The 111,604-nt window shown below is 70.8% G+C and carries 112 protein-coding genes and 1 pseudogene (1 of these 113 cut by a window edge); 33 read left to right on the top strand and 80 right to left on the bottom strand.

The annotated features are described in order from the left end of the window. Positions 1-212: 212 nt before the first annotated feature. From ACZ55A_RS13580 to ACZ55A_RS13595, 4 genes are all read left to right on the top strand, one after another. Positions 213-545, top strand: a complete 333-nt coding sequence (locus ACZ55A_RS13580) for a hypothetical protein (RefSeq protein ID WP_468838697.1) — start codon at positions 213-215, stop codon at positions 543-545. Between the two features lie 241 nt (positions 546-786). Then, entirely contained in the window at positions 787-981 is a 195-nt protein-coding gene (locus ACZ55A_RS13585; protein WP_468838700.1) for a hypothetical protein, read from the top strand. Positions 982-1,199: 218 nt separating this feature from the next. Continuing rightward, positions 1,200-2,756 carry a class I adenylate-forming enzyme family protein gene (locus tag ACZ55A_RS13590; RefSeq protein ID WP_468838702.1) on the top strand — a complete coding sequence of 519 codons (1,557 nt, stop codon included), beginning with the start codon at positions 1,200-1,202 and terminating at the stop codon, positions 2,754-2,756. A gap of 118 nt (positions 2,757-2,874) precedes the next feature. Beyond that, positions 2,875-3,465, top strand: coding sequence for a TIGR03086 family metal-binding protein (locus ACZ55A_RS13595; protein ID WP_468838705.1), 591 nt, complete (start codon positions 2,875-2,877; stop codon positions 3,463-3,465). A gap of 39 nt (positions 3,466-3,504) precedes the next feature. Here ACZ55A_RS13595 and ACZ55A_RS13600 read toward each other — a convergent pair whose 3' ends face one another. Further along, the gene (locus ACZ55A_RS13600) at positions 3,505-5,097 is read right to left on the bottom strand and encodes a FadD3 family acyl-CoA ligase (protein WP_468838708.1); all 1,593 of its coding nucleotides are present in this window, start codon (positions 5,095-5,097) and stop codon (positions 3,505-3,507) included. Between the two features lie 107 nt (positions 5,098-5,204). Here ACZ55A_RS13600 and ACZ55A_RS13605 point away from each other — a divergent pair, with 107 nt between their 5' ends. Genes ACZ55A_RS13605 through ACZ55A_RS13615 form a run of 3 tightly spaced genes read left to right on the top strand, consistent with a single transcriptional unit; the run spans position 5,205 to position 7,615 of the window. Beyond that, a complete protein-coding gene (locus ACZ55A_RS13605; RefSeq protein WP_468838710.1) occupies positions 5,205-6,356 on the top strand; it encodes a lipid-transfer protein in 1,152 nt (383 codons plus the stop codon). 45 nt (positions 6,357-6,401) lie between these two features. Further along, positions 6,402-6,857, top strand: a complete 456-nt coding sequence (locus ACZ55A_RS13610; RefSeq protein ID WP_468839145.1) for a Zn-ribbon domain-containing OB-fold protein — start codon at positions 6,402-6,404, stop codon at positions 6,855-6,857. Then, on the top strand, positions 6,854-7,615 hold the full coding sequence (locus tag ACZ55A_RS13615) for an enoyl-CoA hydratase/isomerase family protein (protein WP_468838713.1): 762 nt from the start codon (positions 6,854-6,856) through the stop codon (positions 7,613-7,615). The genes ACZ55A_RS13610 and ACZ55A_RS13615 overlap by 4 nt, the downstream gene beginning before the upstream one ends. 10 nt (positions 7,616-7,625) lie before the next feature. Here the strand turns inward: ACZ55A_RS13615 and ACZ55A_RS13620 are convergent, their stop codons facing one another. Further along, positions 7,626-8,183: a hypothetical protein gene (locus ACZ55A_RS13620; RefSeq protein ID WP_468838715.1), complete on the bottom strand. Its 558-nt coding sequence runs from the start codon at positions 8,181-8,183 to the stop codon at positions 7,626-7,628. Positions 8,184-8,380: 197 nt separating this feature from the next. Between ACZ55A_RS13620 and ACZ55A_RS13625 the strand changes: the two genes are divergently transcribed. Beyond that, the gene (locus ACZ55A_RS13625) at positions 8,381-9,442 is read left to right on the top strand and encodes a hypothetical protein (protein ID WP_468838718.1); all 1,062 of its coding nucleotides are present in this window, start codon (positions 8,381-8,383) and stop codon (positions 9,440-9,442) included. A 48-nt stretch (positions 9,443-9,490) separates the two neighbouring features. Here ACZ55A_RS13625 and afsK read toward each other — a convergent pair whose 3' ends face one another. Continuing rightward, complete coding sequence (gene afsK / locus ACZ55A_RS13630; RefSeq protein ID WP_468838721.1) at positions 9,491-12,109, bottom strand: protein serine/threonine kinase AfsK; 2,619 nt, start codon at positions 12,107-12,109, stop codon at positions 9,491-9,493. An 853-nt stretch (positions 12,110-12,962) separates the two neighbouring features. Here afsK and ACZ55A_RS13635 point away from each other — a divergent pair. Then, positions 12,963-13,610, top strand: coding sequence for a TetR family transcriptional regulator (locus tag ACZ55A_RS13635; RefSeq protein WP_468838723.1), 648 nt, complete (start codon positions 12,963-12,965; stop codon positions 13,608-13,610). A 227-nt stretch (positions 13,611-13,837) separates the two neighbouring features. Here the strand turns inward: ACZ55A_RS13635 and ACZ55A_RS13640 are convergent, their stop codons facing one another. Next, positions 13,838-14,359, bottom strand: coding sequence for a nitroreductase family deazaflavin-dependent oxidoreductase (locus ACZ55A_RS13640; RefSeq protein ID WP_468839148.1), 522 nt, complete (start codon positions 14,357-14,359; stop codon positions 13,838-13,840). Then, a complete protein-coding gene (locus tag ACZ55A_RS13645) occupies positions 14,359-15,702 on the bottom strand; it encodes an acyl-CoA dehydrogenase family protein (RefSeq protein ID WP_468838726.1) in 1,344 nt (447 codons plus the stop codon). Before ACZ55A_RS13645 ends, ACZ55A_RS13640 begins: the two co-directional genes overlap by 1 nt. A 163-nt stretch (positions 15,703-15,865) precedes the next feature. Here ACZ55A_RS13645 and ACZ55A_RS13650 point away from each other — a divergent pair, with 163 nt between their 5' ends. Further along, complete coding sequence (locus ACZ55A_RS13650; protein WP_468838728.1) at positions 15,866-17,095, top strand: thiolase C-terminal domain-containing protein; 1,230 nt, start codon at positions 15,866-15,868, stop codon at positions 17,093-17,095. 64 nt (positions 17,096-17,159) lie between these two features. Here the strand turns inward: ACZ55A_RS13650 and ACZ55A_RS13655 are convergent, their stop codons facing one another. Next, a complete protein-coding gene (locus tag ACZ55A_RS13655) occupies positions 17,160-18,335 on the bottom strand; it encodes a macrolide family glycosyltransferase (RefSeq protein ID WP_468838731.1) in 1,176 nt (391 codons plus the stop codon). A gap of 218 nt (positions 18,336-18,553) precedes the next feature. Next, entirely contained in the window at positions 18,554-19,339 is a 786-nt protein-coding gene (locus ACZ55A_RS13660) for a VOC family protein (RefSeq protein ID WP_468838734.1), read from the bottom strand. Positions 19,340-19,608: 269 nt separating this feature from the next. On the opposite strand from ACZ55A_RS13660, the gene ACZ55A_RS13665 reads away from it, so the two are divergent. Together ACZ55A_RS13665 and ACZ55A_RS13670 are read left to right on the top strand one after the other, a co-directional pair. After that, the gene (locus ACZ55A_RS13665) at positions 19,609-20,949 is read left to right on the top strand and encodes an FAD-dependent monooxygenase (RefSeq protein ID WP_468838737.1); all 1,341 of its coding nucleotides are present in this window, start codon (positions 19,609-19,611) and stop codon (positions 20,947-20,949) included. Positions 20,950-20,974: 25 nt separating this feature from the next. Continuing rightward, positions 20,975-21,706: a pyridoxine/pyridoxamine 5'-phosphate oxidase gene (locus tag ACZ55A_RS13670; protein ID WP_468838740.1), complete on the top strand. Its 732-nt coding sequence runs from the start codon at positions 20,975-20,977 to the stop codon at positions 21,704-21,706. 51 nt (positions 21,707-21,757) lie between these two features. On the opposite strand, the gene ACZ55A_RS13675 is transcribed toward ACZ55A_RS13670, so the two are convergent. Further along, entirely contained in the window at positions 21,758-22,246 is a 489-nt protein-coding gene (locus ACZ55A_RS13675) for a GNAT family N-acetyltransferase (RefSeq protein WP_468838743.1), read from the bottom strand. Between the two features lie 59 nt (positions 22,247-22,305). After that, positions 22,306-22,758: a Zn-ribbon domain-containing OB-fold protein gene (locus ACZ55A_RS13680; RefSeq protein WP_468838746.1), complete on the bottom strand. Its 453-nt coding sequence runs from the start codon at positions 22,756-22,758 to the stop codon at positions 22,306-22,308. A 384-nt stretch (positions 22,759-23,142) separates the two neighbouring features. Here ACZ55A_RS13680 and ACZ55A_RS13685 point away from each other — a divergent pair, with 384 nt between their 5' ends. The 4 genes from ACZ55A_RS13685 (at position 23,143) to ACZ55A_RS13700 (ending at position 32,213) form a co-directional block, all read left to right on the top strand. Further along, positions 23,143-27,927: a DUF6531 domain-containing protein gene (locus ACZ55A_RS13685; protein WP_468838749.1), complete on the top strand. Its 4,785-nt coding sequence runs from the start codon at positions 23,143-23,145 to the stop codon at positions 27,925-27,927. A gap of 54 nt (positions 27,928-27,981) precedes the next feature. Then, positions 27,982-28,431 (top strand): hypothetical protein, encoded by a 450-nt coding sequence (locus ACZ55A_RS13690; protein ID WP_468838752.1) that lies wholly within the window; start codon positions 27,982-27,984, stop codon positions 28,429-28,431. Between the two features lie 595 nt (positions 28,432-29,026). Next, on the top strand, positions 29,027-31,285 hold the full coding sequence (locus ACZ55A_RS13695; RefSeq protein ID WP_468838755.1) for an acetate--CoA ligase family protein: 2,259 nt from the start codon (positions 29,027-29,029) through the stop codon (positions 31,283-31,285). Between the two features lie 88 nt (positions 31,286-31,373). Continuing rightward, complete coding sequence (locus ACZ55A_RS13700; protein WP_468838757.1) at positions 31,374-32,213, top strand: enoyl-CoA hydratase/isomerase family protein; 840 nt, start codon at positions 31,374-31,376, stop codon at positions 32,211-32,213. Between the two features lie 37 nt (positions 32,214-32,250). Here the strand turns inward: ACZ55A_RS13700 and ACZ55A_RS13705 are convergent, their stop codons facing one another. Further along, a complete protein-coding gene (locus tag ACZ55A_RS13705; RefSeq protein ID WP_468838760.1) occupies positions 32,251-32,898 on the bottom strand; it encodes a hypothetical protein in 648 nt (215 codons plus the stop codon). Positions 32,899-32,906: 8 nt separating this feature from the next. Beyond that, positions 32,907-33,491 carry an RNA polymerase sigma factor gene (locus tag ACZ55A_RS13710; protein ID WP_468838763.1) on the bottom strand — a complete coding sequence of 195 codons (585 nt, stop codon included), beginning with the start codon at positions 33,489-33,491 and terminating at the stop codon, positions 32,907-32,909. A gap of 202 nt (positions 33,492-33,693) precedes the next feature. Between ACZ55A_RS13710 and ACZ55A_RS13715 the strand changes: the two genes are divergently transcribed. Further along, a complete protein-coding gene (locus ACZ55A_RS13715; protein WP_468838766.1) occupies positions 33,694-34,323 on the top strand; it encodes a flavin reductase family protein in 630 nt (209 codons plus the stop codon). Here ACZ55A_RS13715 and ACZ55A_RS13720 read toward each other — a convergent pair. The 4 genes from ACZ55A_RS13720 to ACZ55A_RS13735 all read right to left on the bottom strand — a co-directional run bounded on the left by ACZ55A_RS13720 (position 34,313) and on the right by ACZ55A_RS13735 (position 38,957). Then, entirely contained in the window at positions 34,313-35,644 is a 1,332-nt protein-coding gene (locus ACZ55A_RS13720; RefSeq protein ID WP_468838769.1) for an MFS transporter, read from the bottom strand. The two genes, ACZ55A_RS13715 and ACZ55A_RS13720, sit on opposite strands and share 11 nt — an antisense overlap. A gap of 102 nt (positions 35,645-35,746) precedes the next feature. Continuing rightward, complete coding sequence (locus ACZ55A_RS13725; protein WP_468838772.1) at positions 35,747-36,817, bottom strand: Zn-dependent alcohol dehydrogenase; 1,071 nt, start codon at positions 36,815-36,817, stop codon at positions 35,747-35,749. Continuing rightward, positions 36,814-38,013 carry an acyl-CoA dehydrogenase family protein gene (locus tag ACZ55A_RS13730; protein ID WP_468838774.1) on the bottom strand — a complete coding sequence of 400 codons (1,200 nt, stop codon included), beginning with the start codon at positions 38,011-38,013 and terminating at the stop codon, positions 36,814-36,816. The genes ACZ55A_RS13725 and ACZ55A_RS13730 overlap by 4 nt, the downstream gene beginning before the upstream one ends. Before the next feature lie 35 nt (positions 38,014-38,048). Continuing rightward, positions 38,049-38,957 (bottom strand): SDR family oxidoreductase, encoded by a 909-nt coding sequence (locus ACZ55A_RS13735; protein WP_468838776.1) that lies wholly within the window; start codon positions 38,955-38,957, stop codon positions 38,049-38,051. Between the two features lie 107 nt (positions 38,958-39,064). On the opposite strand from ACZ55A_RS13735, the gene ACZ55A_RS13740 reads away from it, so the two are divergent. Then, positions 39,065-39,991 carry a cyclase family protein gene (locus ACZ55A_RS13740; protein WP_468838779.1) on the top strand — a complete coding sequence of 309 codons (927 nt, stop codon included), beginning with the start codon at positions 39,065-39,067 and terminating at the stop codon, positions 39,989-39,991. Positions 39,992-40,284: 293 nt separating this feature from the next. On the opposite strand, the gene ACZ55A_RS13745 is transcribed toward ACZ55A_RS13740, so the two are convergent. The 3 genes from ACZ55A_RS13745 to ACZ55A_RS13755 all read right to left on the bottom strand — a co-directional run bounded on the left by ACZ55A_RS13745 (position 40,285) and on the right by ACZ55A_RS13755 (position 43,374). Continuing rightward, the gene (locus ACZ55A_RS13745) at positions 40,285-40,743 is read right to left on the bottom strand and encodes an ATP-binding protein (protein WP_468838781.1); all 459 of its coding nucleotides are present in this window, start codon (positions 40,741-40,743) and stop codon (positions 40,285-40,287) included. Positions 40,744-41,216: 473 nt separating this feature from the next. After that, positions 41,217-42,194 carry an acyl-CoA dehydrogenase family protein gene (locus ACZ55A_RS13750; RefSeq protein ID WP_468838783.1) on the bottom strand — a complete coding sequence of 326 codons (978 nt, stop codon included), beginning with the start codon at positions 42,192-42,194 and terminating at the stop codon, positions 41,217-41,219. 7 nt (positions 42,195-42,201) lie between these two features. Further along, complete coding sequence (locus ACZ55A_RS13755) at positions 42,202-43,374, bottom strand: acyl-CoA dehydrogenase family protein (protein ID WP_468838786.1); 1,173 nt, start codon at positions 43,372-43,374, stop codon at positions 42,202-42,204. Positions 43,375-43,706: 332 nt separating this feature from the next. Here ACZ55A_RS13755 and ACZ55A_RS13760 point away from each other — a divergent pair, with 332 nt between their 5' ends. Next, positions 43,707-44,894 (top strand): DNA glycosylase AlkZ-like family protein, encoded by a 1,188-nt coding sequence (locus ACZ55A_RS13760; protein WP_468838788.1) that lies wholly within the window; start codon positions 43,707-43,709, stop codon positions 44,892-44,894. A 69-nt stretch (positions 44,895-44,963) separates the two neighbouring features. Here the strand turns inward: ACZ55A_RS13760 and ACZ55A_RS13765 are convergent, their stop codons facing one another. Both ACZ55A_RS13765 and ACZ55A_RS13770 read right to left on the bottom strand, forming a co-directional pair. Then, a complete protein-coding gene (locus ACZ55A_RS13765) occupies positions 44,964-47,210 on the bottom strand; it encodes a protein kinase (protein WP_468838790.1) in 2,247 nt (748 codons plus the stop codon). A gap of 226 nt (positions 47,211-47,436) precedes the next feature. Next, positions 47,437-49,536: a serine/threonine-protein kinase gene (locus ACZ55A_RS13770; protein WP_468838792.1), complete on the bottom strand. Its 2,100-nt coding sequence runs from the start codon at positions 49,534-49,536 to the stop codon at positions 47,437-47,439. 189 nt (positions 49,537-49,725) lie between these two features. On the opposite strand from ACZ55A_RS13770, the gene ACZ55A_RS13775 reads away from it, so the two are divergent. Then, on the top strand, positions 49,726-50,901 hold the full coding sequence (locus tag ACZ55A_RS13775; RefSeq protein ID WP_468838794.1) for a serine hydrolase domain-containing protein: 1,176 nt from the start codon (positions 49,726-49,728) through the stop codon (positions 50,899-50,901). Between the two features lie 24 nt (positions 50,902-50,925). Here ACZ55A_RS13775 and ACZ55A_RS13780 read toward each other — a convergent pair whose 3' ends face one another. Beyond that, complete coding sequence (locus tag ACZ55A_RS13780) at positions 50,926-52,632, bottom strand: glycerol-3-phosphate dehydrogenase/oxidase (protein ID WP_468838796.1); 1,707 nt, start codon at positions 52,630-52,632, stop codon at positions 50,926-50,928. A 252-nt stretch (positions 52,633-52,884) separates the two neighbouring features. On the opposite strand from ACZ55A_RS13780, the gene ACZ55A_RS13785 reads away from it, so the two are divergent. Next, a complete protein-coding gene (locus ACZ55A_RS13785; protein WP_468838798.1) occupies positions 52,885-54,129 on the top strand; it encodes a nucleotide sugar dehydrogenase in 1,245 nt (414 codons plus the stop codon). A 61-nt stretch (positions 54,130-54,190) separates the two neighbouring features. Here the strand turns inward: ACZ55A_RS13785 and ACZ55A_RS13790 are convergent, their stop codons facing one another. The 4 genes from ACZ55A_RS13790 to ACZ55A_RS13805 form a co-directional block, all read right to left on the bottom strand. Next, positions 54,191-55,306, bottom strand: a complete 1,116-nt coding sequence (locus ACZ55A_RS13790; RefSeq protein ID WP_468838800.1) for a GuaB3 family IMP dehydrogenase-related protein — start codon at positions 55,304-55,306, stop codon at positions 54,191-54,193. 114 nt (positions 55,307-55,420) lie between these two features. Further along, entirely contained in the window at positions 55,421-56,923 is a 1,503-nt protein-coding gene (guaB, locus tag ACZ55A_RS13795) for an IMP dehydrogenase (RefSeq protein WP_468838802.1), read from the bottom strand. Positions 56,924-57,064: 141 nt separating this feature from the next. Continuing rightward, positions 57,065-57,640, bottom strand: a complete 576-nt coding sequence (locus tag ACZ55A_RS13800; RefSeq protein WP_040899000.1) for a sigma-70 family RNA polymerase sigma factor — start codon at positions 57,638-57,640, stop codon at positions 57,065-57,067. 279 nt (positions 57,641-57,919) lie between these two features. Next, positions 57,920-58,531, bottom strand: a complete 612-nt coding sequence (locus ACZ55A_RS13805) for a response regulator transcription factor (RefSeq protein ID WP_003948568.1) — start codon at positions 58,529-58,531, stop codon at positions 57,920-57,922. Positions 58,532-58,912: 381 nt separating this feature from the next. Between ACZ55A_RS13805 and ACZ55A_RS13810 the strand changes: the two genes are divergently transcribed. Further along, on the top strand, positions 58,913-59,245 hold the full coding sequence (locus ACZ55A_RS13810) for a WhiB family transcriptional regulator (protein WP_468838804.1): 333 nt from the start codon (positions 58,913-58,915) through the stop codon (positions 59,243-59,245). Positions 59,246-59,388: 143 nt separating this feature from the next. On the opposite strand, the gene ACZ55A_RS13815 is transcribed toward ACZ55A_RS13810, so the two are convergent. Next, complete coding sequence (locus tag ACZ55A_RS13815; RefSeq protein ID WP_468838806.1) at positions 59,389-60,315, bottom strand: LysR family transcriptional regulator; 927 nt, start codon at positions 60,313-60,315, stop codon at positions 59,389-59,391. A 167-nt stretch (positions 60,316-60,482) separates the two neighbouring features. On the opposite strand from ACZ55A_RS13815, the gene ACZ55A_RS13820 reads away from it, so the two are divergent. Beyond that, positions 60,483-61,148: an MOSC domain-containing protein gene (locus tag ACZ55A_RS13820; protein WP_468838808.1), complete on the top strand. Its 666-nt coding sequence runs from the start codon at positions 60,483-60,485 to the stop codon at positions 61,146-61,148. Positions 61,149-61,221: 73 nt separating this feature from the next. Next, on the top strand, positions 61,222-61,995 hold the full coding sequence (locus ACZ55A_RS13825; protein ID WP_468838810.1) for an SDR family NAD(P)-dependent oxidoreductase: 774 nt from the start codon (positions 61,222-61,224) through the stop codon (positions 61,993-61,995). A 127-nt stretch (positions 61,996-62,122) separates the two neighbouring features. Here ACZ55A_RS13825 and ACZ55A_RS13830 read toward each other — a convergent pair. Next, a pseudogene (locus ACZ55A_RS13830) lies at positions 62,123-64,023 on the bottom strand (DUF2264 domain-containing protein). A gap of 40 nt (positions 64,024-64,063) precedes the next feature. Between ACZ55A_RS13830 and ACZ55A_RS13835 the strand changes: the two are divergent. Together ACZ55A_RS13835 and ACZ55A_RS13840 are read left to right on the top strand one after the other, a co-directional pair. Beyond that, entirely contained in the window at positions 64,064-65,110 is a 1,047-nt protein-coding gene (locus ACZ55A_RS13835; protein ID WP_468838812.1) for a hydroxyacid dehydrogenase, read from the top strand. Between the two features lie 88 nt (positions 65,111-65,198). Next, positions 65,199-65,891, top strand: coding sequence for an ester cyclase (locus ACZ55A_RS13840; protein WP_468838814.1), 693 nt, complete (start codon positions 65,199-65,201; stop codon positions 65,889-65,891). A 121-nt stretch (positions 65,892-66,012) separates the two neighbouring features. Here the strand turns inward: ACZ55A_RS13840 and groL are convergent, their stop codons facing one another. Then, the gene (gene groL, locus ACZ55A_RS13845) at positions 66,013-67,641 is read right to left on the bottom strand and encodes a chaperonin GroEL (protein ID WP_468839151.1); all 1,629 of its coding nucleotides are present in this window, start codon (positions 67,639-67,641) and stop codon (positions 66,013-66,015) included. Between the two features lie 133 nt (positions 67,642-67,774). Further along, positions 67,775-68,083, bottom strand: coding sequence for a co-chaperone GroES (groES, locus tag ACZ55A_RS13850; RefSeq protein ID WP_384429999.1), 309 nt, complete (start codon positions 68,081-68,083; stop codon positions 67,775-67,777). 462 nt (positions 68,084-68,545) lie between these two features. Here groES and ACZ55A_RS13855 point away from each other — a divergent pair, with 462 nt between their 5' ends. Together ACZ55A_RS13855 and ACZ55A_RS13860 are read left to right on the top strand one after the other, a co-directional pair. Next, complete coding sequence (locus tag ACZ55A_RS13855; RefSeq protein ID WP_468839155.1) at positions 68,546-69,946, top strand: FtsW/RodA/SpoVE family cell cycle protein; 1,401 nt, start codon at positions 68,546-68,548, stop codon at positions 69,944-69,946. A 21-nt stretch (positions 69,947-69,967) separates the two neighbouring features. Continuing rightward, a complete protein-coding gene (locus ACZ55A_RS13860; protein ID WP_468838816.1) occupies positions 69,968-71,161 on the top strand; it encodes a THUMP-like domain-containing protein in 1,194 nt (397 codons plus the stop codon). A 7-nt stretch (positions 71,162-71,168) separates the two neighbouring features. Here ACZ55A_RS13860 and ACZ55A_RS13865 read toward each other — a convergent pair whose 3' ends face one another. The 4 genes from ACZ55A_RS13865 to tsaB all read right to left on the bottom strand — a co-directional run bounded on the left by ACZ55A_RS13865 (position 71,169) and on the right by tsaB (position 73,991). Next, positions 71,169-71,534, bottom strand: a complete 366-nt coding sequence (locus ACZ55A_RS13865; protein WP_468838818.1) for a hypothetical protein — start codon at positions 71,532-71,534, stop codon at positions 71,169-71,171. A gap of 107 nt (positions 71,535-71,641) precedes the next feature. After that, positions 71,642-72,775, bottom strand: a complete 1,134-nt coding sequence (tsaD, locus tag ACZ55A_RS13870) for a tRNA (adenosine(37)-N6)-threonylcarbamoyltransferase complex transferase subunit TsaD (protein WP_468838820.1) — start codon at positions 72,773-72,775, stop codon at positions 71,642-71,644. A gap of 5 nt (positions 72,776-72,780) precedes the next feature. Continuing rightward, positions 72,781-73,254, bottom strand: a complete 474-nt coding sequence (rimI, locus tag ACZ55A_RS13875) for a ribosomal protein S18-alanine N-acetyltransferase (RefSeq protein WP_468839157.1) — start codon at positions 73,252-73,254, stop codon at positions 72,781-72,783. A gap of 77 nt (positions 73,255-73,331) precedes the next feature. Next, a complete protein-coding gene (tsaB, locus tag ACZ55A_RS13880) occupies positions 73,332-73,991 on the bottom strand; it encodes a tRNA (adenosine(37)-N6)-threonylcarbamoyltransferase complex dimerization subunit type 1 TsaB (RefSeq protein ID WP_468838822.1) in 660 nt (219 codons plus the stop codon). Positions 73,992-74,095: 104 nt separating this feature from the next. On the opposite strand from tsaB, the gene ACZ55A_RS13885 reads away from it, so the two are divergent. After that, positions 74,096-74,665, top strand: coding sequence for a hypothetical protein (locus ACZ55A_RS13885; RefSeq protein ID WP_468838824.1), 570 nt, complete (start codon positions 74,096-74,098; stop codon positions 74,663-74,665). Between the two features lie 38 nt (positions 74,666-74,703). Here ACZ55A_RS13885 and ACZ55A_RS13890 read toward each other — a convergent pair whose 3' ends face one another. From ACZ55A_RS13890 to glmS, 8 genes are all read right to left on the bottom strand, one after another. Beyond that, positions 74,704-74,931 (bottom strand): hypothetical protein, encoded by a 228-nt coding sequence (locus tag ACZ55A_RS13890; RefSeq protein WP_468838826.1) that lies wholly within the window; start codon positions 74,929-74,931, stop codon positions 74,704-74,706. Between the two features lie 146 nt (positions 74,932-75,077). Further along, the gene (tsaE, locus tag ACZ55A_RS13895) at positions 75,078-75,614 is read right to left on the bottom strand and encodes a tRNA (adenosine(37)-N6)-threonylcarbamoyltransferase complex ATPase subunit type 1 TsaE (protein ID WP_468838828.1); all 537 of its coding nucleotides are present in this window, start codon (positions 75,612-75,614) and stop codon (positions 75,078-75,080) included. 59 nt (positions 75,615-75,673) lie between these two features. Beyond that, positions 75,674-77,032: an alpha/beta fold hydrolase gene (locus ACZ55A_RS13900; RefSeq protein WP_468838830.1), complete on the bottom strand. Its 1,359-nt coding sequence runs from the start codon at positions 77,030-77,032 to the stop codon at positions 75,674-75,676. Beyond that, complete coding sequence (gene alr, locus ACZ55A_RS13905) at positions 77,029-78,225, bottom strand: alanine racemase (protein WP_468838832.1); 1,197 nt, start codon at positions 78,223-78,225, stop codon at positions 77,029-77,031. The genes ACZ55A_RS13900 and alr overlap by 4 nt, the downstream gene beginning before the upstream one ends. Before the next feature lie 59 nt (positions 78,226-78,284). Beyond that, a complete protein-coding gene (locus tag ACZ55A_RS13910; protein WP_468838834.1) occupies positions 78,285-79,088 on the bottom strand; it encodes a L,D-transpeptidase family protein in 804 nt (267 codons plus the stop codon). A 120-nt stretch (positions 79,089-79,208) separates the two neighbouring features. Continuing rightward, entirely contained in the window at positions 79,209-80,633 is a 1,425-nt protein-coding gene (locus tag ACZ55A_RS13915; protein WP_468838836.1) for an NAD(P)H-hydrate dehydratase, read from the bottom strand. Positions 80,634-80,643: 10 nt separating this feature from the next. After that, complete coding sequence (locus ACZ55A_RS13920) at positions 80,644-81,012, bottom strand: holo-ACP synthase (protein ID WP_468838838.1); 369 nt, start codon at positions 81,010-81,012, stop codon at positions 80,644-80,646. Then, the gene (gene glmS, locus ACZ55A_RS13925; RefSeq protein WP_468838841.1) at positions 81,009-82,856 is read right to left on the bottom strand and encodes a glutamine--fructose-6-phosphate transaminase (isomerizing); all 1,848 of its coding nucleotides are present in this window, start codon (positions 82,854-82,856) and stop codon (positions 81,009-81,011) included. Before glmS ends, ACZ55A_RS13920 begins: the two co-directional genes overlap by 4 nt. 248 nt (positions 82,857-83,104) lie before the next feature. On the opposite strand from glmS, the gene ACZ55A_RS13930 reads away from it, so the two are divergent. Continuing rightward, entirely contained in the window at positions 83,105-84,037 is a 933-nt protein-coding gene (locus tag ACZ55A_RS13930; protein WP_468838844.1) for an AEC family transporter, read from the top strand. Between the two features lie 10 nt (positions 84,038-84,047). Here ACZ55A_RS13930 and ACZ55A_RS13935 read toward each other — a convergent pair whose 3' ends face one another. Together ACZ55A_RS13935 and ACZ55A_RS13940 are read right to left on the bottom strand one after the other, a co-directional pair. Further along, a complete protein-coding gene (locus ACZ55A_RS13935; protein WP_468838847.1) occupies positions 84,048-84,572 on the bottom strand; it encodes a CGNR zinc finger domain-containing protein in 525 nt (174 codons plus the stop codon). 142 nt (positions 84,573-84,714) lie between these two features. Then, positions 84,715-84,993, bottom strand: a complete 279-nt coding sequence (locus tag ACZ55A_RS13940) for a hypothetical protein (RefSeq protein ID WP_468838850.1) — start codon at positions 84,991-84,993, stop codon at positions 84,715-84,717. Positions 84,994-85,185: 192 nt separating this feature from the next. Between ACZ55A_RS13940 and coaA the strand changes: the two genes are divergently transcribed. Both coaA and ACZ55A_RS13950 read left to right on the top strand, forming a co-directional pair. Then, positions 85,186-86,175 (top strand): type I pantothenate kinase, encoded by a 990-nt coding sequence (gene coaA / locus ACZ55A_RS13945; protein ID WP_468838853.1) that lies wholly within the window; start codon positions 85,186-85,188, stop codon positions 86,173-86,175. Between the two features lie 13 nt (positions 86,176-86,188). Then, positions 86,189-87,130, top strand: coding sequence for a DUF389 domain-containing protein (locus ACZ55A_RS13950; protein ID WP_468838856.1), 942 nt, complete (start codon positions 86,189-86,191; stop codon positions 87,128-87,130). Positions 87,131-87,152: 22 nt separating this feature from the next. On the opposite strand, the gene glmM is transcribed toward ACZ55A_RS13950, so the two are convergent. The 4 genes from glmM to ACZ55A_RS13970 all read right to left on the bottom strand — a co-directional run bounded on the left by glmM (position 87,153) and on the right by ACZ55A_RS13970 (position 91,594). Further along, positions 87,153-88,511, bottom strand: a complete 1,359-nt coding sequence (glmM, locus tag ACZ55A_RS13955) for a phosphoglucosamine mutase (RefSeq protein ID WP_468838859.1) — start codon at positions 88,509-88,511, stop codon at positions 87,153-87,155. A 139-nt stretch (positions 88,512-88,650) separates the two neighbouring features. Next, the gene (rpsI, locus tag ACZ55A_RS13960) at positions 88,651-89,154 is read right to left on the bottom strand and encodes a 30S ribosomal protein S9 (RefSeq protein WP_033269690.1); all 504 of its coding nucleotides are present in this window, start codon (positions 89,152-89,154) and stop codon (positions 88,651-88,653) included. A 44-nt stretch (positions 89,155-89,198) separates the two neighbouring features. Further along, positions 89,199-89,642: a 50S ribosomal protein L13 gene (rplM, locus tag ACZ55A_RS13965; protein ID WP_042155907.1), complete on the bottom strand. Its 444-nt coding sequence runs from the start codon at positions 89,640-89,642 to the stop codon at positions 89,199-89,201. A gap of 317 nt (positions 89,643-89,959) precedes the next feature. After that, positions 89,960-91,594, bottom strand: coding sequence for an ABC-F family ATP-binding cassette domain-containing protein (locus ACZ55A_RS13970; RefSeq protein WP_468838863.1), 1,635 nt, complete (start codon positions 91,592-91,594; stop codon positions 89,960-89,962). 56 nt (positions 91,595-91,650) lie between these two features. On the opposite strand from ACZ55A_RS13970, the gene ACZ55A_RS13975 reads away from it, so the two are divergent. Further along, positions 91,651-92,514 (top strand): hypothetical protein, encoded by an 864-nt coding sequence (locus ACZ55A_RS13975; RefSeq protein WP_468838866.1) that lies wholly within the window; start codon positions 91,651-91,653, stop codon positions 92,512-92,514. A gap of 67 nt (positions 92,515-92,581) precedes the next feature. On the opposite strand, the gene truA is transcribed toward ACZ55A_RS13975, so the two are convergent. From truA to rplW, 33 genes are all read right to left on the bottom strand, one after another. Then, positions 92,582-93,445, bottom strand: coding sequence for a tRNA pseudouridine(38-40) synthase TruA (gene truA, locus ACZ55A_RS13980; RefSeq protein WP_468838869.1), 864 nt, complete (start codon positions 93,443-93,445; stop codon positions 92,582-92,584). Between the two features lie 82 nt (positions 93,446-93,527). Beyond that, the gene (gene rplQ / locus ACZ55A_RS13985) at positions 93,528-94,007 is read right to left on the bottom strand and encodes a 50S ribosomal protein L17 (protein ID WP_468838871.1); all 480 of its coding nucleotides are present in this window, start codon (positions 94,005-94,007) and stop codon (positions 93,528-93,530) included. Between the two features lie 129 nt (positions 94,008-94,136). Then, positions 94,137-95,159: a DNA-directed RNA polymerase subunit alpha gene (locus ACZ55A_RS13990; RefSeq protein WP_003956430.1), complete on the bottom strand. Its 1,023-nt coding sequence runs from the start codon at positions 95,157-95,159 to the stop codon at positions 94,137-94,139. Between the two features lie 109 nt (positions 95,160-95,268). Next, positions 95,269-95,895, bottom strand: coding sequence for a 30S ribosomal protein S4 (rpsD, locus tag ACZ55A_RS13995; RefSeq protein ID WP_468838876.1), 627 nt, complete (start codon positions 95,893-95,895; stop codon positions 95,269-95,271). A 27-nt stretch (positions 95,896-95,922) separates the two neighbouring features. Beyond that, positions 95,923-96,327 (bottom strand): 30S ribosomal protein S11, encoded by a 405-nt coding sequence (rpsK, locus tag ACZ55A_RS14000; protein ID WP_004571845.1) that lies wholly within the window; start codon positions 96,325-96,327, stop codon positions 95,923-95,925. A 64-nt stretch (positions 96,328-96,391) separates the two neighbouring features. Next, entirely contained in the window at positions 96,392-96,772 is a 381-nt protein-coding gene (rpsM, locus tag ACZ55A_RS14005) for a 30S ribosomal protein S13 (RefSeq protein ID WP_018090888.1), read from the bottom strand. Between the two features lie 197 nt (positions 96,773-96,969). Beyond that, entirely contained in the window at positions 96,970-97,083 is a 114-nt protein-coding gene (rpmJ, locus tag ACZ55A_RS14010) for a 50S ribosomal protein L36 (protein WP_003956441.1), read from the bottom strand. A gap of 60 nt (positions 97,084-97,143) precedes the next feature. After that, positions 97,144-97,365 (bottom strand): translation initiation factor IF-1, encoded by a 222-nt coding sequence (gene infA / locus ACZ55A_RS14015; protein ID WP_003956442.1) that lies wholly within the window; start codon positions 97,363-97,365, stop codon positions 97,144-97,146. 171 nt (positions 97,366-97,536) lie between these two features. Beyond that, on the bottom strand, positions 97,537-98,373 hold the full coding sequence (gene map / locus ACZ55A_RS14020; RefSeq protein ID WP_468838881.1) for a type I methionyl aminopeptidase: 837 nt from the start codon (positions 98,371-98,373) through the stop codon (positions 97,537-97,539). Positions 98,374-98,477: 104 nt separating this feature from the next. Beyond that, positions 98,478-99,131, bottom strand: coding sequence for an adenylate kinase (locus ACZ55A_RS14025; protein ID WP_468838884.1), 654 nt, complete (start codon positions 99,129-99,131; stop codon positions 98,478-98,480). Continuing rightward, complete coding sequence (gene secY, locus ACZ55A_RS14030) at positions 99,131-100,444, bottom strand: preprotein translocase subunit SecY (RefSeq protein WP_468838887.1); 1,314 nt, start codon at positions 100,442-100,444, stop codon at positions 99,131-99,133. The genes ACZ55A_RS14025 and secY overlap by 1 nt, the downstream gene beginning before the upstream one ends. Positions 100,445-100,645: 201 nt before the next feature. Then, on the bottom strand, positions 100,646-101,152 hold the full coding sequence (locus tag ACZ55A_RS14035) for a lasso peptide biosynthesis B2 protein (RefSeq protein ID WP_468838890.1): 507 nt from the start codon (positions 101,150-101,152) through the stop codon (positions 100,646-100,648). Then, positions 101,149-101,430, bottom strand: coding sequence for a PqqD family protein (locus tag ACZ55A_RS14040; RefSeq protein WP_468838893.1), 282 nt, complete (start codon positions 101,428-101,430; stop codon positions 101,149-101,151). Before ACZ55A_RS14040 ends, ACZ55A_RS14035 begins: the two co-directional genes overlap by 4 nt. A gap of 1 nt (position 101,431) precedes the next feature. Next, the gene (locus ACZ55A_RS14045; RefSeq protein WP_468838896.1) at positions 101,432-103,156 is read right to left on the bottom strand and encodes an asparagine synthase-related protein; all 1,725 of its coding nucleotides are present in this window, start codon (positions 103,154-103,156) and stop codon (positions 101,432-101,434) included. A gap of 103 nt (positions 103,157-103,259) precedes the next feature. Beyond that, entirely contained in the window at positions 103,260-103,376 is a 117-nt protein-coding gene (locus ACZ55A_RS14050) for a lasso RiPP family leader peptide-containing protein (protein ID WP_468838899.1), read from the bottom strand. Between the two features lie 356 nt (positions 103,377-103,732). Continuing rightward, positions 103,733-104,194 (bottom strand): 50S ribosomal protein L15, encoded by a 462-nt coding sequence (gene rplO / locus ACZ55A_RS14055; RefSeq protein ID WP_468838900.1) that lies wholly within the window; start codon positions 104,192-104,194, stop codon positions 103,733-103,735. 1 nt (position 104,195) lies between these two features. Then, positions 104,196-104,378 (bottom strand): 50S ribosomal protein L30, encoded by a 183-nt coding sequence (rpmD, locus tag ACZ55A_RS14060; protein WP_030062887.1) that lies wholly within the window; start codon positions 104,376-104,378, stop codon positions 104,196-104,198. Then, on the bottom strand, positions 104,378-104,980 hold the full coding sequence (rpsE, locus tag ACZ55A_RS14065) for a 30S ribosomal protein S5 (RefSeq protein WP_006604888.1): 603 nt from the start codon (positions 104,978-104,980) through the stop codon (positions 104,378-104,380). Before rpsE ends, rpmD begins: the two co-directional genes overlap by 1 nt. A 46-nt stretch (positions 104,981-105,026) precedes the next feature. Continuing rightward, complete coding sequence (gene rplR, locus ACZ55A_RS14070) at positions 105,027-105,410, bottom strand: 50S ribosomal protein L18 (RefSeq protein ID WP_468838904.1); 384 nt, start codon at positions 105,408-105,410, stop codon at positions 105,027-105,029. A gap of 3 nt (positions 105,411-105,413) precedes the next feature. Further along, positions 105,414-105,953, bottom strand: coding sequence for a 50S ribosomal protein L6 (gene rplF / locus ACZ55A_RS14075; protein WP_468838906.1), 540 nt, complete (start codon positions 105,951-105,953; stop codon positions 105,414-105,416). 22 nt (positions 105,954-105,975) lie between these two features. Further along, entirely contained in the window at positions 105,976-106,374 is a 399-nt protein-coding gene (gene rpsH, locus ACZ55A_RS14080) for a 30S ribosomal protein S8 (RefSeq protein WP_030413019.1), read from the bottom strand. Positions 106,375-106,614: 240 nt separating this feature from the next. Continuing rightward, positions 106,615-106,800, bottom strand: coding sequence for a type Z 30S ribosomal protein S14 (locus tag ACZ55A_RS14085; protein ID WP_003956452.1), 186 nt, complete (start codon positions 106,798-106,800; stop codon positions 106,615-106,617). A 5-nt stretch (positions 106,801-106,805) separates the two neighbouring features. Further along, positions 106,806-107,366, bottom strand: coding sequence for a 50S ribosomal protein L5 (gene rplE, locus ACZ55A_RS14090; RefSeq protein WP_016571061.1), 561 nt, complete (start codon positions 107,364-107,366; stop codon positions 106,806-106,808). Beyond that, the gene (gene rplX / locus ACZ55A_RS14095; protein WP_030413017.1) at positions 107,366-107,689 is read right to left on the bottom strand and encodes a 50S ribosomal protein L24; all 324 of its coding nucleotides are present in this window, start codon (positions 107,687-107,689) and stop codon (positions 107,366-107,368) included. The genes rplE and rplX overlap by 1 nt, the downstream gene beginning before the upstream one ends. A gap of 3 nt (positions 107,690-107,692) precedes the next feature. Continuing rightward, positions 107,693-108,061 carry a 50S ribosomal protein L14 gene (gene rplN / locus ACZ55A_RS14100; protein WP_003998823.1) on the bottom strand — a complete coding sequence of 123 codons (369 nt, stop codon included), beginning with the start codon at positions 108,059-108,061 and terminating at the stop codon, positions 107,693-107,695. Positions 108,062-108,165: 104 nt separating this feature from the next. Continuing rightward, positions 108,166-108,447, bottom strand: a complete 282-nt coding sequence (gene rpsQ, locus ACZ55A_RS14105) for a 30S ribosomal protein S17 (protein ID WP_006604882.1) — start codon at positions 108,445-108,447, stop codon at positions 108,166-108,168. Beyond that, positions 108,447-108,671 carry a 50S ribosomal protein L29 gene (gene rpmC / locus ACZ55A_RS14110; protein ID WP_004950453.1) on the bottom strand — a complete coding sequence of 75 codons (225 nt, stop codon included), beginning with the start codon at positions 108,669-108,671 and terminating at the stop codon, positions 108,447-108,449. Before rpmC ends, rpsQ begins: the two co-directional genes overlap by 1 nt. Beyond that, a complete protein-coding gene (rplP, locus tag ACZ55A_RS14115; protein WP_004571829.1) occupies positions 108,671-109,090 on the bottom strand; it encodes a 50S ribosomal protein L16 in 420 nt (139 codons plus the stop codon). Before rplP ends, rpmC begins: the two co-directional genes overlap by 1 nt. A 5-nt stretch (positions 109,091-109,095) precedes the next feature. Beyond that, positions 109,096-109,923 carry a 30S ribosomal protein S3 gene (gene rpsC, locus ACZ55A_RS14120; protein WP_069567069.1) on the bottom strand — a complete coding sequence of 276 codons (828 nt, stop codon included), beginning with the start codon at positions 109,921-109,923 and terminating at the stop codon, positions 109,096-109,098. Further along, positions 109,923-110,270 (bottom strand): 50S ribosomal protein L22, encoded by a 348-nt coding sequence (gene rplV, locus ACZ55A_RS14125; RefSeq protein ID WP_004571827.1) that lies wholly within the window; start codon positions 110,268-110,270, stop codon positions 109,923-109,925. Before rplV ends, rpsC begins: the two co-directional genes overlap by 1 nt. Before the next feature lie 44 nt (positions 110,271-110,314). Then, complete coding sequence (gene rpsS, locus ACZ55A_RS14130; protein ID WP_016571057.1) at positions 110,315-110,596, bottom strand: 30S ribosomal protein S19; 282 nt, start codon at positions 110,594-110,596, stop codon at positions 110,315-110,317. A gap of 12 nt (positions 110,597-110,608) precedes the next feature. Then, positions 110,609-111,445, bottom strand: coding sequence for a 50S ribosomal protein L2 (rplB, locus tag ACZ55A_RS14135; protein ID WP_030413014.1), 837 nt, complete (start codon positions 111,443-111,445; stop codon positions 110,609-110,611). Positions 111,446-111,484: 39 nt separating this feature from the next. Then, positions 111,485-111,604 carry the 3' portion of a 50S ribosomal protein L23 gene (gene rplW / locus ACZ55A_RS14140; RefSeq protein WP_042155860.1) on the bottom strand. The gene runs 204 nt beyond the window's last position, so the window shows 120 of its 324 coding nt (coding positions 205-324); its start codon lies beyond the right edge, outside the window; it ends in the stop codon at positions 111,485-111,487.

A 111,604-nucleotide genomic window follows, 5' to 3' on the forward strand; every position in this document is an offset into this window, starting at 1 on the left:
CGTCCGCTCACCGGTCAACTCCCACGTTTATCGATCGTTCATCGCCGCGGGCCACTCTTGTCGGTATCGAACCGCCGCCTCGGGGGGCAAGCGGCTCGGTGCCCAGGCCGCACAGTTATCGTGAGCGGCCGTGCTACGACCGTCCGGCGGCCCACGGGGGAGCCGCCGGGCGGCCGACCAAGCAGTAAGCGCCCACACAGGAGTTGATCCAAGTGAACGCCGACAACAAGGCCCCAGCCACGGGGGACCGGGACGTCATCCGACCCCTGGACAACCATCAGCCCATCGTCGGAGCCGGGGTCGCAGCGCAGGTGAAGGAGCCGGCGGACCGGGACATCGTCAGGCCTCTGGACAACCACCAGCCCATCATCAGGCCCCTGGACAACCACCAGCCCATCATCGGGGCCGGTGTCACGTCGCCGGTGAAGCCGGCGGGAGACCGGGACGTCGTCGGACCGATGGACAACCACCAGCCCATCGCCACACCCAAGACCGACGACAACCACCAGCCCGGCCCGGGGGACGGCACATCTCAGAAGGACTGACGCCAGTCCTGCTACAAGCCCGGGCACAGGCCCGTGGAACCAACGGGGGGACGTATTCGGGGGATCGCAGGGGCCGGTTTCGGTGGCATGGAGGGGATGCCATCGAAGCCGGTCCCTGCGGCGCTTCCTACCCGAAAAATTGGCGATATTTGCTTCTTTTTCCTGATGATCGAACATCTGCCCGTCATCGCCGCTAGCTTGTCTCGGGAACAGCAGCCCCTTTCAGCCACGAGGAGTTGGAATGACCCGCACAACAAAGAGCCTTGCCGTCACCGGTATTGCGCTGATCGCACTCGGCGCCACCGCGCTGCCCGCCGTGGCCGACAGCCACAGGCCCGCCCCGTCCGCTTCCGTAGCGGTCCGGGACCACCACACGCCGCTGATAGCGCTGGACAACCACATGCCGATGACGCCGTTGGACAACCACACTCCCTGAGCCCCGGCCCCCGGGCGCCTTTGCGTCCTTCGCGCAGCACGTCGGCAGCGAGACCAGGTACGTCCGGTACGTCCTGTGGTCCCGCTGCCGTCGCTGTTCATCGGGCAGTCGCCGGTACCTGACGTTACGTCAGATCCGCGCTACAGTCGCGCCATTCCGCCCCGGCCCGCCCGCCGGGACGGCCACGTTCCGTCCTGTTCGCGGTCAGGAGGCGCGCCATGTTCGAAGCCGCTCGTGTACAGACGCTCTGGGGACTGGTCGAGTACCGGGCGCGGGCCTCGCAAGGGGCGGTGATGTTCTTCGAGGGGGACGGGGGGAGCGTCACCTTCGACGGCGTCCGGGACGAGGCGCTGCGGGTGGCGGCGGGGTTCCGGGAGCTGGGGATCGGGGCCGGGAGCCGGGTGGCCTGGCAGTTGCCGACGCGGATCGGGACGGTGATCGCCTCGCTGGCGCTGGCCCGGCTCGGCGCCGTACAGATACCCGTCATCCCGCAGCATCGGGAGCGTGAAGTCGCCTTCATCCTGGCGGAGTCGGGCGCGGAGTACGTGCTCGTGCCGGGCGAGTGGCGGGGGTTCGACCACACCGCGATGGTGCGGAAGGTGGCCGGGGACGGGGTGCGGGTGGTGTCGGTGGCGGAGGGGCTGCCGGCCGCGGACCCGGCGGGGGTCCCTGAGGCGCCGCCCGGAGGCGGGGACACGACCTGGATCTACTACACGTCGGGGACGACCGCTTCCCCCAAGGGCGTGGAGCACACGGACGGCTCCCTCATCGCCGGCGGGACCGGGCTGGCCACCGCGCTGGGGATGTCCGCGGACGACATCGGGTCGGTCGCCTTTCCTTATGCCCATATCGCCGGCCCGGACTATCTCATCGCCATGCTGGTCAGTGGATTTCCCGCCGTCCTCCTGGACAGCTTCGAGCCGGACCGGGCGGCGGCCGTCTACCGGCGCAGGGGCGTCACCATGGCCGGTGGCAGTACCGCCTTCTACCAGGCGTTCCATGACGCGTCGCGGCGCTACCGGCGGGAGCGGCCGGGCGCCGGGCGGCTGATTCCGTCGCTGCGGCTGCTGTCCGGCGGCGGGGCCCCGCTGCCACCGGAGCTGTACACGGCGGCCGGGCGGGAGCTGGGGTGCGCGATCGTGCACGGATACGGGATGACCGAGTGCCCGATGATCGCGATGGGGACGCCGTACGACCGTGATGAGCAGCTGGCGCGGACGGTGGGGCGGCCGGTGGCGGGGGCGGAGATACGCATCGTGCGGGCGGACGGGGGCGAGGCCGCGGCCGGGCAGAGCGGTGAGGTGACGGTCAAGGGGCCGATGCTCTTCCGCCGGTACACCGACCCGGCGCTGACCGCCGGGGCGTTCGACGCCGAGGGCTGGTTCCACACCGGTGACCTGGGGTATCTGCGGCCCGACGGGCATCTGGTGCTGACCGGGCGCCTCAAGGACATCATCATCCGCAAGGGCGAGAACATCTCCGCGCAGGAGGTCGAGGAGCTGATCCGGACGCATCCGGCGGTGGCGGAGGCGGCGGTGATCGGGCTGCCGGACCGGGAGCGCGGCGAGCGGGTCTGCGCGGTGGTCACCACGGCCGATCCGGCCGCCCCGCCGCTCACGCTCGGCGCGCTGACCGCGCATCTGCGGGCGGCCGGGCTGATGACGCAGAAGCTGCCCGAGCAGCTGGAGACCGTCGAGGAGCTGCCGCGCGGGGGGCCGCTGAACAAGGTGCTGAAGGAGGCGCTGCGGGAGCGGTATGGGCCGGCGGCTCGGTAGCCGGGTGGTGCGCGGGGCGGCTGCGGTGTGGCGATGAGTTCCGGGGGCGGGCGGAGTCTTCACTGGGACGGCACGGCGGCGGCCCGGCACGCCCCGTACGACGGAAAGGACCCGGACGATGACCGAGATGATCGACTTCACGGCGCAGACCCGGCTGGTGTCGCGGCTCGCCGCGCGTACGGCCGACGACCAGCTCGATGCGCCGACCCCGTGCGAGGAGTACGCGGTACGCCACCTCCTGGGCCATCTCGTCGGGCTGAGCGCCGCCTTCCAGGACGTGGCGCGCAAGAAGCTCGGGCCGATGACCAACGCCTCGCCCGATGCGTTCCGGCCCGATGTGCAGCCCGGCTGGCGGGACGAGCTGGACCGGAACCTCGCGGGGATGGTGGAGGCCTGGCGTGACCCGCAGGCGTGGGAGGGCGAGACCGAGGCGGGCGGGATGCCGCTGCCGGGCTCCGTCGCAGGCTTGGTCGCGCTCAATGAGCTGGTGCTGCACGGCTGGGACCTGGCACGGGCCACGGGCCAGGAGTACGCGCCCGACGCGGACAGCCTCAACGTCTCGTACGCGCTGCTCAACTCGTGGGCGGAGGGCGGGGCGAGCAGCCCCCTGTTCGGCACCGTGGTCCCGGTGCCTCAGGACGCCCCGCTCCTCGACAAGGTGGTGGCGCTCGCGGGGCGCCGGCCGGACTGGACGCCCCCGGGGCCGTAGGGGCTGTCTCCCCGCTCTCCGTGGCCCCGGGCGGGCGGATCACGCGGGAGCGGGTCCCGGGGCTGTGGTCCGCAGTCGCGCCTTGAGGACCTTGCCGCCGGCGTTGCGTGGCAGGGCGGGGACGAAGGTGACCTCCCGCGGGACCTTGTAGTTGGCCATCTCGCGGCGGGACCAGGCGATCAGATCGTCGGCGGTGAGCGAGGAGCCGGCGCGCCGGACCGCATAGGCCTTGCCGACCTCGCCGAGGCGGGCGTCGGGTATACCGATGACGGCGACCTCGGCGATGTCCGGGTGGCGGCCGAGGAGTTGCTCTATCTCGGCGGGGTAGGCGTTGAAGCCGCCGACGATGAACATGTCCTTGATGCGGTCGGTGATCCGGAGGTTGCCGTCCGGGTCGAGGACGCCGACGTCGCCGGTGTGCAGCCAGCCCTCGGCGTCCACCGCCTGTGCCGTCGCCTCCGGGTCCTCGAAGTAGCCGCGCATCACATGGTGACCGCGCACCAGCACCTCACCGGGCTCGCCGGGCTCGCCCAGCACCCGCACCTCGGTGTCCGGTATGGGGCGGCCCGAGGTCGAGGCGATGGTGTCCGGGGCGTCGCCGCGGCGGCACATCGTGACCAGGCCGCCGGCCTCGGTGAGTCCGTACGCCGTCAGGACCGTCCCCACGCCCAGTTCGGTGCGCAGCCGCTCGACGAGCTGGAGCGGCACCACCGCCGCCCCGGTCACCACCAGGCGCAGGGCGCTCAAGTCGTGGGCGGCGCGGGCCGGATGGTCGAGGAGGGACTGGTGCAGGGTCGGCGGGCCCGGCAGTACCGAGATCCGTTCGGCGGTGAGGTTCGCCAGCACGGTGTCCACGCCGGACACCGGCTGCGGCACCATCACCGCGCCCCGCAGCAGGCAGGCGATCAGGCCCGCCTTGTAGCCGAACGTGTGGAAGAACGGGTTCACGATCAGATAGCGGTCGCCCTCGCGCAGCCCCGCCAGTTCGCTCCATAGGTCGTAGCAGCGCAGGGTCTGGGCGTGGGTGAGGACCGCGCCCTTGGGGCGGCCGGTCGTGCCCGAGGTGAAGATGATGTCGGACGGGTCGGTGGGCTGCACCGCGTCGGCGCGCCGGCGCACCTCGTCCGCCGTGATCCCCTCGCCGTCCGCGAGGAAGTCCTTCCAGGTCCGGTACCCCTCGAGCGCACTGTCCGACAGCACCACCACCTGCTCCAGATGCGGGAGTCCGGGCCGTGCGCGGCGCAGCGAGGCGACGTAGGAGGTGCCGAGGAAGGTACCGGTGACGAAGAGCAGCCGGGTGCGGGTGCGGCGCAGGACGTCGGCGGCCTCGGTGCCCTTGAAGCGGGTGTTGACGGGGACGAGGACGGCGCCGGCGGTGACCGCTCCGAGGGCGGAGACGATCCAGTCGAGGGTGTTGGGCGCCCATACGGCGACCCGGTCGCCGGGCTCGACGCCGGAGGCGATACAGGCGGCCGCCGCCCGCTCCACCCGCTCGCCCAGGCCGGCGTACGTAAGGCGGGTGCGGCCCTCGACGACGGCCTCGCGGGTGCCGTGGCGCCGGGCTGCCGCACGCACCAGCCGGGGGATGGTGCCGTACTCCAGGTCCGCCCGCGGGTCCTCGTCCTCGCGCATCGCAACTGCCTCCCGCCGAAGAGCCGGTGAACCACTAGCTGACTGTCCGTCAGATTAGCGGTACCCTCCTCGGCTGTCAGCACTGGTGACCGACCACGGAGGTGGCGATGGGGGCGACCCTCAAGGACGCTACGGCGATAGCCGGCATCGGACAGACCCCGTTCGCCAAACGCCTCCCGGAATCCGAGAAGACCCTGGCCTGCCGGGCGATCGTGGCGGCGCTGGACGACGCCGGGATCGCCCCCTCCGAGGTCGACGCCTTCGCCTCCTACACCATGGAGGAGACCGACGAGGTCGAGATAGCCAAGGCCATCGGCGCCGGGGACGTCACCCACTTCTCCAAGGTCGGCTACGGCGGCGGGGGTTCGTGTGCGACGGTGGCCCATCTGGCCGCCGCCGTCGCCACCGGCCAGGCGAGCGTCGGCGTCGCCTGGCGGTCCCGCAAACGCGGCTCGGGACCGCGCCCCTGGAAGAACACCCAGGTCCAGCTGCCGACCCCGGGGCAGTGGACCCGCCCGTTCGGACTGCTGCGCCCGGCCGACGAGATCGGCATGCTGGCCCGCCGCTATATGCACGAGTACGGCGCCACCCGCGACCATCTCTTCAACGTCGCACTGGCCTGCCGCAACCGCGCCAACCAGAACCCGGCCGCGATCATGTACGACCGTCCGCTGACCCGCGAGATGTACATGACCGCGCGCTGGATCAGCGAGCCGCTCTGCCTCTTCGACAACTGCCTGGAGACCGACGGCGCACTGGCCTGCGTCGTGGTCTCCGCCGCCCGCGCCCGCGACTGCCGGCACCGGCCGGTCTACGTCCACGCCGCCGCCCAGGGCCTGCCCGCCCAGCACCACGGCATGGTCAACTACTGGAACGACGACCCGCTGACCGGCCCCGCCTGGACCGCCGCCCGCCACCTGTGGAAGGGCGCCGACCTCGGACCGCAGGACGTCGACGTGGCACAGATCTATGACGCGTTCACCCCCCTGATCCCCCTCTCGCTGGAGGGCTACGGCTTCTGCGGGCGCGGCGAGGGCGCGGCCTTCACCGAGGGCGGCGCCCTGGAGACCGGCGGCCGGCTCCCCCTCAACACCGGTGGCGGCGGCCTGTCCGAGGCGTATGTGCACGGTTTCAACCTGATCACCGAGGGCGTCAAGCAGCTGCGCGGCACCAGCACCGCGCAGGTCCCGGACGCCGCCACCTGCCTGGTCACGGCGGGCGAGGGCGTCCCGACCTCGGCCCTGCTGCTGAGGAGTTGATCCGTCATGAGCGCGCATGAGTCCCTTCGTGAGTCCCTGTCCCCCATGGTGGGGGCGACCACTGACAACGACCTGCTGCCGCCCGTCCCGGACGAGGACGGCGCACCCTTCTGGGAGTACGCCGCCACCGGCGAACTGCGCGTCCAGGCCTGCGCCGACTGCGACGCGCTGCGCTTCCCGCCCCGGCCCTGCTGCCCGCACTGCCAGTCCTTCACAGCCCGCTGGCAGAAGATGAGCGGCCGCGGCCGCATCTGGTCCTACGTCGTCCCGCATCCGCCGCTGCTGCCCGCCTACGCCGCACGGCCCGGCTACAACGCCGTCGTCGTGGAGCTGGCCGAAGCCCCCCGCATCCGTCTCGTCGGCAATCTCGTCGCCGGCGCGGACGCGCCCCTCAACTCCGTCGACCCGGCCCGGCTGCGCATCGGCGCACCGGTGAAGGCCGTCTTCCACCGCCTGCCAGGGGGCGTGACCGTACCCCGCTGGGTCCTGGAGCGGCCATGACGGTCCGCACGGAGATCGAGGACGGGGTCGCGCTGGTCACCCTCGACCGGCCCGCGCGGCACAATGCGATCGACCTCGGCACCGCCGCCGAACTCGCCGCCGCCTGGCGCGCGTTCCGCTTCGACGACGCCGTGCGGGCCGCGGTGGTCACCGGAGCCGGCGGCCGGGCCTTCTGCACCGGCATCGACCGCTCGGTCGACGTCCCCCAGCCGTCCTCGCCGTACTCCGTCGACGACCCGCTGCTCTCCATCGGCCCGAAGGCCAACGACCTGTGGAAACCGGTCCTCGCCGCCGTCGACGGAATGGCCTGCGGCGGCGCCTTCTACCTCCTGGGCGAGGCCGAGTTCATTATCGCCTCCGAGAACTCCACGTTCTTCGACCCGCACACCACCTACGGGATGGTCAGCGCGTACGAGTCCATCTACATGGCGCAGCGGATGCCCCTGGGGGAGATCGCCCGGCTGTCGCTGATGGGCACCGCGGAGCGGCTGGGCGCACCCCGCGCCTACGAGATCGGACTGGTCTCCGAGCTGACCGCGCCGGGCGCCGCGGCCGAGGTCGCACTGCGCCGCGCCGCCTCGGTCGCCGCCCAGCCGACCGAGGCGGTGCAGGGCACCGTACGCGCCCTCTGGGCCGCCAAGGAGGCCGCCAGGGCGCAGGCGCTGGCGCACGCCCCGCAGCTGATCGCGCTGGGCAACCTGCCGCCCCGGCGGCAGGCGGAGCTGTTCGCGGCCCGCAAGCGCGACGGCGGCGGCTGACCCCCTGCCGCTACATCCGGGTCTTGTGCGCCCGGGTGATCTGGCAGGTGTACCAGAACTGCCCGATGGAGGACTGGTTCACGGTGTACTTGGCGGTGTAGGTCTCGGTGTCGCCCGGGCCCACGATGATCGAGCGCTCATGCAGCCCGTACGCCTTGCCGTCGGCCGGCTTGGCCTTCATCCAGTTGACGGCCATGTCGTAGGAGAAGGAGTCGGTCGTCGACGGGTTGGTGATGGAGACCGTGTACGTGAACTGGCGCAGCGAGTTGGAGAAGTCGCAGTTGCGGCCGGTGACGTCGGAGCGCCCGTCCGGGTCGTAGGTCTCCTGGGTCGGCGACGGCGAGTAGGTGGGCTCGTACGACGGGGACGGACCGTACGGGTCGTAGCCGGTCGAGCTCGATGTGGGGGTCGGGCTGAAGCTGGGCGGCACCACGACCCGGGGGCGGCTCAGGACACAGCCGCTGACCGTGGTGACGGTGGCCAGCGCCAGTCCGGCCGCTACCGCCACCCTGATACCCCTACGGGCGCCGCCGCGGCCGCCCGTGCCCGTACCTGTGCGCTGCTTCATTCGACTGCCCATCCCCCGTGGATACCTCTGCGCCCCGCCCCTGCGGTTGACGCGTGCACGGCACCCTAGCAAGAGCCGGTGACGGCGCGGACAGCCCCCGGGAGCGCATGTGGACGTACTTGTCTCGCGGGTACAAAGGGGCAGGCGTAGCGTCGTTCCCGGAGGACGAGGACCCGACCCGAAGCGAGGCGACGCCCGTGGTGCGCAACGTCATCGGGTCGCTGATCGCCCTCATCGGAGCGACGGCCGCCGTCTGGAGCCCCTTCCGTCCCTGGTACGACGGCCGTCACGGCAGCGACGTCCGGATCGAGGACCTCTTCAACGGCATCACCCCCAGCGCGGCCGCGCTCTTCGGCTCCGTTCTCCTGCCGATGGCTTTCGCCGCGCTGCTGACCCTGATCGGTGTCGCCCTGGGCTCCCGGGCGCTGATCACCGTCGCCGGTCTGGTCGTCCTCGGCTTCACCATCCTGTGGATGGTCCGCCAGGGGCAGGCCGCGAGCGAGCTGACGGCCGGCGCCCGCGGCCTGGGTGTGGGCGTCGCCAACGCCCTGGGCGGCGGTGCGTTGCTGCTGCTCGGCGCCCTGATCATGCGCGGCCGCGGCCGCCGGGCGTACGGGCCCGGATACGAGCGGGGCTACGACGACCGCCATTACGACGAGCGGCAGTACGACGACGGCCTCTACGGGCGCTACGCACACGACGAACGCTACGACGAGCGCGGGCCCTACCCGCCGGCCGCCTACCCGCCCGCCGCCTACCCGCCCGCGACGCCCGAACCCTGGGACGCGGGCCGGCCCGGAGCCGAGGAGTGGGACCCGGAACCGTACGAGCCCGGGACCGCCGGACCGCCCACGACGCGCGCCCGCAGCCCCTACGGGGAACGGCAGGACACCCCCACCGCTCCGCTGCCGGTCACTCCGCCCCCGCCACCCCCGCCGACCCAGCAGCAACAATGGCCACCACAGGCGCAACGGCAGCCGGAACAGCGGCCCACACAGCAACAACCCCCGCAGCCACAACCCCAGCCGCAGCAACAGCCCCCGGAGCCCCCGCCGACGATGACCTCCCGCCGGCAGCCGCCCACCCCGCCGGTGGAGTGGGGCAGGGAGCACCGCCAGGCGCGGCCGCCCTCGCCGCCGCAGCCCCAGTCACCACAACAGCCCCAGCAGCAACAGCCTCAGCGGCCGAAGCCGGATCAGCCCACGCAGCAGACCCCACAGCCTCCGGAGGCCCAACAGCCCCCGGAGGAACGGGAGTAGCGGCATCCGGGCCCGAGCGTTCCGTCGGCCCCGGCGCACGTACATCCCTCAGGCCCGGCGCGCCTGCCCCGTCCCCTTGGCCGCGTCCAGTGCGTACACACAGCGGTCCTTGCTGCACGCGTAGACGACCCCGCCGACCGCCACCGGCGAGCCGGTGATCTCACCGCCGGTCGCCAGCTTCCAGCGCAGCTGACCGCCCATCGCGTCGAGCGTGTAGAGGCAGTGGTCGGCCGAACCGAAGTGCACCCGGCCCTCCGCGACGACCGGGGCGCCGACGACCTCCGCGCCCGCCTGGAAGCGCCAGCGCGGGGTGCCGGTCACCGCGTCCAGGGTGTAGAGCGCCTTACCGCTGCCGAGGTGGACCGCACCGTGCGCGACCAGGACCGGTTCGGTGGACTGCCGGGCCTCGGTGGCGATCCGCCAGCGGTCCCGGCCGTCCGCCGCGTCCAGGGCGTAGACCGTGCCGAGGTAGTCCGCCAGATAGACGCCGCCACCGGTGACCGCCGGGCCCGGGGCGAAGGCCGGCGGGCCGAGGAACACCGCGGGCGCCTCGAAGTGCCAGCGGACATCGCCGCGCGCGATGTCGATCGCCAGCACGCGGGTGCCGGCCACCACATAGACCACGCCGTCCGGCGCGGGCAGCAGCCGCATCGGCACCCCGCCGCAGGCCGCCGCATCGCCGACCGGGTACGACCAGCGCTCCGCGCCCGTACGCGCCTCCAGCGCCTTCAGCCGGGCATCGGCCCAGACGAACACCGTGCCCTCGTGCACCACGGGCCCGGCCTCGGCGGTCTCGAAGTCGGTCTGGGCGCCGGCGGTCTCCCACAGCAGCTCGCCGTTGGCGGCCTCCCACGCCTGGACGCCGCCACCGCGGGTGCTGGTGACGACCGTCCCGCGGTCGACCTTGAGGGCGTAGACCCAGCCCTCGGTGTTCAGCCGCCAGCGCTCCGTACCGTCCTCGGCGTCCAGCGCGTACAGGCTCGGACCGTCCGAGGCGTGGATGCGGCCGTCCGCGACCGCCATCGCCCAGGCGACATCGCGGGTCTTGAACTTGCGCCGTCCGCTGGCCACATCGAGCGCATGCACCTCGAAGGAGGTGACGTAGAGCAGATCGTCGGCGACGACCGGGGTGCCCCAGACGTCATTCGACATCCGGAACCGCCAGGGGCGCCAGCGGCCCGGTTCGGCGGGCGGCGCCTCGGGCGGGGCGGCGGGCCGTTCTCCTGCGCCGTCGGCCGCCGGGCCCTGGTGCGGCACAGCGGCCGCGGGTGCGCCGCCGGGCGGCCGTACCCAGTTCGTCGCGGCACCGGCCTGCCCGCGCGGCTGCGGCTCCCGGGCCTCGGCGCGCGGCCCCGGCCCTATCGGGGCGGGCGAACCACCGAGGCGTACCGGACCGGCGGCGCCCTCGGCGGGCAGCGCCGCGGCCTGGGACGGCGCTACGGCGGGCGGCGCCGCGGACACCGGGGTCACCCGGGCCGTCGAGACGTCCGGGCCGAGCGCCGCGGGCTGCGGCATCGGGCCGGGGTTGGCGCCGCGCGGGTCGCCGCCGCGGTGCGCGCCGGGACCGGCGCCGAGCTGGCCGGGCCAGCCGGACTCGGCGACGGCGCCCGCGGGGGCGCTCTCCGGCCGCGGCGGCGCCGGTACGGGCTGGGGCGCGGGCATCGGGGGCGCGGCGGGCGGGGCCGGCGGCGCGGCGGGCGCCGGGCGGCCGGAGCTGCGCCCTGAGCCGGCCCGCTGGCCGTTGTCCTTGGGTACCGCGGAGCGGCCGCCCCGCCGGCTCTCGATGAGCCCCACCGCGCCGGGCGGCAGCCAGGCCGAGGCGGTTCCGCTGTCGTCGCTGCCGGAGCCGAAGAGGTGCGGTGCGAGCTGGGACTGGAGATCGGCGGGGGACGGCCGGTGGCCGGCCTCCATCTGCATACAGGACTCCATCAGCGGACGCAGCTCGTCCGGCAGCCCGGTCAGGTCGGGGCCCTCGCGCAGCAGCATGAAGACCGTCTCGACGGGGTTGGCGCCATGGAACGGCGCATGGCCGGTGGCGGCGAAGACCAGCGTCGAGCCGAGGGAGAAGACATCGCTCGCGCCCGTCACACTGCGTGAGTCCCGGGCCTGCTCGGGCGACATATAGGCGGGGGTGCCGACGGCCACGTTGGTCATCGTCAGCCGGGTGTTGGACACCCCGGAGGCGATACCGAAGTCGATCACCCGGGGGCCGTCCTCGACGACCAGCACGTTCGACGGCTTCAGGTCGCGGTGGACCAGACCCGCGCCGTGGATGGACTGCAATGCCTCGGCGATCCCGGCCGCCAGCCAGCGCACCGCCTGGGCCGGCAGCGGTCCGCACTCATTGACTATTTCCTCCAGGGAGGGCGCGGGGACGTACGCCGTCGCCAGCCACGGCACCGCGGCGCGCGGGTCGGCGTCGACCACGGCTGCGGTGTAGAAGCCGCTGACCGCGCGGGCCGCCTCGACCTCGCGTGTGAAGCGGACCCGGAACAGCTGGTCCTCGGCGAGCTCGGTGCGCACCGTCTTGATCGCCACGCGCCGGCCGGACGCCGAGCGCGCCAGATAGACCAGTCCCATGCCGCCGGCCCCGAGACGGCCGAGCACCTCGAACGGCCCGATCCGCCGGGGATCGTGCTGCGTCAGCTGCTTCAGCTGCTCCACCACTTGCCTGCCACCTCCCCGTGGGGCGTAAAAAAGAGACTCTCAATAGCCACGAACCGCCGAGAGCCACTGCCCCGTGCAGCGTCTCCCCGCCTGCGGCGAGGACTGTCGAAACGGCCGTACGCGTGCTGATTCTTCCTGGCCGAGCCGACGGTTGCGAACCCGGGGCCCGTCCGCCGTGTCATGGCATGCCCCCCGTGCCCCGCACCGGGTCCGTTACCCGACGTAACCCAACCCCGCCTGACGTGCTCCGATACGTCCGCCGACGGGTGGTTGCCGAAGGGGTTACCGGCGAGTTGCCACTCCTCGGGGGCGCAACACCGCCCGATATGCGGACACTCACCCCTGCCCTTTGACGGCCGGCCGGCCGCGCCCGCTGCCGACCCCTTCTGCCCCATGAGCCAATTCTGTATTGCCGAAAGTCACTTCGGGGCCCTCGCGCCCAGCGGGGCGCGGCATTCGGTGTCCGGGCAGGCCTCAACGGAGGCTGCCTCGGTAGCCATATGTCCAGGCTAGCGCCGGTTCGTACGGTCCGCGCGCAGAGCATTCGAACGCGGCGCCGATTCCGGTGAGCTCCGCGCGGCCGGGAATACAGGGGCGATGACCGGCCGCGGCGCCCAACTGACACCTTCCGCTGTGCATTTCGTGCACAGGCAGTGACCGATTGTCCACCGAAGTTGTCCACAGCCTGTTGATAAGACCATTCACCGGTTCGGACCAAGCCGGGCGCCGCGATCCACCGGCAACAAAAGGGCCGTCATCAGCACACCGACCGGGGTCACGCACCCTGAACTCCCCCGTCCCCATTTGCAGGCAGCCAAATCGCGCTCCGATCACCCCTCGGTAAGCTGACGGCATGACAGGACAAGTTCGAACCGTCGACGGCAGAGTTGCCGGCCGCCGCGGACAGGCGACGCGGCAAAAGCTTCTCGACTGCCTCAGTGAAATGCTCAGTTCGTCCCCCTATCGGGACGTCAAGGTCATCGATGTGGCCCGAAAAGCGGGGACTTCACCCGCTACGTTCTATCAGTACTTCCCGGACGTCGAGGGCGCGGTCCTCGAAATCGCCGAGGAGATGGCCAAAGAAGGCGCCACTCTGACCGATCTTGTCGCCGGACGCTCCTGGGTGGGCAAGTCCGGCTGGCAGGCGGCGGAGGAGCTGGTCGAAGGCTTCCTCTCCTTCTGGCGCAAGAACGACGCGATTCTGCGCGTCGTCGACCTGGGTGCGGCCGAGGGCGACAAGCGGTTCTACAAGATCCGCATGAAGATCCTCAACGCCGTCACCAACTCGCTCACGGAGTCCATCCAGGAGCTCCAGAGCAAGAACAAGGTCGACAAGGACGTGAGCGCGGCAGCCATGGCCGGCTCGATCGTCGCGATGCTGGCGGCGGTTGCCGGGCACCAGAAGGGCTTCCAGAGCTGGGGCGTCAAGCAGGCCGAGCTCAAGCCGAATCTGGCGCTGCTGGTGCACTTCGGCGTCACCGGCAAGAAGCCCACGAAATGAGGCCCATTGCCTGAGGAAACCAGCGAGTAGCCACGTAGCCGTGCCGGCACCCGAGGAAGCGGCCCAGCAACAGCCGCGCCTCCAAGTCCGGGTGTTCCCCGGCCGGTTCGCCGTCAGTCCTGTGTCCGTCCTGCCATAGATGCACACCACACGCAGCGGGTGCCCAGCCGTTCCCCCCAGGGGCACGCCGGGCACCCGCTGCGTGTGCGTGAAGCCCCGTCGAACCCCTACGGGACATCCGGGGCGCCCGCGCCGCCACTCCGGCGTGCGGGGCCCGGCCGGCGGCGCTCCAGCCGGAACAGCCGGATCTCCCGCTCCACCCGCGCCTGGTACGCCGCGTACGGCGGCCAGAACGCCAGCGCCGCCCGCCAGGCCCGGTCCCGCTCCTCGCCCGTCAGCAGCCGGGCCCGTACGGGTATGTCCCGGCCCCGCCAACTCACCTCCGCCTCCGGGTTCTTGAGCAGATTCACGGTCCATGCCGGGTGCCCCGGCCGCCCGAAGTTGCTGCCGACCAGCAGCCAGCTGCCGTCCTCCTCCGGCAGGCAGGCCAGCGGCGTACGGCGCGGCTGCCCGCTCCGCGCACCGGTCGCGGTCAGGATGACCCCGGGCAGCATCCGGGCGCTGAGCAGGACCTTTCCGCGGGTCAGCCGGTGCACCGCACGGTCCAGGGCGGGGATGACGTGTGGGGCGACCCGGGCGAAGGTGCGGGTCGCGGAGACCTTCTGGAGCAGCCGCTCACCTGGTGGCATCACGCATCGACCGCCTCTCGGGTACCGGCCGTGTCCGCGCGGCCGGGCGCGGAAGGCGGGGCGCCGTGAGCGCTGTCGGCGCCGCCCGCTCCGGCCGCGAACAGCCCCGCCTCCTCCGCGGCCCGCGCCCGCAGCCGGTGCACCGGGCCCAGCAGCAGCTCGTCGCAGGCCGCGCGCTTGAAGTACAGATGCGCCTCGTGCTCCCAGGTGAAGCCGATACCGCCGTGCAGCTGCACCGCCTCGGCCGACACCGCCCGCAGCGCCTCCAGCGCCTGGGCGAGCGCCAGCGCCCCGACCCCGGGTCCGGCCACCCCGGACGGTCCGCGTCCGGCCGACCACGCCGCGTAGTACGCCGCCGAGCGGGCCGCCTGGAGTGCCACATACAGGTCGGCGAGCCGGTGCTGGACCGCCTGGAAGGACCCGATGGGCCGGCCGAACTGCTCGCGCTGCCGGACGTAGGCGACGGTACGGGTCAGTGCCGCGTCAGCCGCCCCGACCGACTCGGCGGCCAGCGCCGCGGCCGCCACCACACCGGTCGCGGCCAGCGCCCGCGCGACCGCCGCCCCGTCACCCTCCCGTCCCCCTTCCTCTCCGCCCCCGCCCAGCAACTCGGCCGGTACGTCCCGCAGTTCGAGCCGCGCCTGCGGACGGGTCTCGTCCAGCGCGGTCTGCCGGACCCGCAGCAGACCGGACGGCGCGGGGCGGCCCTCCGGCGCCCCCGCGCCTCGCCCCTGCGCACGGACCAGGAAGAGCTGGGTGCGGCTGTGCGCAAACCCACCCGTGTGTGCGGCCACCACCAGCAGTTGCGCGGTGTGCCCGTTCAGTACCTGCCCGGCCTCCCCGTACAGCCGCCAGCCGCCCGCCCCGTCCGTCCGGGCCTGGATGCCGCCGGCCCGGCCGCCGCCCGCCCAGTCACCGTCGTTCGGGCCGGTCAGCGCGAGCGCGGTGGCCAGCCGCCCGCCCGGTACGACCAGCGTCGCGGTCAGCTCACCGGCGGCGAGGGCCGGCAGCAGCTCGGCCCGCTGCCGCTCACTGCCCAGCGCGAGGACCAGCGGGGCGGCCAGTGCGGCGGTGGCGATCAGTGGTGAGGGGAGCACGGCGCGGCCGGTCTCCTCGCAGGCCAGGGCGAGTTCGGTGGGCCCGCAGCCCACGCCTCCGTAGGTGGTGGGCAGCGCCAGGCCCGGCAGCCCCAGCCGGGCGGCGAGCTGGTGCCACAGCTGTTCGTCGTAGCCCGGAGGGGTGCGCACCGCCGCCTTGACCTCGTCCGGGCCGCAGCGTTTGTGCAGCAGTTCGCGCAGCGTCCGGCGGATTTCCTGCTGCTCCTCGGTGAACGCGGCATCCATCGGCGGGCTCCTCCCGGCCGTGCGACGACGCCCGTCCGGTCCGGACGGGCCCCCGGCATCCGATCTGACGGGGCGTCATAGTAGGGACGGCAGGCGCACTTTCCTAGGGGTGGCCTCCCCCTGGCCCTGCCCGCCCGCGGTGATCTGATGTACCGTCAGATTCATGCCTTCAGTACCTTCAGGGACGTCGAGGACACCAGGGAGGCCGGGGGGCTCACGGCCGTCCTCCGGGAAGCGCAGGGTCGCCGTGGCCGGGGTCGCGCTGTCCGACTGCGGCCGTGTCGACGAGGCCACCCCGTACGCCCTGCACGCCCAGGCGGCCCGCCGGGCGCTCGCGGACAGCGGGCTGGACCGCTCGGTGGTCGACGGCTTCGCCTCGGCCGGGCTGGGCACCCTCGCCCCCATCGAAGTCGCCGAGTACCTGGGACTGCGCCCCACCTGGGTGGACTCGACCTCGGTCGGCGGCGCCACCTGGGAGGTGATGGCCGCCCACGCCACGGAGGCGATCGCCGCCGGCCACACCGACGCCGTCCTCCTCGTCTACGGCTCCACCGCCCGCGCCGACATCAAGGCCGGACGCCGCACCGCGAACCTCTCCTTCGGCGCCCGTGGCCCCCTCCAGTTCGAGGTCCCCTACGGACACACCCTGATCGCCAAGTACGCCATGGCCGCCCGCCGCCATATGCACCAATACGGCACCACGATCGAGCAGTTGGCCCAGATAGCGGTCCAGGCGCGGGCCAATGCGGCGGCCAACCCGGACGCGATGTACCGCGAGCCGATCACCGTCGACGAGGTCCTCTCCGGCCCGATGATCGCCGACCCGTTCACCAAACTGCACTGCTGCATCCGCTCCGACGGCGGCTGCGCGGTCCTGCTGGTCGCCGAGGACCACGTCCCCGACCTCGCAGGCCCCCCGGTGTGGGTGCTCGGCACGGGTACCGCCGTCTCGCACACCACCCTGTCCGAATGGGACGACTTCACCGTCTCCCCCGCGGCGGTCTCCGGCCGCCTCGCCTTCGAGCGGGCCGGTGTCCGCCCCGAGGAGATCGATCTGGCCGAGATCTACGACGCCTTCACGTACATGACCCTGGTGACGCTGGAGGACCTGGGCTTCTGCGCCAAGGGCGAGGGCGGTGCGTTCGTCGAGAAGGGGCGGCTGCTGCGCGGTGGCGCACTGCCGGTCAACACCGACGGCGGTGGGCTGGCCGCGTGCCACCCGGGGATGCGCGGGCTGTTCCTCCTGGTCGAGGCGGTACGCCAGCTCCGCGGCGAGGCGGGCCCGGACCGCCAGGTCCGCAAACCCGGCGGCGGCCTGCCGCAGTTGGCGGTCGCCTCGGGTACGGGCGGCTGGTTCTGTTCGTCGGGGACGGTGGTCCTGGGGCGGGAGTGAAGCCGGCCGGAAGCGTGACGGGCCGGCCCGGGAACGCCCCGGGCCGGCCCGCTCCCGGTGTCAGTCAGCGCAGCCGCTCCTCGATCAGATCCGCGGCCCGGCGGACGCCGCCCTCGCCCCGGACCTCGGCCCGCAGCGCGGCCACGCGCGCGGCGACCCGCGGATCGGCGGTGAGCTCCGTCAGGGCCGTACGCAGCGCCTCCGCCGTGGCATCCGGGGTGTCGATACGGCGGGCGACGCCCAGCTCGACCAGCCGGTCGGCGTTGAGGAACTGCTCGGCGCCCTGCGGGACCGCGATCATCGGCACCCCGGCGTACAGCCCCTCGCTGCTGCCGCCCATCCCCGCATGCGTCACAAACGCGTCCGCCTGCTCCAGGATCGCCAGCTGCGGTACCCACGACCGCACGTCGATGTTCGCCGGGAGCGCGTCCCCCAGCTCCGCCGGATCGGTGTACTTGCCGATCTGGAGCACCACATGCCACCCCGGCAGATCCCCGAAGGCCGCCACGCACTGCCGGTAGAACTCCGGCTGCCGGGTGTACGCCGACCCCAGCGACACCAGCAGCACCCGCTCGGCGCCGGCCGGCCGCACCCAGCCGCCCCGCTCCGCGCGGTCGCCGAAACACGGCCCGACGAAGGTCACCGCGGCGGTATCGACCCGGTCCGCATGCGGCTGCATGGCCCGCGGAATCATCGCCAGCGCCCGGCGCGGCCGGCCGGAGAACTCGGCCACGTCCGTGGTGACCGCCCCGCACCCGGCCAGCCAGGCGGCGAACCGCGCCTGGTAGGCCTCGGCCCCCGGCAGCCCGTCGAACGCCGCACCGATCTCCTCCTGGGCGCCGTCCCAGGCCACAAAGGTCGGTGACAGCTGGACGAGGTCGCGCCCCTGCGCCTCGGCCAGCGCACGGGCGGCATAGGCGCCGATGTCGTAGAGGTAGAGGTCGGCGGGGTCGTCGTCGTACGCGGCGTGCAGCTGCGGCAGCTGGGCGATCGCGTCGTCGAGGAAGAGCGAGGCGGCCGCGACGGGGTCCTGCGGCCAGTCGTTGTCGGCGACCGGCAGGGTGGAGGTACAGCGGACGAACTCGGCGCCGGTGGGGGCGATCAGCGCGGCCGCATGGTCGGAGTTGGCGTAGGTCACGCGATGGCCGCGGGACACCAGCTCACGGATGATCTCCAGGCTGGGCAGCACATGGCTGACCATGGGCGTGCCGATCATGGCGATATGGGCGGTGCGGGGCATTCCAGAACTTCCTTCACTACAGAGCTACGGCATGAGGACACGGGAGCCCGGCGGCAGGCCGCTGGCACAGCCTGTCGTGGTCCGGGCGGTACCCGGGCGGGGCGGTTCGGGCGGCGGAGCGCCGCCCGATGCCGTGTCAGCCGTAGATCTGGTGAAGGTGCATGGGAGCGAAGGTAGTTGCGGGCAGGGCAGCCACGCGACCCAATTTCTCGGGTCCGCTACGCGGCGGCCGGGCGCCGGGTGATGACACTGAACGACGTACCGAAGGGGTCGGTGAGCGCGGCCATCCGCCCGTACGGGGTGTCCTCCGGCGGCTCGGCCGTGCCGCCGGCGCCGACGGCGCGTGCCACCACCTCGTCCGTGCCCGCGACCTCGAACACGGTCTGCCAACGGGACGCGGCAGCCGTCGGGGAGCCGAAGATGCCGCCGATCTCATGGCCGTCGGGGCGGCGCAGGAAGGTGAAGTCGAGACCGGGGAGGTCGTCGTTGGTGTCGAGGGTGAAGCTGAACGCGGCGGCGTAGAAGCGGCGGGCGGGCCCGGGGTCCGGGGAGACGAGGTCATTGCGGACCAGCGTGCCCGGCTCATTGACCAGCTCGCAGCCCGGCAACCCCCGGCCCTGCCAGAGGCTGAAGCGCGCGCCGACGGGATCCTCCACGACCGCGCTGCGCCCCAGCTCCCCGACGTCCGCCGGCGGCGCGAGCAGCGTCCCGCCGCAGTCCGCGAGCCGTTGGGCCGTGCCGTCGCAGTCGTCCGTGGCGAGGTGGACGTGCCACCAGGACTCGCCCTCGACCCTCCCGGCCCGCACCTCGGCCACGGGGCGGAGCGCCGCCACCCGTCGACCGCGCACCAGGCACAGGGTGAAGGGACCGGCGGCCGCCGACGGCTCCCGGTACTCCCAGCCGAACAGCGCCCGGTAGAACGCCTTGGCGCGGCTCAGGTCGGGAACCCCGAGTTCGACCCAAGTCGGCGTTCCGAGCGGCTGGTTGACGTCGATCTCGCTCATCGTCTGCTCCTTCGCGTGGCACTGCGATCCGGCCTGGGGCCGACGCTAACGGGGGGACAGGACCGGAGGTGTCCTGATTGGCGGGTGGTCCGCGCCGGCCCGGCGGCGCCCCGTCGAGCAAGCCCTATACAAACGTCATAGACAAGCGTTTAAGACGCTCGTATAGTCAGGACTGCCGGTCAACGCGCGCATGCGCGCACCACGACCGAGCGCCGCGACCGTGCGGCGCGGTCCGCCCAGGAACACCACGCCCCGGAAGGGAATCCGCCATGCCCGGTACCACCGCAGCCCCCCGCCCCCGCCCCACCTCCGTGCTGATCTCCGGCGCGAGCATCGCCGGCCCGGCGCTCGCCTACTGGCTGCACCGTTACGGCTTCGCGGTGACCGTCGTCGAGCGCGCCCCCGCACTGCGGACCGGCGGCTACAAGGTCGACATCCGGGGCGCGGCGATCGAGGTCACCGAGCGGATGGGGATCCTGGAGGACATCCAGCGCGCCAGTACGGACATGCAGACGGGCGCCTATGTGGACGACGACGGCAAACGGGTCGCCACGCTTCCCGCCGACATCTTCGGCGCCCGGATCGGCCGCGACGACGAGATCATGCGCGGCGAACTGGCCCGCATCCTCCACGAACGCACCCGCAGAGACGTCGAGTACCTCTTCGGCGACTCGATCACCTCGATCACGCCGGTCACGTCAGCCACGCCGGTCACGCCGGCCGCATCGGCCATGTCTGCCACATCGGCGACGGACGGCGCGGCAGCCACCGCAGGCGTCGATGTCACCTTCGAGCGGAACGCGCCCCGCCGCTTCGACCTCGTCGTCGGCGCCGACGGACTGCACTCGACCGTCCGACGGCTGGTCTTCGGCCCGGAGGAGCAGTTCGTACGGCACCTGGGGGCGTATATCTCGGCCTTCTCCATGCCGAACGAACTCGGCCTGGACCGCGAGGAGTTGTACCACGCGGTGCCCGGCAAACTGATCTGCGCCTACAGCTCGGCCGGGGACCCGTCGGCCAAGGGCCTGCTGACCTTCCGTTCACCGCGGCTGCGCTACGACCACCGCGACACCGACGCCCAACTGGCCCTGCTGGACCACGCGTTCAAGGGCGTCGGCTGGCAGACTCCGCGGCTGCTCCAGGCCGCCCGCAAGGCAGACGATCTCTACTTCGACGGGTTGCAGCTGATCGAGATGGACCGCTGGTCCCGCGGGCGCGTGGTGCTGCTCGGCGATGCCGCACACTGCGCCTCGCCGGCATCGGGGCAGGGGACGGGGATGGCACTGGTCGGCGCGTACGTCCTGGCCGGTGAGCTCGTGGCGGCCGGCGGCGCACCGGAGGCGGCCTTTGCCCGCTACGAGGAGGAGATGCGCGGCTATGTCGCCGTCAATCATGCGCTGGCGCGGAAGTTCTCCCAGGAGATGACGGCGGACTCCTGGTGGCAGATCCGTATACGGCATCTGATGATGCGGATCCTGCCGTACATGCCCTGGAAGAACTTCGTCGCGAAGAAGATCGCCGAGGATGTGCAGCGGGGCGCCAACGCGATCACGCTCAAGGACTACCCGCTGCCCACGCCGTCCGCCCGGCCCCGCGCCCACGCCGCTTGATCCGCCCCGCACGTACGCTCCTGATATGAGCGAATCCCCCGCCCACCAGGGCTCCCCGGCCGCCGGCCCCGCGCCGGACCGCTCCCCGGACCCGGACGCCGCCGGCCGCGCGTTCCATGACCTGCTGCGCGGGCTGCGAGTCTGGGACCACGAGTTGCCGCCGTTCGACCCGGCGACGGCGCCGGCCGACCCGCTGCCGCTGTTCCGGCAGTGGTTGCGGGAGGCCGCCGAGGCCGGCCAGCCGGAGCCGCACACCATGGCGCTCGCCACCGCGGACGCGGCCGGCGCCCCCTCCGTACGGACCGTGATGCTGCACGACGCCGATGAGCGCGGCTGGCACTTCGCCTCGCACCGGGGCAGCCGCAAGGGCCGCGAACTGGCCGCGCGGCCGCGGGCGGCGCTCGGTTTCTACTGGCCGGCGGTCGGCCGCCAGGTACGCATCCACGGGCCGGTGACCGAGGCGGGCCCCGAGGAGAGCGCGGCCGATCTGCACCGCCGCTCCACGGGCGCGCTGGCCGCGGCGCTGGTCGGCCGGCAGAGCGAGGCACTCGGCTCGCTCGGGGAACTGGCCCGCGCCTCGGACGCCGCCTGGGAGCGCGCCCGGCACGAACCGGAGGCACCGGTGCCCAGCTGGACGCTGTATGTACTGCGCGCCGAGGAGGTGGAGTTCTTCCAGGGGGACGAGCGGCGTCGGCACGTACGGCTCAACTACCGTTATGAGGAGGGCGGTTGGCGGCAAGAACTGCTCTGGCCATGAGCCGCGGGTCCCTGTCCTGCCCGGCCTCCGCCACCGCCACCGGTCCGTCCCTCACAGCTGCTGGTACATGATGTGCAGCCCCACGTACCCCTTGGTGGGGTGCAAGAAGCCCTCGGGGAGCGTCGTCATGATCGTGAAGCCCAGGGACTGCCAGAGGGCGACGGCGACGGTGTTGGTCTCCACGACGGCGTTGAACTGCATCGCCCGATAGCCCTCGGCGCGGGCCCAGGCCAGTACGTGTTCACCCAGGGCCCGTCCGACGCCGCGTCCGCCGTAGCGCGGATCGACCATGAAGCTGGCACTGGCGATATGTGCGGCGCCGCCCATGTGGTTGGGGTTCATCTTCGCGGTGCCCAGCACCGTGCCGGAGTCGTCGACGGCGACGACCGTACGGCCGGGCGGCGTCAGCAGCCACATCTCGCGGCCCGCCGCCTCGTCGAGGTCGCGGGGGAAGGTATAGGTCTCACCGGCCGCCACGATCTCGTGGAAGAACGGCCAGATGGCGGGCCAGTCGGCCGGGGTCGCCTCACGAATCAGCACGGCTCCAGCATGCCCCGGCCCACCTCGGCCCGCCACCGGTTAAGTCCCGGTGACCGGCCTCAGGCGGGCCGGAAGACGGGAACGGCGAACCGGTCGCCGTCCGCCCCTTCGGTGCGGAAGTCCACCACCAGCGGCATCCCGATCCGCAGCTGTTCCGCCCCGCAGCCGGTGATCCCGGTCATCATCCGGGGCCCCTCGGCCAGGTCGACCACCGCCGCGACATACGGCACCCGGTCACCGAACGGCGGCAGGTCGTTACGGTGCACGACGGACCACGTATAGAGGGTGCCGCGGCCGCCGGCCGGCTCCCAGACGACGTCCTCGCTCCAGCAGTACGGGCAGAACTCGCGCGGGTAGTGATGGGCCGCACCACACCCCGCCGCCCGGCACCGCCGCAGCAACAGCACCCCCTCGGCCGCCGCGTCCCAGTACGGCCGGGTGAAGGCATCCACCTCCGGCACGTCGAACCGCACCGCACCCGCCCCCGCACCCCGAGCGGCACCTGCTGTCATCGGCACACCCCCACCCCCTCGTCGAAGCGACCATCCCGCCCCCGTCATTGCTGACGCTCCGTCAGTTCAGCCCATGGACGGACGGGTGCGCAAGGGGGGTGGCGGGCATCCGCACAAGCCTCGCCGGGTTTCCCGTAGCTCTGACTTCCCGACTGAGCACGCAGGGGTCATCCCGCCCCGGGGATGGCCCACGCCCCGCAGCCATGTCGACCGCAGCTGGCAGGCAGCGCCCTAGCAGGAGCTTCGTCGTGGACTACAGCCGGACTCCAACTAGGCAGATCCGTCAGCAGGCCGGAAAGGCTCATAGTGCGCTTGAGGGGCCGTCTACCCACGTGAAAACATCAGGCCAGCTGACGCATTTGCTTTACGGGGGCGGGGTTTCGCGTGGGTGTTGTGCTGCCGGGCTGGGCAGACGAGCTGCTGGACCTGATCGGTGTCTCGTGGCCGAATGTGGACGAGGACGACTACCGCGAAATGGCCAACGCCATGCGGGAGTTCGCCGACGACATCGACGAGGGCGCCAATGAGGCCCACGCCGCCGTCCAGAGCCTGGTCGGCTCGGCGGGCGGCTCCCTGGCCGTCGAGGCGTTGAACACCCACTGGGGGAAGGTCAACGGCACGCATCTGAAGGGCCTGGCCGACTGCGGGCGTATGGCGGCCACCGCGATGGACGGTGTCGCATTCCTCATCGAAGGCGCCAAGATCGGGGCACTGGTACAGCTGGGCATCCTCGCCGCCGAGGTCATCGCCGCCCAGGCTGCCGCCCCCTTCACCCTCGGGCTCTCCGAAGTCGGCGCGCTGGGCGCGACGCAGGCGACACGAATGATCGTCAAGAGGCTGTTCAAGGAAGTCTGTCAGCAGGTCGCCGAACAGGTCATCAGCATCGCCCTGACGCCCGTGGAGGAAGCCCTCGGTGCGATGGTGGGCGACCTCGTCGTCCAGCTGGGCGCCAACGCGCTCGGTGTGCAGGAGGGCGTCGACCTCGGCCACGCCGCCAAGGCCGGCAAGGAGGGCTTCAACCAGGGCGTCAAGGACGCCAAGGGCGCAGCCAAATCGGCCGCCGACAACCCCATGGAACTCCTCAGCGCCGGCGGCCCCAGCGGAGGCGGGGGTGGGCTCGGCGGAGGCGGCAGCAGCTCTGGCGGCAGTGGCGGCTTCAGCTTCGACAAGGACGAGCACGACCGCGCCGTCACCAGCCTTGAGAGCGCGGGCGGTACCTTCCGCAACAAGGCAGGCGGCAAGATCGGCCGGGCCAAGAGCCACCACGGCCGCACCCGTGGCAAAGACTTCATCGCCGACGCCGCCAACACCATGCTCGACAAGGTCATCGAGGGCATCGAGGACGGCGTCAAGAAGACAGCCAAGCACCTCGACGACAACATGACCCGTGGCATCAAGCAGATGGCCAAGAACCACCACGAGAACGACAAGGGACTGGCGGCCCACTTCAAGGGCCTCGGCAAGAATGACGCGAAGGACCCCAAGGCACCGAACAACGGTGGTGGCAGCGGCCTGGGCGGCCGCTATGGCGAGCACGGGAGCGGAAAACCGAACAAGTCCGACAGACCAGCAGACCCGGAGTTGGCTCGGCGGGCGCGAGAGAACAGCGACAAGACCAAAGAGGGCGACCCCATCGACATGGCGACTGGAGAGATGCTCCAGTCACAGACGGACCTCGCACTGCCAGGTGTCCTGCCATTGGTCATCGAACGCACCCACCTCTCCAACTACCGTGACGGACGCTTCTTCGGGCCCTCTTGGACCTCAACCCTGGACGAGCGGCTGGAACGTGTCGCAGGAACTGAGGAACTGTGGTGGCATGTTTCTGACGGCTCTTCAAAGCGATACAGCCATGCTCCGGACCTTGTCGGAGAGAGGGTCTTACCGCGTGAGGGGCATCGCATCCCCCTCACTTGCGTCCAGGGCACAAGTGGCCGGGACTTGGTTATCACCGATCCTCGCACTGGCTTGACCCGGCGGTTTCTCCCCGCGGATGGAACGACGGCAGAAAACCGAGAGACCACCACCCTTTGGTGGCTGGACGCCATTGAGGACCGAAACGGCAACAGCATCTCGTTTCATCGAGACGAGGACGGGATGCCCAGTGCCGTAGTGCACAGCGGCGGCTACCACATCGTCGTTGATGCTGACCTGCACCGCGTCACGCGGATCGCCGTACGTGATGATGCAGCTGACGGCGGCGAAACCACCGTAATGGCCTACGGCTATGACGAAGTCGGGAACCTCTCCGAACTCGTCAATTCCTCCGGTGCACCGATGCGATTCGGGTACGACGGAGAACACCGCATCACCTCATGGACCGACCGGAATGATTCCACCTTCCGTTATGAATACGACACACACGGCAGAGTCGTCCGCACTGTCGGACCCGACGGTTGTCTCTCCTCCACTCTGGTCTATGACAGCGAGGGCCAACGGACTCACTACACCGACTCAACCGGCGCCACCCGGACGTTCCATCTCAACCACCTCGGTCAGGTCGTCGCGGAAACCGACCCTCTCGGAAACACCACACACACGGAATGGGATCGGTACGACGGCGTAGTGGCCCGCACTGATGCGCTGGGTCACACCACACGCTACGAACGTGATCAGTCGGGCAACATCACAGCCATTGAGCACGCAGACGGTACCCGCACTCTCATCAGCCACGATCCCCAGCTGCAGCGCCCAATCGAGACGGTGCAGCAGGACGGATCCGTCTGGCGCTTCACGTACGACTCCCGTGGCAACCTCACATCCCAACAGGCACCAGACGGCGCCACGACCAGCTTCGTGTATCACCCCACTGGTGCTCTCGCCTCCATCACCAACCCACTTGGGGACAGCACGACCGCGGAAGCCGACCCGGCCGGCCTCTTCACCGCCATCACAGATGCCCTCGGTGCTCGAAGCACTTGCGAGCGGGATGCCTTTGGGCGTCCCGTGGCGATCACTGACGCCGCGGGCGCCACGACGCACATGGCATGGACAGTGGAGGGAAGACTTTCCACTCGTACAACTCCTGACGGAGCCTCCGAGTACTGGTCCTGGGACAGCGAGGGGAATTGCCTCAACCACACCACCCCTGAAGGGCATCGGACCAGTTACACCTATGGGCACTTCGATCAGATCGCCACACGCATTGACCCGGACGGCGCTCGTTACTCCTTTGCGTACGACACGGAGCTGCGTCTGACGCAGGTCACCGCTCCTGGCGACCTGGTGTGGACGTACGCATACGATCCGGCCGGGCACCTGATAGCGGAGTCCGACTTCGACGACCGCACCATCACTTACCGTTACGACGCCGCAGGCCGCCTCACAGGCCGGACCACCCCGCTCGGGGAGTCCATCAGCTTCACGCTGGATCCCATAGGGCGTGTGGTTTCCAAGGACGCGGCCGGCACTGTCTCGCGCTTCAGTTATGACGAACTCAACAGGCTCCGCACCGCCAGGTCCGACATCTCCTCTGTCGAGGTGACCTATGACTCCTTGGGTCACCCACTGCTGGAGACAGTCGATGGACGCACCACCGAATTCCGTTACGACATCCTCGGGCGCCGTTCCTTCCGCCAGACGCCCACAGGGGCAGTCAGCACCTTCGCCTATGACGCGGCGGGGAACCGGACCGGGCTTGCCGTAGACCGCCACCTCATCACTTTCGTTCACGATCCCCGTGGCCTGGAACTCACCCGAACATTTGGCAGGCCGGACGCGCCCAACTCAGTGGCGCTCAGTTCCGCTTGGGACATGTTGGGCCGTCTAAGCCGCCAGACGCTCAACGTGCCAGGGCGTACCGTCCGAGACCGGTCGTATGCCTACCGCGCGGACGGATATCCGACTGCGATCACTGACCACGTCGCAGGAAAGTCCACGACCGTAGGGCTTGATCCCGTTGGTCGCCCCCTCTCCGTCTCGGCCGAGGACTGGCAGGAGACGTACGCGTATGACCGGCACGGCAACCAAACGGAGGCCGACTGGCCAGAAGGAGCCGCGGATCCGAACGGCCGCGGCCAACGCACCTACAACGGCACCCGGCTTCGCGGTGCAGGCCGCATCGCCTACGAATACGACGCGGCCGGACGTGTCGTCCTGCGTCGCAAGGTTCGGCTCTCCCGCAAGCCCGACGTATGGCGCTACACCTACGACGCTGAAGACCGCCTGACCTCCTGCACAACCCCGGACGGCACCGTTTGGCACTACCGCTACGACCCTCTGGGCCGGCGCATCAGCAAACACAGACTCTCCGATGACGGCGGAACCGTCGCAGAGACGACTCATTTCGTCTGGGACGGCAACCGTCTGGCCGAACAGACCAACTCCTCCACCGGTGTCACGCTGACCTGGGATCACGATGGTCACCGGCCGCTGCACCAATACGAACGCAAGCCTCTGTCCCAGGGCGAAGTTGACTCACGCTTCTTCGCCATCGTCACTGACCTCATCGGCACGCCCACTGAACTCGTCGATGAAAGCGGACAGGTCGCCTGGCATACCCGTAGCACCTTTTGGGGAACGACTGCGTGGAACACCGACGCGACCGCATACACCCCGCTTCGCTATCCCGGGCAGTACGCCGATGCCGAGACCGGGCTCCACTACAACCGCTACCGGCATTACGACCCCGAAACCGCCCGCTACACGTCCGTAGACCCCTTGGGCCTCGCCCCTGCGCCCAACCCCTGCACTTACGTGATCAACCCTCTCGTATGGGCGGACCCACTGGGCCTCTCGCCCTACGCAGGGCCGGGCGGACAGCGGCGAGCCTCCCCCGGGCACGTATACAGAGGGGGCCAATACAAGGACCTCAAGGATCCCAACAACCCTGGCAGAAATGTCCCGGGAACTGAAATAAATCACGTACCACCGGCGTCAGTTGCTCAGCACCATTTGGGGTACGGAACCGGACCGGCACTTCAAATGGACTACGAGGATCATCGCGATGTCTATTCCACGGGTCGATCGCACGCGTCACGAGCTTGGCGCGCATGGCAAGATGAACTAATTTCTGCTGGGCGAGTAGACGAAGCCGTGCAGATGGACATTGACGACATTCGAAATAGATTCGGCAATAAATACGATGGCGCGATCCGGGAAATGATTCAAGGTCTGGCGAACAACCCAGACTACCAAGCCCTCAGGGGCGTTCCGCGTCAACTATATTGAGCCCCTCAGAGTGGCCTCTGGCGATAACCGGAAGAAAGAGCAAGAGGAGGCGTCGTGATCGAGGTAGTACCCCCTGACCGTTTGGGCCCGGTAGAGGTCGGGATGAGTGTGGATGCGGCCGAATCCGCTCTGCGTGCACACGGAGCCGTACGGATCGGCGAAGCGGATGACCTGCGCCCGGGGGTCGCCTACTACGCGAGCGGGCTCAGCATCCACGCTCACACGGGCACGGGAGGGGTAATTAACGCCATCGAGGCATTCCACGCCATTCACCCGGAAGCTGTACTTTTCCGTGGAATCGACCTCTTCGACACGCCCGCCCACAAGGTCGAGGAGGCCCTGCGATCCTTCACAGAAGTCGAAATCGAAGAGCGTGGGTGCTCCCTCACGGCCCCTGGACTGCTCTTGTCCCTGTGGCGGCCATTCGTTGCTGATTCACCGGAGGAACCCGAAGGCTACTATTTCGAGTCGGCGCTAGTTGCTCATCCTGGGTATTACGACTGACGCGTTGAGCAGATTCGACGGGGTGTGTCCGTTGGCTGCACTGAGCCCTTTTCCAACTACGGCCCGGTCGCCGGAATCGAGGCGGAGGGGCTTCGCGCGCGTGGGCGGATCATGTGCGGGCGCAGTCACACCAGCCCGTCTCTGATCCATGGCCGCACAGCCATGGACCGGCCAACCGCCGTGAGCCACCCACCTCGCGGGGCGCTCCCACGTTCGCCTTCATCAGCCGACCAGTGATCGGTGACATACCAGGTGCGCCGTTGCTCGACTCCCCCGTGGCTGGGGACGGAGTGCCGTGGGGCCTACCAGTCGACGGCCTCGGCAGTGGTGTTCAGTCTTTGGGCGGCGTCCGCTCCGACTTGCCGGAGGGCAGCGACCTCGGAGGGCAGCAGCCTGCGCTGGAGCTCCCCCGGCAGGCCAAGGACCTGCCATCGAGCTTGATCCCGAATCACGGGCACGGCCCCGCGCCAAGCTTTCCCCTGCATCCCCATTCCTGACAGAGCGTCAGTTCAGTAATCTGACTATGCGTCAGGTATGCAGCTGCGCAGCGGTACAGCAGGTAATGAGAGCCGTCACACAGGAGCGGGCGTTTGCGATGCTTGGATCGACTCACGGCACCCTGACCACGCACTCCCGGCCGGCCCGCGTCGTGGCCTGTGGGGAGCAACCACCACACACCGTCCACGGCATCAGTGAACCGCAGCGCGGCAGCGGTGGCCAGGGCGCCGGCGCCGGGGTGGACCTGGACGTCAGCGGCCGGGCGCTGCACGCTCCGGTGCCCGATCTGGACCGGTTCTTCCGGCCCGGGTCGGTGGCCGTGATCGGCGCCTCGGACACCGAAGGCCGGCCCAACACCGGTATCACCCGCCAGCTGATCGCCTGGGCCGAGCGGGTCGGGGCCCGGCTGTATCCGGTCAACCCGGGGCGCGGGCAGGTTTTCGGGCTGCCCTGTCACCCCTCCGTCGCCGATCTGCCCGGGCCCGTCGATCTCGCCGTACTGCTGGTCGGTGACCCGCTGCCGGTCATCGGGCAACTCGCCGAGGCCAAGGTGAAGTTCGCGGTGGCCTTCGCCTCCGGTTTCGCCGAGACCGGGGAGCAGGGCGCCGCCGCCCAGGCCCGGCTCGCCGAGGCCGTGGCCCGCTCCGGTCTGCGGCTGCTCGGCCCGAACACCAACCTCAACGCCTTCGAGACGTTCCGCGACGACCTCGACGGCCCGGCCATCGCCCTGATCACCCAGTCAGGCCACCAGGGCCGGCCCGTCTTCACCCTCCAGGAACTGGGCATCCGGCTCTCCCACTGGGCGCCCACCGGCAACGAGGCCGACCTGGAGACCGCCGATTTCCTCTCCTACTTCGCCACCCGCCCTGAGGTCGGCGCCATCGCCGCGTATATGGAAGGGCTCAAGGACGGCCGCAGCTTTCTGCTCGCCGCCGACCGTGCGGCCCGCAACAAGGTGCCCGTCGTCGCCGTCAAGGTCGGCCGCACCGAGACCGGTGCCCGGACGGCCGCCTCGCACACCGGCAAGCTCACCGGCGCGGACGAGGTCGTCGACGCCGCGATGCGGCAGTTCGGCGTGATCCGGGTGGACGGGCTCGACGAGTTGCAGGACACCGCGGCGCTGCTGGCCCGCGCCAAACCGCCGGCCGCCGAGGGCGTCGTGGTCTATTCGATCTCCGGCGGCACCGGCGCCCACTTCGCCGATCTGGCGACCGCGGCGGGGCTGCGGCTGCCCACCCTCGACGACGCCAAGCAGGCCGAACTGCACCAGTGGATACCGGACTACCTCAACGTCGCCAACCCGGTCGACAACGGCGGGCACCCGGTCGGCGACTGGCGCGGCCGCAAGATCATCGACGCGCTCCTGGCCGACCCGTCGACCGGCGTACTGATCTGCCCGATCACCGGCCCCTTCCCGCCGATGAGCGACAAACTCGCCCAGGATCTCGTGGACGCGGCGGAGCAGACGGACAAGCTGGTGTGCGTGGTCTGGGGCTCGCCGGTCGGTACGGAGGACGCCTACCGCCGCACCCTGCTCGGCTCGTCGCGGGTGGCGACCTTCCGCACCTTCGGCAACTGCATCACCGCAGTGCGTGCCTACCTCGAACACCACCGCTTCACCACCGGCTACCGCTCCCCCTTCGACGACGCCCCGCGCGTCCCGTCCCCCTCCGCGCGCAAGGCGCAGGCCCTGATGCGCCCGGGCCAGCAGCTCAGCGAACACACGGCCAAGCAGCTGCTGCGCGCCTACGGCATCCGCGTGCCGCGCGAACAGCTGGTGACCAGCGCGGCGGCCGCCGTACGGGCGGCGAGCCTGGTCGGCTACCCCGTCGTCATGAAGGCCTCCGGCCCACAGCTGGCGCACAAGACCGAACTCGGCCTGGTCAAGGTCGGTCTGACCTCGGCCAGCCAGGTCAGGGACGCCTACCGCGAACTGACCGACATCGCCCGCTACGAAGACGTCCCGCTGGACGGCGTCCTCGTCTGCCAGAGGATCGAGCGGGGCGTCGAGATGGTCGTCGGGGTCACCCATGACGGCCTCTTCGGCCCGACCGTGACCGTCGGCCTCGGCGGGGTGCTCGTCGAGGTGCTGCGGGACGTCGCGGTGGGCGTACCGCCCTTCGGGGAGGGCCAGGCGCGCGCGATGCTCGGTGAACTGCGCGGCGGTGCCCTCCTGGACGGCGTACGGGGCGGGCCGCCCGCCGATGTCGATGCGCTCGTCGAGGTGGTGCTGCGGGTGCAGCGGATGGCCCTCGAAATGGGCGGCGAGCTGGCCGAACTGGACATCAATCCGCTGGTGGTGCTGCCGCGCGGACAGGGCGCGGTGGCCCTTGACGCGCTCGCGGTCTGCCATTGAGCGACGCCAGGACCCGGCAGCGCGCAGCGCGCGGTGCCACCACCGCCCCCGTACGCACCCCGACCGCACCCTCTGGAGCCACTTCCCCATGACGTCCTCCCCGTCCCCCGCTGCCGGGCCCGCCGACTCCGCCGGTCCCGTCGATTCATTGGTACTGCACGCCACTGACAACGGCGTCTCGTGGATCACCCTCAACCGGCCCGAGGCGCTGAACGCCCTCACCCGGGACCAGCGCGAACGCATCGTCGGCCTGCTCGCCGACGCCTCGGCGGACCCCGGTGTACGGGCCGTCGTCATCACCGCGACCGGCAAGGGCTTCTGCGCCGGCGCCGATCTGCGCGGCGCCCCGCCGGCCGGCGAACGGGTGGCCGGCGAGGTCGCCCGGATGATCCGGCACGGTGCCCAGCGGTTCATCGCGGCGGTGCAGGACTGCGAGAAGCCGGTGATCGCCGCGGTCAACGGCACCGCGGCCGGGCTCGGCGCCCATCTGGCGTTCGCCTGTGACCTGGTGCTGGCCGCCGAATCGGCCCGTTTCATCGAGGTGTTCGTCCGCCGCGGTCTGGTCCCGGACGGCGGCGGCGCCTATCTACTGCCCCGGCTGATCGGCCCGCAGCGCGCCAAGGAGCTGATGTTCTTCGGGGACGCGGTGACCGCCGCGGAGGCCGAGCGGCTGGGGCTGGTCAACCGGGTCGTTGCGGACGGCGCGTTGGCGAAGACGGCCCGGGAGTGGGCCGAGCGGCTGGCGGCCGGTCCGACCCGTGCGCTGACGCTGACGAAGCAACTGGTCAACGCCTCACTGGAGACCGACCGGGGCACGGCCTTCGCCGCCGAGGCCGCGGCCCAGGAGATCAATATGACGACGGCGGACGCACAGGAGGGGGTGGCCTCCTTCGTGGAGCGCCGCAGCCCGGTGTACCGCGGACGGTGAGGTCCGGGCCGGTGCGGAGTGCCGGCCCGTCGTGTGCCTACGTTGCCTCAGGAGGACACACCGGCACCTCACGGGTGTTGCGCGTCCGCACCCCGGGCAGCCACCCCTGCACCCCCTGCCCGCTGGTGACCAGATACCAGCGGGTGGAGGTGATGCCCGCTTCGTCGCGGACCATCCGGCCGTCGGTGACGACGCAGCGCGCGGCCAGTTCGTCGCCGTGCCAGACCCGGCCGGCCGCATTGCCGCGTGCGGCGTACGCGGTGTGCGGGTCCTTGGCCAGCCGCAGCGCGCACTCCAGGGAGCGTCCCGTACGGCAGGCCCGTTCGCTGTTGTAGACCGCGATCTTCACCGTGCGGGGCGGTCCGGCCGGCTCCAGGCTGACCGGCCCGGGGCGCACCAGCCACCACACCCCCAGCACCACCGCGGCCACCGCCGCCGCCACCACGAGGGCGACCGCGTACGGCCGCCTGCGGGGCAGTGCCACCGGGACGGGCGCCGCGGCGCCGCCGGTCTCCTTGATGCGGTCCCACAGGCCCGGCGGGGTCTCGATCTGTTCGTCGGCGAGCCGCAGCCGGGCGCGCAGCAGCGCCTCGGCATCGTCCCCGGCGCCGTCGCCCCGGCCGCCGCCGAAGTCCCGTCCGCCGCCGCCCGCACCGCCGTCGTCGTACCGTGGCCCCACACCCACCGCGCCGCTCACCTCCCGGCCTGCCCGTGCTCCGATTCAACGAGGTAGGCGCGCAGCCTGTCCAGCGCCCTGGCACGATGCCGGGCGGCGGTACCGCGGTGCACCTTCATGATCTTGGCGGCCTGGTCGATGGTGTAGCCGTCCAGGTCGACGAGGATGACGATGCCGGCCTGCCGGTGCGACAACCGCCCTAACAGGCGCACCGCTTCGAGCTCGGCCTGCCGTCGCTCCACTCCGCCGTCCCAGCCGCCGGAGGCCGCACCGGCCCCCGCCCCCGGCCCACCGCCCGCACCGGCCTCCTCCACCCCCTCCAGCCCGTCGACCAGCACCTGGCGCCGGTCCTTGCGGTAGGCGTCACGGGCCACGTTGAGGACCGCGGTGAAGGCGTAGGCGTACGGCTCCGGATGGGCGAGGAAGCGCTGTGGACGGGCGGCGAGTTTCAGATACGCCTCATGCACCACGTCCTCCGCCGACTGTCGCGAGCCCGCCAGCATCACCGCCCTTCGGTAGAGCCGGGGCAGCAGCCCACAGAAGACCTCGTCGAAGGTGGGTGACGCGGCAGACGAAGCTGATGACGGTGTCGCATCGGCCATGTACCGGAACTCTCCCCCGTGCTCGGCTACGGACGCGGCCGAGGTGGACGCTACCCGTGCGGACGACACGCAATCAGGAAACCGCTCCCGGATCTCCCCCGAATCCACTGAAGATCACGCCGGAGGTCCGGCAAACCACACATCCGGGTGGCGGCACCGCTCCGGCCTTCACAACTGACGCTGCATCAGATTCAATGCATGCATGATGGGACACGCCGGAATGGCGGCCACGGCCGTGCGGTACCTGCGCTCGGTCGGCGCGCCGACCACGTCCGCCACGCCGGCCACCGGCGCCACAGCTCTCCCACGTCCCGCACTGCGTGCCGTACGCGAGGACGAGCGCGCCCCGCTGGACGCGGGCGAATTCCGCTCCGTCCTGGGGCACTTCGCCAGCGGCGTCACCGTCATCACGGCCCCCGGGGAGCCCGGACCGGCCGGCTTCGCCTGCCAGTCCTTCGCCTCGCTCTCCCTCGACCCGCCGCTGGTGACGTTCATGGTGGCGCGTACGTCGACGACCTGGCCGCGGATCGCCCGCGCCGGGGTCTTCTGCGTCAACGTCCTCGGTGCCGGACAGGGCGAGCTGTGCCGCTCCTTCGCGGTCAGCGGCGCCGACAAGTTCGCCGGGGTCCGGTACCGGCCCGCGCCCGCGACCGGCTCACCGCGCCTCGCGGACGTCCCGGCGTGGATCGACTGCACGATCCACGCCGTGCACACAGGCGGCGACCATCTGATCGTGGTCGGCCGGGTCGACGCGCTCGGCACGGATCCGCGCGCCGCCGCCTCGGGCCCGCTCCTCTTCCACCGCGGCGCCTTCGGCCACTTCAGCCCGTGAGGCCGGGCGCCTCCCGCCGCTCGCGGATGACCAGTGCCATCAGGGCCGCGAGGGCACACAGGGCGCCCGCGGCGTACCAGACCGGGTTGTACGTACCGAAGGCGTCACGGGCGAGGCCGCCCAGGAAGGCGATCAGCGCGGCGCCCACCTGGTGGGCGGCCAGCACCCAGCCGAAGACGATCGCACCGTCCTCGCCGTAGTGCTCACGGCACAGGGCGAGGGTCGGCGGCACGGTCGCCACCCAGTCCAGGCCGTAGAAGACGATGAAGAAGACCATCGGCGGGTGGACGGTGTCGGAGAGCAGCAGCGGCAGGAACATCAGCGACAGACCGCGCAGGCCGTAGTAGACGGCGAGCTGCCGGCGGGTGTTGAAGCGGTCCGTGAACCAGCCCGAGGCGATGGTCCCGGCGATGTCGAAGACACCGATCACCGCGAGCAGCGAGGCGGCCGCCGGCATCGGCATGCCATGGTCGTGCGCCGCGGGCACAAAGTGCACTTTGACCAGGCCGTTCGTCGTGGCCCCGCAGATCGCGAAGGTGCCCGCCAGCAGCCAGAACGGGCCGGTGCCCGCCGCCGAGACCAGCGCCCGCAGCGCGCGCCGGGCCGCGCCCCGCTGCGGCGGCGGCTTGGGCACGAACTCCGTCGCCCCGTACGGCGCCAGACCCACGTCCGCCGGGTGGTCGCGCAGCAGCAGCCACACCAGGGGCACGACGGCGAGCGCGGCGAGCGAGACGGTCACCGCGGCCGGCCGCCAGTCGTGCCGGTCGACGATCCAGGAGAGGGCCGGCAGAAAGACCAGCTGGCCGGAGGCGCCGGCCGCGGTGAGGATGCCGGTGACCAGCCCGCGCCGCGCGGCGAACCAGCGGCCGGTGACCGTGGCGGCGAAGGCCAGCGCCATCGAACCGCTGCCCAGGCCGACCAGCACGCCCCACAGGAGCACGAGTTGCCAGCTCGCCGTCATGAAGACGGTCAGGCCGGCGCCGGTCGCGATCACCATCAGGGCGACCGCCACCACCCGCCGGATACCGAACCGGTCCATCAGGGCGGCGGCGAACGGCGCCGTCAGGCCGTACAGCGCGAGGTTCACCGACACCGCGAACCCGATCGTGCCCCGCGACCAGTGGAACTCGGCGTGCAGCGGATCGATGAGCAGCCCGGGGAGGGAGGCAAAGCCGGCCGCGCCGATGATCGTCAGGAAGGTGACGGCGGCGACGGACCAGGCGCGGTGCGGACGCCGACGGCGGCGGGGAGCCACCGGCGGCGGGGCGTCCGCCGCCCGCGGGTCCCTCGCACGGAGCGGCAGTTCGGGTGTCTGGGTCACCACAGCAGCTTCGGCCGTGCCCCCGGTACGGAACGAGTGGCCGGAAGGCCAGGGTTCATCAGGATCGGGCCAGGGCCGTGCGCGCGACGACGTAGCGGTCCCCTACCCGAACGTCAGCACCGCCCGCGCCACCCGCCCGTGGTGCGCATCGTCCGCCGCCTTGGCGAAGTCCTCCACCGGATAGGTCTTCGTCACCAACTCGTCGAGCAGCAGCCGCCCTTCGCGGTAGAGCCGGGCGTAGAGCGCGATGTCCCGCTGGGGCCGGGACGAGCCGTAGCGACAGCCGAGGATCGACTTGTCGAGATACATCGACGACACCAGGAAGGACGCCTCCGCGCCGGCCGGCGGCACCCCGAGCAGCACCGCCTGGCCGTGCCGGTCCAGCAGATCGACCGCCTGCCGGATCAGCCGGGTGCTACCCACGCACTCGAAGGCGTGGTCGGCGCCGGTCGGCAGGATCTCCTTCACCGCCTTGACGCTGTCGGTCACCACCGACGCGTCCACGAAGTGCGTGGCCCCGAACTGCCGCGCCACCGCCTCCTTCGCCGGATTGGCGTCCACCGCCACGATCGTCGACGCCCCCGCGATCCGTGCGCCCTGGAGCACATTGAGCCCGATGCCGCCGGCCCCGATCACCACCACCGAGTCCCCCCGGTCGACCCGCGCCCGGTTCAGCACCGCGCCCACTCCCGTCAGCACCCCGCACCCGATGAGCGCGGCCGACGTCAGCGGAATGTCCTCGGCGATCTTCACCGCCTGCACCGCCTTGACGACCGTACGCTCCGCGAACGCCGAGTTCGACGCGAAGTTGAACAGCTCGCCGCCGCCCCGCCGGAACGGCTTCCCCGGCATCCCGATCGCCTTACGGCACATCGTCGGCCGCCCCCGGTCGCACTCCGCGCACGTCCCGCAGTTGGCCAGCGTCGACAGCGCGACATGATCGCCGGGCGCCACATGCCCGACCCCGGCACCCACCGCCTCGACCACACCCGCTCCCTCGTGCCCCAGCACCACCGGCACCGGAAAGGGAATCGTCCCGTCGACCACCGACAGATCGCTGTGGCACAGCCCGGCCGCCCGGATCCCGACCAGCACCTCCCCCGGCCCCGGATCCCGTACCGCCAGATCGTCCACGACCCGGGGCTGCTCGCCGTCGAATATGACGCCTTTCATGACCGCTCCACTCTGGGCAGGCCGAGCACCCGCTCGGCGATGATGGTGCGCTGGATCTCGTCCGAGCCGCCGTAGAGGGTGTCGGCCCGGGTGAACAGGAACAGCCGTTGCAGCGCGTCCAGTTCGTACGGTTCCCGGACGGTCCAGTCGGCGGGGCCCAGCGTGGCCGTGGCGCCGCGTACCCGCATCGCCAGCTCGCCCAGCCGCTGGTGCCAGCCGCCCCACAGCAGCTTCGCCACGCTCGGCGCGCCCGCGTCCCCGGCCGCGCCCAGGGTCCGCAGCGCATTCCACCGCATGACCTGCAACTCGGCCCACTGCCTGACGAGTTGATCGCGCAGTACCGGGTCCCGGACCGTCCCGGCGCGGACCGCCGCCGCGATCACCTCACCCAGCTCCGCCGCGAAGCCGATCTGCTGGACGAGCGTCGACACGCCCCGCTCCAGCGCCAGCAGCCCCATCGCCACCCGCCAGCCGGCCCCCTCGCCGCCCACCACATGGCCGGCCCGGGCCACCGCACCGTCGAAGAACACCTCGTTGAACTCCGCCGTCCCGGACATCTGCCGGATCGGCCGCACCTCGATGCGCCCCGGCTGGTCCATCGGCACCAGCAGGAACGACAGCCCCCGGTGCCGCCGCTCGCCCGGGTCCGTCCGGGCCAGTACGAAGCACCAGTCGGCCTCCCTGGCCAGCGAGGTCCAGATCTTCTGCCCGCTGATCCGGTAGCCGGCCCCGTCCCGGACCGCCACCGTACGCAGCCCGGCCAGGTCCGACCCGGCGTCCGGCTCGCTGTAGCCCTGGCACCACAGCTCCGCACCGCGCGCGACGGCCGGCAGGAACCGCCGCCGCTGCGCCTCGTCCCCGTACGCGAGCAGCGTCGGCGCCAGCAGGTTCTCGCCGATGTGCCCGACCCGCCCCGGCGCCTTGGCCCGCGCGTACTCCTCTGCCCATACGACCTGCTGCGCAAGGCTCGCCGTCCGGTTCCCGTACGTACCGTGGCTGCGGTCCCATCCGAGTCCGATCCAGCCAGCGGCCCCGAGCTCCCGCTCCCACGCCCGGCGGACACCGGCCCCCTCGTGCTCGCTCCCCGGTCCGCCCCGCCCGGCCAACTCCGCGTACGGCCCTACGAGATGCCCGGTCAGCCAGGCGCGGGCCTCGGCCCGGAACGCCTCGTCCCCGCTCCCGAACTCAAAGTCCACGTCACCCTCCCAGGCGCAGCCGGAAACGTGGGGCGCTACCGGTTCGGCCGGGCCTTCACCGCCGCAGCCGCCGCCATCGCCTCCACCTGCGCCAGCATCGGCATCGGTTCGGTCCCCACGGAACGCGGTACCACCTCCGCCACCCGCTCCGGCGTCCACCCGCCCTCGTCGGCATACACGGAGCGGAGCTCCGAAGGCTGGGCCCACACCGCGATCTTGGGTCCGGCCACCGTGTAGACCTGTCCGGTGACCTCGCGGGCGTGCTCGCTCAGCAGGTAGACCACGAACGCCGCCACATCCTCCGGTTCGCCGATCTCCTTCAGCTCCACCGGCACATTCGCCGACATCCGGGTGCGGGCTACGGGCGCCACCGCATTGGCGGTCACCCCGTACTTGTGCAGGCCCAGCGCCGCGCTCCGTACGAGCGAGATGATCCCGCCCTTCGCGGAGGCGTAGTTGGCCTGGGAGACCGATCCCTGGTGGTTGCCGCTGGTGAAGCCGATCAGGGTGCCGGAGCCCTGCCGCCGCATGACCGCGGCCGCGGCCCGGAACACCGTGAAGGTCCCCTTGAGGTGGGTGGCGACCACGGGGTCCCACTCCTCCTCGGACATGTTGAAGAGCATCCGTTCGCGCAGGATCCCCGCCACGCAGACCACGCCGTCGAGCCGTCCGTACTGCGCCAGCGCGGTGTCCACGATCCGCAGGCCGCCGGCCATGGTGGAGACGTCGTCGGCGACCGCGGTCGCCACCCCGCCCGCCGCCTCGATCTCCTCGACCACGGAGTCGGCGACCGCGCTGCTCGGTTCACCGCCGTCGATGGCGACTCCGTAGTCGTTGACGACGACCTTCGCGCCCTGCTCGGCGCAGGCCAGCGCCACCGCACGGCCGATGCCGCGGCCGGCCCCCGTGACGGCGACCACCTTGCCGGCCAAGAAGTTCCCCATGCCGCGCCCCTTCCACGGGTTTCTGACGGACCGTTAGATTTTTGAGCAGACCCGGGACGAACACAAGACCCCGAGCCGAACCGGACACCCGCCCCGAGGAGGCCGCCATGCCCCTGCCGCAGGAGTTCCATGAGATCGCCGCACGCGTGAACAACTGGGGGCGCTGGGGCGCCGACGACGAGATCGGCACCCTCAACCTGATCACCGAGCAGGTCGTACGGGAGGCCGCCGGCTGCGTCCGGCGCGGCCACCGGGTCCCGCTCGCGCTCCCGCTCCGACAGGACGGCGTACAGACCGGGATGATCCCCGGCCGGGTCAACCCGCTGCACACCATGACCGCCGTCAATCAGGAGATCTTCGGCCCCGGTACGGTCGCGACCTCGGACGACGCGGTCACCATGGGCCTCCAGTCCGCCACCCACTGGGACGGCCTCAGCCATGTCTCGCACTCCGGGCGGCTCTACAACAACCGCCCGGCCGCCTCGGTCACCGCACACGCCGGCGCCACCGCCCTGGGCATCGAGAAGGCCACCCCGGTCGTCTCGCGCGGCGTACTGCTGGACGTGGCCCGCTCGCACGGCACCGACCGGCTGCCGGGCGGGCACGCCGTCACCCCGGAGGATCTGGACGCCGCCGAGGAGCTGGCCGGGACGACGGTCCGGGCCGGCGACATCGTCCTCGTACGGACCGGGCAGCTGCGGCACTACCTCTCCGGCGACCGGCAGGCGTACGCCTTCCCCTCCCCCGGGCTGTCGCTGCGCACCCCGGAGTGGTTCCACGCCCGCGATGTGGCGGCGGTCGCCAATGACACCCTGACCTTCGAGATCTTCCCGCCGGAGATCGAGGACCTGTGGATGCCGGTGCATGCGCTCGATCTCGTCGAGATGGGCATGATGCAGGGCCAGAACTGGAATCTGGAGGAGTTGGCGCAGGTGTGCGCGGAGGAGGGCCGCTACGCCTTCTTCCTGTCGGCGACGGCGGAGCCGTTCGTCGGCGGGTCCGGCGCCCCGGTCGCACCCGTCGCCGTCCTCTGAGGGCGGGTGGCCGGCCAGGTGGCGGTGCGCTCATGCGCGCCCCGAGCACGGCACCGCGGACCGCCACCTCACCCGGCCGCCGGCGGGCCCCGGCCAGGCCGCGATCCGCACTCGCCGAGGCCAGGACCGGGTACCTACCCGATCCCCCCACACCCTCGGCGTCCCCTCGCGGCGAATCGCTCCACCCAAGAGTGATCAACCGAGCACGGGACGTCAACACCTGGTCTGGACTAAATGCGTTGCGGCCGCACCGCAGGCGCCCGTTACATCCGAATTGTTGCGATATGGGGGTCTCAGGGGGTGAGGGAGCTCAGTCGGCCCAACTCCGTGCCGGCCGCCATCAGCAGCGGGCGGCTGCGGTCCACCTCGCACCAGATCCGCTTGCCGGCGCCCTCCGGCTGCCAGCCCCAGCGGTCCGCCAGACCGTCGACCAGCTCCAGGCCACGGCCGTTGGTGTCCTCGCCGTCGGCGTGCCGCTGGCGCGGCGGGCGGGCACTGGTGTCCACCACCTCCACGCGGACCGTCCCCACGACGGCACCGGACCCGGAGAAACACATCCGCAGCTCGGCCGACGCACCGGTGTGCACCACGGCATTGGTGACGAGCTCGGAGATCAGCAGGATCAGGGTCTCGGCCAAGGGCTCGTCGGGCCCTATACCGGACCCCACGAGCCGCGACCGGGCCCATCGCCGGGCTCGCCCCACCTCCGCGGGGTCGGGCCGTACGTCCAACTGCACCTGAAGCACCTGCACCGCTCACACCATCCGAACCGGCGGAAACATCGCCTCGCGCCTCCACGGAGTCACGGTGCGTGACCCCGGCGACGCACAGCATGGTTGACGTTCAGTCACCCCAACAAGCGCTTCGGGCATATTCCAGCGCAAGGGAGTATGCGTACTGCATACTGTGCGACGCACTTTGCGGGGAGTCGAACAAGGGGGGCTGTCGGGCTCTGGCCCAAGGCGGGCGGCGCGCAGTCCGTACCCCGGAGTCGCTTTTCGGGCGACACCGGGTTCGTTGCGCCACAGAACCACTCGCACCCGACGGAGCGTACCGGAGCGGAACGCCGACTCCCCCCTGTGACGAGTCACGCCTAGGACACAACCCGATATCGACCCTCCGTGACCACTCCTGTGTGCTGGGTCCGGCCCTTCGCGCACGGGTCGCCGGAGTCCGGCCTCACCGGTCATCCCTCACCGCCTCAACGGCCTTGGCGAGCCCGTCGTCAGTCGATCAAGCCCGCCGCCAGCAGTTCTTCCGCCTCACCCGCCGTACCCCAGGACTCGGCGCGCAACCAGGCCCGCTTGAGATGCAGATGGACATCCGCTTCCCAGGTGAAGCCCATACCGCCGTGGACCTGTAGACAGTCCCGCGCATTGCGCACGGCGGCCTCGTCGGCGAGCAGCTTGGCCCCGGTGACATCGAGGGCACCGCCCGTGACCGCCGCCGCATATACGGCACTTCTGGCGATTTCCGCACGTACGAGCATCTGCGCGCACAGATGCTGGACCGCCTGGAAGGAGCCGATGGGGGCGCCGAACTGGGTGCGCTCGCGGGCATGGCCGACCGCCATCTCGACCGTACGGGCGGCGCTGCCCAGTTGCTGGGCCGCGGTCAGCAGTGCGGCCTCACGGCGCAGGCGGGCGGCGTCGAGGCCGGCCAGCGGTGTGGTGCGGGGGAAGTCCAGGAGGCGGGCGAGGGGGGTGAGGGGGTCGATGGAGGTACAGGGGGCGCAGGCCACCTGATCCGCTGCGCTCCGGTACACACCGCCCGTGCGCCCCTGTGCGCCCCCCACTCCGGCCCCGCTCTCCGCCACCATGATCAACTCATCGCAGTCGTCCGGGTGTTCCCACAGCACCGGCTCGCGCGCCCCGTCGCACAGTCCGACGGTCCGCTCACCGGTCGCCGCCCCGGCCACCACCCCGGCCAGCAGATGGCACGCCACCAGCGGCCCCGGCAGCAGCGCCCGTCCGGCCTCCTCGAAGACCAGCACCGCCTCCGGCAGCCCGAGCCCCACCCCGCCGGCCTCCGCCGGCAGCCGCAGCGCAAAGAACCCGGCGGCGCCCAGCTCCCGCCACAGCGCACGGTCCGCCGCGGGCCCGTCGACGGCCGCCCGCAGCCGCTCCCGGCCGAACCGCCCGGCCAGCAGCTTCCGCGTGCCGTCCCGCAACGCCCGCTGGTCCTCGGTGAGTTGGAAGTCCACCGGACGCTCACCGCCCCTTCGGCAGGCCGAGGATCCGCTCGGCGACGATGTTCTGCTGGATCTGGGACGTACCGGCCGCGATGGTGTACGAGAGGGAGGACAGCCGCTCGGCGACCCACTCGTGGTCCGCGTCCAGGGCTCCGGCGCCGAGCACGTCGGCGGCCGCGTCGTACAACTCCTGACGGGCGTGCGAATAGCGCAGTTTGAAGACCGAGCCGCCGACGCCGGGGACGCCGCCGCCGTTCCCCCTGGCGCCCGGCCTCTTCCGGCCGGCGCGTACCTCCCTGGCCTCGCTCACATTCCACTGGATCAGCCGCCAGAGCGCCGCGAACTCCGCGTTCAGCCGGCCGAGTCGGCGGCGCAGCACGGCATCGTCCCAGCGCCCGTTGGCGCGGGCCGTACGGGCCAGCGCGCCGAGCACCCGGCGGCAGGCCACCACCTCGCCGACGAATGCGGTGCCGCGCTCGAAGGAGAGGGTCACCATCGTCACCCGCCAGCCGTCGTTCTCGGCGCCGACGCGGTTGGCGGCCGGCACCCGCACCTCGTCCAGGAACACCTCCGCGAACTCGGCCGGCCCGGCCAGCGTCCGCAGCGGCCGGACGGTGACACCGGGCGCGTCCATCGGCATGGCGAGCCAGGTGATGCCCCGGTGTCTGGGCGCGTCCGGGTCGGTCCGGACGAGCAGTTCGCACCAGTCGGCGACCTCAGCGTGCGAGGTCCAGATCTTGGAGCCGGTCACCACATAGTCGTCGCCGTCGCGCACCGCCCGGGTCCGCAGCGACGCCAGGTCCGAGCCCGCGTCCGGCTCGCTGAACCCCTGGCACCACACCTCGTCGGCGCGCAGGATGGGCGGCAGCCAGCGCTGCTTCTGCCATTCGGAGCCCTCCGCCGCGATGGTCGGCCCCGCATGCAGCAGCCCCACGAAGTTCGCGCCCACGTAGGGCGCCCCGGCCCGTTCGGTCTCCTCCAGGAAGATCAGCCGGATGGTCGGGGAGGCGTCCCAGTGCACCTCCGCGTACCCGGCGTCGTACAGCCGCCGCTGCCAGGCGGTGTCGTAGGCGCGCCGGGCCGGCCAGTCCAGCGGATCGGGCCGCTCGGGAAGCGTCGGCAGGACCGAGGCGAGCCACGCCCGCAGCCGTGCCCGGAAGGCCTCCTCTTCCTCCGTGTACGTGAGGTCCATCAGCGGGCCGTCGCACCGGGAGCGTCGTACGCCTCCGGCAGCCGGACCGCGAGGAGGTGCGCGGGCCCGCTCACACGGCCGTCGGCGCTGATGATGCGCGGTAGCTCCATCGGACCCCCTGTTTCCGCTCACCATCTTTCTGATGGTTCGTCAGATTCCAGGCTAGCCCCGGCCTTCTGAGCCGACAAGGGAGGGCGGGGCACCGCGCCCGGGATCGAACCTGACGGTCCATCAGGGCAAAGGGAGGGCCGGCGTCTCCCGGATGGAGGTACACCGAGAGAGGAGACCTATATAGGACAGGGCTTGTCCTGCCCACCCCGTACGGTCGCCCCATGAACCCCACCCGACCCCGTATCGACACCGCCGGGCGCCGGGCCCGCCTCGGGCGCCGGCAGCTGCTCGCGCCCGCCTACCGGGCGGCCCGTACCGAGGAGGTCGCCGACGCGCTCGTGGCGCTGCACGCCTCCGACCCGGCGACCGTCCACCTGGCAGCCTGCGCCCGGCTGGCCGCGCCGGACACCGCGGACGTCGAGCGGGCGCTCTACGACGACCACACGCTGGTCCGGATGCTGTGTATGCGCCGCACCCTCTTCGCGGTCGGTGCCGCCCTCGCACCGGTCGTCTCCACCGCGGCGGGGCAGGCGATCGCCGCCAAGGAGCGGGCGGGGATGGTGAGATGGATCACGGAGGGCGCCCCGGGGTGGGACGAGCGGCGGCTGGCCGGGGTCGAGGCGGCGACACTGGCCGCACTGGCCGCGCGCGGTACGGCGACCGCGGCCGAGCTGGCCGCCGAGGTGCCCGACCTGCGCGAGACCATCGTGGTCTCCCCCGGCAAGCCCTACGAGGCCACGGTCGCGGTCTCCAGCCGGATCCTGCGGGTGCTGGCCGCCGAGGGCCGCCTCCGGCGCGGCCGTCCGCGCGGCGGCTGGACCAGCAGCTCCTTCCGCTGGCGGCCCGGAACCCCGTTCGCCGAACTGCCCGCGCCGCCGGCCGCCGAGGCGCGCGCCGCACTCGCCCGCCGCTGGCTCGCCGCGTACGGCCCGGCAACCGTCGAGGACCTCAAGTGGTGGACGGGCTGGACGCTGACCGACACCCGGCGGGCGGTGGCCGCCACCGACGCCGTCGAGGTGACGCTCGACGGCGGCACCACCGGCCTGGCCCTGCCCGACGACCTCGAAACGGTCGCCGCGCCCGAGCCCTGGGCCGCCCTCCTCCCCGCCCTCGACCCCACCGCGATGGGCTGGAAGGCCCGCGACTGGTACCTCGACCCGGATCAGGTACCGCACCTCTTCGACCGCAGCGGCAACATCGGCCCGACCGTGTGGTGGAACGGCCGGATCATCGGCGGCTGGGCCCAGCGCCCGGACGGCGAGATCGTCTGGCGGCTGCTGACGGACGGTGGGGGTAGCGAGGCCGCCGCGGCGGTGGAGTCCGAGGCCGCCCGGCTGGCGTCCTGGGTCGGCGGGGTCCGGATCACCCCGCGCTTCCGGACGCCGCTGGAGCGGGAGTTGAGCGGGTGAGCGCTACGGGTGAGCCGGCCGGGCTGCCTCCGCTTACGCCGGCGCACAGCGAGCCGGGGGCCCGGCGGCTCACCCCGGCCGGTAGGAGCTCGTCGCCTGCTCGTAGAGCTGGTCCACCTCGCGGCGCCCGCTGTCCGGGCCGATGACCAGGACCAGGTGGTAGCGGCCGTTGTGGATCATCGCGAGGTTGCGCGCATAGACCTCGCGGCCGCTGGTGTCGCGCCAGCTGAAGGTGCCCTCCGCCATCGCCGTCCGGCCGACGTCGATCCGCCGCAGACCGGAGGCGGTGGCCCAGCCGGAGCTGCGGTACGGGGCGAGTTCGGGCTCCTTGTTCTGGAGGTACGCCATCGGGTCCGCGCCGAAGGCCGCCGTGGTGTCGCGGCCGGGCACGACCAGCAGCTCATGGTCGCCGCCGACATAGCGCACCTGGCCCTGGCCGTTCGGCCCGCGCCGCTGCCAGCCCTTGCGGACCGCGATCTGGAAGCCCTTGGGGTCGGTGCGCAGCTCGAAGCCCTCGGCGACCTGCGCGGGCGTGGTGGCCCGTGGGTCCGCGGTGCCGGGCGAACCGCCGTTCTGACGGCCGTCCTGGCTGCCGTCCCGACCGCCGGACGGGGTGGGGCTGCCGTCGGCCGTGGCCGCGTGGTCCGCGCCGCGCTTGCCGGCCTTGGAGTCCTGGCCGGCCTTCGGCATGAACGCCATCGCATAGAGGACCGCCCCGACGAGGAGCAGCATGATCGCGGTGAGCAGCAGCCGGCCGAGGTTGCGCGGGGCGCCGCGCGCCGGACGGGCCGGGCGCGCGGCGGTGTCGACGCCGACCTGCCCCAGCAACTGCTGCTCGTACGCGTCCCGGTCCGAGGTCCTGGCCCCTCCGGCCGACTGCCGCTTGGCCGGGCGGGCGGCCCGGGGCTGCCGGAGCGGCTTGGGCTGCTTCGGGGGGCGCGGCAGGCGGGCCGGGGGCGAGGGGGGTCGCCCCTGCTCCTTCGAGCTTGGGGGAGGGAAGGTCTGCTCGGCGGACGGCGTCGTACGGCCGCGGTCCGGCGTCCGCGGGGCGGGCGGTGCCAGCGCGGCGGCGGACGCCCGCGCTGCGGCCGGGACGGGCTGCGGGGCGCCGGCGCGCCGGGAGGCCCGGGGCTTCTTGTGCCGGCCCTTGTGGACGAGTTCCCCGCGGCGCCGCAGGATCGGCAGCCGCCGTGGATCGCCGCCCTGCTCCAGCGCCGGCATCGTCACCAGCCGGCGGCCCACCTCCGGCTCGGGCGCCGTACGGACCAGCGCGTCCAGCCGGTCGCGCAGCTCCGCCAAGACCGGGCGCTCGGCGGGGTCCTGACGCAGCAGGGACTCGACGACCGGTTGCAGCGCCCCGCAGCCCTCGGCGGCCGCGGGCGGCTCGGCGCGGACCAGCCGCGCCAGTTCGACGGCGCTCTCCTCGGGGAACGGCGGATGGCCCTGCACACTGCGGAACAGCAGCGCGCCGACCGCCCACAGATCGGTGGCCGGGCCGACCTGCGGCGACGGCTGCCCGTCCTCCCGCACCGGTCCGGCCTGCTCCGGCGCCCAGCGTTCGGTGACCGGGCCGACGACCGTCAGCCGCGCCTGCCGTGCCCGTTCGGCGGCGAGCGCGCTGGAGGGCCGGCCGTATGCGGTGGTGGTGCCCGAGGCGGATCCGGCCGCCGCTTCCTTGGTCAGCGGGACCGCGGCTGCGGTGGGCGGTTCGTCCCCGCACAGCGCCTCCTGGGCCGCGCCGGCCGCCAGACCGGTCAGGATGGCCCGGCCGTCGTCGCAGATCAGGACCGTACGGGCGGTGATGTTGCGGTGCAGCCGGCCCTGCGCGTGCAGCACGCGCAGCGCGGTCAGCAGATCGGCGCCGATCTCCGCGGCGCGGTGCGGGGACAGCGGCCGTTCGGCGAGCAGCGCGGACAGCGGGCGGGCGGCGAGGAGTTCGCCGATGACCCACAGGCTGCCGTCCTGCACGAAGACATCGAAGACCTGCTCCAGCCGGGGGTGGTCGGGCAACTGCGCCACGGTCGTGGCGGCCTCCAAGGCGCGCCGTACGGCGGGGTCCCGGGGGCTGCGGTCGGCCACCCCGGTGGCCCGGGCACCGCCGAGGCGGCCGGCGCCCGGGCGGGCCTCGGCGAACGCGGCCGCCTCCGCGCCCACCACCTCCGCCTCGACGACCTCCGGCAGCGGCACCTGACGGGCCAGCACCTCCTGGCCGCTGTAGGTGTCGAAGGCCCGGGTCTCGGTGACGTCGTCCTCGCCGAGGGGCCGCGCGGGCAGGCGGTAGCGCTCGGCGAGCACCCTTCCTGCGTACTCGTCCACGACGCCTCCCCGCAGCGCGCACTGTGTCTACCGTCGCGCCGGAGCCGACCCCCGGCGCCGTCGCCGTTGGTCACTTCCGGTCGTCTTCCCGCCGATTGCGGATGCGTACGGTCCTTGATGTCTCAGTTGTCTCACGATACGTGTCCGCACCGGCGGTGGGGGCCCGCTCGGCCGAACGACGCGCGTCGTCCCGGTCCGGCGCCGGGCCCCGCATCCGCTCCCCGGCTCAGTCCTGCACCGTGAAGGTCTTGAACGCGGTCGAGATCAGCTCCTGGCACGCCTTGTCCGACCAGGCGTCCGCCTTGCAGGTGATCATGATGGCGTAGCCGTGGTTGTCGTCGGCCCGGAAACCGCGGTTGAGGATCCGCACCTTCGTGCCGTTCTGCTTGCGCGTGAACGACCAGTCGGCGACGGTCGGGTAGTTCCGCCACTTCACCGACTTGATGCCGATGAGGTGGTAGTCCTCGCTGGAGTTGCGCACGCTCGGCTCCAGGCTGCGCCAGGCGGCCGCCGCGTCCGTGCCGGGCTCGGCGTTGTAGTCGACCTGGATCCGCGGGAAGCCGCCCGAGACGCTGTAGATGGCGCCGGAGTTCTGCCCCGCAGTGTCGGTCTGCTTGAAGCCCTTGGGCATCGCCATACGGAAGTGGAACCGGCCGTTGGAGAGCTCGGCGAAGCCGTCCGGCAGGTCCTTGCCGTTCTTGCCGTCCTTACCGCCCTTGGCGTCGACCGGGGTGGCGCTCGGCGTCCGCGGGCCCGGCGTGGCCGGCCCGTCCGACGTCTCGTCACCGTTCGTGCCGGCCGCGTCGGTGGACGGCTTCGCCCGTCCGGCGGACGCCGTCCGGTCGCTCTTGGCGTCCGGCTTGCCGCTGTTCCGCGTCGAGTCGTCGCCGCTCAGCGCGAGGGCGAGGATGGTGCCCAGCACGGCGAGCACGACGACCCCGGCCACGATGATCAGCGTGCGGCGCGGGACGACATCGGTCAGCGAGGCGCGCGCGGGCAACGGGCGGTCCCCGTCACCGGATCCGGAGTCCGTACGGGCCGCGGCGGCGGCAGCGGCGTTGCGCACGGCCGTCAAGGCGCCGCGCAGCCGCTCCTTGACGGCGTCGGTGTCGAGGGTGGGACGGGCGGGCGAGGGGCGGCCGGCCGGCTCACTGCCCGCGCCCGCCGCGCCGGAAGCCGCGCCCGCGGCCTTCTTCTTCGGGCGCTCCGGTGCGCTCGCCGCGGCGCCGGCCTTCGCCTTCGCCTCCCCGGCCTTGCTCCCGGTCTTCCCGTTCTTGGTCCCGCTCTTGGCGGCCTGGCTCCCGGCCGCCTCCTCCGCCACCGTGGCGGCCGCCGGCTTCGCCTTCGGCGCGCGCGTTACCCGCGGCTTCGGGGCGGACTTCGGCTTCGGCGCGGCCTTGGGTCTGGCGGTGGCCCGCTCCTTGGGCACCGTCGGCAGCACCATCGCCCGCGTCGCGTCCATCGGCGGCTCGGGCGCGGTGTTCTCCGGGGCGTGTACGACGTCCAGCAGCAGCGCCCGGGCGCCCGCGTCGTCCAGCCGGGCCTCCGGGTCCTTCACCAGCAGGCCGTAGATGACCTCTTCCAGCGCACCGGCGCTCTTCGGCGGCTCGACCGGCTCGGTCATGACCGCCGTCAGCGTGGCGATCGCCGATCCCTTGTCGTACGGCGGCACGCCCTCCACGCAGGCGTACAGCAGCCCGCCCAGCGACCACAGGTCGGCCGGCGGGCCCGGCTTCTGGCCGCGGGCGCGCTCCGGGGAGATGTAGGAGGGGGCGCCGACGAGCATGCCGGTCGAGGTCACGGACGGGTCGCCCTCGACCTGGGCGATACCGAAGTCGGTGAGCACGACCCGGCCGTCGTCGGACATCAGGACGTTGGACGGCTTCACATCGCGGTGCAGGATGCCCGCACTGTGCGCGGCACGCAGCACATCGAGCACGGCCAGGCCCACCTCGGCGGCGCGGCGCGGGGTGAGCGGGCCGTCGTCGCGGACGACCTCGGCCAGCGAGCGGCCCTCGACCAGCTCCATCACGATCCACGGCCGGTCGTCCTCGTCGACCACGTCGTAGACCGTCACCGCGCCGTTGTTCCGGATCCGGGCGATCGCCTTGGCCTCGCGCAGCGTGCGGGTGATCAGGCGGCGCTTCTCGTCCTCCTCGACCCCGCCCGGGAAGCGCAGCTCCTTGACTGCGACCGTACGGCCCAGGACCTCGTCACGTGCCCGCCAGACGGTGCCCATGCCGCCCCGGCCGAGAACATCGGCGAGCCGGTACCGGCCGGCGAGCAGCCTGCCCTCCTTGCCGTCCATCTCGACCTCGTCGCCCACTGAATCCCCTCGGCAATCCAGCCGAGTTGGCAGCTTCGACGTCCCATCGATCGTCAAACCGGCCCAACTCGGACAACCCACCCTGGCAGAGCCTTCATTCTCTCTCATCCGCGCCCGTGCGGAAGGCCCGGGTCGGTGCCGGACGACACCGCGTACCCGTCATGATGGCCCCGACGAACGGGAGTCCCGATGACGATGTGCCCGCACTGGCCGGCCGTAGTGGCCGCGCTGTCCGCGCTGGCGCTGACGGCCTGCGGCGGTCAGGGCGCCACCGCCCGCGTCCCGCCGGCGGCAGACGCCCACCGGCCACCGGCGACGACGGTGCCGGCGCTGCACCGGCTGGTCGAGGACGGCGCTCCGGGTGCGGCGTCCCTCGTCACCCGCGACGGACGGTTCGGTGCCTCGCGGTTCTCCACGGCCGGCGTCTCGGATCTGCGCAGCGGCCGCAGAATGGCCGCCGGGGACCACTTCCGGGCCGGCAGCCTGACCAAGACCCTGGTCGCCACGGTCATCCTCCAGCTCGTCGCCGAGGGGAGGCTGACCCTGCACGACACCGCGGCCGCCCACCTCCCGCCGGGTGTGCCGGCCACGGGAAGCGGCGACCGCAGCGATCTGCGCAAGGTAACGGTCCGCCAGCTGCTGGACCACACGAGCGGCTTGTACAACTACACCGACGACCCCCGGCTCTCCCGGCAGCTGTACGGCAAGGGCTTCGGCACCCACCGCTACGACAGCCACACCCCGGCCGAGCTGCTGCGGATCGCCCTCAGCCATCCGCCGACCGCCGCACCGGGCACCCGTTACCTCTACTCCAACACCAACTACCTGGTGCTCGGCCTGCTCATCGAGGCGGTCACCGGCCACCCGTACGCCACCGAGATCCACCGCCGCCTCCTCGCCCCCGCCCGGCTCGACCACACCTCCTTCCCCGGGACCGATCCGGCGCTGCCCACACCGCACGGGCGCGCGTACACCCGCATCGGCGACCGGCGGGTGGACGCCACCTCGCTGGACCCCAGCCGGGCCGGCGCGGCCGGCGAGATGGTCACCACCCTGGGCGACCTCAACCGCTTCTTCGCCGCACTGCTCGGCGGCAGGTTCCTGGCGCCGCGCCAGATGGCCGAGATACGCAGCGAGAAGCACACCGGCGGCGCCTACGGCCTCGGCCTCTACGCGACCCGCCTGCCCTGCGGTGTCACGGTCTGGGGCCACAACGGCGACATCAACGGCTCCTTCGCCCAGACCGCGGGCACCGCCGACGGCCGTCACCTCGTCAGTTACCGCGTCAACACCGACGTCCTGGCCGACCAGGCACACGGTACGGAGGTCCTGACCGCGGAGTTCTGCGCGGCCCCGCGCTCCTAGGACACCCCCCCGGCCACGTACGGCCTACAGGGGGACGATGTCCGGCGCCCCCAGCCGCGCCGCATCCGCCGTCAGATCGTCGGGCTGCCGCTGCGATTCGCGCTCCGCCTCCACCCGCTTCTGGTAGTGCGCGATCTCCTTCTCGATCTGGTCGCCGTCCCAGCCCAGCGCGGGCGCCATCAACTCGGCCACCTCGCGGGCGCTGCGGGTGCCCCGGTCGAAGGTCTCGATCGAGATCCGGGTTCGGCGCGTCAGCACGTCGTCGAGGTGCCGCGCCCCCTCGTGCGTACAGGCGTAGACCGCCTCGGCGCGCAGGTAGTCGTCGGCCGCGGTCAGCGGTTCGCCCAGTGCGGGATCGGCCACCACCAGCTCCAGCAGCTCCTCGGTCAGCGAGCCGTAGCGGTTCAACAGGTGCTCTATCCGCGCCACATGCAGCCCGGTGCGCGCCGCGATCCGGGCCCGGGCGTTCCACAGCGCCTTGTAGCCCTCGGCCCCGACGAGCGGCACATCCTCCGTCACGCACTCCGCGACCCTCTGGTCGAGCCCGTGCACCGCCTCGTCCACCGCGTCCTTGGCCATCACCCGGTACGTCGTGTACTTGCCGCCCGCGACCACGACCAGCCCCGGCACCGGATGCGCCACGGTGTGCTCACGCGACAGCTTGCTGGTGGCGTCCGACTCCCCCGCCAGCAACGGCCGCAGCCCGGCGTACACCCCCTCCACATCATCCCTGGTCAACGGGGTGGCCAGCACCGCATTCACATGCTCCAGCAGATAGTCGATGTCCGCGCTGGACGCCGCCGGATGCGCCTTGTCCAGATCCCAGCCGGTATCCGTCGTCCCGACGATCCAGTGCCGTCCCCACGGGATGACGAACAGCACGCTCTTCTCGGTCCGCAGGATCAGCCCGGTCGACGAGTGGATCCGGTCCTTGGGAACCACCAGATGAATCCCCTTCGACGCCCGCACGTGGAACTGCCCGCGCTCACCGATCAGCGCCTGGGTGTCGTCCGTCCACACACCGGTGGCATTGACGATCTGCCGCGCCCGGATCTCGTAGTCGCCACCGCCCTCGACGTCCTCCACCCGCACCCCGACGACGCGCTCCCCCTCGCGCAGAAACCCCACCACCCGGGCCCGGTTGGCGACCTGTGCGCCGTAGGCGGCGGCGGTCCGCACCAGCGTCGCCACATAGCGCGCGTCGTCCATCTGGGCGTCGTAGTACTGGAGCGCGCCGACCAGCGCGTCCTTCTTCAGGCAGGGCGCCACCCGCAGCGCCCGCCTGTGCGACAGATGCCGGTGTACGGGCAGCCCGCGGCCGTGCCCCGACGACACCGACATCCCGTCGTACAGCGCCACACCGGAGCCGGCGTACCAGCGCTCCCAGCCCTTGTGCTGCAACGGGTAGAGGAACGGAACCGGTTTGACGAGATGCGGCGCCAGCCGCTCCAGCAGCAGCCCCCGCTCCTTGAGCGCCTCCCGCACCAGCGCGAAGTCCAGCATCTCCAGATACCGCAGACCGCCGTGGATGAGCTTGCTCGACCGGCTGGACGTGCCCGATGCCCAGTCGCGCGCCTCCACCAGCCCCGTGGACAGACCGCGCGTCGCCGCGTCCAGAGCGGTCCCCGCGCCGACGACCCCGCCGCCGACCACGAGAATGTCCAGCTCCCGCTCCGCCATTCGGGCGAGCGCCTCGGCCCGCTGCGCCGGTCCCAGTATCGCTGTCTTCACCGCTGCCTCCCGCTGCCGTCGGGGCCACTGTGATCGGGGGCCCTGCCCCGTCCGTCGATTCTGACCGCGCTATGAGCCGCTATCCACCCTCCGCTCAGTACGGCAACACCCGGCCACCTTGATCCACCAATCCCTATTCTGGGCCAAATATCCGCTTAGTCTACTTATGCACCAATCGCATACGTCGTGCGTTCACGTACGGCGCCTCCCGTCATCCGCACACCCCATCCGCTCGGGAAGGACGGCCGCAGCATGCCCGCAGATCTCGCCGTCATCGGACTCGGTCACCTCGGCCTCCCCCTCGCCCAGGCCGCCACCACCGCCGGTATCGGCACCCTCGGCTACGACCCCGACCCGCACGCCGCCCTCACCGGCGCCGACGGTCCGCTGTCCGCCACCGAACTCCGCCGTCTGCTCTCGGCCGGCTTCCGCACCACCGCCGACCCCGCCGCCCTCGGCCGGGTCCGTACCGCCGTCATCTGCGCGCCCACCCCGCTCAACGAGGACCGCGCCCTCGACCTCACGGCCATCGCCGACGCCGCCCGCACCCTCGCCGCGCAGCTGCGCCCGCACACCACGGTGATCCTGGAATCCAGTGCCTACCCGGGCACCACCGAGGAATTCCTGCGCCCCCTCCTTGAGGCGGGCTCAGGCCTCACCGCCGGCCGCGACTTCCACCTCGCCTGCTCCCCCGGCCGCCACGACCCCGGCAACCGCACCCACCGCTACGCCAACACCCCCAAGGTCATCGGCGGCCTCACCCCCGCCTGCACCGAGGCGGCCGCCACCTTCTACGGCCGCCTCACCGACAAGGTCGTACGCGCCCGGGGCACCCGCGAGGCCGAGACGGCCAAACTCCTCGAAACCAACTACCGCCACATCAACATCGCCTTCATGAACGAGATGGCGGTCTTCTGCCATGACATCGGCGTCGACCTGTGGGACGTCATCCGCTGCGCCGAGACCAAGCCCTTCGGCTTCCAGGCCTTCCGCCCCGGCCCCGGCGTGGGCGGCCACGCGGCCCCCATCGACCCCAACCACCTTTCCTACAAGGGCCGTTCACCGAACCACCCGCTGCGCATGGTGGAACTCGCCCAAGAGGTCAACGGCCGTATGCCCCGCTACGTCATCCAGCGCTGCGCCACACTGCTGAACGAACACGGCAAGTCCGCCCGCGGCGCCCGCGTCCTGCTGCTCGGCGTCACCTACAAGCCGGACGTCGGCGACCAGGCGGGCTCACCGGCCTGGGAGATCGCCTCCCGCCTGAGGGAACTCGGCGCGCACGTCACGTACCACGACCCCTACGTCCCCCGCTGGACCGTCCTCGACCGCCAAGTCCCCCGCGCCGACTCCCTCTACGAGGCCGCGGCCGCCGCGGACCTCACCGTCCTCCTCCAGGCCCACCGGACCTACGACCTCCAGGGCCTGTCCGTAAAAGCCCAACTCCTCCTCGACACAAGAGGAGCCACCCCAACGGGCGCCGCCCACCGCCTGTAAGCCGGAAGCCCGGCCACACCGTGGTGTGGCCGGGCTTCCGGTCGTTTCGACGCGGGAGGAACTACCGCCGCGGCGCGACCGTGACCTCAACCCGCTGGAACTCCTTGAGCTCCGAGTACCCCGTGGTGGCCATCGCCCTGCGCAGCGCGCCGAAGAAGTTCATCGAGCCGTCCGGGATCGTGGACGGGCCGAGCAGGATCTCCTCCGTCGTGCCGACCGCACCCAGGTCCATCCGCTTGCCGCGCGGCACGTCCTCGTGGACCGCCTCCATGCCCCAGTGGTGGCCCCGGCCCGGCGCGTCCGTCGCGCGGGCCAGCGGGGAGCCCATCATCACCGCGTCGGCGCCGCAGGCGATCGCCTTGGGGAGGTCGCCGGACCAGCCCACGCCGCCGTCGGCGATGACGTGGACGTAGCGGCCGCCGGACTCGTCCATGTAGTCACGGCGGGCGGCCGCGACATCGGCGACCGCGGTCGCCATCGGGACCTGGATGCCCAGGACGTTACGGGTGGTGTGCGCGGCACCGCCGCCGAAGCCCACCAGCACACCGGCCGCGCCGGTCCGCATCAGGTGCAGCGCCGCGGTGTACGTGGCGCAGCCGCCGACGATGACCGGGACGTCCAGCTCGTAGATGAACTGCTTGAGGTTCAGCGGCTCGGCAGCGCTCGACACATGCTCCGCCGAGACCGTGGTTCCCCGGATCACGAAGATGTCGACACCCGCGTCCACCACGGCCTTGGAGAACTGCGCCGTGCGCTGCGGGGAGAGCGCGGCGGCGGTGACGACGCCCGCGTCGCGCACCTCCTTGATGCGCTGCCCGATCAGCTCTTCCTTGATCGGCGCGGCGTAGATCTCCTGGAGGCGACGGGTCGCCGTCGCCTCGTCCAGCTCCGCGATCTCGGCGAGCAGCGGCTCCGGGTCCTCGTAGCGGGTCCACAGCCCTTCCAGGTTGAGGACGCCGAGGCCACCCAGCTCACCGATGCGGATCGCGGTCTTCGGGGAGACCACCGAGTCCATGGGAGCGGCCAGGAAGGGCAGCTCGAAACGGTAGGCGTCGATCTGCCAGGCGATCGAGACCTCCTTCGGGTCGCGGGTGCGGCGACTGGGTACGACGGCGATGTCGTCGAATGCGTATGCCCGGCGGCCGCGCTTGCCGCGCCCGATCTCGATCTCAGTCACGTGTGTGGCCTTTCCCTCTACGTCTGCGTCTCCAGTATCCCCGACGCGTTGGAGCCCGCGGCCGGGGTGCGGCCGCGGGCTCCACGGTAAGGCCGTACGACGCCGGCCCCGCGGTCAGCGCCGGGAGTAGTTCGGCGCCTCGGTGACCATCTGGACGTCGTGCGGGTGGCTCTCCTTGAGGCCCGCGGCGGTGATCCGGACGAAGCGGCCCTTCTCCTTGAGCTCGGGGATGTCGGCGGAGCCGACGTAGCCCATGGAGGCGCGCAGACCGCCGACGAGCTGGTGGGCGACCGAGGCCAGCGGGCCGCGGTAGGGCACCTGGCCCTCGATGCCCTCGGGCACCAGCTTGTCCTCGGAGAGCACGTTGTCCTGGAAGTAGCGGTCCTTGGAGAACGACCGGCCCTGGCCACGGGACTGCATCGCACCCAGCGAGCCCATGCCGCGGTAGGACTTGAACTGCTTGCCGTTGATGAAGACCATCTCGCCCGGCGACTCCTCGCAGCCGGCCAGCAGCGAGCCCAGCATGACGGTGTCCGCACCGGCCGCGATGGCCTTGGCGATGTCGCCGGAGAACTGGAGCCCGCCGTCGCCGATCAGCGGCACACCGGCCGCGTGGCACGCCTGCGCCGCCTCGTAGATGGCCGTGACCTGGGGTACGCCGATGCCGGCGACCACACGGGTGGTGCAGATCGAGCCCGGACCGACGCCGACCTTCACACCGTCGGCGCCCGCGTCGATCAGCGCCTGGGCGCCGTCGCGGGTGGCGACATTGCCGCCGACGACATCGACGCTGATGTTGGACTTGATCTTGGCGATCATGTCGAGGATGCCGCGGCTGTGGCCGTGCGCGCTGTCCACGACGAGGAAGTCGGCACCGGCCTCGACCAGCGCCTGCGCCCGCTCGTAGGCCGCATCGCCGACGCCCACCGCGGCACCGACGACCAGCCGGCCCTCGGCGTCCTTGGCGGCGTTCGGGTACTTCTCGGCCTTCACGAAGTCCTTGACCGTGATCAGGCCCTTGAGCACGCCCGCGTCGTCGACCAGCGGCAGCTTCTCGATCTTGTGGCGGCGCAGCAGCTCGATCGCGTCGTCACCGGAGATGCCGACCTTGCCGGTGACCAGCGGCATCGGCGTCATGACCTCGCGGACCTGCCGGCTGCGGTCCATCTCGAAGGCCATATCGCGGTTGGTGACGATGCCCAGCAGCTTGCCCGCGGCATCGGTGACCGGCACCCCGCTGATGCGGAACTTGGCGCACAGCGCGTCGGCCTCGGCGAGATCGGCGTCCGGGCGGACCGTGATCGGGTCGGTGACCATGCCGGACTCGGAACGCTTGACCAGGTCGACCTGGTTGGCCTGGTCCTCGATGGACAGGTTGCGGTGGAGCACGCCCGCCCCGCCCTGCCGCGCCATGGCGATGGCCATCCGCGCCTCGGTGACCTTGTCCATCGCCGCGGACAGCAGCGGGATGTTGACCGTGACGTTGCGCGAGACCCGGGACGCGGTGCTGACCGCGTTCGGCAGCACCTCCGACGCACCGGGCAGCAGCAGCACGTCGTCGTACGTCAGCCCGAGCATGGCGAATTTGGCGGGCATACCGTCGACGTTGTCACTCATGACACCTTCCCCAATGCTCTTGCCTCAGCGCGGACTCCCATGCTAACGGCCTAGAGAAGTGTCCCAATCCACGAGCGATGAGGGCCTCGTCACTTGTGCGTTTCTACGGCGACATCGAGTCGTCACCGAGAGGGCCCGCGGCTACTGCTCGGCGAGCGCCCGCAGTCTGCTCAGCGCACGGTGCTGGGCGACCCGGACCGCCCCGGGCGACATCCCCAGCATCTGCCCGGTCTCCTCGGCCGTCAGCCCGACGGCGACCCGCAGCAGCACCAGCTCACGCTGATTCTCCGGAAGATTCGCCAGCAGCTTCTTGGCCCACTCGGCATCACTGCTCAGCAGCGCCCGCTCCTCGGGGCCGAGGGAGTCGTCCGGCTGCTCTGGCATCTCGTCGGACGGCACTGCCGTGCTGCCCGGATGCCGCATCGCGGCGCGCTGAAGATCGGCGACCTTGTGGCCGGCGATCGCGAAGACGAACGCCTCGAAGGGCTTGCCGGTGTCGCGGTAGCGCGGCAGCGCGCAGAGCACCGCGACACACACCTCCTGCGCCAGATCCTCGACGAAGTGCCGGGCATCGCCCGGCAGCCTCGACAGACGGGTACGGCAGTAGCGCAGGGCGAGGGGGTGCACATGGGCCAGCAGGTCATGAGTGGCCCGCTGGTCTCCCTCTACGGCGCGTGCGACGAGATCGCCGATCTCCTGCTTCCCGTCCTCACGCATCGGACCATGGTGCCTTGGTGCCGCTCGATCCGCGGCATCAGGTCCGCACTTGTGCACCGAAGCGTTATGAGCGGCAGGTGCGCCGGCTGTCATCTCCTGCGCCCTCCCCTCGTGCCCGACCGACCCGTCCCCGAGGAACTCCATACCTCCAAGGATGCGGCACCGCGCGGCGAATCGGACCGCCGTCGTACGCGGGCGGTTGCGGGGCACCATGCCACCCCGCCCGCCACAGGGCGGGCGGGGATCTTCACTCCCCCGCATCGCTGCACGTCACAACGCCTAGCGGACCAGTCCCCAGCGGAAGCCGAGCGCCACCGCATGCGCCCGGTCGGAGGCGCCGAGTTTCTTGAACAGGCGCCGTGCGTGGGTCTTGACCGTGTCCTCCGAGAGGAACAGCTCACGGCCGATCTCGGCGTTCGACCGGCCGTGGCTCATGCCCTCCAGCACCTGGATCTCGCGCGCGGTGAGCGTCGGTGCGGCGCCCATCTCGGCGGACCGCAGCCGGCGCGGGGCGAGCCGCCACGTCGGGTCGGCCAGCGCCTGGGTCACCGTCGCCCGCAGCTCGGCGCGCGAGGCGTCCTTGTGCAGATAGCCGCGGGCACCGGCGGCGACCGCGAGCGCGACACCGTCGAGGTCCTCGGCCACCGTGAGCATGATGATCCGGGCGCCGGGATCGGCGGACAGCAGTCGGCGCACGGTCTCGACCCCGCCGAGACCGGGCATCCGTACGTCCATCAAAATCAAGTCCGAACGATCGGCACCCCAGCGGCGGAGGACTTCCTCGCCGTTGGCCGCGGTCGTCACACGCTCGACGCCGGGCACGGTCGCAACCGCCCGACGGAGCGCCTCTCGGGCAAGCGGGGAGTCGTCGCAGACGAGGACGGATGTCATGACCGCCCTCCGCAGCTGATGCGCGTCACCTTGAGCCTCCAGGCTGGTACGTATCGTCACCTGTGCGATTGACGGCCGCTCGGACACCTGCCCGAGGGCTACCTCTGCCAATCGCCTCCGCACACTCAACGACGGTCACTCGAAAGAGTTACGGCTTCGATGACCGAGTTCAGCACGCTCCGTGAGGAGCCGGATACGCAGACGACTCGTCGGGCGGCCGGCATCCGCGCGTGCACCCTATGCCCTATTTGGCTCTCTTTCTTCCATTTTCGCGTGGACTGCGGCTAGATTCGCAATGAGTCATATTTACATCTACTTCGACAGTAGATGTACGGTCGTGAGCACCGAGCCCGAATCCGCATCGCTTCGAGGGGACAAGCAATGGCAGATTTCTCCCGCCTCCCGGGCCCGAACGCAGACCTCTGGGACTGGCAGCTGCTGGCCGCCTGCCGCGGCGTGGACAGCTCTCTCTTCTTCCACCCCGAGGGCGAGCGCGGAGCGGCCCGCAGCGCGCGTGAGACATCGGCGAAGGAAGTCTGCATGCGCTGCCCCGTGCGGGCCGAGTGCGCGGCGCATGCGCTGGCCGTTCGCGAGCCCTACGGGGTCTGGGGCGGACTGACCGAGGACGAACGCGAGGAGCTGATGGGCCGGGCCCGCCACCGGCTGATCCCCGCAAGCTCCATGACGGGTCACTCGGGCGCGCAGGGCGCCTGACACCCACGAGCACGCCGTCCCTGAAGAAACGTTCCTGCACAGTGAACGGCTGCCGGGAGCGGCAGTTCCGTCTGTCCGTCGGCACGTGCCGGCGGATTCCTGCACGTCGGGCGCCTGCCCGGCGCCCCTCGCCGTCCTGCCCCTCAGGGCGTGGGAGCGCCGCGGCCCGCGGCGTCCGCCAGCTGGTCGAGCGTCGCCGCGACGGCGGGGACATGGGCCAGATCCGGCAGCGTGAGGGCGACGATCTCCCGGTGCACCGCGGGCTCCATCCGTATCGCGGTGGCCCCCTTGGGGCGCACCGACTCCAGCGTCAGCTCGGGCAGCGCGGCGACCCCCAGCCCCGCCCCGACCAGACCGATCACGGCCGGATAGTCGTCCGTCGCGAAGTCGATACGCGGGGTGAAGCCCGCGCTCTCGCAGACCTCCACCAGGTGCCGGCGGCATCGCGGGCAGCCCGCGATCCACGGCTCGTCGGCCAGCTCGGCGAACCGCGCGACACCGGCCTTCGCCAGCCGGTGGCCGTCCGGCACCAGCCCGATCAGCCGGTCCGCCAGGATCGGCCGCACCACCAGGTCGTCCCACTCGGCCGCGGCCGCCGGGTCCGCACCGCGCACCTCCGGGTAACGGAAGGCCAGCGCGATCTCGCAGTCGCCGTTGCGCAGCATCTCGATCGAGCGCGGCGGCTCGGCCTCGACCAGCGAGACCCTGGTGCCGGGGTGCCGGGCGCGCATCGTCGCCAGGGCTGTCGGCACCAGCGTCGAGCTGCCCGAGGGGAACGACACCAGCCGCACCCGCCCCGCCCGCAGGCCCGCGATGGCCGCGACCTCCTCCTCGGCGGCGGTGAGGCCGGCCAGGATGCCGACGGCGTGCCGTACGAGCGCCTCGCCCGCCTGCGTCAGCCGCATCTCCCGGCCCGCGCGGACCAGCAGCGGGGTACCGGCGGAATGCTCCAGCGCCTTCATCTGCTGGCTGACGGCCGGCTGGGTGCAGCCCAGCTCGCGTGCTGCGGCGGAGAACGAGCCGGTCCTGGCGACGGCGCGCAGCACACGGAGATGACGGGCCTCGATCATGCTTCGAGCATAAGCGAGTCTTGGGGCTTTCGGGGAAAATGGGTTCGCCCCCTTTGGGTAGGGGTAGTTAGCGTGGTTCGGTGGCGTTGGTGCGCCGTGTGCGGGGCGGCAGAACCGCAGGCGGGGACGGGTCCACGGACCACGCCGATCAAGCAACGGAGCGTCGTATGAAGCTGCTGACCGTGAATCTGGGGCGGCCCGTCCCGTCCGCGCACACCGACGCCCCCGGCGGCACCGGCATCGACAAGCGGCCCGTGAACGGCCCGGTGGCGGTCAGCGCCCCCGGACCCCGGGGCACCGGCGGCAGCGGGCTGGCCGGCGACGCGGTGGTCGATCTGCGCCACCACGGCGGCGACGACAAGGCCGTGTACGCCTACGCCCGCGAGGACCTGGACGTCTGGGAGCGGGAGCTGGGCCGCGTACTGGCCAACGGCGCCTTCGGCGAGAACCTCACCACCTCGGGCATCGAGATCACCGGCGCCCGTATCGGCGAACGCTGGCGGATCGGTCCGGAGCTGCTGCTGGAGGTGAGCAGTCCGCGGATCCCCTGCCGCACGTTCCAGGGATGGCTCGGCGAGCGCGGCTGGCTGCGGCGGTTCACCCAGGCCGGGGTGCCCGGCGCCTATCTGCGGGTGATCGAGGCGGGCGAGATCCGCGCCGGGGACGCCGTGACGCGGGTGCACCGCCCGGAGCACGAGGTGACCATCGGGCTGATGTTCCGGGCGCTGACGACCCGGCGGGAGCTGCTGCCCCAGCTGCTGGACGCGGGGCGGGCGCTGCCGGAGGAGGCGCGCCGGAAGGTCATGAAGCACCTGGAGCGGACCGGGGGTTGACCGGACCGGCGTGACCCGGGCGGAGCCTGGGCCTCCGGTGCGGTCGTCATACGGGGCGGATAGCGTGCCCCGTATGACGACTGCACTGATCACGGGAGCGACGGCGGGCATCGGGGCGGCGTTCGCCCGGCGGCTCGCGAGCGACGGCCACAGCGTGGTGCTGGTGGCGCGCGACGAGAAGCGACTGCGCGAGCAGGCCACCGAGTTGCACGACCGGCACGGCATCGAGGCGGAGGTGCTGAGCGCCGATCTGTCCACCGAGGAGGGCATCGCCGCCGTCGAGGCCCGGCTCGCGGACGCCAGGCACCCGGTCGATCTGCTGGTGAACAACGCCGGCTTCGGCAACAAGGGCGAATACCTCGAAGTCCCGATGGCCGACGAGCTGACGATGCTGAAGGTGCACTGTGAGGCGGTGCTCCGGCTGACCACGGCCGCGGTGCGCGGAATGCGGGACCGGCGGCGCGGCGCGGTGGTCAATGTGGCGTCGGTGGCGGCGTTCGTACCGCGCGGCACGTACGGCGCGAGCAAGGCGTGGGTCGTGCAGTTCACCCAGGGTGCGGCGCGCGATCTGGCGGGCAGCGGGGTACGGCTGATGGCACTGTGCCCGGGGTTCGTACGGACCGAGTTCCACCAGCGGGCCGGCATGGGGACGGACAACATCCCCGGCTGGATGTGGCTGGACGCGGACAAGCTGGTGGACGCGGCGATGAAGGACCTGGTGCGCGGGAAGTCGCTGTCCATCCCCGATCCGCGGTACAAGGCGCTGATGGGTGCGGTGAAGCTGGCACCCCGGGGTGTGCTGAGCGGACTGACGTCCCGTACGGGGCGGAAGTACGGGCCGCGCTAGAGGTTGTGCTGCCCACGTGTTCGTCCGTCCCGCCGTGTGGGTTTCTCACCGTGGCGCCTGCGGCGGGCTGGGTGGTTGTCGGGTGCGGTGACGGGCCTCCGGGGTCTTGTTTGTGGACTGCTTCGCTCTACGTCCACAAACAAGACCCCGGAGGCCCGTCCCCTCCCGTGGGTGGGTGGGGTAGGGCCAGGTGGGTGGAAGTGCCGTCGTCGTGCCAGGTGACGCGGATTTCGTGGCCGGTGACGTGCGTTGTTGCCAGGGCCTGTACGGGTGCGGGCTCCGGGTCCCCCGTCAGGGAGGTCAGGGCCACGAAGAGCGTGCCCCGGGGGTCTGCCGTGGTCGCGCCTCCAGGACGGCGGTTCCGGTGCGCGGGCCGAAGGGCGTGCTCCCCGTAGGGGTTCGGCGGGGCGGCCCCTCGTAGCCGTGGACCGGATGGAGCTGGGCTGACGGGCCATCGGGGGTGGTGGCCCAGCCCGTCTGGCGTACGGGGGTGCCCGGGGCGGCGCCGGTGACCAGGTGGGCGCGGAGTTCGGCGCGGCCGTGGGCGACGGTGGCGGACAGGATCCGGACGCCGGGGAGGCCGGTGCCGTCGGCGAGGCGTGGGGTGTGGGTGGAGGAGGCCCAGTCGGGGCCGGTGGTGTGCGGGGTGGCCGGCCCGCGGGTGGTGGGGCGGCCGTCGATGAGCAGGGCGAAGTGGTTGTCGGGGAGGTCCGGGCCGGCGGGGGTGGGTGCCGTGGGGCCGGTGCGGGTGGAGTAGGCGAAGCGGGCGTAGTACGGGTCGGGGGCGGCCGAGGTGGAGTTGCTGCCGTGGTTGTGCAGGCGGACCAGGCCGTCGGATGCGGTGGACTGGAGCAGCAGGCCGGTGGGGCCGAAGTGCTTGACGGTGTCGGCGGTTTCGGCGGGGAGGGGTTCCTCGGTGGCGGTCCAGGCGGGGTGCCCGGCGGGGAGCAGGAGGCCGAGGAATCCCTTGGCCGCCCAGTAGGGGGACCCCGGGCCCGAGTAGTCCTGGAGCATCGGAGGGTACGGCCCGTACCAGCCGAGCGGCAGCAGACCGTCCTCGGTGACCGCGCCGTGGTCGAGGAAGTGGCGCAGCGCCCCGGAGGCGAGGCGGCGGGTGGCGCCGGGGGTGAGCGGGGTGTGGCCGGTGAGGGCGCCGAGCCAGGGGGCGGCGGTGGCGGCGAAGCGGTAGGTGAGCGAGCGGCCGAAGGGCAGCGGTGCGCCGTTGGCGTCGAAGAGGCGGGCGTAGTCGTCGAGTTGGGCGTGCAGCCGGTCGCCGTAGCGGGCCAGGAGGGCGGGGTCGGCGCCCAGGTGGGCGTGGAGGACCGGGTAGAGGTGCAGCGCCCAGGCGTTGTAGTGGTCGAAGGCCCGGTTGGCGCCGTCGGAGTACCAGCCGGCGCCCCCGTACCAGTCCTCGATGCGGGTCAGCGCGCGGTCGACGGCGGCCCGGGCGCGTACCGGTTCGATGCCCGCGTCGAACAGGAAGCCGCCGACGGTGAGGCCGAAGAGCCACCAGTTGTTGTCGACGGGGGACGGCCCGAGGGCGGGCAGCAGCCAGTCGGTGAGGCGCGTGCGGGTGGGCCCGTCGAGGGTGTCCCAGAGCCAGGGGCGGGTCAGCCGCAGGCCCAGGGCGAGTGAGGCGGCTTCCACGTAGGCCTGGCGGATGGTGTCGATTCGGGGCCAGGAGTCGGGGTCGGCGGTGGTCAACTCCCTTGCGGTGGTGGGCTTCCGGGTTCCCGAGGCCAGCCCTTCGGCATAGCGCGGGAGGTGGGCGTGCGGATCGTGGCCGTTGCTGCCGGCGACCCGGAGCGCGGCGAGCAGGAACGTCCGGGCGAAGCCTTCGAGGCCGTCGGAGCGGGGGCCGGAGCAGCTGGGGCGAGGGCCGGGGAGGGTGAGCAGGCCGTGCCGTGGGGAGAAGTGGGGGCGGGTGGCACACAGCAGACCGTCGGCCGTGGCCTCCCAGTGGGCGCGGGTCCAGCCGGTGCAGGGGCTGAGCCTGCGGTCCTCGGGCGGGAGGGGGAAGGAACGCACTCGGGTATCTCTTCCCCACCAACCGTCAAGGGAAGCTCATATGGCCACACCAGCCCCCACGGGAAGGCCCCCCGGAAAGCGGCCCGCCCTGCTGCTGTCGATGGGCCCCGGTATCGCCGACCGGCTCCTCGATGCCCGCCACCACACCCGCCTCGCCGCGCTGGTCCGCACCGACTCCCGCCTCGTCGCCCACGAGCTGGCCGACCCCACCCCCGCCGTCGCCGCCGCCCTCGCCGACGCCGAAGTGCTCCTCACCTGCTGGGGCGCGCCCCCGCTCACCGACCGGGTCCTGGAAGCGGCGCCCCGGCTCCGCGCCGTCGTCCACGCCGCCGGATCGGTCAAACACCACATCACCGACGCCTGTTGGGAACGCGGTATCGCCGTCACCTCGACGGCTTCCGTCAATGCGCTGCCCGTCGCCGAATACACCCTCGCCGCGATCCTCTTCGCCAACAAGCGCGTACTGCACTCCGCTCAGCGCTACCGCACCCTGCGCGCCCCGCACGACTGGCAGCAGGAGCTCGCCGGCGCCGGCAACTACCGCCGCACCGTCGGCATCATCGGCGCCTCCCGCATCGGCCGCCGGGTCATCGAACTGCTGCGGCCGTTCGATCTGCGCGTCCTGCTGTACGACCCGTACGTGGACGCCGCCGAGGCCGGCCGGCTGGGCGCGACGCCGGTCCCCCTCGGCACCCTCTGCGCCGACAGCGACATCGTCAGCGTGCACGCTCCCCAGCTGCCCGCCACCCACCACATGCTGGGCGCCCGCGAACTCGCGCTGATGCCGGACGGCGCCACCCTCATCAACACCGCCCGCGGCTCGCTCATCGACGAAACGGCCCTGCTTGCCGAGCTGGTGACCGGCCGTCTCCACGCAGTCCTGGACGTCACCGATCCCGAACTGCCGCCCCCCGACTCCCCGTTGTACGACCTCCCGAACGTCCTACTCACCCCGCATATCGCCGGCTCCCTGGGCGGCGAACTCCACCGCATGGCCGACCGGGCGCTCGACGAGGTGGCGCGGTTCGCGTCCGGCCTGCCCTTCACGGACCCGGTGCACCCGGCGGACCGGAACCGCTCGGCCTGACACCGTCAAGAGCCGCATTCCTCACTAAGATGGACGTATCGATGCATCTTGACCCCGCGCATCGCGCCCAGCCCATAAGGGAGGCGCCATGAAATTCGTACAAATAATCGACTACAAGACCGAGCGGCCCGAGGGCATGAACGCGCTCATGGACAAGTGGGTCGAACAGACCAAGGGCAAGCGGACCGCCACCCACAGCCTCATCGGCAAGGACCGGACCGACGCGTCCCACTACGTCGAGATCGTCGAATTTCCTTCGCACGAAGAGGCGGTGAAGAACTCCCAGCTGCCGGAGACCGACCGGATCTTCCGGGAGATGACCGAGCTCTGCGACGGAATGCCGTCGTTCACCGACCTCGACGTGGTCCGGGACGAACAGTTGAACACCGCAACTGCCCGCCGGTTCTTCCACGAGATCGCCGTCGGGGGCAACCTCAACGCCATCGACGAGGTGTTCGCGGCCGACTACCGGGACCACGACATCATCAAGGAGGAGGAGACCACGGTCGGGTCCGACGTCATCCGCGGCGACGTCTCCTCCTGGCGGGCCGCCTTCGAATTCACCTTCAACCTCGAAAGCCAGATCGCCGAGGGCGACGACGTTGCTACGCGCTGGACCTGGACCGGCACGCACAAGGGCGCATTCATGGGCATCCAGCCGACCGGCACGGTGTGCACCATGACCGGGGTGACGACCTTCCGGTTCCACGACGGAAAGATCCAGGAAGGCTGGTGGCACTACGACCTCATACGCCTGATGCGGCAGCTCGGCGCGCTCTGACCAGGCCATCGAGACAGCAGACGGCAAAGCGGAAGGCCCCTGTTCCCGTCGCTCACGAGCGGGAACAGGGGCCTTTCTGCCGGTTACCCGGCCGACTGCACGGCTACCCGGCGGCTATGCGTCAGTGCGCGTGGCCGTGACCGTGGCCGTGACCGGCCTCGGCCTCTTCCTCGGCCGGCTTCTCGACGACCAGGGTCTCGGTCGTGAGCAGCAGCGAGGCGATCGAGGCGGCGTTCTCCAGGGCGGAGCGGGTGACCTTGACCGGGTCGATGACGCCGGCCTTGACCAGGTCGCCGTACTCGCCGGTGGCGGCGTTGAAGCCCTGGCCCTTGTCCTGCTCGGCGACCTTGGCGGTGATCACGTAGCCCTCGAGGCCCGCGTTCTCCGCGATCCAGCGCAGCGGCTCGACGACGGCGCGGCGGACGACGGCGACACCGGTGGCCTCGTCGCCCTCCTTGCCGAGGGAGCCCTCCAGCACCTTGGCGGCGTGGACCAGCGCGGAGCCACCACCGGAGACGATGCCCTCCTCGACCGCGGCGCGGGTCGCGGAGATGGCGTCCTCCAGACGGTGCTTCTTCTCCTTGAGCTCGACCTCGGTGGCCGCACCCACACGGATGACGCAGACGCCACCGGCGAGCTTGGCGAGGCGCTCCTGGAGCTTCTCGCGGTCCCAGTCGGAGTCGGTGGTCTCGATCTCGCCCTTGATCTGGGCGACGCGACCGGCGACGTCCTCGGCCTTGCCGCCACCGTCGACGATCGTGGTGTCGTCCTTGGTGACGGTCACGCGGCGGGCGGTGCCCAGCACGTCCAGACCGGCCTGGTCGAGCTTGAGGCCGACCTCCTCGGCGATGACGGTGGCACCGGTGAGGGTGGCCATGTCGCCGAGCATCGCCTTGCGGCGGTCACCGAAGCCGGGGGCCTTGACGGCCACCGCGTTGAAGGTGCCGCGGATCTTGTTGACGACGAGGGTGGAGAGCGCCTCGCCCTCGACGTCCTCGGCGATGATCAGCAGCGGCTTGGAGCCACCCGCCTGGATGACCTTCTCCAGCAGCGGCAGCAGGTCCTGGATCGAGGCGATCTTGCCCTGGTGGATCAGGATGTACGGGTCCTCGAGGACGGCCTCCATACGCTCCTGGTCGGTGACCATGTACGGCGAGAGGTAGCCCTTGTCGAAGGCCATGCCCTCGGTGAAGTCCAGCTCCAGACCGAAGGTGTTGGACTCCTCGACGGTGATCACACCGTCCTTGCCGACCTTGTCCATGGCCTCGGCGATCAGCTCACCGACCTGCTTGTCCTGCGCGGACAGGCCGGCCACGGCGGCGATGTCGGCCTTGTCGTCGATCGGACGGGCGACCGCGAGGAGCTCATCGGAGACGGCCTTGACCGCGGCGTCGATGCCCTTCTTCAGGGCGGCCGGGGAAGCACCCGCGGCGACGTTGCGCAGGCCCTCGCGGACCAGCGCCTGGGCCAGCACGGTGGCGGTGGTGGTGCCGTCACCCGCGATGTCGTTGGTCTTGGTCGCCACCTCCTTGACGAGCTGGGCGCCCAGGTTCTCGTACGGGTCGTCGACCTCGACCTCACGGGCGATGGTGACACCGTCGTTGGTGATGGTGGGGGCGCCGAACTTCTTGTCGATGACGACGTTGCGGCCCTTGGGGCCGATCGTCACCTTGACCGTGTCGGCAAGCTTGTTGACGCCGCGCTCAAGGGCGCGACGGGCGTCCTCGTCGAACTTCAGGATCTTCGCCATGGGTTGCTTCAAGTCCTCTCATTGCGATCCTCGGCACGCAGTGGGGACCGCTGTCTCAAACGGAACTGCGCCCCTGCCCCGGGTTGTTTAGACGCGGGAACCAGGGGCGCAGATCACGGCAATTCCGGGTGAATTACTTCTCGACGATCGCGAGCACGTCGCGAGCCGAGAGAACGAGGTACTCCTCGTTGTTGTACTTCACCTCGGTGCCGCCGTACTTGCTGTAGAGAACGACGTCGCCGACGGTGACGTCGAGCTCGACGCGCTTGCCGTCCTCGATGCGGCCCGGGCCCACGGCCAGGACGACGCCCTCCTGGGGCTTCTCCTTGGCGGTGTCCGGAATGACCAGGCCCGAGGCCGTGGTCTGCTCGGCGTCGAGCGGCTGGACCACAATGCGGTCCTCAAGCGGCTTGATGGCAACCTTGGAGCTGGCGGTCGTCACGATCCGACCTCCCCCTTCGGAGATCTCACGGGGTTAACTGTCTGAGGTGGCGACCAGGTGGATCCGTCGTCGCGGGTGCCGGACCTGCCCGTCGCTGTGTCTGGCACTCCCCGGTGGAGAGTGCCAACGCTGAGACTATGACGCGGTTAGCACTCGGTCAAGCGGAGTGCCAGCGCGCCGGTGCCCGTTCTGCGACGCCGGTTGACGGACCGCGGCAACCGCCCGGCCGTCAGGGCGTGTTCCCTGCCAAATCGGACACACCTTCCGGTTTTCTCGCAACCAGGCCACCAGCTGCCTCGTCTACCTCCCCGACTGCCCGGTCCGTGAACCGCACCCGGGCATGTCTTATGGATCAGCCCGGATCGCCCGCGGCCTTGACCATCGATGGCGGAGGAACCCGTGCGTGGACTGACCAGCGCTCTCCGGAAGGCCCGGGAGCGGGAGAGCGACGTCGAACGCACCATGACGTTCGCCGCGCTCGCCCAGGCTCCGGACCGCCGCCGGACCGAGGCCTGGCTGCTCGCGCTCGTCGTCCTGATCGCGGTCTTCGGGTACGCCTACACCGGTCTGTCGATGACCGCCCGGCTGCCCGGCGGGCTGGCCGGCTTCGCGGTGAGCATGCTCTTCGTGGCGCTGGTGCCGCATCTGGTCCTGCGCCGCTTCGCGCCGCGCGCCGATCCCCTGATCCTGCCGCTGGCGACGCTGCTGACCGGGGTCGGTCTGGTGCTGCTGCACCGGCTGGACCTCACCTACGCCCAGGACCCCCGGCTGAAGATCGCCGAGGCGGCGAGCGGCCAGCTGGTGTGGACGGTCATCGGGGTGGCGGTCTGCATCGTCATCCTGCTGGTGCTGCGCGATCACCGCATCCTTCAGCGCTACATCTATCTGACGATGGTGGTCGCGCTGGTGCTGCTGATGGCGCCGGCGTTCTTCGGCGCGGACATGTACGGCGCCAAGCGCTGGATTCTGCTCGGGCCGCTGTCGCTCCAGCCCGGCGAGTTCGTGAAGATCATGATCTCGGTGTTCTTCGCGGGCTATCTGACCGTCAACCGTGATGCGCTGGCGCTGGCCGGACGCCGGGTGATGGGCATCCAGCTGCCCCCGGGCCGGCAGCTGGGGCCGATCTTCACGATCTGGGCGATCAGCCTGCTGGTGCTGATCTTCGAGCGGGACCTGGGCACCTCGCTGATCTTCTTCGGCGTCTTCGTGATCATGCTCTACATGGCCACCGACCGCACCAGCTGGGTGATCTGCGGTCTGCTGATGGCCACCGTCGGCGCGGCCGTCGTCGGCTCCCTCGAACCGCATGTCCACGGCCGGGTCACCGCCTGGCTGGACCCGATGCGGGCCTTCACCGCGGAGGGCCGGGCGGAGCACATGTCCGACCAGCTCGGCCAGGCGCTGTTCAGCTTCGCCAGCGGCGGCGTCGGCGGCAGCGGCCTGGGCCAGGGCCACCCCGAACTGATCGGCTTCGCCGGCAACAGCGACTTCATCCTCACCACCGTCGGCGAGGAGCTGGGCCTGGCCGGGGTGATGGCCGTACTGATGCTGTACGTGCTGCTGGCGCAGCGCGGACTACGGGTGGGACTGAGCGCCCGCGACCCGTTCGGCAAGCTGCTCGCGGTCGGGCTCGCCGGGGCGCTGCTGCTCCAGGTCTTCGTCGTCGCCGGCGGGGTCACCGGCCTGATCCCGCTGACCGGCAAGGCGCTGCCCTTCCTGGCCAAGGGCGGCTCGTCACTCGTCGCCAACTGGGTGATGGTGGCGCTGCTGCTGCGGATCAGCGACCATGCGCAGCGCCGCCGGGAGCCGGAGGGCGCGGGCGGCAGCCGCCCCCGCCGCCGGCGCGGCCGCCGGGCGTCGTAGCGGCCCCCGCGCTGGCCCACAATGGTGCAGGTGACCGACCTCGACACCTTCTCCGCGCTGCTCGCCCCCGAGGGGCAGGCACTGCTGGCCGCACTGCGTGATTACGACCCCGCGGACGAGCTCGCGACCGCCACCCGGCTGCGCCGCGACCACCCCGCGCCGCTGGTCTCCGCCGCCCTCGGCCAGGCCCGGCTGCGGCAGCGCGCGGCCGCGAAGTTCGGGGCGGACGCCCAGCGGATGTACTTCACGCCGCACGGCGTCGAGCAGTCCACCCGCACCACGGTCGCCGCCCACCGCGCCGCCCGGCTCGCCGCGCTGGGCGTCGGTACGCTGGCCGACCTGTGCTGCGGCATCGGCGGGGACGCGCTGGCGCTGGCACGGGCCGGGATCCGGGTACTGGCCGTCGACCGCGACCCGCTGGCCTGCGCGGCGGCGCGGGCGAACGCCGAGGCGCTGGGTCTGGACGGGCTGATCGAGGTGCGCTGCACGGACGTCACGGAGGTCGACACCGCCGGGTATGACGCGGTGTTCGTCGATCCGGCGCGGCGGAGCAAAGTGCGGGGCGGGAGGATCTTCGACCCGGAGGCGTACTCGCCGCCGCTGTCCTGGGCCGTCGAGGCGGCCCGTACGGCCCCGTTCGCGGCGCTGAAGATCGCGCCGGGGGTGCCGCACGAGGCGCTGCCCGAGGACGCCGAGACGGAGTGGATCTCCGACGGGGGCGAGGTCAAGGAGGCGGTGCTGTGGTTCGGCACCCGGCCGGGCGCCCGCCGCGCCACGCTCCTGCCGGCCGGTGACTCACTGCTCGGCGCCGGCCTGCCGGACCCCGAGCCCGGCCCCGTGGGCAGCTATCTGTACGAGCCGGACGGGGCCGTGATCCGCGCCCACCTCGTCGCGGAGGCCGCCGCCGGTCTCGACGCCCGTCTCATCGACCCGACCATCGCCTACCTCACCTCCGATGCGCTGCGCCCGACGCCGTACGCCACCGCCTACGAGATCACCGATGTCCTGCCGTTCAACGTCAAGAAGCTCAGGGCGCTGCTGCGCGAGCGCGAGGTCGGCATCGCGGTGATCAAGAAGCGGGGCTCCGCGGTCGAGCCGGAGGAGCTGCGCAAGAAGCTGAAGCTGGGCGGCGGCCGCAACTCGGTGACGGTCTTCCTCACCCGGGTCGCGGGCGCGCCGACGATGCTGCTGGGGCACCCGGCGGACGCCTGCTGACGGGTGCTCAGGCCAGGTCGGTGAGGTCCTCGGCGTAGATCTGCGAGAGCGGCTGCGGGCCGATGTACTGCTGGCAGGTGCACTGGCCGGCTTCGTACTGGACCGGCTTGTGGTCGGCGTCCCAGGCGACCGCGAACTCCACCAGCTCATGACACTTGCCCTTTTTGTCATGCTTGGCGAGGTGGTGGGTGCAGCCACACACCGGCTCCGGCGGCTTCTGGGCGGCCTCCAGCGCCTGCCGCTCCAGCCGGGCGGACTCCAGGCGCTCCATCTTGCGCTCATGGCGGGTGCGCAGGGCCGTACGGGCGGTGTCGGCGACCTTCGCGAATCCGCCCGCCATGAAGAAGATGAAGACCCACCAGAACCAGTCCACAGCCTGCCGCCTCCCCACGCGCGCCCCCGGTGCCGCTCCAGGGTAAGACCTCTGGGCGGCCGCCGGGCCGGAGGGAGGTGCGGTTGTCACCGATCCTCAGAAGCTGCTCACTGGTAGAGGTTCTGCTTGCTCATCTCGTGGACGTGATCATGGCCGTGGTCGTGACCGTGACCGTGGTGATCGGGGTCCTGCGCGGGCACATGCGGTTCGGTGACCGGCAGCGAGGAGTCCGCGGAGAGGTCCCAGGCGGAGGCCGCGCGACCGCGCGCCACCATCTCCGCGCCCAGGGCCGCCACCATCGCCCCGTTGTCGGTGCACAGCTTGGGCCGCGGCACCCGCAGGGTGATACCGGCGTCCTCGCAGCGGCGCTCGGCCATCGCCCGCAGCCGGGAGTTGGCCGCGACCCCACCGCCGATCATCAGATGCTCGACCCCGTTGTCCTTGCAGGCCCGTACGGCCTTACGGGTCAGCACATCCACCACGGCCTCCTGGAAGGACGCCGAGACATCCGCCACCGGGACCTCCTCGCCGGCCGCCCGCTTGGCCTCGATCCAGCGGGCCACCGCCGTCTTCAGACCGGAGAAGGAGAAGTCGTAGACCGGGTCGCGGGGGCCGGTGAGCCCGCGCGGGAAGCGGATCGCGTCGGGGTTGCCCTCGCGGGCGTAGCGGTCGATGACCGGGCCGCCCGGGAAGCCGAGGTGCAGCACCCGCGCGATCTTGTCGAAGGCCTCGCCGGCCGCGTCGTCGATCGTCGAGCCCAGCGGGCGGACGTCGGCGGTGATGTCGGGCGCCAGCAGCAGGGAGGAGTGACCGCCGGAGACCAGCAGGGCCATCGTCGGCTCGGGCAGCGGGCCGTGCTCCAGCTGGTCGACGCAGATGTGCGAGGCGAGGTGGTTGACGCCGTAGAGCGGCTTGCCGAGGGCGTAGGCGTACGCCTTGGCGGCCGAGACGCCGACCAGCAGCGCACCGGCCAGGCCGGGCCCCGCGGTGACCGCGATGCCGTCCAGATCGCTCGCCGCGACCCCGGCCTCCTTCAGCGCCCGCTGGATGGTGGGCACCATCGCCTCCAGGTGGGCCCGGGAGGCCACCTCCGGCACCACACCGCCGAAGCGGGCGTGCTCGTCGACGCTGGAGGCGACCGCGTCGGCGAGCAGGGTGTGGCCGCGGACGATGCCGACACCGGTCTCGTCGCAGGAGGTCTCGATGCCGAGGACGAGCGGTCCGCCGCGTGAGTCAGCCATGATTCTCAAGTTCCTTGTACGGAGGGTGCTTCGGAGGAGGTCTGGGTGGTGCGGCGCATCACGAGGGCGTCGTGGTTGCCGGGCTGGTAGTAGCCGCGGCGGAAGCCGATCGGCTCGAAGCCGAAGCGCTCGTAGAGGCGCTGGGCGCGGAGGTTGTCGACGCGGACCTCCAGCAGCACCTCGTGGCACTCGAAGTCCGTTGCGGCGCCGAGGAGTTCGGTCAGCAGCCGGGCGCCGAGGCCGGTGCCCCACTGGTCCCGGGCGGTGGCGATGGTCTGCACATCGCCGGTGCCGTCGACGGCGGCCAGCCCGGCGTATCCCACGATCCGGCCCTCCAGTTCGGCGACGAGGTAGCGGCGGGTGGCGAACGGGCCGCGGGCGTGCGCCAGCTCCGACCAGAACATGCCGGCCGACCAGGCGTCCTCGGGGAAGAGTTCGCGCTCCAGCTCCAGCACCGGCGCTATGTCCCACCAGCGCATCTCGCGCAGCGCCACATCAAAGCTGCCGTCGCGCAGCGGCGCCGTTGAGGGGCGGTGGTCGGGCGACGGGCGGGCAGTCACTTGGGGGTGACCACCTTGTAGTTGGCGGGCACCTGGGCGTCCGGGCGGCGCAGGTACAGCGGCCGCGGCGGCGGCAGTTCCTCGCCCGCGGCCAGCTTCGCGACGGCCAGCTCGGCGAGCGCGGCGGCGGACTGGTGCTCGGGCCCCTCGCGCCGTACGCCGGTGAAGACGCTGTCGTAGAGCAGCGCGCCGGCACCCACGGCCGGGACGCCGGCGACCTGGTCGGCGATATCGGCGGGGCGGTCGACGGCCGGCTCGGTCAGGCGGGTACGGGCATCCGCGTAGCGCGCCCAGTAGACCTCCTTGCGGCGGGCGTCGGTGGCCACGACGAAGGGCTCGGTCAGCCCGGAGGCGTGGGCGAGGCCGTCCAGCGTGCACAGGCCGTGGACGGGGACGCCGAGGGCCGCGCCGAACGTGGCGGCGGTCACCAGGCCGACCCGCAGACCGGTGTACGGCCCCGGGCCCACCCCGACCACGATCTCGCTGACCTCGTCGAGTTTCCGGCCTGCCTCACCCAGCACCCGGTCGACGGCGGGCAGCAGCAGCTCGCCGTGCCGGCGCGCGTCCACCTGACGGGACTCGGCGAGGACGGCCGTTCCGTCGTGGAGAGCGACCGTGACGGCGGGGGTGGCGGTGTCAAGAGCTAGCAGCAGCACGTCCTCAAGCCTACGGCGCGGCCGGTGGTGCCCCGTCCCCTGCTACCGTCGCCCCGGAGCAGGGAAGCCGGGGAAGCCGGGGTAGAGGGAAAGGTGGCACAGCGGTGCCCGCTAAGAGCAGCACGATCGTCACCGCGCTGACCGCGGCCGCCCTCATCGGGGTCGGGGTGCTCGGCTACCAGGCCGCGGCGTCCGCCCCGGACACCCTCACCCAGGCCCGGAGTGACGGCCACCACAGCGCCGCCAAGGGCCACCGGGAGCAGCCGGGCAAGAAGGCGAAGCCGCCCGCCCCGGTCGCGGTTCCGGCCGGCTCCGGCGCCGGCCGGCGGGTGGTCTACTCGCTCGGCGCCAAGCGGGTCTGGCTGGTCGACGCGAAGGACAAGGCGCTGCGGACGTTCACGGTCGCGCCGAGCACGGTGAGCCCGCCGCCGGGAACGTACGCGGTCGGCTCGCGCTCGGTGAGCGTGACGGGCTCGGACGGCATCGCGATCGAGCATGTGGTGCGGTTCGCCAGCGTCCAGGCCGTCACGGTCGGCTTCAGTGCGGCGGTCGACGGCTCGCGGCCCGATACGGGCCCGTCGAAGAAGACCGGCGGGATCCGTGAGTCGCGGGCCGACGGCAAGGCGATGTGGGACTTCGCCCTGCACGGCACCAAGGTCGTCGTGGTCTCCTGACCGGACCGCGGCCCGGTCGCATTTTTCGCCCCTACGGGCTACGCCGCGTCGCGGCCGCCGGTGGACGGGGCGGTGCCCCCGGTCCCTGTCTCCGGCTCGTCACCCTGCCCGGCCGGCCTGCCCTTACGGGTCTCCTCATCGGCGTCGGGGGGTGTGGAGACGGCGCTGGCCGCGGCGCAGGCGGCGAGCAGTTCGGTCATCGTCGGCGGCGTCTCGCGCGCATCGTGGTGGGCCGGCATGGACGCCTCCCGGGGCTCCTGGGGCAAGCGACAGAAGCTAGGCTCGCTACTTAGGCTGACCTAACTGGGGTCTCCACCCATGTCACCACGCCCGGCACCAGCTGCGCAACATCTTACCGACGGCTTGTCGGAAACTACCGGACGCCCGGCGTCCGGGGGCTGGCCCGCTCCGGTCAGCAGAGCTCCAGCTCCGGCAGCCCGGCGTCCGCCCAGCGCGCACCGAAGCCGGTGACCGTCACCTCGCGCACGTCGACCACGTCCTCCTCGGGATGCCCGAGCACGCCGCCCGGCGCGTCGGCCCCTACCGCCCGGCCGATCACCACATGCAGCCGGTCCTCGGACAGCTCCTCGACCTTGCCCTCGCCCCACTCCACGACCACGACCGACTCCGGCAGCGAGACATCGAGGTCCAGGTCCTCCATCTCGTCCAGCCCGCCGCCGAGCCGGTAGGCGTCGACATGGACCAGCGGGGGGCCGCCGGCCAGCGAGGGGTGCACCCGGGCGATGACGAAGGTGGGCGAGGTGACCGCCCCGCGTACGCCCAGGCCCTCGCCCAGCCCGCGGGTCAGTGTGGTCTTGCCCGCGCCCAGCTCACCGGTGAGCAGAACCAGGTCGCCGGGGCGCAGCAGCGGGGCCAGCCTGCGGCCCAACTCCTGCATCTGCTCGGGTGACTTGACGGTGACATGCGCAATGGCGCCGGTGGTGCTCATGCCGCAAATGTACCGGCTGGCCGCCCCGCCGGGCTCCTGACCGGCAGGGCGCCCACGGCTCAGGCCCGCGCGTGACGGGAGCCGCGGGCGGCCGTCGCGCCGGCGCGCTCCACCAGCGACACCAGATGCTCGTTGACCAGCTCGGGCCGCTCCAGCATCACCAGGTGCCCGGCGCCCGGGACGCACACCAGCTCCGCGTCCGGCAGCACCTCGGCGATGGTCCGGCTGTGGTCGGCGGGGGTGATCAGATCGTTCTCCCCGGCGAGCACCAGTGCGGGCACCGCGTCGTACGCCACCAGCGCCTCTGTCTTGTCGTGCACCGCGAACGCCGGGAAGAACTCGGCGACCACATCGATCGGGGTCCCCTCGATCAGCCGCTCGCCGAACCGGGCGATGGCCGGGTCCACCTCCTCCGGCGTGCCGAACGAGTAGCGCTTGACCAGTCCGGCGAACAGATCGGCGGTGGCCTGCCGGCCCCGCTCGACCAGCTCGCGCTGCCAGCCGAGCGCCTTGAGCACGCCCGGGGCGAGCCGGTGGAAGGCCTTCATGCCCATCGACGGCAGCCCGTAGGTGACCTCGCTGAGCCGGCCCGCCGAGGTGCCGATCAGGGCCACCCCGACCACCCGCTCCGCGACGTACTCGGGGAACTGGTCGGCCAGCGCCATCACGGTCATCCCGCCCATGGAGTGCCCGACCAGCACGATCGGCCCCTCGGGCACCGCGGCGTCCAGCACCGCCTTCAGATCGCGGCCCAGCAGGTCGATGGTGACCTCTTCCGTGCCGTCGATCTGGCCGTGGCCGCGCGACGAGCGGCCGTGGCTGCGCTGGTCCCAGTGCACGGTGCGCACCGTGCCGCGCAGCGCGGCCCGCTGGAAGTGCCAGGAGTCCTGGTTGAGGCAGTAGCCATGGCTGAAGACGACCGTGGGGGCCGCCGAACGCCGCCCCAGCGCCGCCGTGAGCCGCTTGCGCAGGCCGCTGTGGGCCTCCTGCGCGGCGCGGGCCGGCTTGCCGCGGGCGGGCTTTGCGGACCGGTCGGGCGCGCCGTTCCTGCCGTGCTTGCCGTCCTTGCCGTTCTTGGCCGCCTGGCCGCCCGTCTCCGGGCCGCCCACCTCGTCGACCTCGTAGTACAGCTCGGTGCCGTCCTCGGCGATCGCCGCGCCCGGTGTGCCACGCAGCGTGCCGTACGGTCCTGCCGCGTCCAGTGCGAGCCGGGCCCGGCGGCGCATCCCGCGGCCGACCGTCATCCGCTCTATCGCCACACCGGCCGCGGCACCCGCCGCGACCACGCCGATCGCGGCGCCGGCGATGCCCGCGTGCCGGCCCGCCTTGGCCCAGTTGGTGGCGACCTCGGTCGCTGCCTCCGCGGCCTCCGCGGCCGCCTCGACCGCCTGCACGGCGGCTTCCTTGCCTTCGGTCATGCGGTGCCCCCCGTGAGCGCGGTCTCTCCGTCGGCTGCTGTGGCTCCGTTCCGTGTGTCGCTGTCCACATAGACGCGCGGCACCCGGGTTCCGATCCGTGTGACGATTTCATAGCCGATGGTTCCGGCCGCCCGGGCCCAGTCCTCCGCGGTCGGCTCGCCGCGGTCCCCGGGCCCGAAGAGCACCGCCACATCGCCCGGTTCGGCGTGATCGCCGCCCAGGTCGACGACGAACTGGTCCATCGCGATCCGCCCGGCGGCTCTCCGCCACGCACCGGCGACCAGCACGGGGCCGCTGCCGGAGGCGTGCCGCGGGATGCCGTCGGCGTAGCCCAGCGGGACCAGCGCGAGGGTGGACTCGCCGGACGTGGTGTACAGGTGCCCGTACGACACACCATGGCCTGCCGGGACGCGTTTGACCGAGGCGAGCGAGGCCTCCAGGGTCATCGCGGGCCGCAGCCCGAAGTCTTGGGAGGTGCCGACCTCGGGGCTGGGCGAGATGCCGTAGATGCCGATGCCGGTCCGGACCAGGTCGTAGTGGGACTCGGGGAGGGTGAGCGTCGCCGGGGTGTTGGCGAGGTGTCGCACCTCGGGGCGCAGCCCGGCCACCTCGGCGGTCTTCAGCGCCTCCTCGAAGGCGGTGAGCTGGGCGGCGATCGACGGGTGGCCCGGCTCGTCGGCGCAGGCGAAGTGCGACCAGACGCCGGTGACGGTCAGCGCGCCCTCGGCCTCGGCGGCGCGGGCCGCGGCGGTCAGCTCCGCCCAGTCGGCGGGCTGGCAGCCGTTGCGGCCCAGTCCGGTGTCGATCTTGAGCTGGACGCGGGCGGTCCGGCCGCAGGCGCGGGCCGCCGCGGTCACCTCGTCGAGCGCCCACATCCCGCTCACGGCGACGTCGATGTCCTGCTCGATCGCCTTCCGCCAGGGCCCGCCCGGCGTCCACAGCCAGCACAGCAGCCGCCCGGTGTCACCGGCCGCGCGCACGGCGAAGGCCTCCTCGGGCAGCGCGGTGCCCAGCCAGCCCGCACCGGCCGCACGGGCGGCGCGGCCGCAGGGCACCGCACCGTGTCCGTAGCCGTCGGACTTGACCACGGCCATCAGCTCTGCCCGGGGTGCGCGCTCCCGCAGGGCGCGGACGTTCGACCGCACGGCGGCGAGGTCGATGGCGGCACGGGCGCGCTTCGCTGTCTCGTTCATCCCCCTCAGTGTTGCAGGCGCTGCCGCGGCGCCCCGAGGGACCGGCGGGGAAACCGCCCTCACCCGACGGGTTTCCGCCCCCAGACGTACACCACATCCTGCTTCTTCAGCAGATCCCATAGTTTGCGGGCATCCGACCATGTCAGGTTGATACAGCCGTGCGAGCCGGAGCCCGAGTAGATGTCGTCGTAGACGCCGTGCAGCGCCTCCCCGCGGTCGAAGAACTGTGCGAACGGCATCGGCGTGTGGTACAGGTTCGAGACGTGGCTCCGGCGCCGCAGATAGATCCGGTACGTCCCCGTACGGGTCTCCATCGTCGGCTGGCCGGAGCGGATCGCGACCGGCTCGAAGAGCACCCGCCCGTTCTGCTGCACCCACAGCAGCTGCCGGTTCAGATCCGCGCAGACGGTCCGCTCGACACGGTCCGGGCAGCTTCCGGCCCGGTTGGGGTCCTTCCTCGCCCGCATCAGCCGCACCACGGCACCGGTCACCGGGCCCGCGAAGCCGGTCGCCGGTGCGATGCGGTGGGCCCGCTGGAAGCGCCGGATCGCCCGGCAGTCCCCCGCGCTCTGCCGCCCGTCCACCTCCCGCCCCAGATAGCTCTCGGCCTGCCGCTGGAAGGGTCCGGTGGCGCTGCTGCAACGTGCCGCCCGCGCTCCGCGCCCCGCCTCGGACCGCGGTACGTACTCGATGTGCAGCTGCCGCCCCCGGGGACGGCGGGGCACCGGCCCCTGGGAGCTGCGTCCGGGAACCAGGTCGGAGACCGCGTACGCGGCGGGAGCCGACACCACGGCCGCTGCGGGCGGACCGGCAAGGGGGAACAGCGAGGCGCAGACCAGCAGCGCCACAAAGGTGCGTTTCATGCCCTCACGCATGCCGTGACCGGGGCGCCGCACCGCCCGCCCGGGACGAGGTTCGCCCTGGTGCCCGCGGCATTCCCCCGCGGGGCGTAACGCCTCCGCCGGCTCCCCGCACGGCAGCTGTCAGTCCGTCACATCCCGCCAGGCCCCGTCCAGATGCGCGGCGACCTCCGAGGCGAGGATCGGCGCACCGCCCGGCCCGGCGGCCCGGCGCGCCGCGAGGCCGTGCAGATACGCGCCGACCGAACCGGCGTCGCGCGCCGTCAGGCCGGCGGCGAGCAGCGACCCGGTCAGCCCGGACAGCACATCACCGCTTCCGGCCGTCGCCAGCCAGTTCGTTCCCGTGGGGTTCACCCGGACCGGCCCGTCCGCCTCCGCGACCAGTGTCGTCGAGCCCTTGAGCAGCACCGTGGCGGCGTAGCGGCGCGCCAGCTCCCGTACGGATGCCAGCCGTGCCGCCTCGACCTCGTCGCGGCCGCGGCCGAGCAGCGCCGCCGCCTCCCCGGCGTGCGGGGTGAGCAGCGTCGCGGCGGTCCGCTCGTGGACCCGTTGCGGCGTCAGGAAGCGCAGCCCGTCGGCGTCCACCAGGACCGGCACGTCCGACGCCAGGACGTCGTCCAGCGCATCGGACTCCTCGCCGAGGCCGGGGCCGATCACCCACGCCTGCACCCGGCCCGCCCTGTGCGGCGGTCCGGCGTGCACCAGCGTCTCCGGGAAGCGCGCCAGCACCGCCTCCGCGGCAGGACCGACGTACCGCACCGCCCCCGCACCGCCCCGCAGCGCACCGGCCACCGCCAGCACCGCGGCCCCCGGATAGCGCGCCGACCCGGCGACCACACCGACCACGCCCCGGCGGTACTTGTCGCTCTCGGCCACCGGCCGCGGCAGCAGCTCCGCGACGTCCGCATGCTGCAACGCCTCGAACTCGGCGTCCCCGGGCAGCGAGAGCCCGATGTCCACCAGCCGCAGCGCACCGGCCCGCTCCCGCGCCGGATCGATCAGCAGCCCCGGCTTGTACGCACCGAACGTCACCGTCGCATCGGCCCATACGGCGTCCCCGGCCACCTCGCCGCTGTCCGCATCCACCCCGCTGGGCAGGTCGACCGCCACCACCGGCGCCGACTCCCGTGCCGCCCGGGCGAGTCCGGCGGCGTCGGGACGCAGCCCGCCGCGCCCGCCGATCCCCACGATGCCGTCCACGACCAGATCACACCGGGCGATGTCCCGCAGCGGATCGCCCGAGACCCGTCCGCCGGCCGCCCGCAGCGCGGCGAGCCCGCCCTGGTGCGCCCGTTCGGGCGAGAGCAGCACCGCGACCACCCCGGCGCCCCGCCGCGCCAGCCGGGCGCCGGCATACAGCGCGTCCCCGCCGTTGTCCCCGCTGCCCACCAACAGCACCACCCGGCTGCCGTACACCCGCCCCAGCAACTCCCCGCAGGCGACGGCCAGTCCGGCCGCCGCCCGATGCATCAGGGCTCCTTCGGGCAGCCGGGCCATCAGCTCACGCTCGGCGGCCCGCACGGTCTGAACGCTGTAGGCAGTCCTCATACCGCCAGTCTCACCCCTCGGCGATCACCACGGCGGAAGCGACCCCGGCGTCATGGCTCAGCGAGACGTGCCACGACCGCACACCCAGCGCGGCCGCGCGCGCCTCCACCGTGCCCCGTACCCGCAGCCGCGGGCGCCCGCTGTCCTCGACGTACACCTCGGCATCCGTCCAGTGCAGCCCGGCCGGCGCCCCGAGCGCCTTGGCCACCGCCTCCTTGGCGGCGAACCGCGCGGCCAGGGAGGCGATACCGCGCCGCTCACCGCTCGGCAGCGTCAGCTCCGTGGGGATGAACAACCGGTGCGCCAGCTCCGGCGTACGGTCCAGCGCGGCGCCGAAGCGGTCGATCTCGGCGACGTCGATCCCGACCCCGATGATCACTCCACCGTCACCGACTTGGCGAGGTTGCGCGGCTGGTCGACCTCGTTGCCGCGGGCGGTGGCCAGTTCGCAGGCGAAGACCTGCAACGGGACGGTGGAGACCAGCGGCTGGAGCAGCACCGGCGTACGCGGGATCCGTACGAGGTGGTCGGCGTACGGCACCACCGCCTCGTCCCCCTCCTCCGCGATCACAATGGTCCGCGCCCCCCGCGCCCGGATCTCCTGGATGTTCGACACGATCTTGTCGTGCAGCACGGACCGCCCGCGCGGCGACGGCACCACGACGACGACCGGCAGATCGTCCTCGATCAGCGCGATCGGGCCGTGCTTGAGCTCACCGGCCGCGAACCCCTCGGCGTGCATGTACGCGAGCTCCTTGAGCTTCAACGCGCCCTCCAGCGCCACCGGGTAGCCCACGTGCCGGCCGAGGAACAGCACGGTGTTCTTGTCGGCGAGGCCGCGCGCCAGCTCCCGCACCGGCTCCATCGTCGCGAGCACCTGCTCGACCTGCGTCCCGATCGCCGCCAGCTCCCGCACCACGGCCCGGATCTCGTCGCCCCACTTCGTGCCCCGTACCTGCGCGAGGTAGAGCGCCACCAGATAGCAGGCCACCAGCTGCGTCAGAAACGCCTTCGTGGACGCCACCGCGACCTCGGGCCCGGCGTGCGTGTAGAGCACCGCATCCGACTCCCGCGGGATCGTCGACCCGTTCGTATTGCAGATGGCCAGCACCTTCGAGCCCTGCTCACGCGCATGCCGCAACGCCATCAGCGTGTCCATCGTCTCGCCGGACTGACTGATCGCGATCACCAGCGTCCGCCGGTCCAGGATCGGGTCCCGGTAGCGGAATTCACTCGCCAGCTCCGTCTCACACGGGATCCGCGTCCAGTGCTCGATCGCGTACTTGGCGATCATGCCCGCGTGGTACGCCGTCCCGCACGCCACGATGACGACCTTGTCGACCTCGCGCAGCACCTCCGGCGGGATCCGCACCTCGTCCAGGGAGAGCACCCCCGACGCGTCGATCCGCCCCAACAGCGTGTCCGCGACGGCCTTCGGCTGCTCCGCGATCTCCTTCAGCATGAAGTAGTCGTAACCGCCCTTCTCGGCGGCCGACGCGTCCCAGTCGACGTGGTACTCCCGTACCTCCGCCGGCGCCCCGTCGAAGTCGGTGACCGTCACCCCGTCCCGGCGCAGCTCGACGACCTGGTCCTGCCCCAGCTCGACGGCTTCCCTCGTATGCGCGATGAACGCCGCCACATCCGACGCGAGGAAGGCCTCACCGTCCCCCACGCCCACCACCAACGGCGAGTTCCGCCGCGCCCCGACCACCACGTCCGGCTCGTCCGCATGCACCGCGACCAGCGTGAACGCACCCTCCAGCCGCCGGCACACCTGCCGCATCGCCTCGGCCAGCTCACCGCACGACGAGTAGGCCTCGGCGAGCAGGTGCGCGACCACCTCGGTGTCCGTCTCGGACATCAACTGGTGCCCGCGGTCGGTGAGTTCGGCGCGCAACCCGGCGAAGTTCTCGATGATGCCGTTGTGCACGACCGAGACCCGCCCCGCGTTGTCCAGATGCGGATGGGCGTTCTCGTCGGTCGGCCCGCCGTGGGTGGCCCACCGGGTGTGCCCGATCCCGGTCGACCCGGACGGCAGCGGACGGTCCGCCAGCTCCTTCTCCAGGTTGGCGAGTTTCCCGGCCTTCTTGGCCGCCGCCAGCCCACCATCGGCCAGTACGGCCACCCCCGCCGAGTCATACCCCCGGTACTCCAACCGCTTCAGCCCGGCCAGCACGACGTCAAGGGCGCTCTGCCCACCCACATATCCCACGATTCCGCACATGGAGGCAGCCTACGCCGCGGGCCTTCGCAGGGTCCGCGGCGTACCGCGCGTACTGCGGATCAGCCGCCGAAGCGGCCTTCCTTCAGCACATGTCGGGAGTCCGGCCTGCTGAGTCCCTGCACGGTAATCCTGTAATGGTTGTCATGCCTCGCGGTATTACATCAGCCTGTCGGCATGCACTCTTCGACACCCAGTGCCCAAGGCACTGACTCTTCCCACCCCCACCAGCGAGACAGATCGGCCACCGGTTGCGGGATCCCGGCGTGATCGCACTGACCGTCAAGGCGCTGATTCCGGTCATCCTGCTGATTGCGCTGGGCTACGTGCTCAAGCGATTGATGATCACGTCCGAGGGTTTCTGGTCCGAAGCCGAGCGCCTCAGCTATCACGTGCTGCTGCCGGCTCTGTTCCTGCACAGCCTGGCGACGGCCGACACCGGCGATCTGCCGGTACCGGCTCTGGCAGGCACTCTGGTCGCGTCCACGGTGGCAGTCGCCGTGCTGGTCATCGCCTTCAGGCCCATGATGCGACTGAAGGACGACGGCTTTACCTCGGTCTTCCAGGGCAGCGTCAGGTTCAACAACTACATCGGCGTGACGATCGCCGCGGGCCTGTACGGCACCCAGGGCGTCGCCACCGCCGCGGTCTGCAATGCGGCGATCGTGCCCACGGTCAATGTCTTGTGCGTGCTGGTCTTCGCGCGGTTCGGGAGCGCACGCCTGCGCCTTACGAGCATCGTCAAACAGCTCGTGACCAACCCGCTCATCCTCGCCTGCGCCGGAGGCATCCTCCTTCAGGCACTCGATCTGCGCCCGCCGCCGGGCATCGAGCCGGCGCTCCAGTCACTCGGAGCCGCCTCGATGCCGATGGGGCTGCTGTGCATCGGCGCCGCGCTGCGTTTCGGTGCGGCACGGTCGTGGGCGGCACCGATCCTCACGTCATCGTCCGTCAAGTTCGCCCTCATGCCTGCCGCGACCTTCCTGGCGGCTCAGATGGTCGGCCTGGGCTCCCAGGCGCTGATCATCGCCGTGCTCTTCCAGGCTCTGCCCACGGCATCGTCCTCGTACATCATGGCGAGGCAACTCGGCGGCGACGCACCGCTGATGGCCGGGATAACCGCGACACAGACACTTCTGGGCATCGCCGCCGTCCCGCTCGTCCTGGCACTGGTCTCGGCATAGCGGCGGCAACCTAGCGCCGCTTCATGCGGTGGCGGCGGACCGCATCGGTGTTGGCACAGCGCGCGCAGCAGTAGGCGCGGCGACCGCTGCGGCTGGTGTCGACGAAGGCGGTCCGGCAGGAGTCCAGCGCGCAGACGCCCAGCCGTTCCCCCACGGCCTCCATGGTGAAGATGGCCAGAGCTCCCGCGGTCACGGCTTTCACACGGCTTTGGACATCCTTGCCGTCCGGTGCGAAGTGCAGATGCGGCCGCAAGTCGTCGTGCGTGGTCAGGTACACGCTGCCGGCGCCGTCGGCGAGCAGAGCGTTGATCATCTCGCACCGTTCGTCCTGCGAGGCAGCCTCGAAAACGAGCCGCAACCGCCGCGACCACGCCCTGATCTCCTCACCGGCCGGGCCAGTAACACGCGAACGCCGGATCGCATGCTCCTGCAGTGCCCGTTCCAGTGCCCCGGACTCCCAGGAACCACTCGACTCGAGATTCACCAGCGACACGGCCAGGTGGACCCCGACCATGTTGTCATGCTCAAACTTCACTCAACCATTGCAGCACATGCCGGTCAGCCGGGCGGTGCTTCGTCGCAGCCTCCTCGCGGATCGACTGCTCAGCGATCGCCCGGGCCGGTCACACCCCTGACTGATCCGACACCGAGTTGAGGGTGTCGGCCGCCTCGCGCCCTCAATACCCCCGAGCTATCCGATGGTGCGCCTCGCGCACCGTCTCCAGGAACTCCTCGTCGGCCTCGGTGTCCGTGCCGGGGCCGCCGGGCGGCTCGTAGCGTTCCAGGAAGTCGGCGAGGTCCTCGCCCAGATCCTCGTCCGGCAGCTCCTCGGCCAGTTCGGCGTAGACCCGCGCGGCAAAACCCTCCGACGCGGTGCACACCCCCTGGCCCTCGGCCGCGCTCATCTGCCTCCCCCGGGTCCGCAGTCGCAGCAGACCGGCCTTGCGCGCTCGCACACCCACCCCCTGTCTTGTCCGCGGCCCCCCGCGGGGGCCTCCCCGCCGCCGACGGTACCGGGCAAACCCCCTCGGGTACAGACACGCAGGTGGTGAAGCACCCAAGCCCGCCTCGACGGACATAGGCCCGCATCGACGCCCCGACGGACACCCCGAGATGAACGGCGTATTGCAGCTGCGCACAATGGGCGCGTGCCCTCGACGACCGATCCGCAGCAGCGACGCCGCGCCGACAGCTCGCCGTACGTCGATCTGACGCGCGCGCAATGGAGCGCCCTCAGGGAGAAGACCCCCCTGCCCCTGACGGCCGAAGAGGTCGAACGGCTGCGCGGACTGGGCGACGTCATCGACCTCGACGAGGTACGCGACGTCTACCTCCCGCTCTCCCGGCTCCTCAATCTCTACGTCGGCGCGACCAGCAATCTGCGCGGCGCCCTGAACACCTTCCTGGGCGACGCGGGGGGCGGCCAGGGCTCCCAGCCCGGTACCCCGTTCGTCATAGGGGTGGCGGGCAGCGTCGCGGTCGGGAAGTCCACCACCGCCCGGCTGCTCCAGGCGCTGCTGGCCCGCTGGCCCGAGCACCCCCGTGTCGAGCTGGTCACCACCGACGGGTTCCTGTTCCCCAATGCGGAGTTGCACCGGCGGGGGCTGATGTCCCGCAAGGGCTTCCCCGAGTCGTACGACCGCCGGGCGCTGACCCGCTTCGTCGCCGATGTGAAGGCGGGCAGGGCGGAGGTCACCGCCCCCGTCTACTCCCACCTGATCTACGACATCGTGCCCGGCGAACGGCTCACCGTGCACCGCCCCGACATCCTCATCGTCGAGGGGCTCAACGTCCTCCAGCCCGCACTGCCCGGCAAGGACGGCCGCACCCGCCTCGGTCTCGCCGACTTCTTCGACTTCTCCGTCTACGTCGACGCCCGCACCGAGGACATCGAGCAGTGGTACCTCGGCCGCTTCCGGAAACTGCGCGAGACCGCCTTCCAGAACCCGTTCTCGTACTTCCGCAAGTACACCCAGGTGTCGGAGGAGGAGGCGCTGGACTACGCGCGGATGATGTGGCGGACCATCAACAAGCCCAATCTCCAGCAGAACGTGGCCCCCACGCGCGGCCGCGCCAACCTGGTGCTCCGCAAGGGCCCGGACCACAAGGTGCAGCGGCTGTCGCTGCGGAAGCTCTGAGAGGGACGTACGCATGCTGCATCTGCGCCTGATGGTGCCCGCCGACCGTACGGACGACGTGGTCAGGCTGCTGGAGTCGACCGTCGGAACGACCCATCTCGCGGTGCTGGCCGGAGCCGCCAGGGATCCGCAGGGCGATGTCGTGCTGTGCGACGTGGCCAGGGAGGCCGGGGACGGGCTGCTGGCCAAGCTGCGGGCGATGGACCTGGACAAGACCGGTTCGATCGCGATCGAGCACATCGATCTGTCGCTGTCGCTGCGCGCGGAGCGGGCGGAGGAGGAGGCCCCCGGCGAGGGCGTCGACGCCGTGCTGTGGGAGTCGCTGACCGACGCCACGCACGAGGAGTCGACGCTCTCCGTCACCTACCTGGCGTTCCTGACGCTCGCCACGATGATCGCGGCCTGCGGTGTGGTCCTCGACAACGCGATCCTGATCGTCGGCGCGATGGCCGTGGGGCCGGAGTTCGGTCCGCTGGCCGGCTTCTGCACCGCACTGGTCCAGCGCGCACCGCGGCTGGCCTGGCGCTCTCTGACGGCGCTGCTCGTCGGGTTCGCGGTGGCGATGGCGGTGACCGTCGGCTTCAGTCTGTTCATGGATGCGGTGGGGCTGTTCCACATCGAGGCGTTGGACGCCAAGCGGCCGAACACCAACTTCATCTACCGGCCCGACTGGTTCTCGTTCGTCGTCGCGGTGCTCGCCGGCATCGCCGGGGTGCTCTCGCTGACCTCGGCCAAATCGGGCGCCCTGGTCGGCGTGGCCATCTCCGTGACCACCGTCCCGGCCGCCGCCAACGCCGCGGTCGCCCTCGGCTACGGGGAGTACGGCCAGGCCTGGCACTCCATGGAGCAGCTGCTGCTGAACCTGGCGGGCATCGTCATCGCCGGCACGCTGACCCTGGCCACCCAGAAGGCCCTCTGGGCCCGGCACGACACGGGCCCGGCACCCCGCAGTTAGCGGAGAGCCGGGCCCCGTAGCACTACCCCAGCGCGGACTTCACCGCATCGGCCAGGCGCTCCGCCACCGACCGGGCCTGCTCGATGTCCGCGGCCTCCACCATGACGCGGACCAGCGGCTCCGTACCGGACGGGCGCAGCAGCACCCGGCCTGTGGCGCCCAGGTCCCGCTCCGCCTCGGCGACCGCCGCGGTCAGCTCGGGCGAGGTGGCGACCCGCGACCTGTCGACGTCGGGGACGTTGATGAGGATCTGCGGCAGCCGCTCCATGACGCCCACCAGCTCGCCGAGCGAACGGCCCGTGGCGGCGACCCGGGCCGCCAGCATCAGACCGGTCAGCGTGCCGTCGCCGGTGGTGGCGTGGTCGAGCACGATGACGTGCCCGGACTGCTCGCCGCCCAGCGCGAAGCCGTGCGCCTTCATCTCCTCCAGGACGTACCGGTCGCCGACCGCGGTCTGTACGAGGTCGATGCCCTCGCGCTCCATGGCCAGCTTGAAGCCCAGGTTGGACATGACGGTGGCCACGACGGTGTTCTTGCGCAGCGCCCCCGCCTCGCGCATGCCCAGCGCGAGCACGGCCAGGATCTGGTCACCGTCGACCTCGTTGCCGGCGCCGTCCACGGCCAGGCAGCGGTCCGCGTCGCCGTCGTGGGCGACACCCAGGTCAGCGCCGTGCTCGACGACCGCAGCGCGCAGCTGCGCGAGGTGGGTGGAGCCGCAGCCGTCGTTGATGTTCAGGCCGTCGGGGTCGGTGCCGATGGTGATGACCTCGGCGCCGGCCCGGGCGAACGCCTCGGGCGAGACCCGCGCCGCCGCGCCGTGCGCACCGTCGATGACGATCTTCAGCCCGTCGAGCCGGTTGGGCAGTACGCCGACCAGATGCGCGACGTAGTTGTCGAAGCCCTCGTCGTAGACGGTGACCCGGCCCACGCCGGCACCGGTCGGCCGCTCCCACGGCTCACCGGAGCTGTGCGCGCGGTAGGTCTTCTCGATCCGGTCCTCCAGCTCGTCGGCGAGCTTGTGGCCGCCACGGGCGAAGAACTTGATGCCGTTGTCGGGCATCGGGTTGTGGCTGGCGGAGAGCATCACGCCGAGGTCCGCCCCCAGCGCCCCGGTCAGATACGCGACCGCCGGGGTCGGCAGGACGCCCACCCGCAGGACATCCACACCGGCACTGGCCAGCCCGGCGACGACCGCTGCCTCCAGGAACTCCCCGGACGCGCGTGGATCGCGTCCGACCACCGCCACCGGGCGGTGCCCTTCGAAGGTGCCCGCTTCGGCCAGTACGTGTGCCGCCGCGACCGACAGACCGAGCGCCAGCTCTGCCGTCAGGTCCGCATTGGCGACGCCACGCACACCGTCCGTGCCGAAGAGTCGTCCCACTGGTGTCCTCCGAGTTGTCGAGCTTGGACCAGAGCGTTGAATCCAGGTATACGCCCCTGGTCCCGGATAGCCGAACGCCCCGGCAGCACGGAGGTGCCACCGGGGCGTACGCCGAGAGCTGCATGGTGCAGCGCGCGGATTAGCGCTTGCTGTACTGCGGCGCCTTACGGGCCTTCTTCAGACCGGCCTTCTTGCGCTCGACCGCACGGTCGTCACGCTTGAGGAACCCGGCCTTCTTCAGCGCGGGGCGGTTGTTGTCCACGTCCGCCTCGTTCAGCGCACGGGCCACGCCCAGGCGCAGCGCACCGGCCTGGCCGGAGATGCCGCCGCCGGAGATGCGGGCGATGACGTCGTAGCGGTTGTCGAGCTCGAGCACCTTGAAGGGCTCGTTGACTTCCTGCTGGTGCACCTTGTTGGGGAAGTAGCCCTCAAGGGTGCGGCCGTTGATCTTCCACTGGCCGGTGCCCGGGACGATCCGGACGCGGGCGATGGCGTTCTTGCGGCGGCCCAGGCCGGCGGCCGGCTGCGGGTCACCGAAGCGGGAAGCGAGGGACTCGGAGGTGTACTCCGACTCCACGACCTCGGTCTCGGTGGTGTACTCCTCGACCTCGTCCAGCGGGGTCTCGGGGGTGGTCTCAGCCACGATGCTCCTCAGATTCTCTCTGTCGTCTTAGGGGGTGGCCGGACTTACTGCGCGACCTGGGTGATCTCGAACGGGACCGGCTGCTGCGCAGCGTGCGGGTGCTCGGCGCCCGCGTAGACCTTCAGCTTCGAGAGCATCTGACGGCCGAGGGTGTTCTTGGGGAGCATGCCCTTGATGGCCTTCTCGACGGCCTTCTCGGGGTTCTTGTCGAGCAGCTCGTCGTAGCGGACCGAGCGCAGACCACCCGGGAAACCGGAGTGGCGGTAGGCCATCTTCTGGGTCCGCTTGTTGCCGGACAGGTGCACCTTGTCGGCGTTGACGATGATGACGAAGTCACCCATGTCAACGTGCGGCGCGTAGACCGGCTTGTGCTTACCCCGCAGGAGGGACGCGGCCTGGCTGGCCAGACGGCCCAGGACAACGTCCTGCGCGTCAATGATGTGCCACTGGCGCTGGACATCGCCGGGCTTGGGGCTGAACGTACGCACGTCTTAGCCTTCGCTTCTTCAGTGAATGGGTCCTGTACTGGTCACCACGGCTGATCACACAGCAGGGCGGCACTACGGGTGACGCAACCCGATCGTCCGCCGCTGGTCATCGGCCCGGTGGCCGGCGTAAGGGCCCCTCACGTGAGATAGAGCAAGCCAATACGCATAACGAACTGGCAGAATACCGGGCCTTGCCCAGCCGGGTCAAAACGCACCCGGACAAGCGTCCGGTCGCGACCCGCCGTATGCTCCGCGGTCCCCTCCATTGTCACCACCCGCGGGCCGGGAGTCACCTCCCCACCGCCCCGTCGCCCCGCCTACCGCTCCCGGGCGACCCGCCGCTCGTCCCAGACCGGCCCGGGCGACTCACGCACCACCCCGTCCGCACCGAACACCAGGAAGCGGTCGAAGGACCGGGCGAACCACCGGTCGTGCGTCACCGCCACCACCGTCCCCTCATACGCCTCCAGCCCCTCCTGCAACGCCTCCGCCGACTCCAGGTCCAGGTTGTCGGTCGGCTCGTCCAGCAGCAGCGCCGTGGTGCCCGCCAGCTCCAGCAGCAGGATCTGGAAACGGGCCTGCTGACCGCCCGAGAGCCGGTCGAAGCGCTGCTCGGCCTGCTTCTCCAGCTCGTAGCGGCGCAGCGCGGACATCGCCTGCCCCTTGTCCCTGGCGTGCTCGGTCCACAGGATGTCGAGCAGGGTGCGGCCCATCAGCTCGGGGTGGGCATGGGTCTGCGCGAAGTGGCCGGGCACCACGCGGGCGCCCAGCTTCCAGCTGCCCGTGTGGGCCACCGGATTCTCGGTGTCCCCGGCCAGCAGCCGCAGGAAGTGCGATTTGCCGGAGCCGTTGGAGCCGAGGACCGCGACCCGCTCGCCGTAGAAGATCTCCAGGGAGAACGGCTTCATCAGACCGGTCAGCTCCAGGTTTTCGCAGGTCACCGCCCGTACGCCGGTACGCCCGCCGCGCAGCCGCATGGTGATCTCCTGCTCGCGCGGCGGCTCGGGCGGCGGCCCGGCCTCCTCGAACTTCCGCAGCCTGGTCTGCGCCGCCGCATAGCGCGAGGCCATCTCATGGCTGACCGAGGCCGCCTGCCGCAGCGAGACCACCAGCTTCTTGAGCTGGGCATGCTTCTCGTCCCAGCGCCGGCGCAGCTCCTCGAAGCGGGCGAAGCGCTCCTTGCGCGCCTGGTGGTAGGTGTCGAAGCCGCCGCCGTGCACCCAGACGTCGGAGCCCGCAGGACCCGGCTCGACACTGACGATCTTCTCCGCGGCCCGGGCCAGCAGCTCCCGGTCGTGCGAGACGAACAGCACCGTCTTACGGGTGGCCCGCAGCTGCTCCTCCAGCCAGCGCTTCCCCGGCACGTCCAGATAGTTGTCCGGCTCGTCCAGCAGCAGCACCTCGTCGGTGCCCCTCAGCAGCGACTCCAGCACCAGCCGCTTCTGCTCCCCGCCGCTGAGCGTGCGCACCTGCCGCCACTGGGCCTTCTCGTACGGCATCCCCAGCGCCGCCGTCGTGCACATGTCCCAGACCGTCTCGGCCTCGTAGCCCCGCGCCTCGGCCCAGTCGCTGAGCGCCTGCGCATACGCCATCTGCGCGGCCTCGTCGTCGTCCTCGGCCGTCATCAGGGCCAGCTCGGCGGCGTCCACCGCGGCCGCCGCCTCCCGGATCCGCGGCCGGTCGACCGAGACCAGCAGGTCACGGACCGTACGGTCGTCCCGTACGGAGCCCACGAACTGCGGCATCACGCCCAGCCCGCCGCTGACCGTCACCGCCCCGCCGTGCGGCTGGAGCTCCCCGGCGATCAGCCGCAGCAGCGTCGTCTTGCCCGCGCCGTTGGCCCCCACCAGCGCGACCGAGGTCCCCTCCCCCACCCGGAAGGACACGTCCCCCAGCAGGACCCTCCCGTCCGGGAGGTAGTACTCCAGATGCCCCGCTTCGAGATGTCCCATGGGCGGGATTGTGACCGGCCGCCGGGCGTTCCACCAACCTGATTAAGATGCGCGCCATGAGCTTTGGGCAAGGCGGGCCCTTCGACGGCCCCGGGGGATCATCGTCCACTCCGGACTGGGACGCACTCGCCGAGGAGAGCGAGGCGCAGTCCCGCCGCAAACGCTGGATGTGGATCGGCGGCGGCGTGCTGGCGACCCTCGCGGTGGCCGGCATCGTCGCCGCCGCGGTGATGGCCGGTGGCGGCTCCCCCAGCGGCAACCCCACGGCCGCGGCCAGCTCGTCCGGCCAGGCCGCCCCGCCGGACGCCAAGCCGTCCTTCCCCGACGTGTCGGTGCCGCCCCCGCCCAACCCGCAGGACTACATCTCCGACCCCAAGAAGGACACCGCGCCGCTCACCCCCGCCACCCTCTTCCCGCAGAAGAGCATGATCGTCGGCGAGCACAGCTACCCGCGCACCAACACCGCCGCCACCAAGGACTGCACCGCGGGGGCACAGGGCGCACTGGTCTCCTCGCTCTCCCACAACGGGTGCAAGCAGCTGCTGCGCGCCACGTACTCCAAGGGCGGCGTCGCGGTCACCATCGGCGTCGCGGTGTTCAACTCGCCCGCCCAGGCCACCAAGGTCATGAACGAGGCGAAGACCAACCTGATGCCGCTGCCCGGCGGCGGGGTCCCCTCGGACTTCTGCCAGGGCCACAAGTGCCGGATGGCCACCAACGCCACCGGCCGCTACGCCTACTTCACCATCGCCGGCTACCTCAACGGCAAGGACGTCGTCCTGTCCGAGACCAAGGCCCGGCAGATCGCCCGTGACGGCGGCGCCTACGCCTTCAGCCAGATCACCCAGCGCGGCAAGGACCAGGCCGCGAAGGCCGCCGAGAAGCAGCTGGCGGAGGCCCGGAAGAAGGCCGGCCAGTAGTCCTGACGCCTCCGGTGGCGCCGCCCTCCGACGGCGCCACCACCGGCCCTCCCGGTCCGCACCCGGCTCAGCAGCAGCCGGCCCCGGAGGCCGGACCCAGCGTCCGCTTGTTGCGCGCCTCCTTGTTGCGCGCCGCCAGCAGTTCGTCGGCCGGGTAGCCGACCTCCTCCAGCGTCAGCCCGTGCGGCCGTACGACATGCACCGCGGAGTCCCGTACACCGGCCGCCAGCACCTTGCCCGGCCAGTCCGGCGGCCGGTGCCCGTCGCCGACGAACAGCAGCGCGCCGATCAGCGAACGCACCATGTTGTGGCAGAAGGCGTCGGCCCGCACGGTCGCCGTGATGATCCCGTCCGCGCCCCGTTCGAGGCTCAGCTCCTGGAGCGTACGGATGGTCGTGGCGCCCTCCCGCTTCTTGCAGTACGCCGCGAAGTCGTGCTCCCCGAGCAGCGGGCCGGCCGCCTCGTTCATGGCGTCCACGTCGAGCGGCCAGTCGTGCCACAGCACATGGCTGCGCAGCAGCGGGTCGACGCCGCCCGGGTTGTCGGTGACCCGGTACGCATAGCGCCGCCAGACGGCGGAGAAACGGGCGTTGAAGCCGCTGGGCGCCTCCCTGACGGCCCACACCCGTACGTCCTTGGGCATGCGCCCGGCGAGCCGCTTGAGCAGCTTCCCGCTCTGCTCGGCCCAGATCTCCCGGGGCAGGTCCACATGCGCCACCTGCCCCCTCGCATGCACCCCCGCGTCCGTCCGCCCGGCCACGGTCAGCTCGTAGGTCTCCCGCGAGCGGGTGACCGTACGCAGCGCGTCCTCGATCTCCCCCTGCACCGTCCGCTGCCCGCCGGCCTGCTTGGCCCAGCCCGAAAATTCCTTGCCGTCATAGGAAAGGTCCAGCCGCACCCGGACGTAGCCGGGCTCCACCTCGTCACTCACGCCCTCAATCCTCTCAGGCCCCCGGCAACGCGAAGCGGGCCCGCCCCCGAAGGGACGGACCCGCTCACAGCCAGGCAACGCCTCAGGCGTCCTTGCTCTCCTCGGCCGGGGCCTCGGTGGACTCGGCCGCGGCAGCAGCCTCGGCGTCCTTGGCGGCACGCTTGGTGGCCGCCTCGGCCTCACCGGTGGCCTGCTGGGCCACGGTCAGCGCCTCGACCAGCTCGATGACGGCCATGGGCGCGTTGTCGCCACGGCGGTTACCGACCTTGGTGATACGGGTGTAGCCACCCGGGCGGTTCTCGAAGCGCGGGGCGATCTCCGTGAAGAGCGTGTGGACGACGCTCTTGTCCGAGATCAGCTGCATGACCTGACGGCGGTTGTGAAGGTCGCCCTTCTTCGCCTTGGTCACCAGACGCTCCGCGTACGGACGCAGACGACGGGCCTTGGCCTCGGTCGTGGTGATGCGACCGTGCTCGAAGAGAGCGGTGGCCAGGTTGCGCAGCATCAGACGCTCGTGCGCGGCGCTGCCGCCCAGACGGGCACCCTTGGCGGGCTTCGGCATGGTGTTTCTCCTTCTTTGCTGCACCGGCCGTATCAGGTACCGGTGTCAGTTCCCACGAGGCGGCCGCCCCGCGGAAGATTTCACACGGCTGGGGTCCGGGGCGACGCCCCGGACCCCAGCCGGTCAGACTCAGTACTGCTCGGTCTCCACGAACCCGGCGTCCGCGTCGTCGTCCGCGCCGAAGGCGTCGGCGGCGGCGGTCGGGTCGAATCCGGGCGGGCTGTCCTTGAGCGCCAGGCCCATGCCGGCCAGCTTCGCCTTGACCTCGTCGATCGACTTCGCACCGAAGTTGCGGATGTCGAGCAGGTCGGCCTCGGAGCGCGCCACGAGCTCACCCACGGAGTGGATGCCCTCACGCTTGAGGCAGTTGTACGAGCGGACCGTGAGCTCCAGCTCCTCGATCGGCAGCGCGAGGTCGGCGGCGAGCGCGGCGTCCGTCGGGGACGGGCCCATGTCGATGCCCTCGGCGTCGATGTTGAGCTCGCGGGCCAGACCGAACAGCTCGACCAGGGTCTTACCGGCCGACGCCATGGCGTCACGCGGACGCATGGCCTGCTTGGTCTCGACGTCGACGATCAGCTTGTCGAAGTCGGTGCGCTGCTCGACACGGGTCGCCTCGACCTTGTAGGTGACCTTGAGCACCGGCGAGTAGATGGAGTCGACCGGGATACGGCCGATCTCCTGGCCCACCTGCTTGTTCTGGACGGCGGAGACGTAGCCGCGACCGCGCTCGACGGTCAGCTCCATCTCCAGCTTGCCCTTGCCGTTCAGGGTGGCGAGGACCAGGTCGGGGTTGTGCACCTCGACACCGGCCGGCGGGGCGATGTCGGCGGCGGTGACCAGACCCGGGCCCTGCTTGCGCAGGTACATCACGACCGGCTCGTCGTGCTCGGAGGAGACGACCAGCTGCTTGATGTTGAGGATGAGGTCGGTGACGTCCTCCTTGACGCCCGGCACGGTGGTGAACTCGTGCAGGACACCGTCGATCCGGATGCTGGTGACAGCAGCGCCGGGGATCGAGGAGAGGAGCGTACGACGCAGGGAGTTGCCGAGGGTGTAGCCGAAGCCCGGCTCCAGCGGCTCGATCACGAACCGGGAGCGGTATTCGTCGACGACCTCTTCGGTCAACGAGGGACGCTGAGCAATCAGCATGTTTTCGGTCCTTCAGTCGTGGGCGCCCGCTATTTGACGCCCGCTGTACTGACAAGGGTACGGGCGGTACGGCGCCCGAAGGCTCCGTACCGCCCCCACCCGCGAGCTCTTACTTGGAGTAGAGCTCGACGATCAGCTGCTCCTGCACCTGGGTGTCGATCACCTGGCGCTCGGGCATGCTGTGCACGAGGATCCGGAGGTTCGACGGGATCGCTTCCAGCCACGCCGGAACGGTCTTCTCGCCGGCCTCGGCCTGTGCCACCTGGAAGGGGGTCAGGTTCCGAGAGCTCTCGCGGACCTCGATGATGTCGTTCACGGCGACGCGGGCCGACGGAATGTCGGTCTTGCGGCCGTTCACGGTGATGTGTCCGTGACGCACCAGCTGACGGGCGTGGTCGCGGGACTTGGCAAAGCCGGCCCGGTAGACCACGTTGTCGAGGCGGGTCTCAAGGATGCGCAGAAGGTTCTCACCGGTCTTGCCGGTCTTCTGGTTCGCTTCCTTGTAGTAGTTCACGAACTGCTTCTCAAGGACACCGTAGATACGGCTGCACTTCTGCTTCTCACGAAGCTGAAGCAGGTACTCGCTGTCCTTGGTGCGCCCGCGACCGTGCTCACCCGGGGGGTAAGGACGGATCTCGATCGGGCACTTCGCGCTCTCGCACTTGCTCCCCTTGAGGAAGAGCTTCTGCTTCTCCCGACGGCAACGCTTGCAGTCGGCCCCGGTGTAACGCGCCATTGTCTAGTTGTCTCCTACTTCAGGTGGTCAGACGCGGCGACGCTTGGGCGGGCGGCATCCGTTGTGCGGGGTGGGGGTGACGTCCTGGATCGAACCCACCTCGAGGCCGGTGGCCTGGAGGGAGCGGATCGCGGTCTCACGGCCGGAGCCGGGACCCTTGACGAAGACGTCGACCTTGCGCATGCCGTGCTCCTGCGCGCGGCGGGCGGCCGACTCGGCGGCCATCTGCGCGGCGAAGGGGGTGGACTTGCGCGAGCCCTTGAAGCCGACGTGGCCGGCCGAGGCCCAAGAGATCACGTTCCCGGTCGGGTCGGTGATCGAGACGATCGTGTTGTTGAACGTGCTCTTGATGTGAGCGTGCCCGTGGGCGACGTTCTTCTTCTCCTTGCGGCGCACCTTCTTGGCGCCGGCCGTACGGCCCTTCGGAGGCATGAATTTCTCCCGTGGAGGTGGTCGGTCCTACAGCGAAGACCGCTGGTGAGCGTCCTGCTGAGGACTACTTCTTGCCCGGCTTCTTCTTGCCGGCGATCGCGCGACGCGGACCCTTGCGGGTACGGGCGTTCGTGCTGGTGCGCTGACCGTGCACCGGCAGACCGCGGCGGTGACGCAGACCCTGATAGCAGCCGATCTCGACCTTGCGGCGGATGTCGGCCTGGATCTCGCGACGGAGGTCACCCTCGGTCTTGAGGTTGTTGTCCACGTACTCGCGGATCTTGACGAGGTCTTCCTCGGCCAGGTCGCGAACACGGGTGTTCGGGTTCACGCCGGTGGCGGCGAGAGTCTGCTGCGACAGCGTCCGCCCGATACCGAAGACGTAGGTGAGGGCGACCTCCACACGCTTTTCGCGCGGGAGATCAACGCCTGCGAGGCGTGCCATTGATGTGGCTCCTGATGGCTATTCGGAGGTCTTCCGCAGCACCGTTCCCGTAAGACTCTGAAGAATTACGAGCCGGGTCCCCGGCCTCCGAGCCGGGGGTGTCGTCCCCACGCGAGTGATGCGGGGGTCGGGTGACTGCGTATGTACGTATGTGCTTGCGTCGCGCGAACTGCGAAATTGCAGGTGGTCGGCGTGCGTCAGCCCTGGCGCTGCTTGTGGCGCAGGTTGTCGCAGATGACCATGACCCGGCCGTGGCGGCGGATCACCTTGCACTTGTCGCAGATCTTCTTGACGCTCGGCTTGACCTTCATGGGATGTGAGGTTCTCCGGGTCAGTGCCGTCACCCCACGGGAGCGGGGCGCCGACAAGATCTACTTGTAGCGGTAGACGATCCGGCCACGCGTCAGGTCGTACGGGGACAGCTCCACGACGACCCGGTCATCCGGGAGAATACGGATGTAGTGCATCCGCATCTTGCCGCTGATGTGCGCGAGGACCTTGTGACCGTTCTGGAGCTCCACCTTGAACATGGCGTTCGGCAGGGACTCGATCACGGTGCCCTCAATCTCGATGGCACCTTGCTTCTTGGCCACGCTTCGCCCTTCGAATCGGCTACCTTGATCAACTCTCGCTTCAGCCGCTCACCCTTTTACAGGCATACGGATGCACGAGAGCCGACGCGTCAGTCTACGTCAGTGCCTGGGAAAAGACGAATCCTGGATTATTGCCCACCGGCGGAGATCCTTACGCCAAGGGGCCGGGTGTCACGCCAGCGGATCGGGCGCTGCGGTGATCCCCAGCTCGGCCAGCTTGGCCTTGCCGCCGTCCGGCGCGGTCAGCACCAGCGGGCCGTCCTCGGTCAGCGCGACCGAGTGCTCCCAGTGCGAGGACCAGCTGCCGTCGTTCGACTTGACCGTCCAGTCGTCCTCGAGGACGTGGGTCTTGGGCGTGCCGAGATTGACCATCGGCTCGATCGCGATGCAGAAGCCCGGCACCAGCTTGGGACCGCGGCCGCGCTTGCGGTCGACGTAGTTCAGCAGGTGCGGGTCCATGTGCATCTGCGAGCCGATGCCATGGCCGCCGTAGTCCTCGACGATGCCGTACTTACCGCTCGTCGGCCGGGGCTGGCGCCGGATGTAGCCCTCGATCGCCTTGGAGATGTCCACCAGACGGTTGCCCTTGGCGACCGCCGCGATGCCGGCCCACATCGACTCCTCGGTGACCCGGCTGAGCTCGGTCAGCTCCGCGGAGTGACCGGAGCCGACGAAGGCGGTGTACGCGGCGTCGCCGTGCCAGCCGTCGATGATCGCGCCGCAGTCGATGGAGATGATGTCCCCGTTCTGGAGCACCGTGTCGGTGTCGGGGATGCCGTGGACGACGACGTCGTTCACCGACGTGCAGATCGTCGCGGGGAAGCCGCCGTACCCGAGGAAGTTCGACTTCGCACCGTGCTCGGCGAGCACCTTGCGGGCCGCGTCGTCCAGGTCCTTGGTCGTGGCGCCGGGCACCGCGACCTTCCGGGTCGCCGCGTGGATGGCGGCGACCACCAGCCCCGCCTCGCGCATCTTCGCGATCTGCTCGGGGGTCTTGATCTCCACCATGCCGGGCGCCTTCCGCCTTCGTTCTCGTCCTGCGTCTGTCGTGCTTGACCAACAGTACGGCCGCGGTGCCCATGGTGGACACCGCGGCCGTAGGAAGCTGTCGGCTACTCGCCGGGCTGGAGCGCCGCCATGGAGCGCTCGGTGACCTCTTCGACCTTGCCGAGGGCCGGGATCGTCACGACCAGGTCCTGGGCCTTGTAGTAGTCGATGATCGGCTCGGTCTCCGTGTGGTAGACCTCCAGCCGCTTGCGGACGGTCTCCTCGCGGTCGTCGTCACGCTGGTACAGAGCGCCGCCACAGACGTCACAAACGCCCTCGGCCTTCGGCTTGTTGTACTCGGCGTGGAAGACGTGGCTGCTGTCGTTGCGGCAGATCCGCCGGCCGGCGATCCGCTTGACGACCTCGTCCTCGGGGACCTCCAGGTCCAGGACGGCGTCCAGCTTGAGGTTCTTGGCCTTGAGGTACTCGTCCAGCGCCTCGGCCTGGCCGAGGTTCCGCGGGAAGCCGTCCAGGAGGAAACCCTCGGCGGCGTCGGCCTGCTCCATGCGGTCCTCGGCCATGCCGATCGTGACCGAGTCGGGCACCAGGTTGCCGGCGTCCATGTACGACTTCGCCTCGACACCCAGGGGCGTGCCCTGACTGATGTTGGCGCGGAACAGGTCCCCCGTGGAGATGTGCGGGATCGCGAGGTTCTTGGCAAGGTACGCAGCCTGCGTACCCTTGCCGGCCCCCGGGGGTCCGACGAGGACGATTCGCATCAGCGGAGGAACCCTTCGTAGTTGCGCTGCTGAAGCTGGCTCTCGATCTGCTTCACGGTCTCCAGGCCCACACCCACGATGATGAGGATGCTCGTCCCGCCGAACGGGAAGTTCTGGTTCGCGTTGAAAAGCACCAACGCCACTGTTGGTACGAGCGCGATCAGCCCCAGGTACAGCGAGCCCGGCCACGTGATCCGGTTGAGCACGTAGCTGAGGTACTCGGCCGTCGGGCGACCAGCCCGGATACCCGGGATGAAGCCACCATACTTCTTCATGTTGTCGGCAACTTCTTCGGGGTTGAAGCTGATGGCGACGTAGAAGAACGCGAAGAAGACGATCAGCAGGAAGTACGTAACGATGTAAACCGGGTGATTCCCCTTGGTGAAGTTGGTGGCGATCCACGTCGCCCATGCCGCCTTCGACCCGCTGAACTGTGCAATGAGGGCTGGAATGTAGAGCAGCGACGACGCGAAGATGACGGGAATCACACCCGCCTGGTTCACCTTGAGCGGGATGTAGGTGGACGTACCGCCATAGGACCGGCGCCCGATCATCCGCTTCGCGTACTGCACCGGGATGCGCCGCTGGGCCTGCTCGACGAAGACCACCAGGCCGACCATCGCCAGACCCACCAGGATCACCGAGAAGAACTCGATCCAGCCGTCGGCGAGCTTGCCGGTGAGCTTGATCTGCCACAGGGCGCCCGGGAAGCCGGCCGCGATCGAGATGAACATCAGGATCGACATGCCGTTGCCGATACCGCGGTCGGTGATCAGCTCACCGAGCCACATGATCAGGCAGGTGCCGGCGGTCATCGTGATGACCATGGTGATGGTGGTGAAGATCGAGTCGCTGGGGATGATCTCGCTGGCGACCGGGCAGCCCTGGAAGAGCGCGCCGTTGCGGGCCACTGCGATCAGGCCGGTGCCCTGCATCACGGCGAGCGCGATGGTCAGGTAGCGGGTGTACTGCGTGATCTTGGCCTGTCCCGACTGCCCCTCCTTCTTGAGGGCCTCCAGCCGGGGGATCACCACGGTCAGCAACTGGAGAATGATGCTTGCCGTGATGTACGGCATGATGCCCATCGCGAAGATGGTGACCTGCAGCAGCGCGCCGCCGCTGAACATGTTCACCAGCCCGAAGAGACCGGTGTTGGAACCGGCCTGCTTCATGCACAGCTGAACGTTCGAGTAGTTCACGCCAGGCATGGGTACGTGGGTGCCGAGCCGGTAGATCAGCACGATGCCCAACGTGAACAGCAGCTTCTTGCGCAGGTCGGGCGTCTTGAACGCCTGGGCGAACGCGGTGAACACGGAGCCTCCTGCACCTCACACGTCCCGTGTGGGCAAACGACGGTGTCGATCTCAGTGACAGAGCTGGGTGAAGTTATCCCGGGATTCCCCGAGATAACAGATGACAGCTTGGGCTACCCTACCGGGTCGCGCCTGGGGAACGGTGAGATCACCCGGCAAGATCGGGGCGCATCGCGCGATGCGCCCCGATACAGGAGACGTTCAGCTCCGCTCCGCCAGGGCGGCGCAGCCGACCCGTTGGAGCGGCAGGAACCCCATCGGTGTCTCGGGATAGTCGTTGAGCACCTCCCCGTGCAGCTCCGTCCAGGCGTGGAACCGGTAGCGGGGGTCCCGGTGGACCTTCGCCACGGCAACCACGACCTCGGCAGGCAGCCCCAGCGCCGACAGGTACACCCCCAGCGCGAAGGAACGCGCCAGACACAGGCCCCGCGGGTCCAACGCCCGCAGCGCCAGGTTGCTGTAGAAGATCTCCCGCCGGGCGAACCGGACCGCGGCCTCCCGCGGCAGCCGTGCGAACGCCCCGTCGGCCGGGGCGAGATCGCGCAGGAACTCATGCGCCACGCCCCAGCCCTGAGCCTTCATCAGCCGGGCGCCGCGCGCGGTCTCCCGCATCGCACGGGCCCTCAACAGCGGTTTCACCGGCGGCGGATGCGGAAGCCCGGAGACGTCGGAGAGGAAGTACTCCCAGCGGGCCCAGGCCGCGGTCACGCCGGCCGCACCCCCGCACCGTCGGCGAGCAGGCCTTGCGTACGGAGGTCCGCCAGCAGTTCCTCGACGTCCTCGCGGAGGGTGTCCGCGGGTGCGTCCACCCTTTCCTGCACATGGCCGACGACCTCGTCCAGGCTGTCCAGCTCCAGTGCGGCCCGCAGCATCAGCACGGCCACCGCGTTGAGGCTGTAGTACACGCCTTTCTTGGTATCCAGGATCACCCCGGCCCCGTCGGTCTCATTCAGTACGACGGTGGGCAGCAGCTCGACGAGCGCCATGTCACCCGACTCCCTTTCCGTTCTCTTCCCTGCTTCGCAGAAACAGTTCCGTCATCGCGGAACACACCAGGGTGGACGCATTGGCCCGCACCTTTACCGGGTCGGCCAGGACCTCACTCAGCCGCGACGGCTCGACGATTCCCATACGGGAAAGCACGCTCTGCGGCCCGCCGAGCAGCTTTTCCAGGACATCCGTGTGCTCCAGGCAGTACCGCTGATCCGGCGCCTGGAGCCACACCGGGCCGGGACGCCGCCACACGGAATCCGGGACGCGGCCGATCAGCATCTGCCGGAGTACCGGCTTCCAGATGAGCCGGCCGGCGTACGGAATCAATTTGTACGACGTCGGCATACGCTTCGACAGCGCCCGAAGATTCCGGCTGCCCAGGGGATTTCCGATATGGATACCGCGCGGGCGCCAGACCACGAGATCGGAGGCGTGCTCCTGCGCTCCGAATTCATGATTCAGCGCATCGTCCCGGACCCCCGGCATACGGGCCAGGAATTCGGCGGGCCGCGCATTGTCCCCGACCGGTTCCGAGTCCGACAGCAGCGACCGCCCCGGCCGCACACTCCGCAGGACGGTCGCGAGGTCCCAACGGGAACTCATGATCCCGCGGAGCATGCTCACCTTGTCCGGCCAGCGGATGTCGTCGGTGAGCACTCCGTGTACGCCGTAGTGCTCGGCCCCGAAGATCACATTCCCCTCGCGGCCCCACAGGACGTGAGAGACCCCGTCCTGACGGATCCGCTCCGCGGTCTGCTCCATCCAGCGGTGCCAGGAGTGGTTGTAGGGGTGCGGGAAACGCCAGTCCTCGTTCAGATAGCCGTCGCCGGTATCGGCGTGCACCCGTACCAGCGGGACGTCGAGATGCCGGCAGGTCGCCGCGGCGTAGCCGGACTCGTCGGCGACCGGGTCGTCGGCCTGTACGTGGTAGGCCACCACATCGGCCCCGGCGTCCGCCAGCGCCGTGATCACCGCGACCGAGTCGAGGCCGCCGGACAGCAGCACACCGGTCTTCTCCCCGTGCCGCGCATACGGCCGCATGGCCTCGACGAGGTGGTCGTAGCCGACCTCGGCGTACTCCCGCAGACCGGCCCGGCGCGGCATCCCCGTCGGCAGCACCCGGTCGTACCGGACGCAGGACTCGCCGCCCGAGGCCTTCAGGACCGTCACATGGCCGGGCCGTACGAGGCCGATGTCGCCGTAGACGAAGACATCGTCGCCCCGGCAGCTGCGCCAGATCGCCTCCCGGTCCAGCCCGTCCACGTCCTGTTCCGAGACCATGGACGGGTCAGTGGACCAGTGCACGACCCGCCCCTGCCGGCGGTAGAAGAGGGTGTCGCGGCTGTTGATGCTCTTGAAGAGGTGGACCCCGTCCTCGGTCACCACACAGCCGGCCACATCGCCCTCAAGGCAGGCCAGTCGCTGGTAGTCCCCCCGTGCACAGGCGTCGACGAGCAGCCGGCACAACCGTTCGTTCACCGGCTCCATGACGACGCCGGTGAGCTGGAGAATGCCCTTTCCGGGCACCACGTAAGGGAGTTGTACGGCCGACTCGGCGGGGCCGTGCGGCCGGCACCACTGCCATACGTAACCCCGCTCCGGCGGCGTAAAGGCGTCGGTGATTGCGGAATGATGTGTTTCGATACGGTCGATTTCCGCCGGGAGCCCGACCCGCCCGGCGGCCCCCATGAAATCGCTGACCAGTGCTGCGTGCCGCACGATCCCCCCGTCGTGAGTACCTTGTGCCTCTCACATCCGGCGCGAATGAACCGGGCTTGCCGACCAGAGCACCGGCAAGCCCGTTTTCATTCCGCCGTTTTCCTCAGAAGTGGAGGAAAGCGCCACCGAAGTCCGGCAGGTTACCCACACCGAAACCGGTGAGCTCCTCCACCTTGCCGAGACGGGTCAGCTGCGGCTTGACGTAACGAACCTTCTTCATTTCGAACTCCCCGTGGAAGTGGAATATGACCTGAATACCTTCTCCCCGGCGCATTACCGCGGTCAACGTCGGTCGATCAGTCTCAGTCAGCGGAATGGTTCATTGCGTTTGTGGCACGGATCACGACATTCGCAGCACGCCGCGGGAACTCGCCCGGCATCACGCCACACGCATCTCGGCGGTCCCCCGGGCATCAGAAGGCCACCCCCGGCACAAGCTTGGCTTGATTCGACCGGCCGTTCGATTGAATGTCGAACCACAGTGGCGGCCCGGCGAAGCGCGCGGAGCGCCCCCGGACAACGCAAAGGGCCGGCCCTCCGAAGAGGACCGGCCCTGATGCCGTGCAGTCAGCGAGCTCAGGCGTTGAGGAGCTCGGTGACGGTGCCGCCGGCAGCGGCAATCTTCTCCTTGGCGGAGCCGGAGACGGCGTCAACCGTCACCTGAAGCGCCACGGAGACCTCGCCGGTGCCGAGCACCTTGACGAGCTCGTTCTTGCGCACCGCACCCTTGGCGACCAGGTCGGCCACCGTGACCTCGCCACCCTGCGGGTAGAGCGCGGCCAGCTTGTCCAGGTTCACGACCTGGAACTGCTTGTGGGCGGGGTTCTTGAAGCCCTTCAGCTTCGGGAGGCGCATGTGGAGGGGCATCTGCCCACCCTCGAAGCGCTCCGGAACCTGGTAACGGGCCTTCGTGCCCTTGGTACCACGACCAGCGGTCTTACCCTTGGACGCCTCACCACGACCGACACGGGTCTTGGCGGTCTTGGCACCCGGGGCAGGACGGAGGTTGTGGACCTTCAGCGGGTTCTGCTCCGCCATGTCAGTCGACCTCCTCAACCGTCACGAGGTGGCGGACGGTGTGCACCATGCCGCGGAACTCGGGGCGGTCCTCCTTGACAACCACGTCGTGGAGCCGCTTGAGGCCCAGCGAACGAAGGGTGTCGCGGTGGTTCTGCTTGCTACCGATGTAGGACTTGGTCTGCGTGATCTTGAGGTGCGCCATTATGCGGTCACCCCAGCACGCGCCCGCAGCAGAGCGGCGGGAGCCACGTCCTCCAGCGGCAGGCCACGACGGGCCGCGATCTCCTCGGGGCGCTGAAGGCCCTGAAGCGCGGTCACCGTGGCGTGCACGATGTTGATCGGGTTCGACGAACCGAGCGACTTGCTCAGCACGTCGTGGATGCCCGCGCACTCCAGAACGGCGCGCACCGGGCCACCGGCGATCACACCGGTACCGGGGGAAGCCGGCTTGAGCAGGACGACGCCCGCAGCCTTCTCGCCCTGGATGGGGTGCGGGATGGTGCCCTGGATACGGGGGACCTTGAAGAAGTTCTTCTTGGCCTCTTCCACGCCCTTGGCGATGGCAGCCGGAACTTCCTTGGCCTTGCCGTAACCGACACCTACGGTGCCGTCACCGTCGCCCACCACGACCAGCGCGGTGAAGCTGAAACGACGACCACCCTTGACAACCTTGGCGACGCGGTTGATCGCGACAACGCGCTCAACGTACGCGGTCTTCTCGGCGGCAGCGCCACCGTCGCGACCCTTCCGGTCCCGCCGCTCGCCGCCACCGGCACCGCTTCCGCGGCGCTGGGGTCCAGCCATTGGATTTACCTCTCTCTGTTACGTCCGCTAGCTCCGGAACCGGGGCTCAGAACTTCAGCCCGGCTTCGCGGGCGGCGTCGGCCAGAGCGGCAATCCGCCCGGCGTACTGCTTGCCACCACGGTCGAACACGACAGCCTCGACACCGGCGGCCTTGGCACGCTCGGCAACCAGGGAGCCGACCTTCTTGGCCTGAGCGCTCTTGTCGCCCTCGCCACCACGGATCGACGCGTCCAGGGTCGACGCCGAGGCCACAGTGCGGCCCGCGATGTCGTCGATGACCTGTGCCGTGATGCCGCGGTTGGACCGCGTCACGACCAGACGCGGACGCTCCGGGGTACCCGAAATCCGCTTACGGATGCGGATGTGGCGACGCTTGGCAGCGGCGCGCTTGTACGCGTCGCCCTTAGCGATCTTCACACCGTATGCCATGGCTTACTTACCAGCCTTTCCGACCTTGCGGCGGATGACCTCGCCGGCGTACTTGACGCCCTTGGCCTTGTACGGGTCAGGCTTGCGCAGCTTGCGGATGTTCGCCGCCACCTCGCCGACCTTCTGCTTGTCGATGCCCTCGACGCTGAGCTTGGTCGGGGACTCGACCTTGAAGGAGATCCCTTCGGGGGCCTCGATCAGGATCGGGTGGCTGTAGCCCAGGGAGAACTCCAGGTTGGAGCCCTTCGCCTGGACGCGGTAACCGACACCGCTGATCTCGAGCGCCTTGCTGTAGCCCTGGGTCACGCCGGTGATCATGTTCGCCACCAGCGTGCGGGACAGGCCGTGCAGGGCCTTGTTCTGACGCTCGTCGTTCGGGCGGATGACGTTGATGACGCCGTCCTCACCCTTGGCGACCTCGATGGGGGCAGCAACGGTGTGCGACAGGGAACCCTTGGGACCCTTCACGTTGACCGTGCGGCCCTCGATGGTGACGTCCACACCAGCGGGAACCTGGATGGGCAGCTTGCCAATGCGCGACATTAGCTATTCCTCCGTTCCCGGGTTACCAGACGTAGGCGAGGACTTCCCCACCCACGCCCTTCTTCTGCGCCTGCTGGCCGGTGAGCAGACCGTGGGACGTGGAGATGATCGCCACGCCCAGGCCGCCGAGCACCTTCGGCAGGTTGGTGGACTTTGCGTAGACCCGCAGGCCCGGCTTCGAGATCCGCTTGATGCCGGCGATCGAGCGCTCGCGGTTCGGGCCGAACTTCAGCTCGAGGACGAGGTTCTTGCCAACCTCGGCGTCCTCGACACGCCAGCCGGTGATGTAACCCTCCTGCTGGAGGATCTCCGCGATGTGCGACTTGATCTTGCTGTGCGGCATCACGACGGTGTCGTGGTACGCCGAGTTCGCGTTCCGCAGACGGGTCAGCATGTCTGCGATGGGGTCAGTCATGGTCATGAATTGGCCTTCGGCCTCTCTCGCCGGGGTTTCCTATGTGCGCCATCCCTCTCCCCGAGCAGAGTCGGGACGGGTGCGGCGCGGGGACCTACGGCGTAGTAAGCGACGTTATGCGGGCTCGGCCCGCGGTCGGTCTCGGGCGGCGGGACACCCAAACCCTTCTACCCTACGGGACAAAGGGCGGGGGTGCCCGCCGGCCGATTGCTTACCGAGAGCCTCCGGTAATCCCCAACTGGGGGATTACCAGGAGCTCTTGGTCACGCCCGGCAGCTCGCCACGGTGAGCCATCTCACGAAGGCACACGCGGCACAGGCCGAACTTGCGGTAAACGGAGTGCGGACGGCCGCAGCGCTGGCAGCGGGTGTACGCGCGCACACCGAACTTGGGCTTGCGGGCGGCCTTGGCAATCAGAGCCTTCTTCGCCATCTCGCTCACGCCTCCTTGAACGGGAAGCCGAGGTGACGAAGGAGAGCGCGGCCCTCATCGTCGTTGGTCGCCGTGGTGACCACGGTGATGTCCATACCCCGGGTACGGTCGATCTTGTCCTGGTCGATCTCGTGGAACATGACCTGCTCGGTGAGACCGAAGGTGTAGTTGCCCCGACCGTCGAACTGCTTCGGGGACAGACCACGGAAGTCGCGGATGCGCGGCAGCGCGAGCGACAGCAGGCGGTCCAGGAACTCCCACATGCGGTCACCGCGGAGGGTGACGTGGGCACCGATCGGCTGGCCCTCACGCAGCTTGAACTGCGCGATGGACTTACGGGCCTTGGTGACGGCCGGCTTCTGGCCGGTGATCGTGGTGAGGTCGCGGATGGCGCCCTCGATCAGCTTGGAGTCGCGGGCGGCGTCGCCCACACCCATGTTGACCACGATCTTGGTCAGACCGGGGATCTGCATGACGTTCTCGTAGGAGAACTCGTCCTTCAGCTTCCCGGCGATCTCTTCGCGGTAGCGCGTCTTGAGACGCGGCGCGTTGGTGGTGGCAGTCATCAGATGTCCTCACCGGTCCGCTTGGCAACGCGGATCTTGTTGCCCTCGTCGTCGAAGCGGTATCCGACGCGGGTGACAACCTTCTGGCCGTCCTTCTCCACAACCAGCTGAACGTTGCTGACGTGGATGGGGGCCTCGGTCGTCACGATGCCGCCGGTCTTCGACCCACGAGCGGTCTGTCCGGCCTTGGTGTGCTTCTTGACCCGGTTGACACCCTCGACCAGGACGCGGTCCTCGCGGGGGAAGGCCTGGATGACCTTGCCCTGCTTGCCCTTGTCCTTACCGGTGATGACCTGGACCAGGTCGCCCTTCTTGATCTTCATCGGTTACAGCACCTCCGGCGCGAGCGAGATGATCTTCATGAACTTCTTCTCGCGCAGCTCCCGGCCCACGGGGCCGAAGATGCGGGTGCCGCGGGGGTCGCCATCGTTCTTGAGGATGACGGCCGCGTTCTCGTCGAAGCGGATGTACGAGCCGTCCGGACGGCGGCGCTCCTTGACGGTGCGAACGATGACCGCCTTGACGACGTCACCCTTCTTCACGTTGCCACCGGGGATCGCGTCCTTGACGGTGGCAACGATGACGTCACCGATGCCCGCGTAGCGGCGACCGGAACCACCGAGAACACGGATGCAAAGGATCTCCTTCGCACCAGTGTTGTCGGCGACCCGCAGTCGCGACTCCTGCTGGATCACGTCTATCTCCTGAATGTCTGCCGGTTCCCGGCGAGAAGCGCGAGTGCTTCGCGCTTCTCGCCGAGCCTGGCGGAACTGTTCCTAGGGGGTCCCCCTAGGAGGGATTACTTGGCCTTCTCGAGGATCTCGACGATGCGCCAGCGCTTGGTGGCGGACAGCGGCCGGGTCTCCATCAGGAGGACGCGGTCGCCGACACCGGCAGCGTTCTGCTCGTCGTGCGCCTTGAGCTTGTTGGTACGGCGGATGACCTTGCCGTACAGCGCGTGCTTGACGCGGTCCTCGACAGCGACGACGACGGTCTTGTCCATCTTGTCGCTGACGACGAGACCCTCACGGGTCTTGCGGAAACCGCGCTCGTTCGTCTCAGTCACATTCTTCTCGCTCATCAGGCGCTCTCCACCGTCTCGATGCCCAGCTCACGCTCACGCATCAGGGTGTAGATCCGGGCGATGTCCTTGCGGACGGCCTTCAGCCGGCCGTGGTTCTCGAGCTGTCCGGTCGCCGCCTGGAAGCGGAGGTTGAACAGCTCCTCCTTGGCCTCACGCAGCTTGGCAACGAGGTCCTCGTTGTTCAGCTCGCGCAGCTCGGTCGCCTTGGTACCGGCCGCCATCACGACTCACCTGCCTCGCGCCGCACGATGCGGCACTTCATCGGAAGCTTGTGGGCGGCGCGGGTCAGCGCCTCCTTGGCAACCTTTTCGTTCGGGAAGGACAGCTCGAACATCACCCGACCGGGCTTGACGTTCGCGACCCACCACTCCGGAGAACCCTTACCGGAACCCATGCGGGTCTCGGCCGGCTTCTTCGTCAGCGGACGGTCGGGGTAGATGTTGATCCACACCTTGCCGCCACGCTTGATGTGACGGGTCATGGCAATACGAGCGGACTCGATCTGCCGGTTCGTCACGTAGGCCGGGGTGACGGCCTGGATTCCGTACTCACCGAAGGCCAGCTCGGTGCCACCCTTGGCCATGCCGTTGCGCTTCGGGTGGTGCTGCTTGCGGTGCTTGACCCTGCGAGGGATCAGCATGTCGGTCAGGCCTCCGTTCCGGGGGTCTCCGCCGGAGCAGCGGCAGCGGCCTCGGCCTTGGGGGCCTCGGCAGCGGCGCTCTGCTGCTGCGGCTTGCGGCCACCGCGGCCGCCACGCTCGCCACCGCGGCGCGGGCGGTCGTTGCCGCCACCACGCGCCGGGCGGTTACCCGCACGGGCGGCAGCGTTCTCGGCGCGCACCTCGGCGATGTTCTTGACGTCGCCCTTGTAGATCCAGACCTTCACACCGATGCGGCCGAAGGTGGTCTTGGCCTCGAAGAAGCCGTAGTCGACGTTCGCACGGAGCGTGTGCAGGGGCACACGGCCCTCGCGGTAGAACTCCGAGCGGGACATCTCAGCGCCGCCGAGACGGCCACCGCACTGGATCTTGATGCCCTTGGCGCCGGCCTTCATCGTCGACTGCATGCTCTTACGCATGGCGCGACGGAAGGAGACGCGGGACGAGAGCTGCTCGGCGACGGCCTGGGCCACGAGCTGAGCATCGGTCTCGGGGTTCTTGACCTCGAGGATGTTCAGCTGGACCTGCTTGCCGGTCAGCTTCTCCAGCTCGCCGCGGATGCGGTCGGCCTCGGCGCCGCGGCGGCCGATGACGATGCCCGGACGAGCGGTGTGGATGTCAACGCGGACGCGCTCACGGGTGCGCTCGATCTCCACCTTGGAGATACCGGCGCGCTCCATGCCCTTCGTCATCATGCGACGAATGGCGACGTCTTCCTTGACGTAGTCCTTGTACAGCTTGTCGGCGTACCAGCGGGACTTGAAGTCCGTCGTCACGCCGAGCCGGAACCCGTGCGGGTTTACCTTCTGGCCCATTACCGGGTTCCTTCCTTGCTGCTGACGACCACGGTGATGTGGCTGGTCCGCTTGCGGATCCGGTAGGCACGGCCCTGGGCACGCGGACGGAACCGCTTCAGGGTCGGGCCCTCGTCGACGTAGGCCTCGCTGATGACCAGCGAGGAGGCGTCAGTGTGGTCGTAGTTGTGCGCGGCGTTGGCAATGGCGCTGTCAAGCACCTTGCCCACGGGCACGCTCGCGGCCTGCGGGGCGAAACGCAGGACCGCCTGAGCCTCCGTGGCATCCATGCCACGGATAAGGTCCACCACGCGGCGGGCCTTCATGGGCGTGACGCGGATGTACCGCGCCTGGGCCCTGGCTTCCATGGTTGTCCCTTCGGTGTCAGTCATAGTCTTCGCACTCCGGTCGATCAGCGACGACGCGACTTGCGGTCGTCCTTCTCGTGGCCGCGGAAGGTGCGGGTCGGCGCAAACTCGCCGAGCTTGTGGCCGACCATCGACTCGGTGACGAACACCGGGACGTGCTTGCGGCCGTCGTGCACCGCGATCGTGTGGCCGAGCATGGCCGGGACGATCATGGAGCGGCGGGACCAGGTCTTGATGACGTTCTTGGTGCCTGCATCGTTCTGTACGTCCACCTTCTTGGCGAGGTGGTCGTCGACGAAGGGCCCCTTCTTGAGACTGCGCGGCATCTAAACCCGCTCCTAGCGCTTCTTGTTCGTCTTGCGGCGGCGGACGATGTACTTGTTGCTGGCCTTCTTCGGCGAGCGAGTACGACCCTCCTTCTGGCCCCAGGGCGAGACCGGGTGGCGACCACCGGAGGTCTTGCCCTCACCACCACCGTGCGGGTGGTCGACCGGGTTCATCACGACACCACGCACGGTCGGGCGGACGCCCTTCCAGCGCATACGGCCGGCCTTGCCCCAGTTGATGTTCGACTGCTCGGCGTTGCCGACCTCGCCGACGGTGGCGCGGCAGCGCACGTCGACCAGGCGGATCTCACCGGACGGCATACGAAGGTGGGCCATCGCGCCCTCCTTCGCCAGCAGCTGCACGGAGGCACCGGCCGAGCGGGCGAACTTCGCACCGCCGCCCGGACGCAGCTCGATCGCGTGGATCGTCGTACCCACGGGGATGTGACGCAGCGGCAGGTTGTTGCCCGGCTTGATGTCGGCGCCAGGGCCGTTCTCAATCCGAGCACCCTGGACCAGGCCACGGGGCGCGATGATGTAGCGCTTCTCGCCGTCTGCGTAGTGCAGCAGCGCGATGCGCGCGGTGCGGTTCGGGTCGTACTCGATGTGCGCGACCTTGGCCGGCACGCCGTCCTTGTCGTGACGACGGAAGTCGATCACGCGGTAGGCGCGCTTGTGGCCACCGCCCTGGTGGCGAACGGTCACACGACCGGCGTTGTTACGGCCGCCCTTGCTGTGCAGCGGGCGGACCAGCGACTTCTCCGGCGTGGACCGCGTGATCTCGACAAAGTCGGCGACGCTGGAGCCACGACGGCCCGGGGTCGTCGGCTTGTACTTGCGGATACCCATTTCTCAGTCCTCGTCCGATTCCGGACGACTCGGACTCCGTTAGGAGACCGGGCCGCCGAAGATGTCGATACGGTCGCCCTCGGCGAGGGTCACGATGGCGCGCTTGGTGTTCGCACGCTTGCCGTAACCGGTGCGGGTGCGCTTGCGCTTGCCCTGCCG

Source organism: Streptomyces sp. NPDC034111, assembly GCF_055575375.1.

Bases quoted from the DNA above. Each gene is read 5' to 3' on its own strand.
- ACZ55A_RS13585 (WP_468838700.1), top strand. From the start codon at position 787: ATGACCCGCACAACAAAGAGCCTTGCCGTCACCGGTATTGCGCTGATC.
- ACZ55A_RS13590 (WP_468838702.1), top strand. From the start codon at position 1,200: ATGTTCGAAGCCGCTCGTGTACAGACGCTCTGGGGACTGGTCGAGTAC.
- ACZ55A_RS13595 (WP_468838705.1), top strand. From the start codon at position 2,875: ATGACCGAGATGATCGACTTCACGGCGCAGACCCGGCTGGTGTCGCGG.
- ACZ55A_RS13600 (WP_468838708.1), bottom strand. From the start codon at position 5,097: ATGCGCGAGGACGAGGACCCGCGGGCGGACCTGGAGTACGGCACCATC.
- ACZ55A_RS13605 (WP_468838710.1), top strand. From the start codon at position 5,205: ATGGGGGCGACCCTCAAGGACGCTACGGCGATAGCCGGCATCGGACAG.
- ACZ55A_RS13610 (WP_468839145.1), top strand. From the start codon at position 6,402: ATGGTGGGGGCGACCACTGACAACGACCTGCTGCCGCCCGTCCCGGAC.
- ACZ55A_RS13615 (WP_468838713.1), top strand. From the start codon at position 6,854: ATGACGGTCCGCACGGAGATCGAGGACGGGGTCGCGCTGGTCACCCTC.
- ACZ55A_RS13620 (WP_468838715.1), bottom strand. From the start codon at position 8,183: ATGAAGCAGCGCACAGGTACGGGCACGGGCGGCCGCGGCGGCGCCCGT.
- ACZ55A_RS13635 (WP_468838723.1), top strand. From the start codon at position 12,963: ATGACAGGACAAGTTCGAACCGTCGACGGCAGAGTTGCCGGCCGCCGC.
- ACZ55A_RS13640 (WP_468839148.1), bottom strand. From the start codon at position 14,359: ATGCCACCAGGTGAGCGGCTGCTCCAGAAGGTCTCCGCGACCCGCACC.
- ACZ55A_RS13645 (WP_468838726.1), bottom strand. From the start codon at position 15,702: ATGGATGCCGCGTTCACCGAGGAGCAGCAGGAAATCCGCCGGACGCTG.
- ACZ55A_RS13650 (WP_468838728.1), top strand. From the start codon at position 15,866: ATGCCTTCAGTACCTTCAGGGACGTCGAGGACACCAGGGAGGCCGGGG.
- ACZ55A_RS13655 (WP_468838731.1), bottom strand. From the start codon at position 18,335: ATGCCCCGCACCGCCCATATCGCCATGATCGGCACGCCCATGGTCAGC.
- ACZ55A_RS13660 (WP_468838734.1), bottom strand. From the start codon at position 19,339: ATGAGCGAGATCGACGTCAACCAGCCGCTCGGAACGCCGACTTGGGTC.
- ACZ55A_RS13665 (WP_468838737.1), top strand. From the start codon at position 19,609: ATGCCCGGTACCACCGCAGCCCCCCGCCCCCGCCCCACCTCCGTGCTG.
- ACZ55A_RS13670 (WP_468838740.1), top strand. From the start codon at position 20,975: ATGAGCGAATCCCCCGCCCACCAGGGCTCCCCGGCCGCCGGCCCCGCG.
- ACZ55A_RS13680 (WP_468838746.1), bottom strand. From the start codon at position 22,758: ATGACAGCAGGTGCCGCTCGGGGTGCGGGGGCGGGTGCGGTGCGGTTC.
- ACZ55A_RS13695 (WP_468838755.1), top strand. From the start codon at position 29,027: ATGCTTGGATCGACTCACGGCACCCTGACCACGCACTCCCGGCCGGCC.
- ACZ55A_RS13700 (WP_468838757.1), top strand. From the start codon at position 31,374: ATGACGTCCTCCCCGTCCCCCGCTGCCGGGCCCGCCGACTCCGCCGGT.
- ACZ55A_RS13710 (WP_468838763.1), bottom strand. From the start codon at position 33,491: ATGGCCGATGCGACACCGTCATCAGCTTCGTCTGCCGCGTCACCCACC.
- ACZ55A_RS13715 (WP_468838766.1), top strand. From the start codon at position 33,694: ATGATGGGACACGCCGGAATGGCGGCCACGGCCGTGCGGTACCTGCGC.
- ACZ55A_RS13725 (WP_468838772.1), bottom strand. From the start codon at position 36,817: ATGAAAGGCGTCATATTCGACGGCGAGCAGCCCCGGGTCGTGGACGAT.
- ACZ55A_RS13735 (WP_468838776.1), bottom strand. From the start codon at position 38,957: ATGGGGAACTTCTTGGCCGGCAAGGTGGTCGCCGTCACGGGGGCCGGC.
- ACZ55A_RS13740 (WP_468838779.1), top strand. From the start codon at position 39,065: ATGCCCCTGCCGCAGGAGTTCCATGAGATCGCCGCACGCGTGAACAAC.
- ACZ55A_RS13755 (WP_468838786.1), bottom strand. From the start codon at position 43,374: ATGGACCTCACGTACACGGAGGAAGAGGAGGCCTTCCGGGCACGGCTG.
- ACZ55A_RS13760 (WP_468838788.1), top strand. From the start codon at position 43,707: ATGAACCCCACCCGACCCCGTATCGACACCGCCGGGCGCCGGGCCCGC.
- ACZ55A_RS13775 (WP_468838794.1), top strand. From the start codon at position 49,726: ATGACGATGTGCCCGCACTGGCCGGCCGTAGTGGCCGCGCTGTCCGCG.
- ACZ55A_RS13785 (WP_468838798.1), top strand. From the start codon at position 52,885: ATGCCCGCAGATCTCGCCGTCATCGGACTCGGTCACCTCGGCCTCCCC.
- guaB (WP_468838802.1), bottom strand. From the start codon at position 56,923: ATGAGTGACAACGTCGACGGTATGCCCGCCAAATTCGCCATGCTCGGG.
- ACZ55A_RS13800 (WP_040899000.1), bottom strand. From the start codon at position 57,640: ATGCGTGAGGACGGGAAGCAGGAGATCGGCGATCTCGTCGCACGCGCC.
- ACZ55A_RS13805 (WP_003948568.1), bottom strand. From the start codon at position 58,531: ATGACATCCGTCCTCGTCTGCGACGACTCCCCGCTTGCCCGAGAGGCG.
- ACZ55A_RS13810 (WP_468838804.1), top strand. From the start codon at position 58,913: ATGGCAGATTTCTCCCGCCTCCCGGGCCCGAACGCAGACCTCTGGGAC.
- ACZ55A_RS13815 (WP_468838806.1), bottom strand. From the start codon at position 60,315: ATGATCGAGGCCCGTCATCTCCGTGTGCTGCGCGCCGTCGCCAGGACC.
- ACZ55A_RS13820 (WP_468838808.1), top strand. From the start codon at position 60,483: ATGAAGCTGCTGACCGTGAATCTGGGGCGGCCCGTCCCGTCCGCGCAC.
- ACZ55A_RS13825 (WP_468838810.1), top strand. From the start codon at position 61,222: ATGACGACTGCACTGATCACGGGAGCGACGGCGGGCATCGGGGCGGCG.
- ACZ55A_RS13835 (WP_468838812.1), top strand. From the start codon at position 64,064: ATGGCCACACCAGCCCCCACGGGAAGGCCCCCCGGAAAGCGGCCCGCC.
- ACZ55A_RS13840 (WP_468838814.1), top strand. From the start codon at position 65,199: ATGAAATTCGTACAAATAATCGACTACAAGACCGAGCGGCCCGAGGGC.
- groL (WP_468839151.1), bottom strand. From the start codon at position 67,641: ATGGCGAAGATCCTGAAGTTCGACGAGGACGCCCGTCGCGCCCTTGAG.
- ACZ55A_RS13855 (WP_468839155.1), top strand. From the start codon at position 68,546: ATGACGTTCGCCGCGCTCGCCCAGGCTCCGGACCGCCGCCGGACCGAG.
- ACZ55A_RS13860 (WP_468838816.1), top strand. From the start codon at position 69,968: ATGGTGCAGGTGACCGACCTCGACACCTTCTCCGCGCTGCTCGCCCCC.
- tsaD (WP_468838820.1), bottom strand. From the start codon at position 72,775: ATGGCTGACTCACGCGGCGGACCGCTCGTCCTCGGCATCGAGACCTCC.
- rimI (WP_468839157.1), bottom strand. From the start codon at position 73,254: ATGCGCTGGTGGGACATAGCGCCGGTGCTGGAGCTGGAGCGCGAACTC.
- tsaE (WP_468838828.1), bottom strand. From the start codon at position 75,614: ATGAGCACCACCGGCGCCATTGCGCATGTCACCGTCAAGTCACCCGAG.
- ACZ55A_RS13900 (WP_468838830.1), bottom strand. From the start codon at position 77,032: ATGACCGAAGGCAAGGAAGCCGCCGTGCAGGCGGTCGAGGCGGCCGCG.
- alr (WP_468838832.1), bottom strand. From the start codon at position 78,225: ATGAACGAGACAGCGAAGCGCGCCCGTGCCGCCATCGACCTCGCCGCC.
- ACZ55A_RS13910 (WP_468838834.1), bottom strand. From the start codon at position 79,088: ATGAAACGCACCTTTGTGGCGCTGCTGGTCTGCGCCTCGCTGTTCCCC.
- ACZ55A_RS13915 (WP_468838836.1), bottom strand. From the start codon at position 80,633: ATGAGGACTGCCTACAGCGTTCAGACCGTGCGGGCCGCCGAGCGTGAG.
- glmS (WP_468838841.1), bottom strand. From the start codon at position 82,856: ATGTGCGGAATCGTGGGATATGTGGGTGGGCAGAGCGCCCTTGACGTC.
- ACZ55A_RS13950 (WP_468838856.1), top strand. From the start codon at position 86,189: ATGCTGCATCTGCGCCTGATGGTGCCCGCCGACCGTACGGACGACGTG.
- ACZ55A_RS13970 (WP_468838863.1), bottom strand. From the start codon at position 91,594: ATGGGACATCTCGAAGCGGGGCATCTGGAGTACTACCTCCCGGACGGG.
- ACZ55A_RS13975 (WP_468838866.1), top strand. From the start codon at position 91,651: ATGAGCTTTGGGCAAGGCGGGCCCTTCGACGGCCCCGGGGGATCATCG.
- rplQ (WP_468838871.1), bottom strand. From the start codon at position 94,007: ATGCCGAAGCCCGCCAAGGGTGCCCGTCTGGGCGGCAGCGCCGCGCAC.
- ACZ55A_RS13990 (WP_003956430.1), bottom strand. From the start codon at position 95,159: ATGCTGATTGCTCAGCGTCCCTCGTTGACCGAAGAGGTCGTCGACGAA.
- rpsD (WP_468838876.1), bottom strand. From the start codon at position 95,895: ATGGCGCGTTACACCGGGGCCGACTGCAAGCGTTGCCGTCGGGAGAAG.
- rpsK (WP_004571845.1), bottom strand. From the start codon at position 96,327: ATGCCTCCGAAGGGCCGTACGGCCGGCGCCAAGAAGGTGCGCCGCAAG.
- rpsM (WP_018090888.1), bottom strand. From the start codon at position 96,772: ATGGCACGCCTCGCAGGCGTTGATCTCCCGCGCGAAAAGCGTGTGGAG.
- rpmJ (WP_003956441.1), bottom strand. From the start codon at position 97,083: ATGAAGGTCAAGCCGAGCGTCAAGAAGATCTGCGACAAGTGCAAGGTG.
- map (WP_468838881.1), bottom strand. From the start codon at position 98,373: ATGGTGGAGATCAAGACCCCCGAGCAGATCGCGAAGATGCGCGAGGCG.
- ACZ55A_RS14025 (WP_468838884.1), bottom strand. From the start codon at position 99,131: ATGCGAATCGTCCTCGTCGGACCCCCGGGGGCCGGCAAGGGTACGCAG.
- ACZ55A_RS14040 (WP_468838893.1), bottom strand. From the start codon at position 101,430: ATGGCGCTCGTCGAGCTGCTGCCCACCGTCGTACTGAATGAGACCGAC.
- ACZ55A_RS14050 (WP_468838899.1), bottom strand. From the start codon at position 103,376: ATGAAGAAGGTTCGTTACGTCAAGCCGCAGCTGACCCGTCTCGGCAAG.
- rplO (WP_468838900.1), bottom strand. From the start codon at position 104,194: ATGGCGGAGCAGAACCCGCTGAAGGTCCACAACCTCCGTCCTGCCCCG.
- rpmD (WP_030062887.1), bottom strand. From the start codon at position 104,378: ATGGCGCACCTCAAGATCACGCAGACCAAGTCCTACATCGGTAGCAAG.
- rpsE (WP_006604888.1), bottom strand. From the start codon at position 104,980: ATGGCTGGACCCCAGCGCCGCGGAAGCGGTGCCGGTGGCGGCGAGCGG.
- rplR (WP_468838904.1), bottom strand. From the start codon at position 105,410: ATGGCATACGGTGTGAAGATCGCTAAGGGCGACGCGTACAAGCGCGCC.
- rplF (WP_468838906.1), bottom strand. From the start codon at position 105,953: ATGTCGCGCATTGGCAAGCTGCCCATCCAGGTTCCCGCTGGTGTGGAC.
- rpsH (WP_030413019.1), bottom strand. From the start codon at position 106,374: ATGACCATGACTGACCCCATCGCAGACATGCTGACCCGTCTGCGGAAC.
- ACZ55A_RS14085 (WP_003956452.1), bottom strand. From the start codon at position 106,800: ATGGCGAAGAAGGCTCTGATTGCCAAGGCCGCCCGCAAGCCCAAGTTC.
- rplE (WP_016571061.1), bottom strand. From the start codon at position 107,366: ATGACTGCCACCACCAACGCGCCGCGTCTCAAGACGCGCTACCGCGAA.
- rplX (WP_030413017.1), bottom strand. From the start codon at position 107,689: ATGAAGATCAAGAAGGGCGACCTGGTCCAGGTCATCACCGGTAAGGAC.
- rpsQ (WP_006604882.1), bottom strand. From the start codon at position 108,447: ATGAGCGAGAAGAATGTGACTGAGACGAACGAGCGCGGTTTCCGCAAG.
- rpmC (WP_004950453.1), bottom strand. From the start codon at position 108,671: ATGGCGGCCGGTACCAAGGCGACCGAGCTGCGCGAGCTGAACAACGAG.
- rplP (WP_004571829.1), bottom strand. From the start codon at position 109,090: ATGCTGATCCCTCGCAGGGTCAAGCACCGCAAGCAGCACCACCCGAAG.
- rpsC (WP_069567069.1), bottom strand. From the start codon at position 109,923: ATGGGCCAGAAGGTAAACCCGCACGGGTTCCGGCTCGGCGTGACGACG.
- rplV (WP_004571827.1), bottom strand. From the start codon at position 110,270: ATGGAAGCCAGGGCCCAGGCGCGGTACATCCGCGTCACGCCCATGAAG.
- rpsS (WP_016571057.1), bottom strand. From the start codon at position 110,596: ATGCCGCGCAGTCTCAAGAAGGGGCCCTTCGTCGACGACCACCTCGCC.
- rplB (WP_030413014.1), bottom strand. From the start codon at position 111,445: ATGGGTATCCGCAAGTACAAGCCGACGACCCCGGGCCGTCGTGGCTCC.